Source organism: Streptomyces sp. Root1310, from assembly GCF_001426425.1.
Taxonomy (GTDB): Bacteria; Actinomycetota; Actinomycetes; order Streptomycetales; family Streptomycetaceae; genus Streptomyces.
The window spans coordinates 1,206,276-1,321,618 of the sequence record NZ_LMEQ01000001.1 but is presented as its reverse complement, the minus strand read 5'-3'; the positions used below and the strand labels follow the sequence as shown (position 1 = coordinate 1,321,618).

Annotated in this window: 97 protein-coding genes and 1 tRNA gene (2 of these 98 cut by a window edge); 51 read left to right on the top strand and 47 right to left on the bottom strand. The window is 72.2% G+C overall.

Features of this window, described 5'->3' with window-relative positions; all coding sequences use genetic code 11:
* Nucleotides 1-752 carry the 5' portion of a PucR family transcriptional regulator gene (locus tag ASD48_RS05770; protein WP_199875649.1) on the bottom strand. It extends 721 nt beyond the left edge of the window, so 752 of the gene's 1,473 nt are visible here — the first part of the coding sequence; the start codon lies at nt 750-752; its stop codon lies off the left edge, out of view.
* A 120-nt stretch (nt 753-872) separates the two neighbouring features.
* Between ASD48_RS05770 and ASD48_RS05765 the strand changes: the two genes are divergently transcribed.
* The 4 genes from ASD48_RS05765 (at nt 873) to ASD48_RS05750 (ending at nt 5,752) form a co-directional block, all read left to right on the top strand.
* Nucleotides 873-2,336, top strand: coding sequence for a sodium:solute symporter (locus ASD48_RS05765; RefSeq protein ID WP_057600292.1), 1,464 nt, complete (start codon nt 873-875; stop codon nt 2,334-2,336).
* A gap of 68 nt (nt 2,337-2,404) precedes the next feature.
* Nucleotides 2,405-3,373: an agmatinase gene (gene speB / locus ASD48_RS05760; RefSeq protein WP_057600291.1), complete on the top strand. Its 969-nt coding sequence runs from the start codon at nt 2,405-2,407 to the stop codon at nt 3,371-3,373.
* A complete protein-coding gene (locus ASD48_RS05755; RefSeq protein WP_057600290.1) occupies nt 3,370-5,064 on the top strand; it encodes a thiamine pyrophosphate-binding protein in 1,695 nt (564 codons plus the stop codon). Before speB ends, ASD48_RS05755 begins: the two co-directional genes overlap by 4 nt.
* A 25-nt stretch (nt 5,065-5,089) precedes the next feature.
* On the top strand, nt 5,090-5,752 hold the full coding sequence (locus ASD48_RS05750) for a maleylpyruvate isomerase N-terminal domain-containing protein (RefSeq protein WP_057600289.1): 663 nt from the start codon (nt 5,090-5,092) through the stop codon (nt 5,750-5,752).
* Between the two features lie 13 nt (nt 5,753-5,765).
* Here the strand turns inward: ASD48_RS05750 and ASD48_RS05745 are convergent, their stop codons facing one another.
* The 3 genes from ASD48_RS05745 to ASD48_RS05735 all read right to left on the bottom strand — a co-directional run bounded on the left by ASD48_RS05745 (nt 5,766) and on the right by ASD48_RS05735 (nt 9,741).
* Nucleotides 5,766-6,119, bottom strand: a complete 354-nt coding sequence (locus ASD48_RS05745) for a peptidase inhibitor family I36 protein (RefSeq protein ID WP_057600288.1) — start codon at nt 6,117-6,119, stop codon at nt 5,766-5,768.
* 235 nt (nt 6,120-6,354) lie between these two features.
* Nucleotides 6,355-7,158: an endonuclease gene (locus ASD48_RS05740; protein ID WP_057600287.1), complete on the bottom strand. Its 804-nt coding sequence runs from the start codon at nt 7,156-7,158 to the stop codon at nt 6,355-6,357.
* Nucleotides 7,159-7,368: 210 nt separating this feature from the next.
* Entirely contained in the window at nt 7,369-9,741 is a 2,373-nt protein-coding gene (locus tag ASD48_RS05735; RefSeq protein WP_057601026.1) for a glycosyltransferase family 39 protein, read from the bottom strand.
* A gap of 237 nt (nt 9,742-9,978) precedes the next feature.
* Between ASD48_RS05735 and ASD48_RS05730 the strand changes: the two genes are divergently transcribed.
* The 5 genes from ASD48_RS05730 (at nt 9,979) to ASD48_RS05710 (ending at nt 17,903) form a co-directional block, all read left to right on the top strand.
* Complete coding sequence (locus tag ASD48_RS05730) at nt 9,979-10,830, top strand: serine hydrolase (protein WP_057601025.1); 852 nt, start codon at nt 9,979-9,981, stop codon at nt 10,828-10,830.
* A 57-nt stretch (nt 10,831-10,887) separates the two neighbouring features.
* Nucleotides 10,888-11,970: an esterase-like activity of phytase family protein gene (locus ASD48_RS05725; RefSeq protein ID WP_057600286.1), complete on the top strand. Its 1,083-nt coding sequence runs from the start codon at nt 10,888-10,890 to the stop codon at nt 11,968-11,970.
* Between the two features lie 139 nt (nt 11,971-12,109).
* A complete protein-coding gene (locus ASD48_RS05720; RefSeq protein ID WP_057600285.1) occupies nt 12,110-15,838 on the top strand; it encodes an ABC transporter ATP-binding protein in 3,729 nt (1,242 codons plus the stop codon).
* Between the two features lie 120 nt (nt 15,839-15,958).
* Entirely contained in the window at nt 15,959-16,363 is a 405-nt protein-coding gene (locus ASD48_RS05715; RefSeq protein WP_107104269.1) for a hypothetical protein, read from the top strand.
* Between the two features lie 109 nt (nt 16,364-16,472).
* On the top strand, nt 16,473-17,903 hold the full coding sequence (locus ASD48_RS05710) for a S28 family serine protease (RefSeq protein ID WP_057600284.1): 1,431 nt from the start codon (nt 16,473-16,475) through the stop codon (nt 17,901-17,903).
* A gap of 163 nt (nt 17,904-18,066) precedes the next feature.
* Here the strand turns inward: ASD48_RS05710 and ASD48_RS05705 are convergent, their stop codons facing one another.
* A complete protein-coding gene (locus tag ASD48_RS05705; protein ID WP_057600283.1) occupies nt 18,067-19,851 on the bottom strand; it encodes a glycoside hydrolase family 3 protein in 1,785 nt (594 codons plus the stop codon).
* An 824-nt stretch (nt 19,852-20,675) separates the two neighbouring features.
* Nucleotides 20,676-21,584, bottom strand: coding sequence for a LysR family transcriptional regulator (locus tag ASD48_RS05700; RefSeq protein WP_057601023.1), 909 nt, complete (start codon nt 21,582-21,584; stop codon nt 20,676-20,678).
* 97 nt (nt 21,585-21,681) lie between these two features.
* Between ASD48_RS05700 and ASD48_RS05695 the strand changes: the two genes are divergently transcribed.
* Genes ASD48_RS05695 through ASD48_RS05685 form a run of 3 tightly spaced genes read left to right on the top strand, consistent with a single transcriptional unit; the run spans nt 21,682 to nt 24,700 of the window.
* Nucleotides 21,682-22,794 (top strand): EamA family transporter, encoded by a 1,113-nt coding sequence (locus ASD48_RS05695; protein WP_057600282.1) that lies wholly within the window; start codon nt 21,682-21,684, stop codon nt 22,792-22,794.
* 5 nt (nt 22,795-22,799) lie between these two features.
* Entirely contained in the window at nt 22,800-24,071 is a 1,272-nt protein-coding gene (gene aroA, locus ASD48_RS05690; protein ID WP_057600281.1) for a 3-phosphoshikimate 1-carboxyvinyltransferase, read from the top strand.
* The gene (locus ASD48_RS05685) at nt 24,068-24,700 is read left to right on the top strand and encodes a GNAT family protein (RefSeq protein WP_057600280.1); all 633 of its coding nucleotides are present in this window, start codon (nt 24,068-24,070) and stop codon (nt 24,698-24,700) included. The genes aroA and ASD48_RS05685 overlap by 4 nt, the downstream gene beginning before the upstream one ends.
* A 72-nt stretch (nt 24,701-24,772) precedes the next feature.
* On the opposite strand, the gene ASD48_RS05680 is transcribed toward ASD48_RS05685, so the two are convergent.
* Entirely contained in the window at nt 24,773-25,804 is a 1,032-nt protein-coding gene (locus tag ASD48_RS05680; RefSeq protein WP_079073620.1) for a LysR family transcriptional regulator, read from the bottom strand.
* Nucleotides 25,805-25,855: 51 nt separating this feature from the next.
* On the opposite strand from ASD48_RS05680, the gene ASD48_RS05675 reads away from it, so the two are divergent.
* The gene (locus ASD48_RS05675) at nt 25,856-26,458 is read left to right on the top strand and encodes an alpha/beta hydrolase (RefSeq protein WP_057600279.1); all 603 of its coding nucleotides are present in this window, start codon (nt 25,856-25,858) and stop codon (nt 26,456-26,458) included.
* On the opposite strand, the gene ASD48_RS05670 is transcribed toward ASD48_RS05675, so the two are convergent.
* From ASD48_RS05670 to ASD48_RS05655, 4 genes are all read right to left on the bottom strand, one after another.
* Nucleotides 26,442-27,848, bottom strand: a complete 1,407-nt coding sequence (locus tag ASD48_RS05670) for an MFS transporter (RefSeq protein ID WP_057600278.1) — start codon at nt 27,846-27,848, stop codon at nt 26,442-26,444. The genes ASD48_RS05675 and ASD48_RS05670 overlap by 17 nt on opposite strands.
* A 532-nt stretch (nt 27,849-28,380) precedes the next feature.
* A complete protein-coding gene (locus tag ASD48_RS05665) occupies nt 28,381-29,169 on the bottom strand; it encodes a sugar phosphate isomerase/epimerase family protein (protein ID WP_057601021.1) in 789 nt (262 codons plus the stop codon).
* Between the two features lie 100 nt (nt 29,170-29,269).
* Nucleotides 29,270-29,653: a hypothetical protein gene (locus tag ASD48_RS05660; protein WP_057600277.1), complete on the bottom strand. Its 384-nt coding sequence runs from the start codon at nt 29,651-29,653 to the stop codon at nt 29,270-29,272.
* Nucleotides 29,650-30,696 (bottom strand): LacI family DNA-binding transcriptional regulator, encoded by a 1,047-nt coding sequence (locus ASD48_RS05655; protein ID WP_057600276.1) that lies wholly within the window; start codon nt 30,694-30,696, stop codon nt 29,650-29,652. Before ASD48_RS05655 ends, ASD48_RS05660 begins: the two co-directional genes overlap by 4 nt.
* A gap of 275 nt (nt 30,697-30,971) precedes the next feature.
* On the opposite strand from ASD48_RS05655, the gene ASD48_RS05650 reads away from it, so the two are divergent.
* The 3 genes from ASD48_RS05650 to ASD48_RS05640 are packed head-to-tail and all read left to right on the top strand — an operon-like array spanning nt 30,972 to nt 34,113.
* Nucleotides 30,972-32,123, top strand: coding sequence for a Gfo/Idh/MocA family oxidoreductase (locus ASD48_RS05650; RefSeq protein ID WP_057600275.1), 1,152 nt, complete (start codon nt 30,972-30,974; stop codon nt 32,121-32,123).
* A complete protein-coding gene (locus ASD48_RS05645) occupies nt 32,120-33,277 on the top strand; it encodes a dihydrodipicolinate synthase family protein (protein ID WP_057600274.1) in 1,158 nt (385 codons plus the stop codon). Before ASD48_RS05650 ends, ASD48_RS05645 begins: the two co-directional genes overlap by 4 nt.
* A 35-nt stretch (nt 33,278-33,312) precedes the next feature.
* Nucleotides 33,313-34,113 (top strand): sugar phosphate isomerase/epimerase family protein, encoded by an 801-nt coding sequence (locus ASD48_RS05640; protein WP_057601020.1) that lies wholly within the window; start codon nt 33,313-33,315, stop codon nt 34,111-34,113.
* A gap of 31 nt (nt 34,114-34,144) precedes the next feature.
* Here ASD48_RS05640 and ASD48_RS05635 read toward each other — a convergent pair whose 3' ends face one another.
* Together ASD48_RS05635 and ASD48_RS05630 are read right to left on the bottom strand one after the other, a co-directional pair.
* Entirely contained in the window at nt 34,145-34,405 is a 261-nt protein-coding gene (locus ASD48_RS05635; RefSeq protein WP_057600273.1) for a hypothetical protein, read from the bottom strand.
* Nucleotides 34,402-34,680, bottom strand: coding sequence for a hypothetical protein (locus ASD48_RS05630; protein ID WP_057600272.1), 279 nt, complete (start codon nt 34,678-34,680; stop codon nt 34,402-34,404). Before ASD48_RS05630 ends, ASD48_RS05635 begins: the two co-directional genes overlap by 4 nt.
* A 162-nt stretch (nt 34,681-34,842) precedes the next feature.
* Here ASD48_RS05630 and ASD48_RS05625 point away from each other — a divergent pair, with 162 nt between their 5' ends.
* On the top strand, nt 34,843-35,109 hold the full coding sequence (locus tag ASD48_RS05625) for a GntR family transcriptional regulator (RefSeq protein ID WP_057601019.1): 267 nt from the start codon (nt 34,843-34,845) through the stop codon (nt 35,107-35,109).
* Between the two features lie 66 nt (nt 35,110-35,175).
* On the opposite strand, the gene ASD48_RS05620 is transcribed toward ASD48_RS05625, so the two are convergent.
* The 6 genes from ASD48_RS05620 to ASD48_RS05595 all read right to left on the bottom strand — a co-directional run bounded on the left by ASD48_RS05620 (nt 35,176) and on the right by ASD48_RS05595 (nt 42,812).
* Nucleotides 35,176-36,384 (bottom strand): hypothetical protein, encoded by a 1,209-nt coding sequence (locus ASD48_RS05620; protein ID WP_057600271.1) that lies wholly within the window; start codon nt 36,382-36,384, stop codon nt 35,176-35,178.
* 408 nt (nt 36,385-36,792) lie between these two features.
* Nucleotides 36,793-37,182, bottom strand: coding sequence for a D-ribose pyranase (gene rbsD, locus ASD48_RS05615; protein WP_057600270.1), 390 nt, complete (start codon nt 37,180-37,182; stop codon nt 36,793-36,795).
* Nucleotides 37,179-38,168: a ribokinase gene (locus ASD48_RS05610; RefSeq protein WP_057600269.1), complete on the bottom strand. Its 990-nt coding sequence runs from the start codon at nt 38,166-38,168 to the stop codon at nt 37,179-37,181. The genes rbsD and ASD48_RS05610 overlap by 4 nt, the downstream gene beginning before the upstream one ends.
* An 84-nt stretch (nt 38,169-38,252) precedes the next feature.
* The gene (locus ASD48_RS05605; protein WP_057600268.1) at nt 38,253-40,205 is read right to left on the bottom strand and encodes a substrate-binding domain-containing protein; all 1,953 of its coding nucleotides are present in this window, start codon (nt 40,203-40,205) and stop codon (nt 38,253-38,255) included.
* Entirely contained in the window at nt 40,195-41,745 is a 1,551-nt protein-coding gene (locus tag ASD48_RS05600) for a sugar ABC transporter ATP-binding protein (RefSeq protein ID WP_057600267.1), read from the bottom strand. The genes ASD48_RS05605 and ASD48_RS05600 overlap by 11 nt, the downstream gene beginning before the upstream one ends.
* The gene (locus ASD48_RS05595) at nt 41,742-42,812 is read right to left on the bottom strand and encodes a LacI family DNA-binding transcriptional regulator (RefSeq protein WP_057600266.1); all 1,071 of its coding nucleotides are present in this window, start codon (nt 42,810-42,812) and stop codon (nt 41,742-41,744) included. The genes ASD48_RS05600 and ASD48_RS05595 overlap by 4 nt, the downstream gene beginning before the upstream one ends.
* A 209-nt stretch (nt 42,813-43,021) precedes the next feature.
* On the opposite strand from ASD48_RS05595, the gene ASD48_RS05590 reads away from it, so the two are divergent.
* Nucleotides 43,022-45,277, top strand: a complete 2,256-nt coding sequence (locus tag ASD48_RS05590; RefSeq protein ID WP_057600265.1) for an ATP-dependent RecD-like DNA helicase — start codon at nt 43,022-43,024, stop codon at nt 45,275-45,277.
* A gap of 241 nt (nt 45,278-45,518) precedes the next feature.
* A complete protein-coding gene (locus ASD48_RS05585; protein WP_020131734.1) occupies nt 45,519-46,817 on the top strand; it encodes a citrate synthase in 1,299 nt (432 codons plus the stop codon).
* Between the two features lie 761 nt (nt 46,818-47,578).
* Here ASD48_RS05585 and ASD48_RS05580 read toward each other — a convergent pair.
* The 3 genes from ASD48_RS05580 to ASD48_RS05570 all read right to left on the bottom strand — a co-directional run bounded on the left by ASD48_RS05580 (nt 47,579) and on the right by ASD48_RS05570 (nt 50,997).
* Nucleotides 47,579-49,822: a heavy metal translocating P-type ATPase gene (locus tag ASD48_RS05580; protein ID WP_057600263.1), complete on the bottom strand. Its 2,244-nt coding sequence runs from the start codon at nt 49,820-49,822 to the stop codon at nt 47,579-47,581.
* A gap of 110 nt (nt 49,823-49,932) precedes the next feature.
* Complete coding sequence (locus ASD48_RS05575) at nt 49,933-50,172, bottom strand: cation transporter (protein ID WP_057600261.1); 240 nt, start codon at nt 50,170-50,172, stop codon at nt 49,933-49,935.
* 153 nt (nt 50,173-50,325) lie between these two features.
* Entirely contained in the window at nt 50,326-50,997 is a 672-nt protein-coding gene (locus ASD48_RS05570; RefSeq protein WP_057600259.1) for a TetR family transcriptional regulator, read from the bottom strand.
* Between the two features lie 142 nt (nt 50,998-51,139).
* On the opposite strand from ASD48_RS05570, the gene ASD48_RS05565 reads away from it, so the two are divergent.
* Both ASD48_RS05565 and ASD48_RS05560 read left to right on the top strand, forming a co-directional pair.
* The gene (locus ASD48_RS05565) at nt 51,140-53,440 is read left to right on the top strand and encodes an MMPL family transporter (RefSeq protein ID WP_057600257.1); all 2,301 of its coding nucleotides are present in this window, start codon (nt 51,140-51,142) and stop codon (nt 53,438-53,440) included.
* Between the two features lie 116 nt (nt 53,441-53,556).
* The gene (locus ASD48_RS05560; RefSeq protein WP_057600255.1) at nt 53,557-54,633 is read left to right on the top strand and encodes a zinc-dependent alcohol dehydrogenase family protein; all 1,077 of its coding nucleotides are present in this window, start codon (nt 53,557-53,559) and stop codon (nt 54,631-54,633) included.
* Here the strand turns inward: ASD48_RS05560 and ASD48_RS05555 are convergent.
* The 4 genes from ASD48_RS05555 to ASD48_RS05540 form a co-directional block, all read right to left on the bottom strand.
* Nucleotides 54,581-55,144: a GNAT family protein gene (locus ASD48_RS05555; RefSeq protein ID WP_057600253.1), complete on the bottom strand. Its 564-nt coding sequence runs from the start codon at nt 55,142-55,144 to the stop codon at nt 54,581-54,583. The genes ASD48_RS05560 and ASD48_RS05555 overlap by 53 nt on opposite strands.
* A 55-nt stretch (nt 55,145-55,199) precedes the next feature.
* On the bottom strand, nt 55,200-55,400 hold the full coding sequence (locus ASD48_RS05550) for a hypothetical protein (RefSeq protein ID WP_057600251.1): 201 nt from the start codon (nt 55,398-55,400) through the stop codon (nt 55,200-55,202).
* Between the two features lie 438 nt (nt 55,401-55,838).
* A complete protein-coding gene (locus tag ASD48_RS05545; RefSeq protein WP_057601018.1) occupies nt 55,839-56,672 on the bottom strand; it encodes an AraC family transcriptional regulator in 834 nt (277 codons plus the stop codon).
* 269 nt (nt 56,673-56,941) lie between these two features.
* Entirely contained in the window at nt 56,942-57,868 is a 927-nt protein-coding gene (locus tag ASD48_RS05540; RefSeq protein WP_057600249.1) for a sugar phosphate isomerase/epimerase, read from the bottom strand.
* A 176-nt stretch (nt 57,869-58,044) separates the two neighbouring features.
* On the opposite strand from ASD48_RS05540, the gene iolC reads away from it, so the two are divergent.
* The 5 genes from iolC to mmsA are packed head-to-tail and all read left to right on the top strand — an operon-like array spanning nt 58,045 to nt 64,126.
* A complete protein-coding gene (gene iolC, locus ASD48_RS05535; protein ID WP_057600247.1) occupies nt 58,045-58,995 on the top strand; it encodes a 5-dehydro-2-deoxygluconokinase in 951 nt (316 codons plus the stop codon).
* Complete coding sequence (locus ASD48_RS05530) at nt 58,992-59,876, top strand: hypothetical protein (protein ID WP_057600245.1); 885 nt, start codon at nt 58,992-58,994, stop codon at nt 59,874-59,876. Before iolC ends, ASD48_RS05530 begins: the two co-directional genes overlap by 4 nt.
* A gap of 7 nt (nt 59,877-59,883) precedes the next feature.
* The gene (gene iolB, locus ASD48_RS05525; RefSeq protein WP_057600243.1) at nt 59,884-60,720 is read left to right on the top strand and encodes a 5-deoxy-glucuronate isomerase; all 837 of its coding nucleotides are present in this window, start codon (nt 59,884-59,886) and stop codon (nt 60,718-60,720) included.
* Nucleotides 60,717-62,609, top strand: coding sequence for a 3D-(3,5/4)-trihydroxycyclohexane-1,2-dione acylhydrolase (decyclizing) (gene iolD, locus ASD48_RS05520; RefSeq protein WP_057600241.1), 1,893 nt, complete (start codon nt 60,717-60,719; stop codon nt 62,607-62,609). The genes iolB and iolD overlap by 4 nt, the downstream gene beginning before the upstream one ends.
* Nucleotides 62,610-62,623: 14 nt before the next feature.
* Nucleotides 62,624-64,126, top strand: coding sequence for a CoA-acylating methylmalonate-semialdehyde dehydrogenase (mmsA, locus tag ASD48_RS05515; RefSeq protein ID WP_057600240.1), 1,503 nt, complete (start codon nt 62,624-62,626; stop codon nt 64,124-64,126).
* A gap of 57 nt (nt 64,127-64,183) precedes the next feature.
* Here mmsA and ASD48_RS05510 read toward each other — a convergent pair whose 3' ends face one another.
* Nucleotides 64,184-65,020 carry a hypothetical protein gene (locus ASD48_RS05510; protein ID WP_057600238.1) on the bottom strand — a complete coding sequence of 279 codons (837 nt, stop codon included), beginning with the start codon at nt 65,018-65,020 and terminating at the stop codon, nt 64,184-64,186.
* A 332-nt stretch (nt 65,021-65,352) separates the two neighbouring features.
* On the opposite strand from ASD48_RS05510, the gene ASD48_RS05505 reads away from it, so the two are divergent.
* From ASD48_RS05505 to ASD48_RS05485, 5 genes are all read left to right on the top strand, one after another.
* Nucleotides 65,353-66,759 carry an APC family permease gene (locus ASD48_RS05505; protein WP_057600236.1) on the top strand — a complete coding sequence of 469 codons (1,407 nt, stop codon included), beginning with the start codon at nt 65,353-65,355 and terminating at the stop codon, nt 66,757-66,759.
* Nucleotides 66,760-66,866: 107 nt separating this feature from the next.
* Nucleotides 66,867-69,521 (top strand): CocE/NonD family hydrolase, encoded by a 2,655-nt coding sequence (locus ASD48_RS05500; RefSeq protein ID WP_057600234.1) that lies wholly within the window; start codon nt 66,867-66,869, stop codon nt 69,519-69,521.
* Complete coding sequence (locus ASD48_RS05495; RefSeq protein WP_057600232.1) at nt 69,518-70,372, top strand: ABC transporter permease; 855 nt, start codon at nt 69,518-69,520, stop codon at nt 70,370-70,372. The genes ASD48_RS05500 and ASD48_RS05495 overlap by 4 nt, the downstream gene beginning before the upstream one ends.
* A 141-nt stretch (nt 70,373-70,513) precedes the next feature.
* Nucleotides 70,514-72,079 carry a VWA domain-containing protein gene (locus tag ASD48_RS05490; protein WP_057600230.1) on the top strand — a complete coding sequence of 522 codons (1,566 nt, stop codon included), beginning with the start codon at nt 70,514-70,516 and terminating at the stop codon, nt 72,077-72,079.
* Nucleotides 72,080-72,147: 68 nt separating this feature from the next.
* Nucleotides 72,148-74,172, top strand: a complete 2,025-nt coding sequence (locus ASD48_RS05485) for an AMP-dependent synthetase/ligase (protein ID WP_063887401.1) — start codon at nt 72,148-72,150, stop codon at nt 74,170-74,172.
* 87 nt (nt 74,173-74,259) lie between these two features.
* Here the strand turns inward: ASD48_RS05485 and ASD48_RS05480 are convergent, their stop codons facing one another.
* The 3 genes from ASD48_RS05480 to ASD48_RS05470 all read right to left on the bottom strand — a co-directional run bounded on the left by ASD48_RS05480 (nt 74,260) and on the right by ASD48_RS05470 (nt 76,360).
* Entirely contained in the window at nt 74,260-74,667 is a 408-nt protein-coding gene (locus ASD48_RS05480) for a rodlin (RefSeq protein WP_057600229.1), read from the bottom strand.
* A gap of 128 nt (nt 74,668-74,795) precedes the next feature.
* Nucleotides 74,796-75,839, bottom strand: coding sequence for an LCP family protein (locus tag ASD48_RS05475; protein ID WP_057601016.1), 1,044 nt, complete (start codon nt 75,837-75,839; stop codon nt 74,796-74,798).
* A gap of 110 nt (nt 75,840-75,949) precedes the next feature.
* Nucleotides 75,950-76,360, bottom strand: a complete 411-nt coding sequence (locus ASD48_RS05470) for a rodlin (protein WP_057600227.1) — start codon at nt 76,358-76,360, stop codon at nt 75,950-75,952.
* A 232-nt stretch (nt 76,361-76,592) separates the two neighbouring features.
* On the opposite strand from ASD48_RS05470, the gene ASD48_RS05465 reads away from it, so the two are divergent.
* From ASD48_RS05465 to ASD48_RS41560, 3 genes are all read left to right on the top strand, one after another.
* A complete protein-coding gene (locus ASD48_RS05465; RefSeq protein ID WP_057600225.1) occupies nt 76,593-77,006 on the top strand; it encodes a rodlin in 414 nt (137 codons plus the stop codon).
* Between the two features lie 304 nt (nt 77,007-77,310).
* Entirely contained in the window at nt 77,311-77,538 is a 228-nt protein-coding gene (locus ASD48_RS05460; RefSeq protein ID WP_057600223.1) for a chaplin, read from the top strand.
* A 130-nt stretch (nt 77,539-77,668) separates the two neighbouring features.
* A complete protein-coding gene (locus ASD48_RS41560; protein ID WP_242432546.1) occupies nt 77,669-78,898 on the top strand; it encodes a chaplin in 1,230 nt (409 codons plus the stop codon).
* Nucleotides 78,899-78,975: 77 nt separating this feature from the next.
* On the opposite strand, the gene ASD48_RS05455 is transcribed toward ASD48_RS41560, so the two are convergent.
* On the bottom strand, nt 78,976-80,220 hold the full coding sequence (locus tag ASD48_RS05455) for an NAD(P)-binding domain-containing protein (RefSeq protein ID WP_057600221.1): 1,245 nt from the start codon (nt 80,218-80,220) through the stop codon (nt 78,976-78,978).
* Nucleotides 80,220-81,563: a hypothetical protein gene (locus ASD48_RS05450; protein WP_057600220.1), complete on the bottom strand. Its 1,344-nt coding sequence runs from the start codon at nt 81,561-81,563 to the stop codon at nt 80,220-80,222. The genes ASD48_RS05455 and ASD48_RS05450 overlap by 1 nt, the downstream gene beginning before the upstream one ends.
* 161 nt (nt 81,564-81,724) lie before the next feature.
* Between ASD48_RS05450 and ASD48_RS05445 the strand changes: the two genes are divergently transcribed.
* Nucleotides 81,725-83,125 carry a glycosyl hydrolase gene (locus ASD48_RS05445; protein WP_057600218.1) on the top strand — a complete coding sequence of 467 codons (1,401 nt, stop codon included), beginning with the start codon at nt 81,725-81,727 and terminating at the stop codon, nt 83,123-83,125.
* A 28-nt stretch (nt 83,126-83,153) separates the two neighbouring features.
* On the opposite strand, the gene ASD48_RS05440 is transcribed toward ASD48_RS05445, so the two are convergent.
* From ASD48_RS05440 to ASD48_RS05400, 9 genes are read right to left on the bottom strand one after another with little or no spacing between them, the layout of a single operon-like run.
* Nucleotides 83,154-84,269: a GNAT family N-acetyltransferase gene (locus tag ASD48_RS05440; RefSeq protein ID WP_057600217.1), complete on the bottom strand. Its 1,116-nt coding sequence runs from the start codon at nt 84,267-84,269 to the stop codon at nt 83,154-83,156.
* Nucleotides 84,266-84,913 (bottom strand): hypothetical protein, encoded by a 648-nt coding sequence (locus ASD48_RS05435; protein ID WP_057600214.1) that lies wholly within the window; start codon nt 84,911-84,913, stop codon nt 84,266-84,268. Before ASD48_RS05435 ends, ASD48_RS05440 begins: the two co-directional genes overlap by 4 nt.
* Complete coding sequence (locus ASD48_RS05430) at nt 84,910-86,073, bottom strand: glycosyltransferase (protein ID WP_057600212.1); 1,164 nt, start codon at nt 86,071-86,073, stop codon at nt 84,910-84,912. The genes ASD48_RS05435 and ASD48_RS05430 overlap by 4 nt, the downstream gene beginning before the upstream one ends.
* Nucleotides 86,070-86,810 (bottom strand): polysaccharide deacetylase family protein, encoded by a 741-nt coding sequence (locus ASD48_RS05425; RefSeq protein WP_079073616.1) that lies wholly within the window; start codon nt 86,808-86,810, stop codon nt 86,070-86,072. The genes ASD48_RS05430 and ASD48_RS05425 overlap by 4 nt, the downstream gene beginning before the upstream one ends.
* Nucleotides 86,797-88,533 (bottom strand): murein biosynthesis integral membrane protein MurJ, encoded by a 1,737-nt coding sequence (gene murJ / locus ASD48_RS05420; protein ID WP_057600208.1) that lies wholly within the window; start codon nt 88,531-88,533, stop codon nt 86,797-86,799. Before murJ ends, ASD48_RS05425 begins: the two co-directional genes overlap by 14 nt.
* Nucleotides 88,530-89,840: an O-antigen ligase family protein gene (locus tag ASD48_RS05415; RefSeq protein ID WP_057600205.1), complete on the bottom strand. Its 1,311-nt coding sequence runs from the start codon at nt 89,838-89,840 to the stop codon at nt 88,530-88,532. The genes murJ and ASD48_RS05415 overlap by 4 nt, the downstream gene beginning before the upstream one ends.
* Nucleotides 89,841-89,847: 7 nt before the next feature.
* On the bottom strand, nt 89,848-91,263 hold the full coding sequence (locus ASD48_RS05410; protein ID WP_057600204.1) for an exopolysaccharide biosynthesis polyprenyl glycosylphosphotransferase: 1,416 nt from the start codon (nt 91,261-91,263) through the stop codon (nt 89,848-89,850).
* On the bottom strand, nt 91,260-92,435 hold the full coding sequence (locus ASD48_RS05405) for a glycosyltransferase (RefSeq protein WP_057600202.1): 1,176 nt from the start codon (nt 92,433-92,435) through the stop codon (nt 91,260-91,262). Before ASD48_RS05405 ends, ASD48_RS05410 begins: the two co-directional genes overlap by 4 nt.
* A gap of 49 nt (nt 92,436-92,484) precedes the next feature.
* The gene (locus ASD48_RS05400; RefSeq protein ID WP_057600200.1) at nt 92,485-93,597 is read right to left on the bottom strand and encodes a hypothetical protein; all 1,113 of its coding nucleotides are present in this window, start codon (nt 93,595-93,597) and stop codon (nt 92,485-92,487) included.
* A 238-nt stretch (nt 93,598-93,835) separates the two neighbouring features.
* Between ASD48_RS05400 and ASD48_RS05395 the strand changes: the two genes are divergently transcribed.
* The 8 genes from ASD48_RS05395 to ASD48_RS05360 all read left to right on the top strand — a co-directional run bounded on the left by ASD48_RS05395 (nt 93,836) and on the right by ASD48_RS05360 (nt 99,277).
* Entirely contained in the window at nt 93,836-94,075 is a 240-nt protein-coding gene (locus tag ASD48_RS05395; RefSeq protein ID WP_057600199.1) for a chaplin, read from the top strand.
* A 285-nt stretch (nt 94,076-94,360) separates the two neighbouring features.
* Nucleotides 94,361-95,254 carry a hypothetical protein gene (locus ASD48_RS05390; RefSeq protein WP_057600197.1) on the top strand — a complete coding sequence of 298 codons (894 nt, stop codon included), beginning with the start codon at nt 94,361-94,363 and terminating at the stop codon, nt 95,252-95,254.
* Between the two features lie 174 nt (nt 95,255-95,428).
* Entirely contained in the window at nt 95,429-95,716 is a 288-nt protein-coding gene (locus tag ASD48_RS05385; protein WP_057600194.1) for a hypothetical protein, read from the top strand.
* A 169-nt stretch (nt 95,717-95,885) separates the two neighbouring features.
* Complete coding sequence (locus tag ASD48_RS05380) at nt 95,886-96,386, top strand: DUF5949 family protein (RefSeq protein ID WP_057600192.1); 501 nt, start codon at nt 95,886-95,888, stop codon at nt 96,384-96,386.
* Complete coding sequence (locus tag ASD48_RS05375) at nt 96,386-96,982, top strand: vitamin K epoxide reductase family protein (protein WP_057600190.1); 597 nt, start codon at nt 96,386-96,388, stop codon at nt 96,980-96,982. The genes ASD48_RS05380 and ASD48_RS05375 overlap by 1 nt, the downstream gene beginning before the upstream one ends.
* Nucleotides 96,983-97,150: 168 nt before the next feature.
* Nucleotides 97,151-97,672 carry a hypothetical protein gene (locus tag ASD48_RS05370; protein ID WP_057600189.1) on the top strand — a complete coding sequence of 174 codons (522 nt, stop codon included), beginning with the start codon at nt 97,151-97,153 and terminating at the stop codon, nt 97,670-97,672.
* Nucleotides 97,673-97,971: 299 nt separating this feature from the next.
* Nucleotides 97,972-98,427 (top strand): tyrosinase cofactor, encoded by a 456-nt coding sequence (locus ASD48_RS05365; RefSeq protein WP_242432509.1) that lies wholly within the window; start codon nt 97,972-97,974, stop codon nt 98,425-98,427.
* Complete coding sequence (locus tag ASD48_RS05360; protein WP_057600185.1) at nt 98,411-99,277, top strand: tyrosinase family protein; 867 nt, start codon at nt 98,411-98,413, stop codon at nt 99,275-99,277. The genes ASD48_RS05365 and ASD48_RS05360 overlap by 17 nt, the downstream gene beginning before the upstream one ends.
* A 152-nt stretch (nt 99,278-99,429) precedes the next feature.
* On the opposite strand, the gene ASD48_RS05355 is transcribed toward ASD48_RS05360, so the two are convergent.
* The 4 genes from ASD48_RS05355 to ASD48_RS05340 all read right to left on the bottom strand — a co-directional run bounded on the left by ASD48_RS05355 (nt 99,430) and on the right by ASD48_RS05340 (nt 103,155).
* Nucleotides 99,430-99,741 carry a chaplin gene (locus ASD48_RS05355; RefSeq protein ID WP_057600183.1) on the bottom strand — a complete coding sequence of 104 codons (312 nt, stop codon included), beginning with the start codon at nt 99,739-99,741 and terminating at the stop codon, nt 99,430-99,432.
* A 140-nt stretch (nt 99,742-99,881) separates the two neighbouring features.
* Complete coding sequence (locus ASD48_RS05350) at nt 99,882-100,160, bottom strand: phosphopantetheine-binding protein (RefSeq protein WP_057600182.1); 279 nt, start codon at nt 100,158-100,160, stop codon at nt 99,882-99,884.
* Nucleotides 100,157-101,299 (bottom strand): HAD-IIIC family phosphatase, encoded by a 1,143-nt coding sequence (locus ASD48_RS05345; protein WP_057600181.1) that lies wholly within the window; start codon nt 101,297-101,299, stop codon nt 100,157-100,159. Before ASD48_RS05345 ends, ASD48_RS05350 begins: the two co-directional genes overlap by 4 nt.
* Complete coding sequence (locus tag ASD48_RS05340; protein WP_057600180.1) at nt 101,296-103,155, bottom strand: GNAT family N-acetyltransferase; 1,860 nt, start codon at nt 103,153-103,155, stop codon at nt 101,296-101,298. Before ASD48_RS05340 ends, ASD48_RS05345 begins: the two co-directional genes overlap by 4 nt.
* Before the next feature lie 546 nt (nt 103,156-103,701).
* Between ASD48_RS05340 and ASD48_RS05335 the strand changes: the two genes are divergently transcribed.
* Entirely contained in the window at nt 103,702-104,082 is a 381-nt protein-coding gene (locus ASD48_RS05335; RefSeq protein WP_020132946.1) for an S-adenosylmethionine decarboxylase, read from the top strand.
* Nucleotides 104,083-104,223: 141 nt separating this feature from the next.
* Here the strand turns inward: ASD48_RS05335 and ASD48_RS05330 are convergent, their stop codons facing one another.
* Nucleotides 104,224-104,940 carry an alpha/beta hydrolase gene (locus tag ASD48_RS05330; RefSeq protein ID WP_057600178.1) on the bottom strand — a complete coding sequence of 239 codons (717 nt, stop codon included), beginning with the start codon at nt 104,938-104,940 and terminating at the stop codon, nt 104,224-104,226.
* A 77-nt stretch (nt 104,941-105,017) separates the two neighbouring features.
* Between ASD48_RS05330 and ASD48_RS05325 the strand changes: the two genes are divergently transcribed.
* Entirely contained in the window at nt 105,018-105,818 is an 801-nt protein-coding gene (locus ASD48_RS05325; protein WP_242432508.1) for a 4'-phosphopantetheinyl transferase superfamily protein, read from the top strand.
* A 76-nt stretch (nt 105,819-105,894) separates the two neighbouring features.
* Nucleotides 105,895-106,173, top strand: coding sequence for a hypothetical protein (locus tag ASD48_RS05320; protein WP_057600175.1), 279 nt, complete (start codon nt 105,895-105,897; stop codon nt 106,171-106,173).
* A gap of 437 nt (nt 106,174-106,610) precedes the next feature.
* Here ASD48_RS05320 and ASD48_RS05315 read toward each other — a convergent pair.
* Nucleotides 106,611-106,683, bottom strand: a tRNA-Arg gene (locus ASD48_RS05315).
* Between the two features lie 321 nt (nt 106,684-107,004).
* On the opposite strand from ASD48_RS05315, the gene ASD48_RS05310 reads away from it, so the two are divergent.
* The 5 genes from ASD48_RS05310 to ettA form a co-directional block, all read left to right on the top strand.
* Nucleotides 107,005-108,612, top strand: coding sequence for a dynamin family protein (locus tag ASD48_RS05310; RefSeq protein ID WP_057600173.1), 1,608 nt, complete (start codon nt 107,005-107,007; stop codon nt 108,610-108,612).
* A 3-nt stretch (nt 108,613-108,615) separates the two neighbouring features.
* Nucleotides 108,616-110,841: a YfjP family GTPase gene (locus tag ASD48_RS05305; protein WP_057600171.1), complete on the top strand. Its 2,226-nt coding sequence runs from the start codon at nt 108,616-108,618 to the stop codon at nt 110,839-110,841.
* Nucleotides 110,842-111,119: 278 nt separating this feature from the next.
* Complete coding sequence (locus tag ASD48_RS05300; protein WP_057600169.1) at nt 111,120-111,611, top strand: single-stranded DNA-binding protein; 492 nt, start codon at nt 111,120-111,122, stop codon at nt 111,609-111,611.
* A 410-nt stretch (nt 111,612-112,021) separates the two neighbouring features.
* Nucleotides 112,022-113,440, top strand: a complete 1,419-nt coding sequence (locus ASD48_RS05295) for a TQXA domain-containing protein (RefSeq protein ID WP_057600168.1) — start codon at nt 112,022-112,024, stop codon at nt 113,438-113,440.
* A gap of 245 nt (nt 113,441-113,685) precedes the next feature.
* Nucleotides 113,686-115,343 carry the 5' portion of an energy-dependent translational throttle protein EttA gene (gene ettA / locus ASD48_RS05290; protein WP_079073615.1) on the top strand. The gene runs 7 nt beyond the window's last position, so the window shows 1,658 of its 1,665 coding nt (coding positions 1-1,658); its start codon is at nt 113,686-113,688; its stop codon lies beyond the right edge, outside the window.

The following is a 115,343-nucleotide window of genomic DNA, read 5'->3' as shown; positions in this document are numbered from 1 at the left end:
CGCCGGGGCGCCGCGACCCCGAGCGCGAACGCGCGGCCGGCCCCGAGCGCGTAGGCGGCGAGGTGGGTCCCGTCGGGGGCGGTGTCGCCGGCGGTGACGGAGGCACGGGTGAGGAGGAGGCGGGCGAGCCCGGCGAGCGGGGCGTCCGCGGACGTCCGTCCCGCCCCCGCGATCTCGGTCCCCTCCGGCCCGTACAGCACCGCGCGCCCCCCGACCCGCTGGGCGAGCTGCCGCAGGACGGACGGGACCGGGTCCGGGCGGGAGGCGGCGGCCGCGAGGCTCTGCTGGGCCTCCGTCACCCGGCGCAGCTCGGCGGTGCGGGCCCGCTCCAGCAACTGCCAGACCGCGCGGGCCACGGCCGAGAACGTCGTCTGCGGGGGCACCTCCAGGAGCGGCAGCGCGTACGCCTCGCAGGCGGCGACCAGCGCCCTCGGCACGGTGTCGTGCACCGGTGCGACGCCGAACCCGAGGGCCGCGCCGCCCGCGGCGACGATCCGCGAGACGTAGTCGTCGAAATAGGTCCCCGACCCGGCCGCCTCCGGGATGTGCACGCCCGCCGTCAGCAGCAGCTCGCCGCCCAGCAGATACGGGTACGGGTCGGCCATCTCCGAGGTGTGTGCCCCGTGCAGCACGGTGCCGGGACCGGTGGGCCCGGCGATCTGCCGCAGGGCGAGGTCCTCACGGGTCAGCAGGGCGGCGAGAGGGACCGATGGGGTGGGAGGTACGGGAGGAGGTACGGCGGGCTCCGGCACTATGGACGTTCCCTCCACTAGGCGCGGATCCAATGGATGAAACGTACACTTCCGGGCCACTTTTCGGCCACCTAGGGTCAACTCCCGAACCACCTCAGCCATCGAGAAGGGTGGGCCCCCATGGCCGTCGACTACACCGTGATCGCCGTCTATCTGGCCGGGATGCTGGCCATGGGCTGGTGGGGCATGCGCCGCGCCCGCTCGAAGAGCGAGTTCCTCGTCGCCGGGCGCCGCCTCGGGCCCGTCATGTACTCCGGCACCATGGCGGCGATCGTCCTCGGCGGCGCGTCCACCATCGGCGGCGTGGGTCTGGGATACCAGTACGGGCTGTCCGGCGCCTGGATGGTGTTCACCATCGGCCTGGGCCTGCTCGCCCTCTCCGTCTTCTTCTCGGCCCGCATCGCCCGGCTCAAGGTCTACACGGTCTCCGAGATGCTGGACCTGCGCTACGGCGGCCGGGCCGGCGTCATCTCGGGCGTCGTGATGTGGGCGTACACCCTGATGCTCGCCGTGACGTCGACCATCGCGTACGCCACCATCTTCGACGTCCTCTTCGACCTGAACAGGACCGTCGCGATCATCCTCGGCGGCTCGATCGTCGTCGCGTACTCGACCCTCGGCGGCATGTGGTCGATCACCCTCACCGACATGGTGCAGTTCGTGGTGAAGACGATCGGCGTGCTCCTGCTGCTGCTGCCGATCGCGGTCGTCAAGGCGGGCGGCTTCGGCGAGATGAAGGCGAAGCTGCCGACCGGGTACTTCGACCCGCTGGGCATCGGCGGCGAGACCATCTTCACCTACGTGCTGATCTACACCTTCGGCATGCTCATCGGCCAGGACATCTGGCAGCGCGTGTTCACCGCCCGCGGGGACCGGACGGCGAAGTGGGGCGGCACGGTCGCGGGCACCTACTGCCTCGTCTACGCCCTCGCCGGTGCCGTCATCGGCACCGCGGCGAAGGTGCTCTACCCGGACCTCGCCTCCGCGGACGCCGCCTTCGCGACGATCGTCAAGGACGAACTCCCGGTCGGCGTGCGGGGACTGGTGCTGGCCGCCGCGCTCGCCGCGGTGATGTCGACCTCGTCCGGCGCGCTGATCGCCTGCGCGACCGTCGCCAACAACGACATCTGGTCCCGGCTGCGGGGCGTCGTCAGCGTCGACGGCGAGGAGCGCGACGAGGTCAGGGGCAACCGCCTGTTCATCCTCCTGATGGGCGTCGCGGTGATCGTCACGGCGATCGCCCTGAACAACGTCGTCGAGGCGCTGACCGTGGCGTACAACCTGCTCGTCGGCGGACTGCTGGTGCCCATCCTCGGCGGACTGCTCTGGAAGCGCGGCACGGTCCACGGCGCCCTCGCCTCCGTCGTGGTCGGCGGCGTCGCGGTGATCGGCCTGATGGCCGGCTACGGCATCCTCGCCAACGAGCCGGTCTACTACGGCCTCCTCGCCTCCCTGGCCGCCTACCTCGCCGTGTCCCTGGCGACCCCGGCCACCGACCCCGCCGTCCTGGCCGCCTGGCGCGAACGACTGGCGGGACGGACCCCCGAGGCGGCCGGAACCTCCCCTGTTCCGGTGTCCCGGTAGACGTCCCAGTAGAGTCGTACGAGTAGTAGTACATACGCGACGAAGCGTAAGAAAGAGAGCATTTGACCATGAGCGACAACGAGACGCCCCGCGGCCCCGTCGACTCCTCCCGCGTCCCGCGGTACGCCGGCCCCGCGACCTTCGCCCGGCTGCCCCGCCTCGACCAGGTCGGCCGTGCCGACGTCGCCGTGGTGGGCGTGCCCTTCGACTCGGGCGTCTCGTACCGGCCGGGCGCCCGCTTCGGCGGCAACGCGATCCGCGAGGCGTCCCGGCTGCTGCGGCCGTACAACCCGGCGCAGGACGCCTCCCCCTTCGCCCTCGCCCAGGTCGCGGACGGCGGCGACATCGCGGTGAACCCGTTCAACATCCACGAGGCCGTGGAGACGATCGAGGCGGCGGCCGACGACCTGCTCGGCACCGGCGCCCGCCTGATGACCCTGGGCGGCGACCACACCATCGCGCTGCCGCTGCTGCGCTCGGTCGCGAAGAAGCACGGACCCGTGGCCCTGCTCCACTTCGACGCGCACCTCGACACCTGGGACACGTACTTCGGCGCGGAGTACACCCACGGCACGCCGTTCCGCCGGGCCGTGGAGGAGGGCATCCTCGACACCGAGGCCCTCTCCCACGTCGGCACCCGCGGCCCGCTGTACGGCAAGCAGGACCTGACCGACGACGAGAAGCTCGGCTTCGGCATCGTCACCTCGGCGGACGTGTACCGGCGCGGCGCCGACGAGGTCGCCGACCAGCTGCGCCAGCGCATCGGCGACCGCCCGCTCTACATCTCCATCGACATCGACTGCCTCGACCCGGCACACGCCCCCGGCACCGGGACCCCGGAGGCGGGCGGCATGACCTCGCGCGAGCTCCTGGAGATCCTGCGCGGCCTGGCCTCGTGCAACCTGGTCTCGGCGGACGTCGTCGAGGTGGCCCCCGCGTACGATCACGCGGAGATCACGTCGGTGGCCGCGTCCCACACGGCGTACGAACTGACCACGATCATGTCCCGACAGATTGCCGAGGCTCGCGCGAAGTGACTCACGACCACGACCTGGTGCTCCGCCCGACGGAGGCGCAGACCGCCGCTGCTCTGAACCCTCCCGCCGGACGCAACGGCGGAGACCTGGTCGTGGAGACCCTGGCCGGGCTCGGCGCGACCACCGTCTTCGGGCTGCCCGGCCAGCACGCGCTCGGCATGTTCGACGCGCTGCGCCGCTCCTCGCTGCGGTACATCGGCCTGCGGGTGGAGAACAACGCGGGGTTCGCGGCGGACGCGTACGGCCGGATCACCGGCGAGGCGGCCCCGCTGCTGCTGTCGACCGGGCCGGGCGCGCTGACCTCGCTCGCGGCGCTCCAGGAGGCGGCGGCCGCCTCGGCGCCGGTGCTGGCGATCAGCAGCCAGGTCCCGACGGCCGGCCTGGGCGGCGGCCGGCACGGCTATCTGCACGAACTGCCCGACCAGGCGGCCTCGTTCCGCGGCGTGGTGAAGTCGGTCCACACCGTCCGCACCCAGTCGCAGATCCCGTCCGCGATCGAGGCGGCCTGGAAGTCCGCGCTGAGCGTGCCGCACGGCCCGGTGTGGGTGGAGATCCCGCAGGACGTGCTCCTCGCGCAGACACGGATCCCGGTGGTCACCGGCGGCGACGCCTTCCCCGAAGAGCTGCCGCCGCGCCCCGAACTGACGGCGGTCGCGGCCGACCTGCTGTCGAAGGCGGCCCGTCCGGCGATCATCGCGGGCGGCGGAGTCGTACGGGCGGACGCCTCGGGCAAGCTGAAGCAGCTGGCGGAGGTCCTGCGGGCCCCGGTGGTGACCACGCCCGGCGGCAAGGGGGCGTTCCCCTGGACGCACCCCCTCTCGCTCCAGTCCTGGATCGAGGACCGGCACACCACGGACTTCCTCGAGGACGCGGACGTGCTCCTGGTCGTCGGCTCGGGCCTCGGCGAACTCTCCTCCAACTACCACACGTTCAAGCCGCGGGGCCGGGTCGTCCAGATCGAGGCGGACCTCGGGAAGCTGGAGTCGAACCATCCGGCGCTCGGCATCCACGCGGACGCGCGACTGGCGTTGCAGGCGCTCCTCGAGACCGTGGAGCCGGTGGTGGAGGGGGCCCGGCCGGAGGCCGCCGAGCGCGTCCGCGAGGTCCTCGCGAAGGTCGCCGACCGCATCGCCGCCCAGGAACTCACCCTGGAGCAGGAGGTGCTGGCGTCGGTCCGCAAGGCGCTGCCGGCCGACTCCCCGTCCTTCTGGGACATGACGATCCTCGCGTACTGGGCCTGGTCGGCCTTCGACGCGAAGGGCCCCAACCACATGCACTCGGCCCAGGGCGCGGGCGGCCTGGGCTACGGCTTCCCGGCGGCGCTGGGCGCGGCGGCGGCCGACCCGACCCGCCCGGTGCTGGCGGTGTCCGGGGACGGCGGCGCCCTGTACTCGATCGCGGAGCTGGCGACGGCCAGGCAGTACGACCTGAACGTCACCTGGCTGATCGTCGACGACGGCGGCTACGGCATCCTGCGCGAGTACATGACCGACGCCTTCGGTGAGCCCACGGCCACCGAACTGGCCCGCCCGGACTACGTGGCCCTCGCGGAGTCCTTCGGGGTGCCGGGTGTGCGGACGTCGCCGGAGACCCTGGAGGCGGACCTGGCGAAGGCCCTGTCCGCACCCGGCCCCTCGGTGGTCCTCCTCCCGGCGGTGCTGCGGATGTTCGCGCCGACGCATCTGTCCTAGGCAGGACCGTTGATACGGTCCCGGCATGTCTGAAGCTCTCGGATCACCCGGCCCCGTCACCGCCGACGACGTGCAGGAGGCGGTCCGGTCGGCGGTGGCCGCGCTGCGCGGGGCCGAGACGGCCGACTGGGACGCCAAGGCCGGTTCCCTGGACTGGAGTTGCCGGGAGACCGTCGAGCATCTGGCCGACGACCTCTTCGCCTACGCCGCCCAACTGGGTCCGCGGGGCGGGCCGCCGGGCACCGAGGTGCCCTTCGTGTGGCGCGCGGAGCGGCCCGGTGCGCCGGCGAACGTCGTCTTCGCCGACCGGGCGGCCGGGGCGGCCGGGCTCGCGCAGGTGCTGGAGGCCTGCGGGGCGCTGCTGACCTCGATGGTGCGCACGACGCCGGCGGACGTCAGGTCGCATCACGTCTTCGGGGCCTCGGACCCCGAGGGGTTCGCCGCCATGGGGGTCGTCGAGACGCTGGTGCATCTGCACGACGTCGCCGAGGGGCTCGGTGTCCGCTGGGAGCCGGACGCCGGACTGTGCGACCGGGTGCTGGCGAGGCTCTTCCCGGACGCCCCGGCCGGCACCGACCGGTGGCCCACCCTGCTGTGGGCCACCGGCCGGGGAGAGATCCCGGGTCACGCGCGTCTGACGCGGTGGCGCTGGTACGGCGCTCCCCGCGGTGAGGGCGAGCGGCGGTAGGCCGGGCCGGGGGTCAGCAGGCGCCCGGGCCCACCGCGTCGATCCGGCCGCCGAAGTCGCCCAGGTAGCGGGTGCGGTAGTCGGCGTTGAAGACGTTCCGCTTCTCCACCGGGCCCCAGTTGATGAAACAGGCGCGGGTGCCGGAGACGAAGGAGCCCACGTGGTCGTGGAGGGCGGGAGGCATGTCGCGGTAGCCGCTGCGGGCGGTCCACTCCCAGCTGCTGCCGTGGAAGTTCTCGCCGCTGTAGAAACAGATCGACCCGTCGGGACAGGACGGCGCCGCGGCCGCCGCCGAGGCGCTCGGGGCGGGGAGGGTGAGGGCGGTCAGCGCGAGAGCGGCGGCGAAGGACCAGGCGCGAAGCTTCATGAAGGTCTCCGGGAAAGGGAGTGGGGGTCGCTCCGGCGGAGCTGCCGAGGCGCCCCCAGCCTCGCGTCCGGGCCGGGCGACATGCCCGGGAGGAAGATCCGGCTTCACCGGTGTGAGGGAACTAGTCCTTCCATCACACCGACTCCTGCGGCGGGTGTGCCCGTGCATGCCGAGAGGGGCTGAACCTCCCTGTCGTCTCGGGAAGTCCAGCTCCTCCGCGGTCGCGCTCCGGGTCCTACCAGATCGCCTCGACCCACTCCGGGTGGTCGATGAACGGGTTGCGGTTGTGCTGGTAGGTGTCGTAGATGACCTGGTTGCGGTTCTCCTCGAAGGCGCTCGGCGGGTCCGCCTCGTTCCACGCCTTGAGGACGGACAGCTTGCCCATGTACGGGTTGCTGCCGTTGCCGACCTTCTCGTTGGGCTCCAGGTCGGCGAAGCCGTCGTCACCCTCGTAGCGCACGGCCATGTAGAGGATCATGCGGGCCACGTCGCCCCGGTCCGCCGCGCGCGGCTGGAAGGAGTCGGAGTCGACGAGGCTGCCGCCGCCGTTGGTGACCGTGCTGCCGCCGTTGTCGAAGTCCAGGTTGCCGCGGATGCTGTTGACCTGTACGTCCGCGGGGCGCAGGTGGTGCAGGTCCGTGCCCGGACCGGTCACCTCGCCGAAGTCGCCGTGGGACTTGGCCCACGTGTGCTCGCGGTTCCAGTCGCCGACGTCACCGCCGTTGAGGGACTTGGCTCGCGAGACACCGCTGTACAGCAGGATCACGTTGCTGCTGTTGTTCGGGTCCTGGTCGGTGACCTTGAGGGCGTTCCAGACCGCGGAGTACGAGATCTTCGTCTGGCTGCTGATGATCGTATGCAGCGAGGACTTCAGGCTCGTGCCCGTCTTGCCGACCGCGTTCTTGTAGTACGTCGCGTCGTAGGCCGTCGTGGTCGCCGCGGCGGGGGTCGCGGTGAGCGCGGGCGCGGTGAGACCGACCAGGACGGCAGTGGTGGCAAGCGCCACCGACTTCCATCGGCGTATGCGTGTCGCCAGCATGTGGGGTGTCCGATCTACGCGGGTTGATTGGAGGCGGCAATCGGGAGAGTGACATGCACATGCGGTCATGGCAATGAATCTGACATGTCCATCAAGTGACGGGAACCGGCAAACTGCCCCTCATCTACGCGAGTTGAACGCGCTTTCTTACGCCGAAACGGCCCCTGACAATCAAGTCGGGGGCCGTTTCGTACTGTTGCGCCGTGCCGGTCAGCTCACGTCCGAGGCGTCCAGCCGGTAGATCGTCGACTGGTTGCTCTGCGACGAGGTGTCCGTGCCCGAGGCGTCCGTGCCGGACCCGGACGTGGTGGATCCCGAACCGGACTCCGACGTGGATCCCGAGCCGGACGCGGAGTCCGACGCCGAGCCGTAGTCGCTCTCCGGCACCGCCGTGCCGTTCTTCTGCACCCAGGCGGTGATCTCCTGGTTCAGGCTGCTGTTGCCGCCCATGCCGCCGCCGCCGAGCTGGATGTAGTGCAGCTCGCCGTTCTTCACCAGTTCCTCGAGCTTGGCGAGGGTCATCGCCTGGTCGCTGCCGGTGAAGCCCCACATGGAGATGACGGGCTTGCCGCTGCTGAGGATCATCTGGCCCGCGCTCTGCGAGTTGGAGACCGCGATCAGCCAGGTGGCGCCGTCCTGGTGCTTCTCCAGGTACGTGATCAGCTCGCTGTCGGCGCCGCCCATGCCGCCGCCCATGCCGCCACCACCCGTACCGCCGCCGGGGCCGCCACCGGTGCCGCCGCCCGGAGCCGTGCCGCTCTCGGCGCCGCCCTGGGCGCCACCGGGGAACTCCCCGTTCGCGCCGCCCTGTTGGCCGGCCTCGCCGCCCTGGCCGCCGCTGGGGGCACCGCTGGGGGCGCCGCCGCCCTGCGGGAGTTCGCCGTTGCCGCCGCCCGGCGTCGTCCGGCCGTCACCGCCGCCGGGGAACTCACCGTTCGCCTGGCCGCCCTGCTGCGTGCCGCCGGGGGCCTGGCCGCCGGGACCGCCGTTGCCGCCGCCGAAGCCGCCCCGGCCGCCGCCGGGACCGCCCATGCCGCCACCGGTGGACGGACCCGCGGTCGGGTTGGTGCCGCCCATCATCCCGCCGGAGGAACCGAAGGCCGGCGAGGCGGCGTACGCGGTCGGACCGGCGAGCGCCGCCACGATCGCCGCGACGACGGACGCGCCGAGCAGCCGGACCCTGACGCCGGAGCTCGCGGACCGCAGCACGAACAGGCCCGCGATCGCGAGGACCATGACCACGCCGACGGCCGGCCACAGCCAGGTGTTCCAGCCGGTGGCGCGCCGCAGCAGCACGATCGCCCAGACGCCGGTGACCGCGAGCCCCACGGGCAGCACCCACGACCAGCGGGCGTCACCGCCGCGCAGGGCACGCCACAGCATGACCCCGCCGCCACCGCACAGCGCCGCGATGCCCGGGGCGAGCGCGGTCGTGTAGTAGGGGTGCATGGTGCCCTCGGCCATGGCGAAGGTCAGGTAGTGCAGCACCAGCCAGCCGCCCCACAGCACCAGCGCGGCGCGGGTGGGGTCGGTGCGCGGGGCCCGGCCGCGCAGCACCAGACCGGCCACGAGCGCGATGCCCGCGAAGGGGATCAGCCAGGAGATCTGGCCGCCGAGGACGTCGTTGAACATCCGGCCGATGCCCGCGGTACCGGCGAAGGAGCCGCCGCCTCCGCCGCCCCCGCCGTTGCCCTCGCCGCCGAGGACCCGGCCCAGGCCGTTGTAGCCCATGATCAGGTCCCAGGCGCTGCCGTCGGTCGAACCGCCGATGTACGGCCGGTCGTCGGCGGGCACCAGGGACACGGCCGTCGCCCACCAGAAGCTGGCGACGGCCAGCGCCACGGCGGCCAGCGCCAGGTTCGCGGCCTTCTTCCTCCAGCCCGCCCTCGACGCGTACAGGTACACGGCGAAGACGGCGGGCAGGGCGATGTAGCCCTGGAGCATCTTGGTGTTGAAGGCGAGTCCGAAGCAGACCGCGGAGCCGAGGAGCGGCAGCAGCCGGTCCTCGCGGGTGGCGCGCAGGGCGAGGGCCGCGCCGGCCACCATCAGCAGGACGAGGACGGTGTCCGGGTTGTTGTCGCGGTTGATGGCGACGGTGATCGGCGTCAGCGCGAGCACGAGGGCCGCGACGGCGGCGGCCGCGTGTCCGAAGGCCCGCTTGACGCTGGAGTGCAGGATCCAGATCGTGCCCAGCGCCGCGGCCACCTCCGGCAGCATCATCTGCCAGGTGCCGAACCCGAAGATCCGGCAGGACAGACCCATGATCATGAGTGCGAACGGCGGCTTGTCGACGGTGATGAAGTTCCCGGCGTCCAGCGAGCCGAAGAACCACGCCTTCCAGCTCTGTGTGCCGCTGTAGATCGCGGCGCTGTAGAAGCTGTTGAGGCTCGACCCGGACAGGTTCCAGGAGTAGAGCACCGCCGCCAGGATCATGATCGCGATCAGCGCGGGCAGCGACCAGCGCGGGGCCCCGTCCGGCGGGGGCGCCGCCGGGGCCGTCTCGGAGGTCGTCGGCGGGGCCCAGTCCGGGGACACGGCGGGGGGCACGGCCGGGTGGGGGAGTGGATCGGTGGCAGATGTCACCCTGCGCATGCTGTACGGCCGTTGTGGGTGCTCGCTGTGGTCAGGCTGGCCGCCGCCTGTGAGAACGCACAGGGCGCGGTAACGCGTTGCCCAGGCTTTCCCCAACACCCGAGGTGACGCGCACAACCTTCGGTGACGCGTGACGCACACAACTTCGGTGACGCGCACAACCTTGCGGGCGAACACAAGCTCGGCGATGCGTACAACCTTTCGTACGAACTTGTGTGTCAACAGGTCATGACTCACCGGACACGAAGAAGCAGAAGGCTGCTCGGCGCCGGGCTCACCGCCGGCGTCCTCATATCCGGCGTGGCGGCCGCCGCGCCCGCCGCGGCCGCCACCCCCACCGTGAGCTGTACGTCGGCCAAGGCGGGGCTCGCGGCCAAACTGAAGAAGGACATCACCGCCGCGCTGGCGAACCGCAAGGGCACGATCGCCGTCGGCCTCTACGACCGCGCCACCGGCACCACCTGCACCCTGCGCGCCTCCACCGCCTTCGACTCGGCCAGCGTCGTCAAGGTCACCGTCCTGTCCGCGCTGCTGTGGGACGCGCAGAAGACCGGCCGGGCGCTGACCAGCCGTGAGAAGACCCTCGCCACGGCCATGATCACCAAGTCGGACAACGCCTCCACCTCCACCCTGTGGAAGCAGCTCGGCACCACGAAGATCAAGAACTTTCTGACGGCCGCGAAGATGACGCAGACCAAGCCGGGCGCGAACGGCTACTGGGGCCTGACCCAGATCACCGTCACCGACGAGCAGAAGCTGCTGAAGCTGCTCACCGCCAAGAACACGGTCCTGACCGACGCCTCGCGCGCCTACGTCAACACGCTGATGGGCCAGGTCGTCTCGTCGCAGCGCTGGGGCACGCCGTACGGGAGGCCGGCCGGGGTCGGCTGGCACGTCAAGAACGGGTGGCTGTCCCGCGCCACGAACGGCTGGCGGGTGCACAGCGTCGGCACCTTCAAGGGCGGCGGCCACGACTACGTCATGACCGTCCTCACCCACGGCAACAGCACCATGAACTACGGCATCACGACCATTCAGGGCGTCGCCAAGGTCATCCACAAGGACCTGGCCGCCTCCTGAACGAGGCTTTACGCGGTGTCCCACCGCACGTCACCGACCCGACCTACGGTGACGGGCATGCGCCTGCGAACCGTACTCGCCACCCTCACCGCCGGCCTGGCGGCGGCCGCCACGCTCACCGCCGCCGGGCCCGCCAACGCCCGCCCGGCCGCCGACCGGGCCACCGACACGGCCTCCGGCACGGCCCCCACCGCGCCCACCGGCACGGCCACGGGCGACGCCTGTTCGCCCGCCGTCTCCCTCGACGGCTTCTCCGACGCCCTCGACAAGACGACCTTCGACGGCACCTTCGTCGGCAACCTCTCCGCGCTCGCCCTGGACGGGGACGGCTCCCTCGCGGCCCTCTCCGACCGCTCCTCGCTCTTCCGCCTGGACGCGAAGACCCTCGCCCCGGAGTCGGTCGTCCCGCTCGCCGACGAGAGCGGCGCCGCACTCGACAGCGAGGGTCTCGCCGTCGACGGTGACGGCACCCGTCTGGTCACCTCCGAGACCGAGCCGTCCGTCCGCCGCTACAGCCACGACGGCAGGATCCTCGACCGTCTCCCGGTCCCGTCCTCGCTGCTCGTCGCCCCGGCCGGGCGTGCCACCGCCAACCAGACCTTCGAGGGCCTCACCCTTTTCCCCGGCGGCCGCACCCTCCTCGCGTCGATGGAGTACGCGATCTCCGGCGACAGCACGGGCATCGTCCGCTTCCAGACCTGGCGGCGCGGGCACGGCCGGTTCGCGCTCTCGGCCCAGTACGCCTACCGCGCCGACCCCGGCCTCGGTGTCCCCGAGGTCCAGGCCCTGCCCGACGGCCGGCTCCTCGTCCTGGAGCGCGGCTTCACCGCCGGCGTCGGCAACACGGTCCGCCTGTACCTGGCCGACCCCCGCCACGCCACGGACACCGTCGGTGTCGCGGACCTCACCGGCCAGGACGGCGTGCGCCCGGTCCGCAAGACACTCCTCGCCGACATCGTGAACTGCCCGTCACGCGGAGCGACCGCCGGGCAGCCCCAGCCGAACCCGCTGCTCGACAACATCGAGGGCATGGTGATCACCGGCCGCGCCAAGGGCCGCCTGCAGGTGCTCCTGGTCAGCGACGACAACCAGAACGCGGCGCAGACGACCCGCTTCTACCGGCTGCGCGTACGCGTCTGACCCCGTCCGGCCGCCGCTGACCGGCTGTGACCGTGTGTCCCCGATTGTTGCGGAGGGATGAAATCCGCTTCCTTCGGCGTTGGTGCCTTCCGGCAGACCGGGACGACCGGGAGGACCGGGACGACAGGAAGGCACCGGCGTGGCAGTGCAGCAGGGGGAGCAGCGGCGAGGCTGGGCGCGCAGACTGGCCAGGTACGCCTGGCGCCACCCGGCGAACGTCGTGCTCGCGCTCGGTTCCTCGCTCGCGGGCATGGCCGTCATGGCACTGGTCCCGCTGGTCACCAAGGTGATCATCGACGATGTGATCGGCGACCACAGCCGTTCCATGGGCCCCTGGGCCGGAGCCCTGATCGCCGCGGCCGTCCTCGTCTACGTCCTCACCTACGTCCGCCGCTACTACGGCGGACGTCTCGCCCTCGACGTCCAGCACGACCTGCGGACCGAGATGTTCGAGACGATCACCCGCCTCGACGGCCGGCGTCAGGACGAACTGTCCACCGGCCAGGTCGTGGGCCGCGCCACCAGTGACCTCCAGCTCATCCAGGGTCTGCTCTTCATGCTCCCGATGACGATCGGGAACCTGCTCCTCTTCCTGATCTCCCTCGTCGTCATGGCCTGGCTGTCCCTCCCGCTCACCCTGGTCGCCCTCGCCGTGGCACCCGCCCTCGCGTACATCGCCCGGCGCAGCCGCACCAGGCTGCACCCCGCCACCTGGTACGCCCAGGCCCAGGCGGCGGGCGTCGCCGGTGTGGTCGACGGAGCAGTCAGCGGCGTACGGGTCGTGAAGGGCTTCGGGCAGGAGGACCAGGAGACCGGCAAACTGCGCGAGGTCGGCCGCCGGCTCTTCGCCGGCCGGCTGCGCACGATCCGCCTGAACTCGGCCTACACCCCCGCCCTCCAGGCCGTCCCCGCCCTCGGCCAGGTCGCCATGCTGGCGCTCGGCGGCTGGCTGGCCGTGCGCGGCCACATCACCCTCGGCACCTTCGTCGCGTTCTCCACCTACCTCGCGCAGCTCGTCGGCCCGGTACGGATGCTCGCCGTGGTCCTCACGGTCGGCCAGCAGGCCCGCGCGGGCACCGAACGCGTCCTGGAGCTGATCGACACCGAACCGTCGATGAAGGACGGCACCAAGACACTGCCCGCCGACGCCCCCGCCACCGTCGAGTTCGACGACGTGACCTTCGGCTACGAAGCCGGCCGGCCGGTACTCGACGGCCTCACCTTCGAGATCCGCCCCGGCGAGACCCTCGCGGTGGTGGGCTCCTCCGGCTCCGGCAAGTCCACCGTCTCCCTCCTGCTGCCCCGCTTCTACGACGTCGGCAGGGGGGCGGTCCTCATCGGGGGCCACGACGTCCGCGAGCTCACCCTCGACTCGCTGCGGGCCGCGATCGGCCTGGTCCCCGAGGACTCGTTCCTCTTCTCCGACACCGTCCGCGCCAACATCGCGTACGGCCGTCCCGAGGCCACCCAGGAGCAGATCGAGGCGGCCGCCCGCGCCGCCCAGGCCGACCGGTTCATCGCCGAGCTGCCACAGGGCTACGACACGACGGTCGGCGAGCACGGCCTCACGCTCTCCGGCGGCCAGCGCCAGCGGGTCGCGCTCGCCCGGGCGATCCTCACCGACCCGCGCCTGCTGGTCCTCGACGACGCGACCTCCGCCGTGGACGCGGCGGTCGAGCACGAGATCCACCAGGCCCTGAAACAGGTCATGCAGGGCCGCACGACCCTGCTCATCGCGCACCGCCGCTCCACCCTCAACCTCGCCGACCGCATCGCCGTCCTGGACGCCGGCCGGCTCGCCGACCTCGGCACCCACGAGGAGCTCCAGGAGCGCTCCGCTCTCTACCGCCGTCTGCTCACCGACCCCGACGAGCTCGGCGGGGTCTCGCCCGGCCACGCCCAGCCCCTGGCGCCCGGCGAGGACACCTCCGTCCGCGACGAACTGGACGCCGAGTTCGACGCCGAGCGCGGGGTGACCCCCCGGCTGTGGACCGGCGACCGGGAGCCGAAGGACACCGCCCTGTCCGGGATGCCGGCCACCCCCGAGCTGCTCGCCCGGATCGAGGCGCTGCCGCCGCTCGTCGACACCCCCGACGTCGACGAGCGGCAGGCCGTCCGGCCGGAGGCGTCCTACGGCCTGCGCAGGCTGCTGCGCGGCTTCGGCGCGCCCCTTCTCGTCAGCCTCGCCCTGGTCGCCGTCGACGCCGGGACGAGCCTGCTGCTGCCGGTGATGATCCGGCACGGCATCGACCAGGGCGTGACCCGTGCGGCGCTGGGGGCCGTCTGGGCGGCCTCGCTGCTCGCGCTGCTCTCCGTCCTGGTGCAGTGGATCGCGCAGACCGGCGAGATCCGGATGACCGGCCGGACCGGCGAACGCGTGCTCTACACCCTGCGGCTGAAGATCTTCGCCCAGCTCCAGCGGCTCGGGCTCGACTACTACGAGCGGGAGCTGACCGGCCGGATCATGACGAGGATGACGACGGACGTCGACGCCCTCTCCACCTTCCTGCAGACCGGTCTGGTCACGGCCTTCGTAGCGATCGTCACCTTCTTCGGCATCATGGGCGCCCTGCTGGTCATCGACATACAGCTCGCGCTGGTCGTCTTCGCGACGCTCCCGCCGCTCGTCGTCGCCACGTACTTCTTCCGCCGGGCCAGCGTGAAGGCGTACGAGCTCGCCCGTGAGCGGGTGTCGACGGTCAACGCCGACCTCCAGGAGTCGGTGTCCGGGCTCAGGATCGTGCAGGCCTTCCGGCGCGAACGGGACGGCGCGGCACGGTTCGCGGAGCGCAGCGACAGCTACCGCACGGCGCGCATCCGGGGCCAGTGGCTGATCTCGATCTACTTCCCGTTCGTGCAGCTGCTGTCGTCGGTCGCGGCGGCGGCGGTGCTGATCGCGGGCGCCGGCCGGGTGGACGCGGCGACCCTCACCACCGGTGCGCTGGTCGCGTACCTCCTGTACATCGACCTGTTCTTCGCCCCCGTCCAGCAGCTCTCCCAGGTCTTCGACGGCTACCAGCAGGCGACCGTCTCCCTGGGCCGGATCCAGGAGCTGCTCCGGGAGCCGACGTCCACGAAGTCCGCCGAGGAGGCGGAGAAGGTCCGCTCGCTGCGCGGCGAGATCGCCTTCGAGGACGTGCACTTCCAGTACGGCTCCGCCGACGAACCCGAAGAGGCCCTGACCGGCATCGAGCTGCGCATCCCGGCCGGCCAGACCGTCGCCTTCGTCGGTGAGACCGGCGCGGGCAAGTCGACCCTGGTCAAACTGGTGGCCCGCTTCTACGACCCCACCGGCGGCCGGGTCACCGTCGACGGCACGGACCTCCGCGCCCTCGACCTCACCTCGTACCGCCACCGGCTGGGTGTCGTCCCGCAGGAGGCGTACCTCTTCCCCGGCACCGTCCGCGACGCCATCGCCTACGGCCGGCCCTCCGCCACCGACGCCGAGGTGGAGGCGGCGGCCAGGGCGGTCGGCGCGCACGAGATGATCGCCACCCTCGACGGCGGCTACCTCCACGAGGTCGCCGAGCGCGGCCGCAACCTCTCCGCGGGCCAGCGCCAGCTGATCGCGCTGGCCCGCGCCGAGCTCGTCGACCCGGACGTCCTGCTCCTCGACGAGGCGACGGCCGCCCTCGACCTGGCCACGGAGGCCCAGGTCAACCAGGCCACGGACCGCCTGACCGGCCGCCGCACCACACTGGTGGTGGCCCACCGCCTGACCACCGCCGCCCGAGCGGACCGCGTCGTGGTGATGGATCACGGCCGGGTCGTCGAGGACGGCACCCACGACGCCCTGCTCGCCCTGGGCGGCAGGTACGCCCGCCTCTGGCGCACCTTCGTCGGCGAGGACGAGCCCGCGGCGGTGTGACGGCGGCAGCGGAAGGTTCAGCACCCGAGACGGCGTGAGGGCAACCATTCGGCGTGTGTCGTGCGTCCGTACATCAGTACGGCGATCGTGAGTACGGCGGACGTGGGAGGGGCGGGGACCGTGGGCACAGGTGCGAGAAGCGGGACGGTCCGGCGGCTGACGCTCGGGCTGGTCGTGACGATCGTGTCCGCGCTGCTCGCCGTCGTCGCGCCGGGCAGCGCCCAGGCCGCGACCTCCGCCGGCTCCTGCCCGGGCCGGAAGGTGCGCACCCTGCCCTTCTCCACCGGCTCCGTGCTGGTCTACAAGGGCAGTGGCTACGTCTGTGCCGTCACCGTGCAGAAGCACCCCGGCACCAAGCGGCTGATCTCGGTGAGCGTCCAGGCGCGCGGCCATGTCGCCGTGCCGAAGTCGAGGAAACACACGCGCAGTTCCCCGCCGGCCAGGGTCTACGCGGGACACCGGTGCGTGCGGGTGACGGGCGCGGTGGCCGGCGGTTCGTACCGCTCGGGCTGGATCCTCTGCTGAGCCGACCCCCGGCGTGACGGCACGGTACGTCAATCCCCTCTGGTGTGACGGGTGTTGCTCCGATAGCTTCCGGCGACGCACATCTGTCTCACAGGGAGGGTGCACGCGCATGCGCAAGGCGCTCAGATGGCTGCTGGCGCTCACGGTGCTCATAGGCACCTTGAGCACGGCGGCCACGGCAGGGGCGGCCACCGCCGCCGAGCCCAAGGCCACCGCCGGCACGGACATCAAGGACCGGCTCCTCGCCGTACCCGGCATGAGCCTGGTCGAGGAGAAGCCGTACCCCGGCTACCGCTACTTCGTCCTGAACTACACCCAGCCGGTGGACCACCGGCACCCCGCCAAGGGCACGTTCCAGCAGCGGATCACCGTGCTGCACAAGGACACCGCGCGCCCCACGGTCTTCTACACCGGCGGCTACAACGTCTCCACCAACCCCAGCCGCCGCGAGCCCACCCAGATCGTGGACGGCAACCAGGTCTCCATGGAGTACCGCTTCTTCACGCCTTCCCGCCCCGACCCGGCCGACTGGTCCAAGCTGGACATCTGGCAGGCGGCGAGCGACCAGCACCGCATCTTCAAGGCGCTGAAGAAGATCTACGCCGAGAACTGGATCTCCACGGGCGGCTCCAAGGGCGGCATGACGGCGACGTACTACGAGCGGTTCTACCCCAAGGACATGGACGGCGTGGTGGCCTACGTGGCCCCGAACGACGTCGTCAACGACGAGGACTCCGCCTACGACCGGTTCTTCGCGGGCGTCGGCACCAAGGAGTGCCGCGACCGCCTGAACGCCGTGCAGCGCGAGGCGCTGGTGCGCCGGGAGCCGCTGGAGAAGAAGTACGCGGACTACGCGGCGGCGGAGGGCTTCACCTTCACCACCATCGGCAGTCTGGACCGCGCCTACGAGGCCGTCGTCCTCGACTACGTCTGGGGCTTCTGGCAGTACAGCCTGCTGTCCGACTGCGAGTCGATCCCGGCGAACGCCGCCACGGCGACGGACGACGAGATCTGGACGTCCGTCGACACGATCTCGGGCTTCTCGTTCTACACGGACCAGGGCCTGTCCCCGTACACCCCGTACTACTACCAGGCGGGCACCCAACTGGGCGCCCCCACGATCCACTTCCCGTCCATCGAGAAGAAGTACATCCGCTACGGCTACCAGCCCCCGCGGAACTTCGTCCCGCGTGACATCACCATGAAGTTCCAGCCGTCGGCGATGCGCGACGTCGACACCTGGGTGAAGCACAACGCCCATCACATGCTCTTCGTCTACGGCCAGAACGACCCGTGGGGCGCGGAACGCTTCCGGCTCGGCAAGGGCGCGCAGGACAGCTACGTCTTCACCGCCCCCGGCCTGAACCACGGCGCGAACGTCGCCGGTCTGGTCGCCGACCAGAAGGCGCTGGCCACGGCCCGCATCCTGGCCTGGGCTGGCGTCTCGCCGACCGCCGTCTCGCAGGCCCGGCCGCTGGCGAAGTTCGACGCGGGGCTGGACGTCCGGGACGTGGAGCGGGAGCCCGCGCTGCGCCCGTGACATCCGCCGGTTTCCCGCGCACAGGGGCCCCGACGGCCGGCCGGCCCACACGCCGGCCGGCCGTCGGGTCGTTGACCGCGGATCGGGCCCCCGCCGGGCTCGCCCGCACCGGACGCCGCGCGTCCCGCCCTGCGGGCGGACGGCGCTTCGTCGCGGACACGACCTAGTACGTCAGGCCGTGCCCGATCGGATACAGAACCTGCGTCGGATCGTCCGCCCGCCGCACGGGCACCGGCAGTCTCCCGCGTGGCCCGGCCACCCCGGCGATCACCCGGGCGGCGGCCCGCAGTTCGACGTCGGTCCAGCAGTAGGTGGCCAAACAGGCCCGGGCGAAGGGGAGTTGCGCCACGTCGTACGGGTTGCGGACGGCCACCGCCACCACCGGCCGTCCGGTCGCCGCCAGTTGTCGTACCAGCGACCGCTGCGCGTCGGCCGCCGTGACGTTGTACGTCGCGACCACCACGGCGTCCGCCGTGCCCGCCGCCGTCACCGCCCCGGCGATCGCCTCGGCGGACGGGGCCATGCCCGTGGCCAGGGCCGTCGCCCCGAACCCCAGCGCGGTGAGGGCGGCGGCCAGGACGCCGGTGGGCGGGCCCGTGGTGCCGGTGGGGGAGGCCGGGTCCGCGCCGACCACCAGGAGCCGGGGGTGGGTCCGGGGCGAGAGCGGCAGCAGCCCTCCCTCGTTGACCAGCAGCGTGGTGGTCCGCTCGGCGATCCGGTCGGCCGCGGCGAGGTGCTCCGGCGCCCCGACCGTCCGCCCCGCGTCGCCCGGGCCGACGTACGGATCGTCGAACAGGCCCAGCCGTGCCTTCAGCCGCAGGATCCGCAGGACCGACGCGTCGAGCCGCCGCTCCGAGAGCTCCCCGTCCCGGACGGCCCTCAGGACGGCGTTCCAGGCCACGTCCAGGTCCGGCGGGTTGAGGAGCTGGTCGACGCCCGCCTTCAGCGCGAGTACCGGCACCCGGTCGTCGCCGTACTTGGTGCGCACGCCCGCCATGTCGAGGGCGTCGGTGACCACGACCCCGTCGTAGCCGAGCCGCTGGCGCAGGATGCCGGTGACGATCGGCCGGGAGAGGGTGGCGGGGTCACCGGACGCGTCGAGGGAGGGGACCAGGATGTGCGCGGTCATGAGGCAGTCGACGCCGGCCGCGATCGCCGCCCGGAAGGGCACCGCGTCCAGCGTCTCCCACTCCTCGCGCGAGTGGGTGATGACGGGAAAGCCGGTGTGGCTGTCGACGGCGGTGTCGCCGTGCCCGGGGAAGTGCTTGGCGGTCGCCGCCACTCCCGCCGCCCGGTAGCCCTCGGCCTCCGCCGCGGCCAGGGCGGCCACCGCGGCCGGGTCGGCGCCGAAGGAACGGACGCCGATGACCGGATTGGCCGGGTTCACGTTCACGTCGGCGACGGGGGAGTAGTCCTGCCGGATGCCCATCGCCCGCAGCTCGCGGCCGGCGAGGCGGCCGAGGGTACGGGCGTCGGCGCGGCTGCCTCCGGCGCCGATCGCCATGGCCCCCGGGAAGAGGGTGGCGGGGCGGCCCACCCGGCAGACGGCACCGTGCTCCTGATCGGTGGAGATCAGCACCGGCAGGCCGCGCGGCTGTCGCAGGGAGGCCCGCTGGATGCCGTCGGAGAGGTCCGCGATCTGCCGCGGGTCCCGGGTGTTGTGTGCCCAGGCGAAGTAGATGATCCCGCCGAGCCGGTAGCGGGCGAGCAGCTCGGCGGCCGTGCGGACACCGAGTTCGCCGAGGTTGGCGTCGATGTCGGTCTGCTCGGGCGCGGTCGCCGAGTGGCCGTACACCCGGGAGACGAAGACCTGGCCGACCTTCTCCTCCAGGCTCATACGGGCGAGGAGTTCGTCGGGACGACGGTCGTCCGCGTGCGCCGGACCGCCGGCGGTGAGGGCGGCGGTGACGCTCGCGCCGGCGGCGAGGACGGTGCGTCTGGAGGGCATGTGCGCTCCTTCCGGTGGGGGGCCGGTGGCGCACGCTACCCGCGGAAGGCGCCGCCATCGGCGCATTGGAGGGGGGCGCGCCGATGACGGCTCGGCCGCCGGCCGCGGTGCGGCGGAGAGGGTGGGTCGGCGATCGCAGCCAGCAGCGAGGGCCGACACCGCACCGAGGTGACTCGTCCGACAGCTCGCGAGTTGGACGAACGGAGTTCGGACAGGGTTCCCGGCCGCACCCCGTTTCGCGGAAGTCGGTAAGGGAGCGACAGGGGGGACCAACGGGACGGCCGCGGTGCCTGGTCGCCCGGTGCCGGACCGCCCGGGGCCGGACCATCGGAGGCCCGGGGTCCGGTGGGCCGGGAGGAGCGGAGTCCCTGGGTCCGGGAGTCCGGGGGCGCGGAGGCCCCGGAGGCCGGGAGGCCGGGAGGCGCGGAGGTCCGGAGGTCCGGGGTCCGGGAGGCGCGGAGGCCCGGAGGCGCGGAGGCGCGGAGTCCCTGGGTCCGGGAGTCCGGGAGTCCGGAGGGCGCGGAGGCCCGGTGGCCGGGAGGCCGGGAGGCGCGGAGGTCCGGAGGTCCGGGGTCCGGGAGGCGCGGAGGTCCGGAGGTCCGGGGTCCGGGAGGCGCGGAGGCCCGGAGGCGCGGAGTCCCTGGGTCCGGGAGTCCGGGAGTCCGGGAGTCCGGGAGTCCGGGGGGCGCGGAGGGGAGGCCCGGTGGCCGGGAGGCGCGGTGGCCGGGAGGCGCGGAGGCGCGGAGTCCAGGCCCGAAGGGCCGGAAGCCCGGGGGGTCGGGGGACCCGGGATCCTGGACCCGGGGGTCTGATGCCCGGGGTGGTCAGTGTGCCGATGCCCTCGGCCACTCCTCCCGCAGTACCCGTACCGCCTCCGCGATCGCCGGACGACGGGCCGCCCCCGTGCGCCACAGCGCGTACAGCCGTCGTACGGGCGTCGGGTCGAGCGGGACCTCCACGACCCCGGCGGGCAGCGGGCCGCGCCCGAGGCGGGGGATCAGCGCGACCCCGAGACCGGCGGCCACCAGGGCGACGAGCGTCGGGTTCTCCTCCGCCGTGTGGACGAGGTCGGGCTCGTGCCCCGCCGCCCGCAGCGTGCGCACCAGCCAGTCGTGACAGACCCGGCCCGGCGGCTGGCAGATCCACCGCTCACCGCCCAGTTCCTCCCGCCGTACGCCCGTCCGCCCCGCGAAGGGGTGACCCGCGGGCACCAGCAGATCGCACGCGTCGTCGCCGATCACCGCGTGCTCGACACCCGCCGGGGCGGGCAGCGGCACGATGTCCCAGTCGTGCGCGACGGCGAGGTCGACGGCACCCTTCGCCACCAGGTCCACGGACAGGTGCGGGTCGACCTCGGTGAGCCGGGCGTCCAGGGCCGGGTGCCGACGGGCCAGGTCGGCGAGGACGGACGGCAGCAGTCCGCGCGCCGCCGAGGCGAACGCGGCGATGGCCAGCCGCCCGGCCGGCACCCCGCGCCGCTCCTCGAGCCCGGTCTCGGCCCGCTCGACGAGCGCCAGCAACTCCTTCGCCGTGGCGGCGAGTTGGATTGCCTCGTCGGTGAGCCGGATGCCGCGCCCCGCCCGCTCCAGCAGAACCGTCCGGGTCTCCCGTTCCAGCTTGGTGATCTGCTGGGAGACCGCCGACGGGGTGTAGCCGAGGGCGGCGGCCGCGGCGCCCACGGTGCCGTGGACGGAGACGGCGTGCAGGGCGCGCAGTCGCTGGAGATCGAGCACCGTGACTCCCATCGGTCGCAATCGGTAGCGTTCCTTCATCCCACCATGCAGCAATCATCGCTGGTGCTTCACGGTCCGGGCGGGTGATCCTCGGCGCATGCGCCCCGCTCACCTCGCCCTCGCCGTCCTCGTCGCCGCCGTCTGGGGCGTCAACTTCACCGTCGTCGAGATCGGCCTCGGTCACTTCCCGCCGCTGCTCTTCTCGGCCCTGCGTTTCCTGGTGGCGGCACTGCCCGCGGTGTTCTTCGTGGGCCGCCCGAAGGTGGCCTGGAAGTGGATCGTGGCGGTGGGACTGGTGCTGGGGGTGGCGAAGTTCGGCCTGCTCTTCGTCGGCATGGACGCGGGTATGCCGGCCGGCCTGTCGTCGCTGGTCCTCCAGATCCAGTCGGTGTTCACGGCCGGCATCGCGTTCGCGGTGCTCGGCGAACGCCCGACCCGGGTCCGGCTGCTGGGCATGGCCGTGGCCCTCGCCGGGATCGGGGTGGCCGCGGCCGACGAGGGCGCCTCCGGTTCGCTCGGCGCGTTCGCGCTGGTCATCGCGGCGGCGGCCTGCTGGGGCGCGTCGAACGTCCTCACCCGCAAGGCCTCCCCGCCGGATCCGCTGAACTTCATGGTGTGGGTGAGCACGGTCCCGGTACTGCCCCTGCTGGCCCTCTCCCTGCTGACCGAGGGCCCGTCGCGGGACCTGGCCGCGCTGCGCGCGCTGGACTGGCAGGGCGTCGGCACGGTCGGCTACGTCGCCTGGGTCACCACGGTCTTCGGCTTCGGCGCCTGGGGCTGGCTGCTGCGCCGCCACCCGGCGTCCACGGTGGCTCCCTTCTCCCTCCTGGTCCCCGTGTTCGGCATGACGTCGGCCGCCCTGTTCCTCGGCGAGCCGGTGAGCGGCCTGCGCTGGTGCGCGGCGGCGCTGCTGGTGGGCGGGGTGGCCCTGACCTCGCTCGCACCGGCCGCCCCACCCGCCGCCCCGGCGCCTGTTCGACCGCCCGAGCGATCGCCCGTCCAGCCTGATTCTCAAGCCGCCGACCGGGCCGCTGCTCAACCCACTGCTGAACCGGGTGTTGAAGCCGCTGCCGGACCCGCTGCCGGACCCGCTGCCGGACCCGCCGACCAGCCCGCCGTGCCACCCGTTGTTCAGCCGCAGGGAACCGTCTCGACACCCGTCCATCCCGTGGACGTACCGGCGCCGGAGCGGACCCACGCGGGATCATGAGGGGCATGGCCCTCGTCGACATCCCCGGTTCCAAGTCCCTCACCGCCCGCGCCCTGTTCCTGGCGGCGGCAGCCGACGGCGTCACCACCCTCCAGCGGCCCCTTCGCTCCGACGACACCGAGGGGTTCGCCGAGGGCCTGACCCGGCTCGGCTACCGCGTGGGACGGACACCGGACGCCTGGCAGGTCGACGGCCGCCCGCAGGGCCCGGCGCTCACCGAGGCCGACGTCTACTGCCGGGACGGCGCGACCACGGCCCGCTTCCTGCCCACCCTCGCCGCCGCCGGCCACGGCACCTACCGCTTCGACGCCTCCCCGCAGATGCGCCGCCGCCCCCTCCTCCCGCTCACCCGCGCCCTGCGCGACCTGGGCGTGGATCTGCGGCACGAGGAGGCGGAGGGCCACCACCCGCTGACCGTGCGGGCGGCCGGCGTCGAGGGCGGGGACGTGGTGCTGGACGCCGGCCAGTCCTCCCAGTACCTGACCGCCCTCCTGCTGCTCGGCCCGCTCACCCGCACCGGCCTGCGCATCACGGTCACCGACCTGGTCTCGGTGCCGTACGTCGAGATCACGATCGCGATGATGCGGGCGTTCGGGGTGGAGGTGGGGCGCGAGGGGAACACGTACGTCGTCCCGCCGGGCGGCTACCGGGCCACGACCTACGCGATCGAGCCCGACGCCTCCACCGCGAGCTACTTCTTCGCGGCGGCCGCGCTGACCGGCGGCGAGGTGACCGTGCCGGGCCTCGGCGAGCACGCGCTCCAGGGCGACCTGGGATTCGTGGACGTGCTGCGGCGGATGGGCGCCCGGGTGGCCGTCGGCGCGGACCGTACGACCGTGTCCGGCACCGGTGAACTCCACGGCGTCACGGTCAACATGCGGGACATCTCCGACACCATGCCGACCCTCGCCGCGATCGCCCCCTTCGCCTCCGGCCCCGTACGCATCGAGGACGTGGCGAACACGCGGGTGAAGGAGTGCGACCGCCTGGAAGCCTGCGCGGAGAACCTCCGGCGGCTGGGCGCCGAGGTGGCGACCGGCCCCGACTGGATCGAGATCAGGCCCGGCGCGGCCGGTTCCCGCGCGGGCGGCTCCCTCACGGGCACCGACATCAAGACCTACGGCGACCACCGCATCGTCATGTCCTTCGCGGTGACCGGACTGCGCGTCCCCGGAATCTCGTTCGACGACCCCGGCTGTGTCCGCAAGACTTTCCCCGGATTCCACGAGGCGTTCGCGGAACTGGCGAGGGTACTGCGGAAGGACATCGACGGGTGAGTTTCAAGCTGGAGGGGCCGGTCCTCGAAGGCGCGCTGGTGCGCCTGGAGCCGCTGGAGCAACGGCACGCGGCCGAGCTGGCGGTGGCGGCGGAGGAGAACCGGCAGACGTACGACTTCACCTGGGTGCCGAGGGCGCACGAGGTCGGTGACTACGTCGACGCCCAGCTCGCCCGCGCGGCGACCGGCATGCTCGCGCCCTACGCCCAGATCTCCCTCGCCTCCGGCCGGGCGGTCGGCGCGACCTCGTACTGGGAGCCGCGTTCCTGGCTCAGCGACGAGCAACTGGACGCCGTCGAGGTCGGTTTCACCTGGCTGGCCGGTTCCGCCCAGGGCACGGGCGTCAACGCCGAGGCCAAGCTCCTCCTCTTCCGGCACGCCTTCGCGCACTGGGGCGTCTCCCGGGTGGACCTGAAGACGGACGCCCGCAACGCCCGCTCCCGCGCGGCCATCGAGAGCGTCGGCGCCCGCTTCGAGGGCGTCCTGCGCAACTGGTCGCGCTCCTGGGCGCCGGGGGAGGACGACCGCCTGCGCGACTCCGCGATCTTCTCCGTCACGGCGGAGGAATGGCCGGGATGCGAGCGGCGGCTGGTGGAACGGGTGGCGGGATTCCTGCCCCGAGTGGGGTGAGCGCCGCGTGATCGCCGGGGGAGCTCCGCCGGGAACGCGGCACGGCGGTTCGTCCGGGCCCGGCCCCGGGGGTCATGCCGGTACGCGGGCGGCGGCCGTGCGCAGTTCCTCCCGCACCGCCGCCACCACCGGATCCCGCTCCGCCCCGGCCCGTACGGCGACGAAGACGTTCCGGGACGGAGGCTCGCCCTGCGCCGGGCGCAGCACCAGTTCCCGGTGGGCGTACAGCGACCGCACCAGCCGGGGCACCAGCGCCACCCCCTGGCCCGCCTCCACCAGACCCGCGAGCGCGGCCCAGTCGTTCACGTCGTGCCGGATGTCCGGCGTGAACCCCGCCGCCGCACAGACCGATCGGGTCACCGCCCCGCAGCAGCTGAGGGCGTTGCCGACGATCCAGACGTCCGTGGCCAGCTCCCGCAACGGCACCTCGGCGCGCTCCGCGAGGGGATGGCCGGGCGGGAGGGCGACGTCCAGCACGTCCGTCAGCAGGTCCTCGCGGGTGTAACGGCGGTCGGTGTGCGGGGGAGCGGCCGCGAAGTCGACGGCGACGGCCACGTCGACCTGCCCGCCGTCGAGCGCGGTGAACAGATCCGGCGGCTCCGCCTCCACGACGTCCACGCGCAGGTGCGGAAGCCGGTTCCGCAACGCCCGCAGCGCGGCCGGCAGCAGCCCCAGGATGCCACTGGAGAAACAGCCGACGGTGACCGCGCCCCGCCCGCCCTCCCCGTACACCGCCAGGTCGGCGCGGGCCCGCTCCAGCTGGGCGGCGATGACCTCGGCATGCCCGAGCAGGACCCGGGCCTGACCGGTGAGGCGTACGCCCCTGCCGTCCCGTTCCGTGAGCGGTACGCCCAGATCGCGGGCGAGGGCGGCGAGCTGCTGGGAGACCGCCGAGGGTGTGAGGTGCAGGGCCTCGGCCGTCCGCGCGAGGCTGCCCCTGCGCTCCAGCTCGCGCAGGACGGTCAGGCGGCGCAGGTCCAGGGAGAAGGCGGTGTCCGGGGGCCGGTTCGGCGGCGGGCCGTCGGGCTTGTCCGAGGGCCGCCCCGACGGCCGGCTCGACGGTCCGCCCGAAGGCTGGATTAAGGGATGGCTTACGGGTTCCACCAGAAAAGATTAACTGGACCTTGCGTGACGGGTTCGGAAATCATCGGACCCATGACCACGCGCTCCTGTCTCATCCTGCACGGCTGGCAGAACCACCGCCCCGAGGACCACTGGCAGCACTGGCTCGCGGACCGCCTCACCGAGCTCGGCCACGAGGCTGTCCACCCGCAGCTGCCCGACCCGGACGACCCCGACCTGGAGGTGTGGCTGAGCGAGCTGTCCCGTCACCTCCACGGGCTCGCCGCCGGCTCCGAGCGGGTGGTCGTCGCCCACAGCCTCTCGGTCCTCCTCTGGCTGCACGCCGTCGCCCGCGACCTGCCGGGGCTCGCGGGCGTCGACCGGGTGCTGCTGGTGGCCCCGCCGTCCGGCTCGGTCCTCGCGCGGTATCCGGAGGTCGAGGGATTCCGGCTCACGGGGAACCTCCTCGCGCGGTTCGACGGCCGCGCGCTCCCGCACCCCACCCGGCTCGTCGCCGGGGACGACGACCCCTACCTCCCGGAGGGCGTACAGGCGGCCTACGGCGACTTGCTGGGCCTCACCGCCGAACTCCTCCCGGGCGCCGCCCACCTCGACCTGGACGCCGGATACGGCTCCTGGCCGTCGGTGCTGGAGTGGTGCCTGGACGGAGAGGCGAAGCTCAGGGTTCGGGAGTAGGCGGCGCGGTGACGGGGGCGGCCGGGGGAGTGCCGGGCGGCGCGACAGGAACGACGACCTGCGGGCCAGGCGTCTGCGGGCCCGAGTCCTGCGGGCCCGAGTCCCGCGGCTGCGAGGCCTGCGGTCGCGGGGCCTTCCGGCGCGGGGCCCGCGGATCGGTGCCGCACGCGTGGCCGCCCCGCAGCTCCGGAGTCGTCGTCCCCACCGCGGTGACCGCCGCCAGGCACATCAGGCCGCCGGTGATCAGCGCGGTCGTGCCCGAGGTCCAGCCCGCCACCACACCGCCGCGCAGGTTGCCGAGGTTGGGCCCCGCCTGGCCGACGATCGCCTCGGCCGCCGTCACCCGGCCCAGCAGGGCGTCCGGGGTGCGGGTCTGCACGATCGTGGCCCGGGACAGCACCGCCACCGAGTCCGCCGCACCGGCCACCGCCAGCATGCCCAGGCCCGCCCAGGCGCTGGACGTCAGGCCGAAGAGCGCCAGGGCCGCACCCCAGACGCCCGCGCAGCAGAGCATCACCGGGCCGGGGCGGGCGAGCCGGGTGACCGGTCCGGAGAGGGCGGTCGCCGACACCCCTCCCACGGCGAGCGCGGACAGGAACAGACCGAGCGTGCGCGGGTCGCCGCCGAAACGTTCCTCGTTGACGAGCGGGAACAGACTGGCCGGCATCGCCAGCACGGTGGCGGCCAGGTCGACCAGCAGCGCGCCGCGCACCGCCCGGTGACCGGTCAGGAAGCGCAGGCCGTCCAGGACGCCCTGGACACCGGGGCGGGCCTTCTCGCCCTCGGGCGGCAGCGCGGGCAGTCCGTAGGCGCCGTAGAAGGCCATGCCGAACGTGACGGCGTCCACCAGGTAGCAGACGCCGACGCCCCACCAGCCGAGCACGACACCCGCGACGGCCGGGCCGAGCAGCATCATCGCCTGGCCGGTGACCTGGTTCAGGGCGAGACCGGCGGCGACCTGGTCCTTGGGCAGCAGCCGGGGCAGGAACACGCCCGCGGCGGGCGCGCCGATCGCCCCGAACGACGACTGCACCGCCACCAGGGCCAGCACGACGGCCACCGGCACCCGCCCGGTGAAGCCCTGCACGGCCAGCAGGACGGAGCAGACCGCCGAGCCGACGGTGCTCAGGAGATACGCGCGGCGCCGGTCGGCCCGGTCCACCCAGGAGCCCGCGAACAGCCCGACGCCGATGAGCGGCAGCGCCTGCGCCAGCCCGACCGCGCCGCTCCAGACCGAACTGTGGGTCGTGTCCCAGACCTGGTACATGACGGTGACCATGGTCATGAAGCCGCCGAGCGTGGACACCGTGCGCCCGATCAGCAGCCGCCGGAAGACGGGAGAGGAACGAAGAGGACGAACGTCGACCAGGGCCCTGGAAAGAAGACTCATGACGGAACGACGGCGCCGCACGCCGCTGGCTGCTGATACACGGCGCGGAGGCTAACCCGCCCACCGACCGGGCGGCCACTCGATTACCCGGCTCCACGGACCCCGAGGGGCCCCGGGCCGGACGCTGAACCCGACCCCACGCGCTACGCGCGCCGAATACAGGCCGAGCGCCTGCCGGGCCTCGGGCCGGAGGTTCCGCCCGGCGCCAGGCCGCAGGCCGGGCCGGGCCGGGCCGGGCCAGACACCCTGCCGGGTGTCGGCCGGATACAGGCCGAGCGCCCTGCTGAACGCCCGGCGGATGCCCTCCGGTTGCCGGCCGGATCCAGGCCGCACCCCCTGCCGAAGGCTCGGCCGGTAATGAGGCCATGCGCCGGACACCCTGCCGCCCGCCCGGCGCATGCCGTGCCGGGTCTCGGGCGGAACGCTCTGCCGGGCCTCGGGCCGAGCGCCCTGCCAGGCCTCAGGCCCGCAAGCGCCCCTGCCAGGCCTCAGGCCCGCAAGCGCCCTGCCAGGCCTCAGGCCGGATGTCCTCTCACGCGGAGTCGTTCAGCAGTCGTGCGAGATGGTCGCGGCCGGCGTTCAGCAGTCCGGGCAGGGGCTCGGCGTTCTCGTACCAGCGGCGCTCGTACTCCCAGCACAGCCAGCCGTCCCAGCCGTGCCGGGTCAGGACCTCCACGCAGTCGGCGAGCGGCAGCACCCCGGCGCCGAGGGCCAGCGGGGTGCTGTCCTCGGCCGAGGCGATGTCCTTGACCTGCACGTATCCGAGGTAGGGGGAGAGCGCCGCGTAGGTCTCCTGCGGCTGCTCGCCGCCCAGCCAGGTGTGCATGACGTCCCACAGCGCGCCGACCTGCCGATGCCCGACCAGGCCGAGCACCCGGATGGCGTCCGCGCCGGTGCGGTGCGAGTCGTGGGTCTCCAGCAGGATGCGTACGCCGAGGTCGGCGGCGTACTCGGCGGCGGTGCCGAGCCGCCGGGCGGCGATGGCGTCGGCGTGCTCGTCCTCGCCGCCGGGAAAGACCCGGACGAAGGGCGCCCCGAGGTCGCGGGCGAGGTCGACGAGCCCCCGGATCTCCTCGATCACGGGCTCGTCGTCGCCCGGCGCGGCGACCCGCGGATAGCCCGCGAGCCCCAGGATCTCGACGCCCGCCGCCTTGAACGCGGCGGCGGCGTCGGTTCGTTCGTCCGGACTCAGCCCCGGATGGACCGGTTCCTCCGGATGGGCGCGCAGCTCCACGCCGTGATACCCGTGCGCGACCGCGAGCCGCAGCACCTCGGGCAGGGGAACACCGGGAACGCCGAGGGTGGAGAAGGCGAGCTTCATGGTCACCACTGTCACCCCGGTACGGGGGTCGGGTCCAGTGGGGGCCGCCCGCGCCTCACCCGGAGGCCGCCGGTACCTCACCCCGGAGGCCGCCGGCGCCTCACCCGGGGGCACAGGCGCGGAACCGGCGCAGCAGCTCCCGTCCGGCCGGACTCTCCGCCGCGAAGTCCTGGTGACGCTGCTCCCGCGTGACGTCACGCCCCCAGAGCCGGGCTCCGTTGCACCGGAAGCAGAACGCGATCTCGAAGAGCGGCTCGGGATCGGTGTCGTCGTAGGCGCGGATGCCCCAGCCGGGGAGGAAGCAGCGGTACTTCGGGCTGTCCGGGAGTTCGCCGACCAGGCGCAGGAACTGCCGTACCTCCTCCCCGGCCCAGACCTCGACGACGTCACCGGCCAGATCCCGCGAGGTGAGGTGCCTGGCGGGATCGCCGATCCGGACGACCTCGATCAGCTCGGCCCGGTCGGGTGCGAGGGGCAGCCTCACTCCCGCGGCACTCCGGAGGACCCCCGCACCATCAACTCGCCCCGCACCGTGGCGATCCCGCCGGGCGGCGGCTCCTCGCGGCCCATGGCGATGCGTCCCGCCCGCGCTCCCGCCTCGGCCAGCGGCAGCCGCACCGTCGTGAGGGAGGGCACCGCGTCGATGCTGAAGGGGAGGTCGTCGAAGCCGGCGACCGAGACGTCGTCCGGGATCCGCCGGCCGGAGTCGCGCAGCGCCGCGCAGGCGCCCAGGGCGACGGAGTCGTTGGCGGCGACGACCGCCGTCAGGGAGGGATCCCGGCGCAGCAGTTCCAGCGTCGCCTCGTAGCCGGCCCGGCGGTCGTACCGTCCGTGCACGGTCCAGCGGGGGTCCTCCTCGATGCCGGCCGCGGCGAGCGCCGCCCGGTGGCCCTCCAGCCGGTGCCGGGTGGTCGTCCGCTCCTCCGGGCCCGCGATGTAGCCGAGCCGCCGGTGCCCGAGCCCGATCAGGTGCTCGGTCAGTTCCCGGCCGCCCCCGCGGTTGTCGAAGGTCAGCGCGATCGCCGTGGTCTCCGGGGCCGGCGGCCGGCCGCACAGCACGATCCGGGTGCCCGCCTCGCCGAGTCTGCGCAGCTTCGCCGCCACCGCCGCCGCGTGCGGCTCGTTCTCCATGGCTCCGCCGGTCAGCACCACGGCCGCGGCCCGCTGCCGCTGGAGGAGCGTCAGGTAGGTCAGCTCGCGCTCGGGGGAGCCCCCGGTGTTGCAGACCACCGCCAGCCGTTCGCCGCCGGCCCGCCCGCCCGGCCCCCCGATCTCCGACTGGATCGCGCTCGCCATGATCCCGAAGAAGGGGTCCGCGATGTCGTTCACCAGAATGCCGACCAGGTCGGACGTCGCCGCGGCGAGCGCGCTCGCCGGTCCGTTCAGTACGTAGTCCAGCTCGTCGACCGCCCGCAGCACCCGCTCCCTGGTGGTAGCGGCGACGGGGTAGTTCCCGTTCAGCACGCGCGACACCGTCGCGGGCGAGACCTGCGCGCGGGCCGCCACGTCCGCCAGGGTCACCGTCATCTCGTCTGTCCTCCGGTCACGCATCTTGTCGTACGTCGTCGTACGCCCTGGTAGACAGCTGCCTCGAGGGCTTGGTTCCGGGCGTGTCGAGCAGACCTTACGGCCCAGGACCCCCGCCGTTCGCCCCCTCGAACAACTCGAGATGGACACGGTCTTGTCCGGACCGCTGGTCAGAGGCTAGCTTCTCCTTGTATAGAAAGCGCTTGCTGTAACGCTGATCAGGAAGAGGCGTACGCGGCGCGCAAACCGCGTACAACGCCTGCGAAGGGACCGACGTGACACGCAAGACGGTGCGTATCGCCATGAACGGCGTGACGGGGCGCATGGGCTACCGCCAGCACCTCGTCCGCTCCATCCTGGCCCTGCGCGAGCAGGGCGGGCTCGACCTCGGCGACGGCACCGTGCTGTGGCCGGAACCGATCCTCGTCGGCCGCCGCGAGCACGCCCTGCGGGCGCTCGCCGAGCGGCACGGCCTGGAGCACGTCTCGACGGACGTCGACGAGGTCCTCGCCGACCCCACCGTCGACATCTACTTCGACGCCCAGGTCACCTCCGCGCGCGAGGAGGCCATCAAGAAGGCGATCGCCGCGGGCAAGCACATCTACACCGAGAAGCCGACGGCCACCGGCCTCGACGGCGCCCTCGAACTCGCCCGCCTCGCCACCGCCGCGGGAATCAAGCACGGCGTCGTCCAGGACAAGCTGTTCCTGCCGGGCCTGCTGAAGCTGAAGCGCCTCATCGACGGCGGCTTCTTCGGCCGGATCCTGTCCGTCCGCGGCGAGTTCGGCTACTGGGTCTTCGAGGGCGACTGGCAGGCCGCCCAGCGCCCGTCCTGGAACTACCGCGCCGAGGACGGCGGCGGCATCGTCGTCGACATGTTCCCGCACTGGGAGTACGTCCTGCACGAGCTGTTCGGCCGGGTGAAGTCCGTCCAGGCCATCGCCACCACCCACATCCCGCAGCGCTGGGACGAGAACGGCAAGCCCTATGACGCCACGGCCGACGACGCCGCCTACGGCATCTTCGAGCTCGACGGCGGCGCCATCGCCCAGATCAACTCCTCCTGGGCGGTCCGCGTCAACCGCGACGAGCTCGTGGAGTTCCAGGTCGACGGCACGGAGGGCTCGGCGGTCGCCGGCCTGCGCGACTGCCGGGTCCAGCACCGCAGCGCGACCCCCAAGCCCGTCTGGAACCCGGACATCCCCGCCACCGAGGTCTTCCGCGACCAGTGGCAGGAGGTGCCCGACAACGGCGAGTTCGACAACGGCTTCAAGGCCCAGTGGGAGCTGTTCCTCAGGCACGTCTACGCCGACGCCCCCTACCACTGGGACCTGCTGGCCGGCGCCCGTGGCGTCCAGCTCGCCGAACTCGGCCTGAAGTCCTCCTCGGAGGGTCTGCGTCTGGACGTCCCGGAGGTCACGCTGTGACGATCCAGCTCCCCGGCGCCGACGGGACCCTGCGCACCCACGAGCCCCGCACCGAGCCGCTCGCGCTCACCACGGGCGCGCCCTTCACCTCCCGTACGGTCTTCTCGGCGGCGCACGTCGTCGCGGACCCGTTCGCGGACACCTCGCCCGACTCGCCCGCCGCGATCGACTGGGAGGCCACCCTCGCCTTCCGCCGCCATCTGTGGTCCCACGGGCTCGGCGTCGCCGAGGCCATGGACACCGCCCAGCGCGGCATGGGCCTGGACTGGGCGGGCGCGGCCGAACTGATCCGCCGCTCGGCCGCCGAGGCGAAGTCCGTGGGCGGCCTCGTCGCCTGCGGCGTCGGCACCGACCAGCTCACCGGCCCGGCGGCGACCCTCGCCGAGGTCCGCGCCGCCTACGAGGAGCAGCTCGCCCTCGTCGAGGCCTCCGGCGCGCGGGCCATCCTGATGGCGTCCCGTGCCCTGGCGGCGGCCGCGTCGGGCCCCGAGGACTACCTCGACGTCTACGGTCACCTCCTGCGCCAGGCCTCGGAGCCGGTGGTCCTGCACTGGCTGGGCCCGATGTTCGACCCGGCGCTGGAGGGCTACTGGGGCTCGTCGGACCTGGACACGGCGACGGCCACCTTCCTGGAGGTCATCGCCGCCCACCCCGACAAGGTCGAGGGCATCAAGGTCTCGCTGCTGGACGCCGGGCGGGAGATCGACATCCGCCGCCGGCTGCCGCAGGGCGTGCGCTGCTACACGGGCGACGACTTCAACTACCCCGAGCTGATCGCGGGCGACGAGAAGGGCTTCAGTCACGCCCTCCTCGGCATCTTCGACCCGCTGGGCCCGCTGGCGGCGGAGGCGGTCCGGGTCCTCGACACGGGGAACACGGCCGGATTCCGCGAACTCCTCGACCCCACCGTCGAGTTGTCCCGCCACCTGTTCCAGACCCCCACCCGCTTCTACAAGACGGGCGTGGTGTTCCTGGCCTGGCTGGCCGGCCACCAGTCGCACTTCACGATGGTCGGCGGCCTGCAGTCGGCCCGTTCCCTCCCGCACTTCGCCCGCGCCTACGAACTCGCCGACGGCCTGGGCCTGTTCCCCGACCCCAAACTGGCCGAGGAACGGATGAAGAACCTGCTCGCCCTGTACGGAGTGACCCAGTGAGCAACCCGGACCTGACCCGCTTCTCCATCAACCAGATGACGGTGAAGCAGCTGTCGATGCCCGAACTCGCGGACGCCTGCCGGGAGTCGGGCGTGACCAACGTCGGCCTGTGGCGCGAGCCGGTGCAGACGTACGGCGTGGAGCGGACCGCGAAGCTGGTCCGCGACGCCGGCCTGACGGTGACGACACTGTGCCGCGGCGGCTTCTTCACCGCGATCGACCCGGACGAACAGGCCGCCGCGCTGGCCGACAACCGCCGGGCCGTCGACGAGGCGGCCACCCTCGGCACGGACACCCTCGTGCTGGTCTCCGGCGGCCTCCCGGCCGGCTCGAAGGACCTGCACGGCGCGCGGGAACGCATCGCGGACGCGCTGGCGGTGCTGGGCCCCTACGCCGAGGACCACGGGGTGAAGCTGGCCATCGAGCCCCTGCACCCCATGTACGCCTCCGACCGCTGCGTGGTCTCCACCCTCACGCAGGCCCTGGACCTCGCGGAACGCTTCCCCGCCCACCAGGTCGGCGTGACCGTCGACACGTACCACATCTGGTGGGACGACCAGGCGCCCGCCCAGATCGCCCGGGCGGGCGCGGGCGGCCGTATCCACACCTTCCAGCTCGCCGACTGGACGACCCCCCTCCCGGAGGGCGTCCTCAACGGCCGCGGCCAGATCGGCGACGGCGCGATCGACATGCGCGAGTGGCTGGGACACGTGACGGCGGCCGGATACACCGGCGCGATCGAGGTCGAACTGTTCAACGACGCCCTGTGGGCGAGGGACGGCAGGGAGGTGCTCGCCGAGACCGCGGAACGCTTCGTGACGCACACGGCGGACTGACGACACCCTGCCCTGCCGCGGTACCTCCGCCTCAGCGCTCCCTGTCCGCCGCCATGATGCCGACGCACTCCTCGAGCGCCGCGTGCAGTGACGGTACGAAGGCGGCGAGTTCGGCGTCGGAGGACCTGGCCGCCTCCAGTACGGCGCCGACGACCGTCACCAGGACGGCGGCGGCCTTCAGGGCGTGCGTGTCGGCCAGTTCTTCGAGGAGACCGCCGGGGCGCGCGACCGCGAACGCCTCCTTGCCGGTGGCGGGGTCGACACCGAGGCTGCGGAAGCGCCTCGTGCTCATGCGGCGGCCTCCGCGGGGACGCGGTCCTGCCCGAGGGTGGCGAGGACCGCCGCGCGGTGCCGCTCCCGTTGGAGGTGCCGGCGGTCCCGTGCGTCACGCTCGCGTTCCCAGACGGCGAGGTACGGCCTGACCAGGGGCAGGCCGTCGACGAGGACCACGTCCGCGGGCCGCTGCGCGCGGGCGGCCGGGGTCGGGAGCGGGGACGGGGCGAGGGCGCGGTGCGCTCCGCGCGGCGGCAGGAAGAGGCTCAGGATCGCGGCCAGTAGGCTGCGCATGGGTCGACTCCAGTTCAGTCGGCTCAGCCCCGGCACGGAAGCTGTCATCTTCCCGCCGGGGCACTTTTCGTTGGGCGACGCTCATTGTATCGCCTTGTATCGATTCGTAGTGAGACGTATCTCAAAGTGTGGGTAACTCTCCCGTTGCCTAGCGTCGACTCTATGAACCCCGACGCTGAGATCGATCATGGAGCGCCACTGACCCCGTACCGGCAGCTGGCCGAGATTCTGCGGGCGCAGATTCAACGCGGCGACTGGCAACCGGGGCGCATGCTGCCCAGCGAAGCGCAGCTCGTTCAGCGGTACGGGATCGCGAGGACAACCGTGCGGCGTGGACTTGGCCTGTTGGCCGACGAACGCTGGGTGTACGCCGTTCCACAACGCGGGTGGTTCGTCTCCGACCCCCTGCCGCCCGCCCCCGAGGTGTGACGAAGGGGCCGCCGTCCGCGGCTCTGCGCGGACGGGCGGCCCTGATGGTGTTCGGCGAGGGGCAGGTCAGTCGGGCAGCCGGTCCATCAGCCAGGTGCACAGCTCCCGGGTGATCCCGGTGTGCGGCGTGGTCGTCGTCGAACAGAGGAAGTCGTCCAACTCGCTCTCCTCCGGCGGCAGTCCCTCGATGCTCACGTACAGGTCGGACTGCGTCTCGATGTCGCGGACGGCGACCGCGCTCACCGACGGCACGAAGCAGATCTCCTCGTGCCGCAGGTCCACCGTGCCGCCGAGCTTCCGCAGCGTGTCGGCGAGGATCTGGTAGGTGTGCAGGGTGCCGCCCGGCGCGCCGTCGATCTCGGGGAAGCCGCTGGTGGTGATGGTCTTGTCGGCCTTCGGGAACCGCCGGTTGAGATAGGCGGCCGTCACGTCGTCGCCCTGGGCCTGGGTGTAGAAGGTGGTGCCGGGGTAGATCCCGTCGACGCGCAGCGCGACCTCACCGGGCTTCACGTCGGGCAGGCCGATCCCGTCGGCACGGCCGTTGGCCACGGCGATCTTGAGCGGGATCTGCGGCCAGCCGCCCAGCCGCTCCAGGGCGGCCAGGAACTCGGTGCGCTCCGGGGCGACCCCGATCTTCCCGGTGTCCTTGTCGTAGTGCCGCCACAGCATCTGACGCGCCGCCGGGCTGTTCATCTGCCGCGCGAAGTCGTTCGGGAACGGGATGAAGTACGAGAACGCCTGCACGCCGACCGGGATGGAGGCCCCGCGGTGCGGGCTGTCGTAGGAGAAGTACAGGCCGGTGCGGTGGTCCATGCGCTGCCTCTCGAACTTGGCCAGCGCGTAGCGGGTGACGATGCCGCCCATGCTGAACCCGCCGACGACCAGCCGGGTGTCGCCGACCTGCTCGGCGATGGTCCGCATGATGGCGGCCATGGCCGCCTCGGCGTTGTCCAGGATGGACGCGCTGCGCTCCTCGAAGCCGAGCAGGATCACGTCCCGGCCGCGCCGCCGCAGCTCGCTGACGAACGGGAAGTCGCCGCCCTCCAGGCCCTGGTAGAGCTTGTCGAGCTCGCTCCGGCCGAGGTTGAAACCGTCGGCCATGATCACGGGACGGCGGATGCCGCCGTTGTTGCCCTCGCCCGGGAAGACCCAGGCGAAGCCGTTCGGCAAGGGCCATTCCTCGTGCTCGGGAATGTCTGCCCGGGCGACGGTCTCGATGGCCGGCGAGGCGCCGAGGGTGAACGCGCCTACGTTGGGTTCGGCTGTTTCCGACATGGTCGCACTCCTTGGGGGAGGGGTGGGGGAACGACCACATCATGGGGGTCGATTTTCCCCCGTCACCCGTTTGACCTGCGCGGTTCATTCCAAGTGATGCAATGCGCCCGCGGGGTGTTTGATGCGCCTGGCATGTGCCAATGGCCTGTTTCATTCGCTCCGCCGTTCGCCTCGCGACCCGCTCCGGCAGGCGTATCGAACGGGCTGTCAGAAATTTCTCGGAAGCCGTACAACCCTTCCGCACCCCCGCCTGTCGTACTCGGCATCAGGGCTTCTGGAGGGGGATCCGGGGGGATCGCGGGGGTTCTGATACGGAGGGGAAAAGCCGAGGGGGCCCGGTCGACGGACCGGACCCCCTCGAAGCTTTTCCGCCGCGGTCGGTGGACCTCGGAAGAACATCGGCGGACCTCAGAAGAAGACCCCGCACCGCAGCAGGACGTTCGCGTACGGCCGTGCCTCGCCGGTGCGGACCACCAGCCGGGCCCCGGCCGACAGCCTCTTCAGCTCCTCGTGCGGGACCAGGGCCAGCCCGGGAAAGTGCCCGTCCAGCAGTCCGGCCGCCGCGGGATTCGCCTCCCGGACCTCCGTCGCCGCCGTGGCGCCCTCGACGACCAGCTCGGCCAGCAGCCCGTCGACCACCTCCGCGAACGACGGCACCCCCGCCAGGAACGCGAGGTCGACCACCCGGGGCCCGTCCGGTATCGGCATACCGGCATCGCACACCAGCACCCCGTCCCCGTGCCCCAGCTCGGCCAGCGCCCCGCACAGATGACGGTTGAGGATCCCGGCCCTTTTCACAGGGCGTCACCTCGCCGAGCGGCCCCGGGCACGCCGTCCGACTCCCGCCCGGGGGTCGGGAGGGCGTCTCCCGGGTCGGCGCAGCCCAGGGCCTCGACCTCCCGGGCCGTCGGGAACGACTCCTGCGCGCCCCGCCGGGTCACCGCCGCCGCCCCGACCCGCGCCGCGTAGGCCGCCGCCTCGGCCAGGGCGGAACCCGTGCCCAGCCGCCAGGCCAGCGCCGCGGTGAAGGAGTCACCCGCACCCGTCGTGTCCACCGCCGCCACCTTCACGGACGACACCCGAAAGACGCCCTCCGCCGACGCCACCAGCGCGCCTTCCGAACCCAGCGTCACGACCACCGACTTCGGCCCCTTCGCGAGCAGCAGACGTGCCCAGTCCTCCGGTTCCCCGCTCGCGCCCGCCCCGCCGAGGATCACCTTCGCCTCGTGCTCGTTGACGATCAGCGGGTCGCAGGCCGCCAGCACCTCGGCGGGCAACGGGCGCGGCGGTGACGGGTTCAGCACGAAGCGGCTGCCCGGCGCCAGGTTCCGCACGACCTCCACGACCGTCTCCAGCGGGATCTCCAGCTGCGCCGACACCACCCGGGAGGCGTGCAGGAGGCCGCCGGCCGCGCGGACGTCCGCCGGGGTGAGCCGCCCGTTCGCCCCCGGTGACACCACGATGCTGTTGTCGCCCGACGGGTCCACGGTGATCAGCGCGACGCCGGTCGGCGCCCCGCCCACCAGGACGCCCGCCGTGTCGACCCCGGCCGCCCGCTGCGAGTCGAGCAGCAGCCGGCCGTACGCGTCCTCGCCGACCCGGGCCAGCAGGGCCGTACGGGCCCCGAGCCGGGCGGCCGCGACGGCCTGGTTCGCTCCCTTGCCGCCGGGGTGGACCGCCAGGTCCGAACCGAGCACCGTCTCACCGGCGGCGGGCCTGCGCTCGACGTCGATCACCAGGTCGGCGTTGGCCGACCCTACGACCAGAAGGTCGTAGTCGTACATGAAGTGACTCCCCTGATACGTGACGCGGGGCGGACGGTCCCCGGAGGTGTTCCCCCGGGTGACCGTCCGCCCGCTCGCCGAATGTCAGCCGCTGAAGCCGGCCACGTTCTCCTTCGTGACCACCTTCACCGGCACCTTCACCGTCTTCTCGACCTTCTTGCCCTGAAGCGCCTTGAGCGCGTTGTCCACCGCGATCCTGCCCAGCTGGGACGGCTGCTGCGCCACGGACGCGTACAGCGTGCCGTTCTTGACGGCCGCCAGCCCGTCCGGGGTGCCGTCGAAGCCGACGACCTGGACGGACTTGCCGGCCTTGGAGCCCAGCGCCTTGATCGCGCCGAGCGCCATCTCGTCGTTGGCGGCGATGACGCCCTGGACGTCCGGGTGCGCCTGGAGCAGGTTCGACATCACGTCGAGGCCCTTGGTGCGGTCGAAGTCGGCCGGCTGCTGGGCCAGCACCTGGATGCCGGGGTAGGCCTTCAGACCCTTGGCGAAACCTTCCGCCCGCTCGCGCGCCGCGGAGGTGCCCGCCTGGCCCTGGAGGATCACGATCTTGCCGGTGCCGCCCAGCTTCTCGGCGACCGTCCTGGCCGCCAGCTCACCGCCGGCCACGTTGTCGGAGGCGACCAGCGCGTCCACCGTGGCCTTGTTGACGCCCCGGTCGACCGCGATCACCGGGATCTTCGCCTTGTCGGCGGCCTTCACCGAGTTGCTCGCCGCGTCCGAGTCCACCGGGTTGACGATGATCGAGTCGAGGCCGGAACTGGTGAAGTTCTGGAGCTGGTTGGCCTGCTGCGAGGCGTCGTTCTGCGCGTCGGTGACCGTCAGGTCCACGCCCAGCTTCTTCGCCTCGGCCTTCGCGCCCGACTGGATCTGCACGAAGAACGGGTTGTTGAGCGTGGACAGCGCCAGACCGACCTTCGGGTTCGCGCTCGCCCCGTTCCCGCCGTGCAGGAAGGAGGTCGCGCCGACGATCGCGACGGTGACCACGGCCGCGAGGCCGTACGTCGCCGCCTGCCGGCCCTTGCCGCCGCCGCTGCCCGTCCCGGCCGCCATCGGGGTCGCCCCCGCCTTGCGGCGCACCGTGTCGAGGAGCACCGCCAGCGCGATGACGACACCGATGACGACCTGCTGCCAGAAGGCGGAGACGGACAGCAGGTTCAGCCCGTTGCGCAGCACCGCCAGGATCAGCGCGCCGATCAGGGTGCCCGAGGCCTTGCCCGTACCACCCGCGAGGGAGGCGCCGCCGATGACGACCGCGGCGATCGCGTCCAGCTCGTAGCCGTCGGCGGCCTGCGGCTGCGCCGAGGACAGCCGGGAGGCGAGCACGACGCCCGCCGCGGCCGCGAACACACCGGACAGCGCGTAGATCGCGAGCTTCTGCTTCTTCACCCGCAGACCGGAGAGGCGGGCCGCCTCCTCGTTGCCGCCGATGGCGTACATCGAACGGCCGATGTAGGTCCGGCCGAGCACGAACGCGGCGATCAGCCCCATCACGACCATCACGAGCACCGGCACCGGCAGCCAGCCGCCGAGCGTGTCACCGAGGTGCGAGACCGAGTCGGGGAAGGCGATCGGCGAACCCTCGGAGATCACCAGCGACAGACCGCGCGCCACCGACAGCATCGCGAGGGTCGCGATGAACGGCGGCAGCTTGCCGTAGGCGATGAGGAAACCGTTCACCAGACCTGCCGCGATACCGGTCGCGACGGCCAGGACCACCGCGAGCACCACCGGCACACCGTGCTGCGTGGCGCTCCAGGCCAGCACGGTGGCCGACAGGGCCGCCACCGAGCCGACCGACAGGTCGATGCCCGCCGAGACGATCACGAAGGTCACGCCGAAGGCGAGAATGGCGGTCACGGCCGCCTGGACACCCACGTTGAGCAGGTTGTCCGTGGTCAGGAAGTCACCCGACAGCGCCGACATGGCGATGACGAGGACGATCAGCGCGGTCAGCGCGCCGTTGTCGAGGAGCAGACGGCGGACCGCCGCGGCGCCCCCGGCGCCCGCCCCGCTCTTGAGCGTCTCAGCGGCCACGGCCGGCCTCCAGTTCTTCGGTTGCGTCGTTTGCGTTGTCTTCGTGGTGAAGGGGGGTGCCGACGGCGAGCGCCATGACGGAGTCCTGGGTCGCCTCGGCCGCCGACAGCTCGCCGGCGATCCGGCCCTGGGCCATCACCAGCACCCGGTCGCTCATGCCGAGCACCTCGGGCAGATCGCTGGAGATCATCAGGACGGCGGCACCGGCGGCCGTCAGCTCGTTGATGAGCTGGTAGATCTCGACCTTGGCGCCGACGTCGATCCCGCGCGTCGGCTCGTCGAGGATCAGCACCTTGGTGTCGGCCAGCAGCCATTTGCCGATGACGACCTTCTGCTGGTTGCCGCCGGAGAGCGTGCGCACCTGCTGGCCGAGGCCCGCCATCCGCACGCCCAGCTGCCCCGCGATCCGCGCCGCCGCCTCGTGCTGGCTCTTCAGGTCCACCAGCCCGCCCCGGGTCGCGGCCCGCATGGTGACGAGCCCGAGGTTCTCCTCCACCGACTGGTCGAGCACCAGCCCCTGGCCCTTGCGGTCCTCGGGCACGAGCCCGATCCCGGCCGCCAGCGCGGCGTTCACGTCGTACCGGGGAAGGTGCGCGCCGGCGACCCGGACGGCTCCGCGGTCGTACGGGTCCGCCCCGAAGACGGCCCGTACGACCTCGGTACGGCCGGCGCCGACGAGCCCGGCGACACCGACGACCTCACCGGCGTGCACCTCGAAGCCGATGTCGTGGAAGACGCCGTCCCGCGTGAGTCCCTCGACGGACAGCAGCGCGGCGCCCGTCTCGGCGCGCTCCCTGGGGTACTGCTGCTCGATGGAGCGACCCACCATGAGCCGCACCAGCTCGTCCTCGGGCGTGGTGGCCGGGACCTGCCCGACACTCCTGCCGTCCCGGATGACCGTGACCCGGTCGCCGAGGGCGGCGATCTCCTCCAGGTGGTGCGTGATGAACACGATACCGACGCCGTCCTCGCGCAGCCTGCGCACGATGGCGAAGAGCTTCTCGACCTCCTCGGAGGTGAGCACGGCGGTCGGCTCGTCCATGATCAGCACGCGTGCGTTCAGACTGAGCGCCTTGGCGATCTCGACCATCTGCAGGCGGGCGATGCCGAGTTCACGCACGCGCGTGCGGGGCGGGACGTTCACTCCCACCCGCTCCAGCAGGGCGGCCGCCTCGGTCTCCATCCGCTTCCGGTCGATCATCCCGAAGCGGCGCGGCTGCCGTCCCAGGAAGATGTTCTCGGCGACGGTGAGATCGGGAACGAGGTTGAACTCCTGGTAGATGGTGGCGATCCCGAGGCGCTCGGAGTCCTGTGCGCCATGGATGCGCACCTCCTCGCCGCCGGCCAGGATCCGCCCGGCGTCGGGCCGGTAGGCGCCGGAGAGCATCTTGATGAGGGTGCTCTTGCCCGCGCCGTTCTCACCGAGCAGCACATGCACCTCGCCCCGGCGCAGGTCGAAGTCGACGCTGTCGAGCGCGACCACACCGGGGAAGGTCTTGCGTATGCCTTCGATGCGCAGCAACTCGTCCGCGTTGCTCACGTCTGGCTCCTGTTCGTTACGGGGGACGGCTCCGCGGAGGCGGGGAACTCCTCCGGAGCGGGCGGCTCTTGGGGGACCGGCTCGCCGCACGAACGGCGTACGACGAGCCGGGCCGGGAGGGTGACGGACTGCGGGGGCCGTCCCTCGATGCGGTCGACCAGCGCCCGGACGGCGGCCCGTCCCAGTTCGCCCGTGGGTTGGGCGATGGCGGTGATCGGCGGGTCGGTGTGCACGAACCAGCGGATGTCGTCGAACGCGGCCAGCGCGATGTCCCGCGGAACCCGCAGTCCACGCGCGCGTACGGCGTCCAGGGCGCCCAGGGCCATCAGGTTGTCGGCGGCGAACACGACCTCGGGCGGCTCGGGCAGGTCGAGGAAGCCCTCGGTGACCCGGCGGCCGCTCTCGGCCTGGAAGTCGCCCTGGCCTATGTAGGCGTCCGGGAGGGGGAGCCCGTACTCGGCCATGGCGGCCCGGAAGGCCTCGACGCGCTCGCTGCCGGTGGTGGTGGCCGCGGGGCCCGCGATGATGGCGAGCCTGCGGTGCCCCAGCCCGTGCAGATGCGCGACGAGGTCCCGCACGGCCGCGCGGCCGTCCGACCGCACCACCGGCACGTCGACGCCCGGGATCCACCGGTCGACGAACACCATCGGCGTCCCCGCGCGCGCTGCGTCGAGGATCAGCGGCGAGCCGCCGTCGGTCGGGGAGACCAGGAGGCCGTCGATCCGGCGGTCCAGCAGGGTCCGTACGTGGTGGTCCTGGAGGTCGGGCCGCTCGTCTGCGTTGCCGATGATGACGCTGTAGCCGAGCGCGCGGGCCTCCTCCTCGACGGAGCGGGCCAGCTCGGTGAAGTACGGGTTGAGCACGTCGCTGATGACCAGGCCGAGGGTGCGGGTCTGGTCCGTGCGCAGCGACCGGGCGACGGCGTTCGGTCGGTAGCCCAGCGCCTCGACCGCGGCCAGCACACGCGTGCGTGCGTCCTCGCTGACCGACGGATGGTCGTTCAGGACGCGCGACACCGTGGCGACGGAGACCCCCGCCTCGGCCGCGACGTCCTTGATGCTCGCCATCGCCGCCCCACCTCCTTGTGGACTCGGTTCATGGACGTCGAGGTCGTGGAATCGATTACATCGACGTGTAGGAAGGATTGGAATCGATTACACGGGGGTTAATCAAGCCCTCGACGGCATCCCGAGACCGGATCGTGATGAACAGCCACCGGCAGGCGGCCGCCGGTCGCCCCCCGGGGCCTGTCGGTGGCGGGCGGTAACGTCGGATCATGACCGATCAGGCGGGGGCCGCCCAGGCGGGAGAGCGGCGTACGGCCACGCTGGAAGGCGTGCTCGAGCGCATCACGTACGCGAACGAGGAGAACGGCTACACGGTCGCCCGTGTCGACACCGGCAGAGGCGGCGGCGACCTCCTCACGGTCGTCGGCGCGCTGCTCGGCGCCCAGGTCGGCGAGTCCCTGCGCATGGAGGGCCGCTGGGGCTCCCATCCGCAGTACGGCAAGCAGTTCACCGTCGAGAACTACACGACCGTCCTGCCCGCCACGGTCCAGGGCATCCGCCGCTACCTCGGCTCAGGACTGGTCAAGGGAATCGGCCCGGTCTTCGCCGACCGCATCACCCGGCACTTCGGCATGGACACCCTGAAGATCATCGAGGAGGAGCCGAAGCGGCTCGTCGAGGTCCCCGGCCTCGGCCCGAAACGCACGAAGAAGATCGCCGAAGCCTGGGAGGAGCAGAAGGCGATCAAGGAGGTCATGCTCTTCCTGCAGACCGTCGAGGTGTCCACCTCCATCGCGGTCCGCATCTACAAGAAGTACGGCGACGCCTCCATCTCGGTGGTGAGGAACCAGCCCTACCGGCTCGCCGCGGACGTCTGGGGCATCGGCTTCCTCACCGCCGACAAGATCGCCCAGTCCGTCGGCATCCCGCACGACAGCCCGGAGCGCGTCAAGGCGGGCCTCCAGTACGCGCTGTCCCAGGCCACCGACCAGGGCCACTGCTACCTCCCCGAGGAGCGGCTGATCGCCGACGCGGTGAAGCTGCTCCAGGTCGACACCGGCCTGGTCATCGAGTGCCTCGCCGAACTCGCGGCGCCGCCCCAGGAGGGCGAGGACCCCGGGGTCGTACGCGAGAAGGTCCCGGCGGCCGACGGGGGAGAGCCCGTCACCGCCGTCTACCTGGTCCCCTTCCATCGCGCCGAACTCTCCCTCTCCGCCCAGCTGTTGCGCCTGCTGCGCACCGAGGACGACCGGATGCCGGCCTTCCGGGACGTGGCCTGGGACAAGGCGCTGGCCTGGCTGCGGACCCGAACCGGCGCCGAACTCGCGCCCGAGCAGGAGGCGGCCGTCCGGCTCGCGCTGACCGAGCGGGTCGCGGTGCTCACCGGCGGCCCCGGCTGCGGCAAGTCCTTCACCGTCCGCTCGATCGTGGAACTGGCCCGCGCCAGGAAGGCGAAGGTCGTGCTGGCCGCCCCCACCGGCCGCGCCGCCAAGCGCCTGGCGGAGCTGACCGGCGCCGAGGCGTCCACCGTCCACCGGCTGCTGGAGCTCAAGCCCGGCGGCGACGCGGCCTACGACCGGGACCGCCCGCTGGACGCCGACCTGGTGGTGGTCGACGAGGCGTCGATGCTCGACCTGCTCCTCGCCAACAAGCTGGTCAAGGCCGTACCTCCGGGCGGGCACCTGCTGTTCGTGGGCGATGTCGACCAGTTGCCCAGCGTCGGCGCGGGCGAGGTGCTGCGCGATCTGCTGGCCGACGGCAGCCCGGTGCCCGCCGTGCGCCTCACGCGCGTGTTCCGCCAGGCCCAGCAGTCCGGCGTGGTGACCAACGCGCACCGGATCAACGCCGGACAGCACCCGGTCACCGACGGCATGAAGGACTTCTTCCTCTTCGTCGAGGACGACACGGAGGAGGCGGGTCGCCTCACGGTGGACGTGGCGGCCCGGCGCATTCCGGCGAAGTTCGGCCTGGATCCGCGCCGGGACGTGCAGGTGCTCGCGCCCATGCACCGCGGCCCGGCCGGGGCGGGCGCCCTCAACGGCCTGCTCCAGCAGGCCGTCACCCCCGGTCGTCCCGACGTGCCCGAGAAGCGGTTCGGCGGCCGGGTCTTCCGCGTCGGCGACAAGGTCACCCAGATCCGCAACAATTACGACAAGGGGAAAAACGGTGTCTTCAACGGCACCGTGGGCGTGGTGACCTCGCTCGATCCGGTCGACCAGCGCCTCACGGTGCTGACCGACGAGGACGAGGAGGTGCCGTACGAGTTCGACGAACTGGACGAACTGGCCCACGCGTACGCGGTCACCATTCACCGTTCACAGGGAAGTGAATATCCCGCCGTGGTGATCCCCGTCACCACGGGAGCATGGATGATGCTTCAACGGAACCTCTTGTATACGGCCGTGACGCGCGCCAAGAGGCTGGTCGTCCTCGTCGGCTCCCGCAAGGCGATCGGTCAGGCGGTGCGCACGGTGTCGGCGGGCCGTCGCTGCACGGCCCTGGACCACCGGCTGGCAGGCCGCTGACGGGCGGTTCGTACGGGATCGTCGGGACATCACAAAAAATGATCGATCAAATGAGTCGTGAAGGTCACAGAGCACTTCCCCAAGCGTGACGAAGGCGGCAGGATGAGCTGGTTGGCGGCACTGAGTGCCGCCGATAAGCCCAATGGTCGACCCCGAGTGCACTCTCGTGCGCCAAATGGGGGATGGTTAGAGACAGTCAGGGCAACCTCGAAGAAGAGGCACAACGTCGGTGAGGGATGACGTGAGCGAGCACACCAACAACGCTGTAGTACTGCGGTTCGGCGATGGCGAGTACACCTACCCGGTGATCGACAGCACCGTCGGCGACAAGGGCTTCGACATCGGGAAGCTTCGCGCCCAGACCGGTCTGGTGACCCTGGACAGCGGCTACGGCAACACCGCCGCCTATAAATCCGCCATCACCTACCTCGACGGCGAGCAGGGCATCCTCCGGTACCGCGGCTACCCGATCGAGCAGCTGGCCGAGCGGTCGACCTTCCTCGAGGTCGCGTACCTGTTGATCAACGGCGAACTGCCGACGGTCGACGAGCTGTCCGTCTTCAAGAGCGACATCACCCAGCACACGCTGCTGCACGAGGACGTCAAGAACTTCTACCGCGGCTTCCCGCGCGACGCCCACCCGATGGCCATGCTGTCGTCGGTGGTCTCCGCGCTGTCCACGTTCTACCAGGACAGCCACAACCCGTTCGACGAGAAGCAGCGCAACCTCTCCACGATCCGGCTGCTCGCCAAGCTTCCGACGATCGCGGCGTACGCCTACAAGAAGTCGATCGGTCACCCGTTCGTCTACCCGCGCAACGACCTCGGCTACGTCGAGAACTTCCTGCGCATGACGTTCTCGGTGCCGGCGCAGGAGTACGAGCTCGACCCGGTCGTCGTCTCCGCCCTCGACAAGCTGCTGATCCTGCACGCGGACCACGAGCAGAACTGCTCGACGTCCACGGTCCGTCTGGTCGGCTCCTCGCAGGCGAACATGTTCGCCTCGATCTCGGCCGGCATCTCCGCCCTGTGGGGTCCGCTGCACGGCGGCGCCAACCAGTCCGTGCTGGAGATGCTCGAGGGCATCCAGGCCAACGGCGGCGACGTCGACTCCTTCATCCGCAAGGTGAAGAACAAGGAGGACGGCGTCCGCCTGATGGGCTTCGGCCACCGGGTGTACAAGTCCTTCGACCCGCGCGCGAAGATCATCAAGGCCGCGGCGCACGACGTCCTCTCCGCCCTCGGCAAGTCCGACGAGCTGCTGGACATCGCGCTGAAGCTGGAGGAGCACGCGCTCTCCGACGACTACTTCGTCTCGCGCAACCTCTACCCGAACGTCGACTTCTACACCGGCCTGATCTACCGGGCCATGGGCTTCCCGACCGAGATGTTCACGGTCCTGTTCGCCCTGGGCCGCCTCCCGGGCTGGATCGCCCAGTGGCACGAGATGATCAAGGAGCCCGGCTCCCGCATCGGCCGCCCGCGCCAGATCTACACGGGTGTCGTCGAGCGCGACTTCGTCCCCGTCGAGGAGCGCTGACACCTGCCGGTGGGGGCGCCGCTGTTCGGGGCGCCCCGTCGTGGATGAATTTTCCTGACTGCCCGGGACCGATGTCCCGGGCAGTGGTGTGTCCGGGCAGTGGTCGGGGCGTCCCCGGTGGTCCTGCGTCGCGGCGGCGGTCGTCGACGGGCTCGTGCGCGCGGTGGTGCGGCGGCCGGCTGCGCGTGACTCCCGGTGGCCGGTGCGCAGGGCATACGGAAGGCGCCCCGGCGCCAGTCCCCCCACGGGCCGACGACCAGGGCGCCTTCCCATGTCCCGGTGCGGATTCCCCCCACGGGATCCGGCCGGGCGTTGTGAGAACAGCGCCTGAATTCGCTGTTGTGCAACCATCTTCGGTTGTTCTGCCTGCGGTTGAGCAGAACGAGCAGAACTCGTCCCACCACCGCCGTGTGCGGTCTGCCGGGACAGCGCACGCTGGGAGGGCCGCTCAAAGCTTCCCGGTGTACGTGCCCCGGCAACGCATCTCTGAGGAAGTCCCCCAAGACATCCCCAGATGTCAGGTCACGCCCCCCAAGACGCTTCCTGACATCGTCAACTTAGACCTTCGAACCCCTTCGATGGTTACGTTCACATCACTGTGATCTGTGTCTCTTGCATATGTCCGTTAGATGCGCAAGAGACCGGATACGGCGATCGAGGCCCCAGCGTAAGGATGATGCGCGAGCCTTGTGAAGAGCTTATGTGAGGCTCGCGCAGGACTCCAGGGGTCTCCCTGATCGGCGACGTCCTACTCGGCGGTATTACTTGAAGGCGCGCAGTCGCAGGCTGTTCGTCACGACGAACACCGACGAGAAGGCCATCGCCGCCCCCGCGATCATCGGGTTCAGCAGCCCGGCGGCGGCCAGCGGCAGCGCGGCGACGTTGTAGCCGAAGGCCCACACCAGGTTGCCCTTGATCGTCGCCAGGGTCCGCCGGGACAGCCGGATCGCGTCCGCGGCCACCCGCAGATCCCCGCGCACCAGCGTCAGGTCGCTCGCCTCGATCGCCGCGTCCGTGCCCGTCCCCATGGCCAGCCCCAGATCGGCTGTGGCGAGCGCGGCCGCGTCGTTGACACCGTCCCCGACCATGGCGACGACCCGGCCCTCGGCCTGCAGCCGCCGTACGACGTCGACCTTGTCCTCGGGCAGCACCTCGGCGATCACCCGGTCGATCCCGACCGCTTCCGCGACCGCCTCCGCGACCGCCCGGTTGTCGCCGGTCAGCAGCACCGGGGTGAGCCCCAGCGCCCGCAGCTGCCGTACCGCCTCGGCGCTCGTCTCCTTGACCGCGTCCGCGACCGCGAGCACCCCGCGTGCCACGCCGTCCCAGCCCACGACGACGGCCGTGCGGCCGCCCCGCTCGGCCTCCTCCTTCGCGCGGGCCACCCCGTCAGGGACCGTCTCGAAGAGGCGCCCCACGGCCACCTCGTGGCCCTCCACCCGCCCGCGCACTCCGCGCCCGGGCACGTTCTCGAACCGCTCGGCCGCCGGGAGCTCCCCGGCCCTCTGCGCCGCGCCCGCCGCGACCGCGCGGGCGACCGGGTGCTCGGAGGCGTGTTCCAGGGCGCCCGCGAGCCGCAGCAGCCGCCGCTCGTCGGTGCCGTCGACGACGTACACGTCCTGCAGGGTCATCCGGCCGGTGGTGACGGTCCCGGTCTTGTCGAGGACGACGGTGTCGACGCGGCGCGTGGACTCCAGGACCTCCGGGCCCTTGATGAGGATGCCGAGCTGGGCGCCGCGCCCGGTGCCGACCATGAGCGCGGTCGGCGTGGCGAGCCCGAGCGCGCACGGGCAGGCGATGATCAGGACCGCGACGGCGGCCGTGAACGCGGCGACCGTGTCGCCCGTCGCGCCGAGCCAGCCGCCGAAGGTGGCGAGCGCGATCAGCAGCACCGCCGGCACGAAGACCCCGGAGATCCGGTCGGCGAGCCGCTGCACCTCGGCCTTGCCGGTCTGCGCGGCCTCGACCAGCTGTGCCATGCGCGCGAGCCGGGTGTCCGCGCCGATCCGGCCGGCCTCGACGACCAGCCGGCCGCCGGCGTTCACGGTCGCGCCGGTGACGGCGTCGCCGGGCCCGACGTCCACCGGGACCGACTCGCCGGTCAGCATCGAGGCGTCCACGGCGGAGGTGCCCTCCACGACCGTCCCGTCGGTGGCGATCTTCTCCCCGGGCCGCACGACGAACCGGTCCCCGACGGCCAGCAGGTCGACCGGGATCCGCACTTCCCTCCCGTGCCGCAGCACGGCCACGTCCTTCGCGCCCAGCTCCATGAGCGCCCGCAGTGCCGCCCCCGCGCGTCGCTTGGAGCGGGCCTCCAGATAGCGGCCGAGCAGGATGAAGGCGGTCACCCCGGCGGCGACCTCCAGGTAGATCGTGGAGGCGCCGTCCGTACGGGAGACGGTGAGTTCGAAGGGGTGCCGCATGCCGGGCATGCCCGCGTCGCCGAAGAACAGCGCCCACAGCGACCAGCCGAGCGCGGCCATCGTGCCGACCGAGACCAGCGTGTCCATGGTGGCCGCGCCGTGCCGCAGGTTCGTCCAGGCGGCCTTGTGCAGCGGGCCGCCGCCCCAGACGACCACGGGCGCGGCGAGCGTCAGCGAGAGCCACTGCCAGTTGTCGAACTGGAGCGACGGGATCATCGCGAGCAGGACGACGGGCGCGGCGAGCAGCACGGAGACGAGGAGCCGGTGCCGCAGGCCCGCGAGTTCGGGCTCCTCGGGGGTGTCCTCCCGGACCGGCTCCGGGACGGGCACGGGTTCCTCGGCGGTGTACCCGGTCTTCACCACGGCCGCGATCAGGTCGGCGACCTCGGTCCCGGCCGGATAGCTGACCTTGGCCTTCTCCGTCGCGTAGTTGACCGTCGCGACGACGCCGTCCATGCGGTTGAGCTTCTTCTCGATGCGGGCCGCGCAGGAGGCGCAGGTCATCCCGCCGATGAGCAGTTCGACCTCGGCGGTCGGCGCGGGCGGTTCGGCTATCGGCGTTTCCGTGGTGGTGCTGGTCATGTCCGTGCTCCAGGAAGCGGACCGGGCCGTACGGAACCAGTATCAGCTGGTCGGCACGGCCCGATGGTGGAGGAGGGGGTGTCGAGGAGAGGTGCGCGGGTGCGGGTGCCTCAGACCTGGCCGGCCAGCTCGAAGCCCGCCTCGTCGACGGCGGCGCGTACGGCCTCCTCGTCGAGCGCGGCGACGGAGACGACCGTGACCTCGCCGGTCGAGGCGACGGCCTTCACCGAGGTGACACCGGCGAGCGCGGAGAGCTCGGCGGAGACGGCGCCCTCGCAGTGGCCGCAGCTCATGCCGTTCACCTGGTAGACGGTGGTGACGGAGCCCGGGGTGTCGATTTGAGCGGTCATGTCGTTCTCCTCGTGGAGGCAGGTGGGGCGGGCGGGGCCGTGAGAGGTCTCCCGTCTATGGAGACTATACCCCTAGGGGGTATGAATCAAAGAACAGGACCCGCCGCGCGGAGGGTGTGCGGACGCTTCCGGCAGGGGAGGCGGGTACCCGGACTACCGGGTCGTAGCGGCCCCGGCGCCGCTGTCCTCGACGCGGCCGAGCCGGGAGCCCACCAGTGGCTCCAGATAGCGGATCAGCACGTGCTTCAGCTCCTGCACGTACGCGTCGCGCTCGGCGCCCCCGTGGCCCAGGACCAGCTCCAGGCCCGCCTTGTACAGCCCCAGGCACATGTGTGCGGTGCGGGTGAGGTCGGCGGGCGGCGTGTCCGGCAGCAGGGAGGAGAGCAGGCCCTCGATGCGGGCGAGCAGGGTGGCGTGCAGCGCGTCGTGCTCCTCGGCGATGTGGCCGGGGATGTCGGGCCCGTGCATCAGGGCGAAGAACACCGGATGGTCGCAGTTGAAGGCGATGAACCGGTCCACGGCCGCGCCGACGGCCTCCTCCAGCGGGGTCGCGGGATCGACCGGTGCGAGCGCCTCGCCGTAGGTGTCGCGCATCTCGTGCATGAGACGGTCGCCCAGCTCGATCGCGATCGCTTCCTTGTTCGGGAAGAACTGGTAGAGCGTGCCCGGTGAGACGCCCGCCTCGCGGGCGATGGCGTTGGTGCTGGCGGCGGTGTAGCCGGTCGTGCAGAACACGCTGGCCGCGGCTTCGAGCAGCTGCGCGATACGCCGCTCGCCGCGCGCCTGGCGGCGGCGAGGCTGTTCCTTCTCCTGGCTCTCGGCCACGCGTTTTCCCCAGCTTTCCCGACCCGATTGACAAACGCGAGTGGTCGCTCGCATTCTGGAGCTCCATAAACGCGAGCGCTCTCTCGTGTTTGCCATTTTACGGCGTGCACGACTGCTTGCAGGGTGAAGGGGACACCGCACGATGACCGAAGTCAACAGCCCACCCCGTCCCGGAGGCTGGACCCGCTTCGTGACCGCCCGGCCCAGGCTGTCGCTGCTCGCGGCCCTGCTGCTCACCGCGCTCGCGGTACTGGCCGGCAGCGGGGTCGCCGAGCGGCTGGGCAGCGGCGGCTGGGAGGATCCGGGCGCGCAGTCCACGTACGCGACCAAGGCCCTGGAGCGTGAGTTCCCCGGCTCCCAGCCCAACCTGCTGCTGCTGGTCGACGCGGGCAGGGCCTCCGTGGACGACCCGGGGGTAGTCGCCGAGGCGAACCGGCTCACCGCGAGCCTGGCCGCCGAGAAGGGCATCGTCGGCGTCGGCTCCTACTGGCAGGCCGACGCGGGGGCGTCCTCCGCCCTGCGCGCGGAGGACGGCCACGAAGCGCTGATAGCCGCCCGCATCACGGGCGACGAGAAGACCATGGGGGAGACCCTCGACCGCATCGCCCCCGCCCTGCGCGGCACACACGGGCCGGTGGAGGTCAAGCTCGGCGGCGGCGTCGCCGTGCGGCACGAGATGCAGACCATCATCCAGGAGGACCTGACCCGCGCCGAGATGATCGCCCTGCCGATCACCCTGGTGCTGCTGGTGATGGTCTTCGGCAGCGCGATCGCCGCCCTGCTGCCGCTCGGCATCGGCATCGTCGCGATCCTCGGCACCAACGCCGTCCTCAGTGGCCTCACCCGGTTCACCGACGTCTCCATCTTCGCGATGAACCTCACCACGGCGCTGGGCCTCGGCCTCGCCATCGACTACGCCCTGTTCATCGTCCGCCGCTTCCGCGAGGAACTCGCCGCCGGCGCCGACCCGTCGACGGCCATCGGCACCACCCTGCGCACAGCCGGCCGCACGGTCCTGTTCTCCGCCCTCACGGTCGCGGTGTCCCTGGCGGCGATGCTCCTCTTCCCCCAGTACTTCCTGCGCTCCTTCGCCTACGCCGGCATGGCCGTGGTCCTGCTGGCCGCCGCTGCCGCCCTGATCCTGCTCCCGGCGGCGCTGATCCTGCTGGGCGACCGGGTCAACTCCCTCGACCTGCGCCGCCTGTTCCGCCGGGGCGGCCCCGCGCCGGCCCCCACCGACGAGGGCGGCAGCGCCTGGGGCCGCACGGCGAGCCTGGTCATGCGCCGCGCCCCCTTCTTCGCGCTGGCCACCACGGCCGCCCTCGTCCTCCTCGGACTGCCCTTCCTCGGCGTGAAGTTCGGCACGGCGGACGACCGCCAGCTGCCCTCCTCGGCCGAGTCCCACATCGTGCAGCAGCACATCAGGGACGGCTTCCCGGGCAGTCCCGGCGGCGGCCTCGAGGTCCTCGCCGAGGGCAGGGCGACCCAGGCCCAGTACGCGGCCTACAAGGAGCGCGTGGCCGCGCTGCCGGAGGTGGCCCGGGTGGACGGCCCGATGGTGAACGGCGACTCGGCGTACTTCACGGTGCTGCCCAAGGGCGAGGCCGTCGACGACACGGCCCAGAACCTGGTGGGTGACCTGCGCGCCACAGCCGCTCCCTTCGAGACCGCCGTGACCGGCACGGCGGCCGTCCTGGTCGACTCCAAGCACGCGATCGGCGACCGGCTGCCCTGGGCGGTGGCCTTCATCGCCATAGTCACCCTGTTCCTGGTCTTCCTGCTGACCGGCAGTGTGCTGATCCCGCTCCAGGCGGTGCTGCTCAACGCGCTCAGCCTGACGGCGATGTTCGGCGCGGTGGTCTGGGTCTTCCAGGACGGCCACCTCTCCGGCCTGCTCGGCTTCACCAGCCCCGGATCCATAGAGACCACCCTCCCGGTCCTGATGTTCTGCGTCGCCTTCGGCCTCTCGATGGACTACGGCGTCTTCCTGCTCTCCCGCATCAAGGAGGAGTACGACCGCACCGGCGACCACGAAGGGGCGGTCGCTCTGGGCCTGCGGCGCACCGGAGGCCTGATCACGGCGGCGGCGGTCATCCTGGCGGTGGTGATGGTCGCGATCGGCACCTCGCGCGTCACCAACACCAAGATGCTCGGCCTGGGGATCGCCCTGGCGGTCCTGATGGACGCGATGGTGGTGCGCAGCCTCCTGGTCCCGGCCATCATGCGCCTCACCGGCAGGGCCACCTGGTGGGCACCGGCACCGCTGCGCAGGTTCCACCAGCGGTTCGGACTGAGCGAGGGGGAGCCGGCCCGGCAGGCACCGGCCGCCGCCCCCGACGGACCGGCGCCCGACGCCCCCGCCCCCGACGGACCCGCGCCCGACGCGTCCGACCGACCCGCGTCCGACGGGCCCGGGCGGGACAAGGTCGACGCGCACGGTTAGCGTTCGCGGAGATCCATGGTGGACGGAGGTCCGCGGGTCACGCGGGTCACCTGGGTCACCTCTGGCCCCCGCGGGGCACCGTGGGTCTGCGCGGGCGAAGGCGAGGGTGAGGGCACATGCGGGCAGTGGTGTTCGAGCGGTACGGGGAGCCGGCCGAGGTGCGTGAGCTGGCCGACCCCCGACCGGCCGCCCACGGGGTGACCGTGCGCGTCGAGGCCACCGGCCTGTGCCGCAGCGACTGGCACGGCTGGATGGGCCACGACCCGGACATCACCCTGCCGCACGTGCCCGGGCACGAACTCGCCGGTGTCGTACAGGAGGTCGGAGGCCTGGTCACGAGGTGGCGAGCGGGCGACCGGGTGACCGTCCCCTTCGTGTGCGGCTGCGGCAGCTGCCCGTCCTGCGCGGCCGGCGACCACCAGGTGTGCGAGCGGCAGACCCAGCCCGGCTTCACGCACTGGGGCTCCTTCGCCCAGTACGTGGCCCTGGACCACGCCGACGTGAACCTGGTCGCGATCCCCGACGGCCTGTCGTACGCCACCGCCGCCTCCCTCGGCTGCCGGTTCGCCACGGCGTACCGGGCGGTGGTGCAGCAGGGCCGGGTCGCGGCGGGGCAGTGGGTGGCGGTGCACGGCTGCGGAGGCGTGGGCCTCTCGGCGGTGATGATCGCGGCGGCGAGCGGGGCGCGGGTGGTGGCGGTGGACGTCTCCCCGAAGGCCCTGGACCTGGCGCGGAGGTTCGGTGCGGCGGAGTGCGTGGACGCGCGGGGGGTGCCGGACACGGCCGAGGCGGTCCGTGAGCTGACCGGGGGCGGCGCCCACCTCTCACTCGACGCGCTCGGTTCCCCCGCCACCTGCGCCGCCTCGGTGGACGGACTGCGCCGCCGCGGCCGTCACGTCCAGGTCGGCCTGCTTCCCTCGGCGGACGGCACGACCCCCGTCCCGCTGGCCCGTGCCATCGCCCTGGAACTGGAGATCCTGGGCAGTCACGGCATGGCCGCGCACACCTACCCGCAGATGCTGGAGCTGGTCCGTGCGGGGGTGCTGCGCCCCGATCTGCTGGTGACGTCGACGATCACACTGGACGAGACCCCGGCCGCCCTGTCCGCGCTGGGCACCGCCCCGGGCGCGGGAGTGACCGTCATCGATCCGTGGGCCCGAGCGCGGCCCACTCCCGGTCCAGGATCGCCATGAGCACCTCGTCCACCCACACCCCGTTCCGCAGCGCGGCCTCCCGCCGCACCCCCTCGACCACGAAGCCGACCTTCTCGTAGACGTGCCGGGCCCGTTCGTTGTCGCCGTACAGCTCCAGCTGGACGCGGTGCAGGCCCAGTTGTTCGAAGCCGTGGCCGACGATGAGCCGGGTCGCCTCGGTACCGAGCCCGCGGCCGCGGCCCCGGGCTCCGATCAGCGTGCGGAAGGTGCAGCTGCGGGCGTCCGGATCCCACTCGTGCAGGACGACCTCGCCGACCAGTTCGCCGGTGTCGCGGACGGTGACGGCGAGATCCAGCCGGTCGGGCTGCTCGGCGCGGGAGCCGTACCAGGAACGCACCCGCTCCCGGGTGAGATCGCTGTTCGGCGGGAAGGTGAAGCGGACGACCTCGGGGTCGCCGATGATCTCCCACATGGCGTCGGCGTCGGCCTCGGTGAAGGGCCGCAGCACGGTCTTCGGGCCGGAGAGCTGGGGCTTGACGGAGAAGTTCATCCGCAGCACTGTGCCTCACGCGTCCGTGAGGCACAGCTGGTTTTCTCCGCCGGGGTCAGTCCAGAGCGCGTCCCCGGTTGCCCGGCCGGGAGGCGACCCAGGCACGCACGGTGTCGGCGTACCAGAACGGCTTGCCGCCCTCGACATGGTCGGGCTGGGGCAGCAGTCCGTGCTTGCGGTAGGACCGTACGGTGTCCGGCTGCACCTTGATGTACGCCGCGATCTCTTTGTACGACCAGAGCCTTCGGTCGGTCATGAGCTGCACCTCCCTGCGCGCGCGGGGGTCGGCGGCCGGGAGGCCGCCCGGGGGAGCCCGGCACTGCGCTGGCGATCACCAAGCCTGTGCCCGGTGAACGACGCTCGGTGACTGTGGGAGAGCGGCTGTTGACTTCGTGTGACACAAGACCCGCGTACGCGCGACATGCGTGACAGAAAAGGGGAGTTTGTGACACAGGTGCAGCACAGAAGTGTGCGGGGCCCATGGGAGAGGCGTGTTGACAATCGGCCCGAGGCCGCCGCCGACAGGAGGCGGGCCGGGCCCGCTGCGACAGGCCCGACCCGTTCCCGCTCCCCGCCATCCCCCCGGAACGACCAGAACGACCGAGGCATCCGGGCCACTCGAAGCACCGGAAAGCTCCAAGCACCCGAAACGGCCGGAAATCGCCGGATCAACTGGCAGACCCCCAGCCTGTATTCAGCCAATGCGGCGGGTCTTGGAAAAATGCGCACCCGGTCCGGACCAATCGCCCGGACGGGCCGGCAGGACCAGGCTCGTCGCCTCCCCGCTCAGCCGGTCCGCCGCCGGCGACACCTGTGCCGGAAGGCGTCTGGCCTGGGTGAACTCCTTCGGCGTGCACCCTGTCATCGCCTTGAACTCACCGCTGAGATGGGCCTGGTCGTAGAAGCCGCACAGGGCGGCGGTCTCCGCCGCGCTCCGCCCCTCCGTCAGCAGCCGGCGGGCCCGTTGCAGGCGCAGCACGCGGGCCGCCGCCTTGGGGCCGAGCCCGATCTGCTCACGGAACCGGTTCTCCAGGTGCCGTACGCTCCAGCCGACCTCCTCGGCCAGCCGGGGCACCGGTATCGCGCCGGCCGTCCGCACCAGCAGCGACCAGGCCCGCACCACCCGCTCGGAACTCGGCGTACCGGCCTCCCGCCACCGGGTGAGAACCTCGTCGAGCAGCCCGAACCGCTCCGCCCAGCCCGGTAACGCGGCCAGTGCGGCGGCGAGTTCGCCGAGGGGCGACCCCAGGGAGTGCGGCAGCTCGTCGGGGTCGACGGTGCGGTTGACGAGCTCGTGCTGGGGCGTGCCGAAGAGGGTGAACGCGGCCCAGGGCGTCATGAGCACCTCGATGCCCGAGAACCGCCCTCCGTGCTCCCCGACGGCGGGCGTGTTCGTGGGCCCGCAGTACACGGACACCAGCGTGTCCGGCGTCCGGCCCGCCCGGGAGATCCGCACGGGCTGCTCGAACCCCAGCAGCAGGGTCGAGGCCCCGATGGGGGTCTCCAGCCGCCGCCGCGGCCGGTTCATGGCGAGCCGGATCCCGCGGTAGCTCATCACTCCGGGCCGCAGCCGCGGATGGGGCGAGCCCATGGCGAACTCCCAAGAGCCACCGGGCCCTTCACCGGATCGGGTGCTGACGGCACTCCCAGCCATGGGCACTTATGGTGCTACGGCAGGGGCGACGCCGTTAAGGGGCGCGGGGCTGTATCTCTGTGCGGCTCCGCCGCGTGGGCGCGACAAGCCACACACGACCTGCACGCGCGCGGACACGGAACCCGGCACCCCGGTGGGCGCGTCTACGCCCCGCACGACCTCAGGAACGCCCGCGTACGTTGCGCGATGGGCAGCGGAGCGTCCGGCTCGCACGGATACATGTCCTGCTCGACGATCGCGAACAGATCGACATCCAGTTTCTGCGCGGCCTCCAGCACCGGCCCCAGCGCGGGCACACCGGCGGGCGGCTCGCACATGACGCCCCGCGCGACGGCCGGGCCGAACGGCACCTGGTTGGCCCGCACGTCCGCCAGGATCTCCGGGTCGACCTGCTTGAGGTGCAGGTATCCGATCCGTTCGCCGTAGGTCTCGATCAGCTTGACGCTGTCGCCGCCGCAGTACGCGTAGTGCCCGGTGTCCAGGCACAGCGACACGAGGTCGGAGTCGGTGCCGTCCAGGAAGCGGACCACGTTCTCCTCGCTGTCGATGTGGGTGTCGGCGTGCGGGTGGACGACGATCTGCAGGCCGTACCGCTCCCGCACCTCCTTGCCGAGCCGCTCGGTCAGCGAGGTGAGGTTGCGCCACTGGCCGGGGGTGAGGGTGTCCGGCTCCAGAACCTCGCCGGTCTTGTCGTCCCGCCAGAAGGACGGGATCACGACCAGGTGCTCGGCGCCCATCGCCTGGGCGAGCACCGCGTTGTCCGCGACATGCGCCCAGGTCTTCTCCCAGACGGCCTCGCCGTGGTGCAGGCCGGTGAAGACCGTGCCCGCCGACACCTTCAGGCCACGCCTGGTCGTTTCCTCGGTGAGGAGTGCGGGATCGGTCGGCAGGTACCCGTAGGGGCCGAGCTCGATCCATTCGTAGCCGGACTGCGCGACCTCGTCGAGGAAGCGCTGCCAGGGGACCTGGGCGGGATCGTCCGGGAACCAGACGCCCCAGCTGTCGGGGGCGGATCCGACACGGATGCGGGAAACACCGGAAACTGGTGACTGAGGTGACAACGACGTCATGGGCGTCAGCGTGCTGTCTCACCGAAGGGGGTGTCAAGGGCTGGTCCGAATGTCTGGACAAAACATTGACAGGGCCCGCCGCGCGGGGCTACAAAGCCGTGAGAGCCGATACGGGGACGTGCCGGGGACGTGCCACGAGCGGTCTCACGGGGACGAGCCGATACGAAGGGAACTCGATGGCGTACGACCTGATCACCATGGGGCGGATAGGGGTGGACCTCTATCCGCTACAGACGGGCGTCCCACTCCCGCAGGTCACGTCCTTCGGGAAGTTCCTCGGGGGATCGGCGACCAACGTCGCGGTCGCCGCCGCCCGCCTCGGCCGCGCGACGGCGGTGATCTCCCGCACCGGTGACGACCCCTTCGGCACCTATCTGCACGAGGCCCTGCGCGGCTTCGGCGTCGACGACCGCTGGGTCACCGCCGTCCCCGGACTGCCGACACCCGTCACCTTCTGCGAGGTCTTCCCGCCGGACGACTTCCCGCTGTACTTCTACCGGCAGCCCAAGGCGCCGGACCTGGAGATCGACGCCCACGAACTCGACCTCGACGCCGTCCGCGAGACCCGGATCTTCTGGGTCACCGGGACCGGCCTGAGCGAGGAACCCAGCCGCACGGCGACCCTCGCCGCCCTGGCCCACCGGGCCAAGGCCGGCACCACGGTCTTCGACCTGGACTGGCGCCCGATGTTCTGGAGCCACCCCGACACCGCCCGTCCCTTCTACGCCGAGGCCCTCAAGCACACCACCGTCGCCGTGGGCAACCTCGACGAGGTGGAGGTCGCCACCGGAGTGCGCGAACCCCGGGCCGCGGCGCAGGCGCTGCTGGACGCCGGTGTCGAACTCGCGGTGGTCAAGCAGGGCCCCAAGGGTGTCCTCGCCGTCAACAGCAAGGGTGAGTCCGCCGAGGTCCCGCCGCTCCCGGTGAGCGTCCTGAACGGCCTCGGGGCCGGGGACGCCTTCGGCGGCTCCCTCTGCCACGGTCTGCTCGCGGGCTGGGACCTGGAGAAGATCATGCGGTACGCCAACGCCGCGGGCGCCATCGTCGCCTCCCGGCTCGAGTGCTCCTCCGCGATGCCGACACCGGACGAAGTGGAAGCCGCGCTCAAGGCGGGGGCCGTCCTGTGACGACCGTCGACATCTCCGAACTCGTCCGCCTGCGCACGCAGTACCCCGAGGCGATCGCCGAGGCGGCCGTCCGCCGTCCGCGCAGGCCGCTGCTGGGCGACTCCGGCCGGCTGATGATCGTCGCCGCCGACCACCCGGCCCGTGGCGCGCTCGGCGTCGGCGGCGACCGGCTGGCCATGGCCAACCGGGCCGGGCTGCTCGAGCGCCTGTGCCTGGCCCTCTCCCGGCCCGGCGTCGACGGCGTCCTCGCGACCGCCGACATCCTGGACGACCTGCTCCTCCTCGGCGCCCTCGACGGCAAGGTCGTCATGGGCTCGCTGAACCGCGGCGGCCTCCAGGGATCCGTCTTCGAGCTCGACGACCGCTTCACCGGTCACCGCCCCGAGGACATCGAGCGGCTGAACTTCGACGCGGGCAAGCTGCTCGTGCGCATCGACTACGACGACCCGGGCTCGCTCACCACCCTGGAGTCCACGGCCCGCGCCATCGACGACATGGCCGCCCGCAGGCTCCCGCTCTTCGTCGAGCCGTTCATCAGCCGCCGCGGCCCGGACGGCAAGGTGGGCAACGACCTCTCCGCCGAGGCCGTCACCAAGTCGATCGCCATCGCCTCGGGCCTGGGCGGCACCTCGGCCTACACCTGGCTGAAGCTCCCGGTCACCGACAACCCCGACGACATGGCCGAGGTCATGCAGACGTCCACCCTGCCCGCCGTCCTGCTGGGCGGCGAGGTCGGCGAGGACCAGGACGGCGCGTACGAGAAGTGGCGCGGGGCGCTCCAGCTCCCCACCGTCCGGGGCCTGGTGGTCGGCCGTTCGCTGCTCTACCCGGCGGACGGGGATGTCGCCGCCGCCGTGGACACCGCCGTAGGACTGCTGTGAGGGCCGCATGACACACACAGAGCCGCACCACGACCTGTATCTGCCGCACGGCACCACGGCCGGCGCCGACTACACGCTCGACATCGATCCGAAGCGAGCCGGCTGGGGTTACTGCAGCCTGCGGATCGTCGAGCTGGAGCCGGGGGGCACGCACGTGTTCACCACCGGTGACAGTGAGTGGATCGTGCTTCCGCTGAAAGGCGGATGTACCGTGCAAACAGCCGGTGAAGAGTTCCAACTCCTGGGCAGGGAGAGCGTTTTCGCGTCGGTAACCGACTTCGCGTACGTTCCCCGTGACGCCCGGGTCCAGATCGCCTCCGGCGCGGGAGGCCGCTTCGCCCTGGCAGGAGCGAAGTGCGAGCGACAACTCCCCGCCCGCTACGGCCCCGCGCCGGAGGTCCCCGTCGAAGAGCGCGGCAGCGGCAACTGCGCCCGTCTGGTGCGCAACTTCGCCTCCGCCGACGCCTTCGACTGCGACAAGCTGATCGCCGTCGAGGTCATCACCCCGGGCGGCAACTGGTCCTCCTACCCGCCGCACAAGCACGACGAGCACCGGCCGGGCGAGGAGGCCGAACTCGAGGAGATCTACTACTTCGAGATCGACGGCCCGAACGGTTTCGGCTATCAGCGCGTATCCCCTTCACGCGAAGGCGGATCCGACGTCCTCGCGGAGGTCCGCTCCGGCGACGCCGTGCTCGTCCCCGACGGCTGGCACGGCCCGGCCGTCGCCCAGCCCGGACACGCCATGTACTACCTGAACGTCATGGCGGGACCGGGCGAGACACGGGAGTGGCGGATCTGCTTCCACCCGGACCACGTAGAGAGCACAGGGGGTTACCGATGACGGCGCAGACCTCGACGACGAGGCTGACGGTCGCCCAGGCACTCGTCCGCTTCCTCGCCGCCCAGTACACCGAGCGCGACGGCGTACGGCAGCGGCTGATCGGCGCGACCTGGGGCATCTTCGGCCACGGCAACGTCGCAGGCCTCGGCCAGGCGCTGGTCGAGTACGGCGACGACATGCCGTTCCACCAGGGCCGCAACGAGCAGTCGATGGTCCACGCGGCCGTCGGCTACGCCCGCCAGTCGAACCGCCTGTCCACCCACGCGGTGACGACGTCGATCGGCCCCGGCGCGACCAACCTGGTCACCGGCGCCGCCCTGGCGACCGTCAACCACCTCCCGGTCCTCCTGCTGCCCGGCGACATCTTCGCGACCCGCGTCGCCGACCCGGTGCTCCAGCAGCTCGAAGTCCCCTACGCGGGCGATGTGTCGGTCAACGACAGCCTGCGCCCGGTGTCCCGGTACTTCGACCGCGTCACCCGCCCCGAGGCCCTGATCCCGGCGGCCCTCCAGGCGATGCGCGTCCTCACCGACCCGGTGGAGACGGGCGCGGTCACCCTCGCGCTGCCCCAGGACGTCCAGGCCGAGGCCTACGACTGGCCCGACGGGTTCTTCGCCGAGCGCACCTGGGTCGTCCGCCGTCCGGGCGCCGACCCGACCGAACTCGCCGAGGCGGTCCGCGCGATCCGTGCCGCCCGCCGTCCGCTGATCGTCGCCGGCGGCGGCGTCCACCACAGCCGCGCCGAGGAGGCGCTCGCCGAGTTCGCCGAGAGCACCGGCATCCCGGTCGCCTCCACCCAGGCCGGCAAGGGCTCGCTGCGCTACGACCACCCCCAGGACGTGGGCGGCGTGGGCCACACCGGCACGGCGACGGCGGACGAACTCGCCCGCACCGCCGACCTGGTGATCGGCGTGGGCACCCGCTACACGGACTTCACCACCGCCTCGAACACCCTGTTCGCGGCCGACGGCGTCCGCTTCCTCAACCTCAACATCGCGCCCTACGACGGCCACAAGCTCGCCGGTCTGCCGCTCGTGGCCGACGCCCGCAGCGGCCTCGGCGAGCTGACCGCGGCCCTCCAGACGCACGGCCACCGGGTCACCGACGCCTATGTCACCGAGTACGCGGAGGACAAGGAGCGCTGGGAGCAGCGCGTCGACGCCTGCTACGAGGCCGAGGAGCCGGACGTACGGCCGACCCAGCCGCAGGTGCTCGGCGCCCTGGACGCCCTCGCCGACGAGTCGGACGTGATCATCAACGCGGCCGGTTCACTCCCCGGTGACCTGCACAAACTGTGGCGGGCGCGCTCCCGGGACCAGTACCACCTGGAGTACGGCTACTCCTGCATGGGGTACGAGATCCCGGCCGCGATCGGCGTGAAGCTGGCCGCTCCCGAGCGCAACGTCTGGGCCCTGGTCGGCGACGGCACCTACCTGATGATGCCGACGGAGATCGTGACGGCCGTGCAGGAGGGGATCGCGATCAAGATCCTGCTCGTGCAGAACCACGGCTACGCCTCGATCGGCGGTCTGTCGGAGTCGGTGGGCGGCGAGCGGTTCGGCACCGCGTACCGCTACACCTCGGACGACGGCACCTTCACCGGGGCCCCGCTGCCCGTCGACCTGGCCGCCAACGTGGCCAGCCTCGGCATGCGCGTGCTGCGCGCGAAGACCGTCCGCGAACTGCGCGAGGCCCTCGCCGAGGCGCGGCGCGCCGACACTCCCACATGTGTCTACGTCGAGACGGAAACGGCCGACACTGTGTCGGGCCCGCCGCCCGCGCAGGCCTGGTGGGATGTACCTGTGGCCGAGACCGCGACCCGACCGTCCGCGGTGAAGGCACGTGAGCTGTACGAACGGCACGTCTCCACCCGTCGCCGCCATCTGTGAAGGAGTACTCGGTCATGACGAAGATCGTCAACCACTGGATCGGCGGCAAGACCGTCGAAGGCGCGTCGGGTACGTACGGGCCGGTCACCGACCCGGCGACCGGCGCCGTCACCACCAAGGTCGCGTTCGCGACCGTCGACGAGGTCGACGCCGCGGTGGCCGCCGCGAAGGACGCCTACGCCACCTGGGGCACGTCCTCGCTGGCCAAGCGGACCACGATCCTGTTCAAGTTCCGGGCGCTGCTGGACGCGCACCGGGACGAGATCGCCGAGCTGATCACCGCCGAGCACGGCAAGGTGCACAGCGACGCGCTGGGCGAGGTCGCGCGCGGCCTGGAGATCGTGGACCTGGCGTGCGGGATCACCGTGCAGCTGAAGGGCGAGCTGTCGACCGAGGTGGCCAGCCGGGTGGACGTGTCGTCCATCCGGCAGCCGCTGGGTGTCGTCGCGGGCATCACGCCGTTCAACTTCCCGGCGATGGTCCCGATGTGGATGTTCCCGATCGCCATCGCGACCGGCAACACCTTCGTGCTGAAGCCGTCCGAGAAGGACCCGTCGGCCTCCCTCAAGCTCGCCGAGCTGCTGGCCGAGGCCGGGCTGCCGGACGGCGTCTTCAACGTCGTCAACGGTGACAAGGTCGCGGTCGACCGCCTTCTGGAGCACCCGGACGTCAAGGCCGTCTCCTTCGTCGGCTCGACCCCGATCGCCCGGTACATCCACACCACCGCCGCCGCGAACCACAAGCGCGTCCAGGCCCTGGGCGGCGCGAAGAACCACATGCTGGTCCTCCCGGACGCCGACCTCGACGCGGCGGCGGACGCGGCCGTCTCGGCGGCCTACGGCTCGGCGGGCGAGCGCTGCATGGCGATCTCCGCGGTGGTGGCCGTCGGCGCGATCGGCGACGAGCTGGTGCAGAAGATCCGCGAGCGCGCCGAGAAGATCAAGATCGGCCCCGGCAACGACCCCACCTCCGAGATGGGCCCGCTCATCACGAAGGTCCACCGCGACAAGGTGGCGTCGTACGTGACGGGCGCTGCGGCCGAGGGCGCGGAGGTCGTCCTGGACGGCTCCGGCTACACGGTCGAGGGCTTCGAGGACGGTCACTGGATCGGCATCTCGCTGCTCGACAAGGTCCCGACGACGGCGAAGGCCTACCAGGACGAGATCTTCGGCCCGGTGCTGTGCGTGCTGCGCGTGGACACCTACGACGAGGGCGTGGCCCTCATCAACAGCTCGCCGTTCGGCAACGGCACGGCGATCTTCACCCGGGACGGCGGCGCGGCCCGTCGCTTCCAGCTGGAGATCGAGGCCGGCATGGTCGGCGTGAACGTCCCGATCCCGGTCCCCGTGGGCTACCACAGCTTCGGCGGCTGGAAGGACTCGCTCTTCGGCGACCACCACATCTACGGCAACGACGGCACCCACTTCTACACCCGCGGCAAGGTCGTCACGACCCGCTGGCCGGACCCGGCCGACGGCCCGGGCGGCGTGGACCTGGGCTTCCCGCGCAACCACTGATCACCGAGCTCCGGCCGCGCCCTGTCCCCTCGCGCGAGGGGACAGGGCGCGGCCGTGTCACAGCGCGGCGCCGGCTTCCTTGATCGCCTCGGTGAGGTCGCCGGTCTGCGCGGCCGGCGGGGCCTTCACCTCGGCCGTCTCGCCGAACTTCTCGAAGTCCATGGTGACCTTCATGGCGCCGATCTCCTGGATCATGCGGACCGGCAGGTCCTTGTCTCCCACCCAGACATCCATCGTGATCGAGGTCGCGCCGCCGGTGAGCGAGCCGAAGAGGTTGTCCTCGTTGCCGTAGGCCTCCTTGTACTTGCCCATGCCCTTCTGGTCGACGACGGCCCGGTAGTGGGTCGCGGCCTTGCCGTTCACCGTCTCCGAGCCCAGGTCCTCGACGTTGTCGGCGTACTTCAGGCCCTTCATGGACGCCGACGGGCTGCCGCCGCTGCTGCCGCTGAGCGCCTGCGCGCCCTGCCGGCCGAAGATGGCCGAGCCGTCGATCTTCATCCACTCCTTGCCCTCGAGCGGGCCCGAGGCCTGCGGGTCGACGTCGTAGTAGTACGCGCCGTCCACGAAGAGCATGCGCATCTTCGGAGCGTCCTGCATCTGCTGCATCTGCGCGGCCGCGGTGTCCATCAGGACGTCGAACGCGAATCCGTCGCCCCAGGAGTAGGTGCCGTCCATGGTGACCGGGGTGCCGGTGCCCATGGAGGTGGTCATCCTCACCTCCGCCGAGCCCAGCTGCTCGGTCCGGTCGGTCGCCCTGCCGAGCGCCGCCATGATCGCGTCGGTGCCGTCCACGGCCTTCGCCGTCCCCTCGGCGGCGCGGGTGCCGCACCCGGCCGTCGTGATCAGCGCCACCGCCGTGACCGCCGTCCAGGCGGCCGCGTACTTCAGCTTCATGAGTCCCCACCCTGTGCTTCGTCTGTGATCCCCGAACCCTAAGGGGACACACTGACATGTCCGTATCCCGAACGTCCGCACGTTTTTTTGGCGTCCGCCCTGCGGTTCCCGCACGTCCCAAGGGGGCCGAACGGTCTGTTCAGAAATGCCAAATCCGCGACTCGGAGGTGCCTTCGGCAACGGATTCCGTAGGTGAACACCTATTGACGCACCGGTTTCCGTCGGGATTCCATGCAGCCGCCGGGAGCGGACGAACCACGTACGACCAAAGCCGCCGGAGGCGATAGCGCTCCCGCCTCACCCCCGCCGCACGAGTCGATCGGAATCGCCGCATGACCGACACGCTCCCCCCTGTCGAGGCCGCCCTCCCTCAGGCGCCCGACAGTCCCCAGCAGCTCAAGCGCTCCATCGGAGTCGTCGGCGGCACCCTCCTCACCCTGTCCTGCGTCACCCCCGCCTCCACCCTCTTCGTCGTCGTCCCGGACCTCTTCGGCTCGCTCGGCACCGCGACCGCCCTCACGATCGCGATCGGCTCGCTGCTCTGTATCGCCGTGGCGTTCTGCTACTCCGAGCTGGGCACCCTCATCCCCAGCGCGGGCGGCGAGTACGCCATGGTGTCGACGCTGGCCGGGCGGCTCGCAGGCTGGCTGGTCTTCGTCCTCTCCCTGCTCGTCGTCATGATCGTCCCGCCGGTGATCGCGATGGGCACGGCCGACTACCTGGCCCCGGTCGTCCATCTCGACCCCTCGATCGCGGGCGCCGCCGTCATGCTGCTCGCCACCCTCGCCGGCCTGCTCGACCTGCGCGCCAACGCCTGGATCACCGGCGTCTTCCTGGTCCTGGAGGTCATCGCGGCGGCCGTCGTCGCGGTGCTGGGCTTCGCCCACGGCCACCGCGGCGCGGGCAGCCTCGTCTCGATGCGGGTCGCCGGCACCGACGGCCACACCGACACCGTCACCGCCATGCTGGTCGTCTCCGGCCTCGCCATCGCCCTCTTCGTCACCCAGGGCTTCTCGACCGCCGTCTACCTCTCCGAGGAGCTGGAGAACCCGCGCCGCAACGTCGCCCGCACGGTCCTCGCCACCCTCGCCATCTCCTCCGTGATCATCCTGGTCCCGGTCGTCGCCATCACCTTCGGCGCCTCCGACCTCACCGAGCTCACCGGCGGCGACATCGGCGCCATGGTCACCGCCTGGTCCAACTCGGCCGTCGGCACCTTCGTCAGCCTCTGCGTGGCCCTCGCGATCATCAACGCGGGCATCGTGATGGTCATCCAGAACTCCCGGGTCCTGTTCGCCTCCGCCCGCGACAAGGCCTGGCCCCGGCCGGTCAACGAGCTCTTCGCCAAGCTCGGCCGGTTCGGCTCCCCCTGGGTCGCCACCCTCGCCGTGGGCATCCCCGGCGCCCTGCTCTGCTTCGTGAACCTCGACACCCTGTACGGCGTCACCGGCGTCTCCGTGACCGGCATGTACCTGCTCGTCGCGGTCGCCGCCCTGCTCTCCCGCGGCGGCCGGCACAAGGACACCCACGCCTGGCGCATGCCCCTGTGGCCGGTGCTGCCTGTCCTGCTGATCGTTGTCCTCGGCTACATCCTCACCCAGCAGGAGACGGCCTACCTCGTGTGGACCGGCGGCATCACCGCCGCCGCCACCCTCTACTGGGCCCTCTACCTCCGCCCGCACCGCGACACCCGCTGGCTCGTGTCGATCCCGGAGGACGCCCAGGACAGGCCGGTCTGAGTACCGCGTCTGGTGTAGGCGCGACGGCTCCGTACGCCGCCGGGATGGCGACGAGTTCGGTCTCCGGTCGACAACTCCACGACAGGTTGACCCCGTACGGTTGAAGCATGGATCTTCGATTGCCCGGTCTGCGAGGACCACGGCGGCCACGACGGCCACGACGGATCGTCTCCGCCGTGGCCGCCGTGGTCGTACTCGCCGGTGCCGGTACCTGGACGGCCGTCGCCTCCGACGACGACACGCCCGCGGTGCGCCACACCGACCGGGTCATGGCGGTGGACGGCGTACGCCTGGACACCTCCTACTTCACCTCCGGCGCCGCCGGCCGCCGCCCCGCGGTCCTCCTCGGGCACGGCTTCGGCGGAAGCAAGGAAGACGTACGCCGGCAGGCCGAACAGCTGGCCCGCGACGGATACGCGGTGCTCACCTGGTCGGCGCGCGGCTTCGGCAAGTCCACCGGCAAGATCGGGCTGAACGACCCGAAGGGCGAGGTCGCCGACGTCTCCCGGCTGATCGACTGGCTCGCGAAACAGCCCCAGGTGCAGCTCGACGGGACCGGCGACCCCCGGGTGGGCGTGGCCGGCGCCTCCTACGGCGGCGCGATCTCCCTGCTCGCCGCGGGTCACGACGACCGCGTCGACGCCATCGCCCCCGCGATCACCTACTGGAACCTCGCGGACGCCCTGTTCCCCGACGGCGTGTTCAAGAAGCTGTGGGCCGGCATCTTCTTCAACACGGGCGGCGGCTCCGCCCGCTTCGAACCCGCGCTGGCCGCGATGTACGACCGCGTCGCCGAGTCCGGCACCCCCGACCCCGCCGCCCGCGAGCTCCTCGAGCAGCGCTCGCCGTCCGCCGTCGCCGACCGCATCAAGGTCCCCACACTCCTCCTCCAGGGCCAGACCGACTCCCTCTTCACCCTCGCCCAGTCCGACGCCGCCGAGAAGGCGATCCGCGCCAACGGCGCCCCCGTCGACGTCGACTGGATCGCGGGCGGCCACGACGGCGGCGACATGGAGGGCGATCGCGTCCAGGCCCGTGTGCGTGCCTGGTTCGACCGCTACCTCAAGAACGAGAAGACCGCCGACACAGGCCCCGCCTTCCGGGTCACCCGCACCGGCGGCGTCGACTCCACCGACGGCGCCGCCCAGCTCAGGGGCGCGAGCGCCGACAGCTACCCCGGCCTGGAGAACGGCGCGCGCTCGTTCCCCCTGACCGGCCGCCGCGAGGAGCAGTCCTTCGCCAACCCGCCGGGCGCCAGCCCGCCCGCCGTCTCGGCCCTGCCCGGCCTCGGCGGCGGAGGCCTCTCCCAGCTCTCCTCCCTGGGCGTCGGCGTCTCCCTCGACTTCCCCGGCCAGTACGCCGCCTTCGACTCCGCCCCGGTCACCGGCGACCTGCGGGTCACCGGTTCCCCGACGGTCACCGTCCACGTGAAGTCGACGTCCGACACCGCCGTCCTCTTCGCCAAGGTCTACGACGTCGGCGGCAGCGGCAGCCAGGTGCTGCCCTCCCAGCTCGTCACCCCGGTCCGCGTCGAGGGCGCCAAGGCCGGCAAGGACGTCACGATCACGCTCCCGGCGATCGACCACAAGGTCGAGGACGGCCACCGGCTGCGCCTGGTCCTCGCCTCCACCGACCTCGGCTACGCCTCCCCGATGACCCCGGCGACGTACACCGTCTCGATGAAGGGCGACCTGAAGGTCCCGACCGCCCCCGCCGTGACGACCGCGGCCGCCCCGCTCCCGTCCTGGGTCTGGTGGCTGCCCCTCGCGGGCGCGGCGATCGCGCTCGCCCTGCTGCTGACGGCCCGCCGCCGCACCGCGGGCCCCGCCCCCGACCCCGCGCTCGCCGAGGTCCCGCTCCAGATCACCGACCTGAGCAAGAAGTACGCGAACGGCGACCGCTACAGCGTCCGCGACCTGTCCTTCCGCGTCGAGAAGGGCCAGGTCCTCGGACTCCTCGGCCCGAACGGCGCGGGCAAGACGACGACCCTGCGCATGCTGATGGGCCTGATCAGCCCCGACGGCGGCGAGATCCGGGTCTTCGGCCACGCCATCCGCCCGGGCGCGCCCGTCCTCTCCCGCGTCGGCTCCTTCGTCGAGGGCGCCGGCTTCCTCCCGCACCTGTCCGGCCGGGAGAACCTGGAGCTCTACTGGCAGGCCACCGGCCGCCCCGCAGGGGACGCCCATCTGGCGGAGGCCCTGGAGATCGCCGGCCTCGGCGACGCCCTCTCCCGCGCGGTGCGCACGTACTCGCAGGGCATGCGCCAGCGCCTCGCCATCGCCCAGGCCATGCTCGGCCTCCCGGACCTGCTCATCCTCGACGAGCCGACCAACGGTCTCGACCCGCCGCAGATCCGCGAGATGCGCGAGGTGATGATCCGGTACGCGGCGGCCGGCCGTACGGTCATCGTCTCCAGCCACCTCCTGTCCGAGGTCGAGCAGTCCTGCACGCACCTCGTGGTCATGGACCGGGGCCGGCTGGTCCAGGCGGGACCGGTCGCCGAGATCGTCGGCTCCGGCGACACCCTCCTCGTGGGCACCGCCACCCCCGTGGAGGAGCCGGTCGTGGAGAAGATCGCCGCGCTGCCGGGGGTGGCCTCCGCCGTCCCCGCCGCCGAGGGCCTGCTGATCCGCCTGGACGCCGACGGCAGCGCCCAGCGCCTGGTCGCCGAACTCGTCCGGCTCGACGTGCCCGTCCAGGCCGTCGGCCCGCACCGCCGCCTGGAGGACGCCTTCCTCACCCTGATCGGAGGTTCCGCATGAGCACGCTCACCGAGGTCGCCTCCGGCTACCAGGCGGGCCGCACGCTGCCGCTGCGCGTCGAGCTGGTCCGCCAGCTCAAGCGCCGCCGCACGCTGGTCATGGGCGGCATCCTCGCCGCCCTGCCGTTCGTCCTGCTCATCGCCTTCGCGATCGGCGGCGAGCCCGGCGGACGCAACAACCAGGTGACCCTGATGGACACGGCGACGGCGTCCGGCGCCAACTTCGCCGCCGTCAACCTGTTCGTGTCCGCGGGCTTCCTCCTGGTCATCCCGGTCGCCCTGTTCTGCGGGGACACGGTCGCCTCGGAGGCCGGCTGGTCCTCGCTGCGCTACCTCCTGGCCGCCCCCGTGCCCCGGGCCCGGCTGCTGTGGTCCAAGCTTGTCGTCGGCCTCGGCCTCAGCCTGGCCGCGATGGTCCTGCTGCCCGTCGTCGCCCTCGCCGTCGGCTCCGCGGCCTACGGCTGGGGCCCCCTGGAGCTGCCCACGGGCGGCGCGCTCGACTCCGGCACGGCGGCCCAGCGGCTGGTGGTCGTGGTCGGGTACGTCTTCGTCTCCCAACTGGTCACCGCCGGGCTCGCGTTCTGGCTCTCGACGAAGACCGACGCCCCGCTCGGCGCGGTTGGCGGCGCGGTCGGCCTGACCATCGTCGGCAACGTCCTGGACGCCGTCACCGCCCTCGGCGACTGGCGGGACTTCCTGCCCGCGCACTGGCAGTTCGCCTGGGCCGACGCCGTCCAGCCCACCCCCGAGTGGTCCGGCATGATCCAGGGCACGGCCGTCTCCGTGACCTACGCCCTGGTCCTGTTCGCCCTGGCCTTCCGGGGTTTCGCCCGCAAGGACGTCGTGTCCTAGGTCACCGGAGGGTCACCCACCGGTCTCGCCGGGCCGCTCCCGTGCCCGGTTCGAGACGGATCCGCAACACCCCGTGTCGCACGTTCCGGCCCCCTGTCCCGTCACAGTCACACACGTCGACGGACACAGGGGGCACGGCACATGAAGACACACCGGGCACACCGGACACCACGGCTGTTCGCGATCGCGGCGGCCACCGCACTGCTGCTCACCGGCTGCGGCGCGGGCGCCTCCGACAGCGGAGAGGCCTCGGACGGAGCGGCCCGCGGCAGCGAGGCCTTCCCCGCGCCGGGCGCACCCCGCGCGGACCCGGACAGGAACACGGACGGGGACACGGACGGGGACGCGGACGGGGACGCGGACAAAAAGGCGGACGAGGACGGCAGGACGGCCGCCCCCGACCACCTCTCCACCTTCGCCCTCGACGTCGACACCGCGTCGTACGGCTACGCCCGTCGCACCCTCACCGAGGGCCGGCGCCCGGACCCCTCGACGATCCGCCCCGAGGAGTTCGTCAACAGCTTCCGCCAGGACTACGAACGCCCCGACGGCAACGGCTTCTCGGTCACCGTCGACGGCGCCCGCACCGGCGACGACGACTGGTCCCTGGTCCGCGTGGGCCTCGCCACCCGCACGGCCGAGCAGCGGGGCGAACGCCCGCCCGCCGCCCTCACCTTCGTCATCGACGTCTCCGGCTCGATGGCCGAACCCGGCCGCCTGGACCTCGCCAGGTCCGCCCTCGGCACGATGACCGACCGCCTCCGCGACGACGACTCCGTCGCCCTCGTCACCTTCAGCGGCGAGGCCGAGACCGTCCTGCCGATGACCCGCCTCGGCGACCACCGCGCCCGCGTCCACCGGGCGGTCGACAGCCTGGAACCCACCGACTCCACCAACCTCGGCGCCGGCGTCGAGACCGGCTACGCCACCGCCGTCGAGGGCCTGCGCGAGGGCGCCACGAACCGGGTCGTCCTGGTCTCCGACGCCCTCGCCAACACCGGCGACACGGATGCCGACTCCATCCTGGAACGCGTCTCCGGTGCCCGCCGCGAACACGGCATCACCCTCTTCGGCGTCGGCGTCGGCAGCGACTACGGCGACGCCCTGATGGAACGCCTCGCCGACCGGGGCGACGGCCACACCACCTACGTCTCGACCGAGGACGAAGCCCGCGAGGTGTTCTCCACCGACCTCCCGCGGAACATCGACCTGACGGCACGCGACGCCAAGGCCCAGGTCGCCTTCGACCCCGAGACCGTCGCCGAGTTCCGTCTCATCGGCTACGACGACCGCCGGGTCGCCGACGAAGACTTCCGCGACGACCGCGTCGACGGCGGCGAGGTGGGCCCCGGCCACACCGTCACCGCCCTCTACGCCGTCCGCACCGAGCCCGGCGCCGACGGTCACCTCGCCACCGCCACCGTGCGCTGGCTCGACCCCGACACCCGCACCCCGCACGAGAACTCCGGCCGGCTGGAGACCGGCGCCCTGCACGACCGGCTGACCGACGCGCCCGTCCGCTTCCAGGTCACGGCGACCGCCGCCTACTTCGCCGACGCCCTGCGCCGACCGGAGAGCCCCCTGCCGGACGCCCCCGACCTGGGTGAACTCCGCGAAACCGCCGAGACGTTGGCGAGCAGGACCGAGGACAAGGACGTCCGGGGCCTCGCCGACGCGATCGACGACGCAAGCCGTCTCGACCTCTAGTGCAGAATCTTACGCGTGAGTAAGTTACTCACCCGGCACATGCAGCCGCACGCGACCGGGGAGCCGCCATGGGCGTACGCAAAGATCTGCAGCGGGCGAGGAAACGCACCGACCTGGCCTCCCGCACCCGGGTCGACCTGCTCCGGGACGACACCGGCGCCGTCCGGGAGGCACGCACCGCGCCCCTGGTAGCGCCGCCCACCACGGGCAGCACGGCCGACCTCCCCTTCACGAACGCGGCCGAAGCCCCCGAGGCGGTGGTGCTGCGCCGCCGGGGCCCCGCCGGCTGGCACCCGGTCACGGCCGCCGCGTTCGCCGCCGAGGTCACCGCGACGGCCAAGGGCCTGATCGCGCAGGGCCTCGCGCAGGGCGGCCGGGTCGCCGTGATGTCCCGCACCCGCTACGAGTGGACCCTCCTGGACTTCGCGATCTGGGCGGCCGGCGGCCAGACCGTCCCCATCTACGCCACCTCGTCGGCCGAACAGGTCGACTGGATCGTCCGGGACTCGGGCGCCACCCTGATCGTCGTCGAGAACGCCGACAACGCCCGTACGGCGACGACCGGCACGGCACACCACCCGCTGCCCCCGCGCATCCTCGAACTCGACGCGGGCGCGGTCGCCGAACTGAAAGCCCTCGGCCGCGGCCTCCCCGACGAGGAGGTGACCGGGCGCCGGGCCGCCCTCACCCCCGGCACCACCGCGACCCTCTGCTACACCTCCGGCACCACCGGCCGCCCCAAGGGCTGCGTCCTCACCCACGCCAACCTGCACGCCGAGGCGGCCAACACCCTCGAACTGCTCCACCCGATCTTCAAGGAGGTCACCGGCCAGACCGCCTCCACCCTCCTCTTCCTCCCGCTCGCCCACATCATGGGCCGCACCCTACAGATCGCCTGTCTGATGGCCCGCATCGAGACCGGCCACTTCCCGAGCGTCACACCCGACGAACTCCGCCCCGCCCTCAAGGAGTTCCGGCCGACCTTCCTGGTCGGCGTCCCCTATCTCTTCGAGCGCATCCACGACACCGGCCGCGCCACCGCCGAGAAGATCGGTCGCGGCGCCTCCTTCGACCGCGCCGAACGCATCGCCGTCCGCTTCGCGCAGGCGTACCTCGACAAGTTCCTGAGCGAGGGCGAGGGCGGAAGCGACAACGGAGGAGACGGAGACGGAGACGGCGGCGAAGGCGGGCGCCGAGGAGAGGGCAGGGGCGGGGGCAGGGGCGGAGCCAAGGGGAAGGCCAAGGGTCCCGGGCCCGGCCTCTACGCCGCCTGGGCCCTCTACGACCTGCTGGTCTACCGCCGCATCCGCAAGGAGCTGGGCGGCCGCATGCGATACGCCATCAGCGGCGGTTCCCCCCTCGACCGCACCCTCAGCCTCTTCTTCTACGCGGCCGGCATCATCGTCTACGAGGGCTACGGCCTGACGGAGACCACCGCCGCCGCCACCCTCGTCCCGCCCCTGAAGCCCCGGCCCGGAACGGTCGGCCTGCCGGTCCCCGGCACGGCCGTCCGGATCGCCGACGACGGCGAGATCCTCATCGAGGGCGCAGTGGTCTTCGACTCCTACTGGAACAACCCGGAGGCCACCGCCGAGGTCCGAACCGACGGCTGGTTCGCCACCGGCGACCTCGGCTCCCTCGATGACGACGGCTACCTCACCATCACCGGCCGCAAGAAGGACATCCTGGTCACCTCCGGCGGCAAGAACGTCTCCCCGGCCGTGCTGGAGGACCGGCTGCGCAGCCGCACCCCGGTCGGCCAGTGCCTGGTCGTCGGCGACAACCGCCCCTTCGTCGCCGCCCTCGTCACCCTGGACCCCGACGCGATCGCCCACTGGCTGGCCGTACGCGGACTGCCCGCCGACACCCCGCTCACCGAGGTGCTGCGCGACCCCCGGCTGCGCGCGGACGTCCAAAGTGCCGTCGACTACGCCAACGAGGCCGTCTCCCGGGCCGAGTCGATCCGCGCCTTCACCCTGGTCGAGGGCGAGTTCAACGAGGCCAACGGCCTGCTCGCCCCGTCCCTGAAGGTCAAACGGCACGCGGTGACGGCCCGGTACGCCGACGAGATCGAGGACCTGTACCGCAAGTGACACCACGTGACACCGGTGGGTGTACACACGAAACGGCGGGCCACCGGATGACCGGTGACCCGCCGTAGCGATGGGTCAGGCTGCTGCTCAGCCGTTGCCCGCGCCGTTGCCGGCCAGGACCGAGATGTCGTCCAGGATGTGCGACAGCGGCTCGTCGCCCTTGGCCTGGGTGGAGTTCTCGACGCACTGCTGGTTCTGCGGGGCGGACAGGATCGGGATGTCCTGGACGCCGATGTTCAGAGCCGCGATGAGCGACTGGGCGTTGACCTTCGCCGGCAGGCCGATGCACGGCTTGTTCAGCGAGCCCTGGACCAGCGACAGCTGCGGGCTCAGGTCGCCGAAGGTGGCCGAGTTGCCGAACTCCGACGAGGCGCCGTTGCCGCTGGCGGACGTGGTGCCGCTGTCGTCACCGATGGCGAGGGCCTGCGGGGCGCTCATCGCCGCAAGACCGGCGACGGAGGCGGCGAGGGCCGCGGTCGCCCACAGCTTCTTCATGTTCGTTCCCTTCGAAAACGCGGACTCCGGGGGAGGAGCTGCGTGATCAACAACGGGCCGGAACCGCCCGGGGTTGCGCCCTGTGCCCCGATCGGCGCAGCGCATCGCGCACGGCTGCCGTGCGCCCCTCAGTGGCACGCGTACGCGCTCCCCCGCACCGCAACCGTCTTGCCGAGGATGTCCGGCGGGTCCTTGGGCTTGGGCTCCGCATCCGGCTCGACCAGCGGCCGGTCGTCGCGCACCTTCGTGAAGAGTGTGTCCGCCTCCTTCGGGTCCCAGGCCAGCGCCGCGCCGATGCCCAGCCGGGCCGGGGCGAACCCCGCGATCGGCACGGTCGTGAACTCCGTCGCCGAGTCCGGCAGCCGGTGCAGCGCCGCCGCCAGTCCGACGAGCTCGCCGGCCTGGAAACCCTGCCGCCCGGACCCGAGCATCATCTCCGCCAGGTGCGTCATACGCCTCGGATGGGTGAGCAGCTTCCGTTCCCTCACCTCGTGCCAGGCCTGGACGAGGAAGCGCTGCTGACGCTGGATCCGGCCGAGGTCGGCGCTGCCGTCGACATGGCGTGAACGGACGTACTGCAACGCCTGCCCGCCACCGAGGCGGTGCTTGCCGGGCTTGAGGTCGAGCCTGGTCGCGGAGTCCTTCAGCCGCCGCGGCGTGCACACCTCGACGCCGCCGACCTCGTCCACGCTGTTCATGAAGCGCCGGAAGTCCACCTGGAGGAACCGGTCGATGTTCAGCTTGGCCATCGACTCCACGGTCCGGATCAGGAGCTCCGGACCGCCCTCCTGGTAGGCGGCGTTGAGCTTCGCCGGATGCGGCGGGCGTTCCCTGGCGCCGGGCTTCTCCCGGTACGGCGGGATCTCCGCGGCGGAGTCACGGGGCATGGCGATCACGCTGACGCGGTCCCGGTGGGCCGAGACGTGGATCAGCATCAGGACGTCCGAGCAGCCGCAGGGCTTTCCGCCGGCGTGGAACTTCTGCTTCTGGGCGGCGGTGAGGGTGTCCCGTTCGTCGGTGCCCATCAGCAGGATGTTCAGCCCGCGCGGGGCGTGCTCCCTGTGGGGTAGTCCGGGCAGTGAGGGGAGGGCGGAACTGCCGAGCAGAGCGCCCGTGGCGGCCAGGACGATTCCGGGAATCGCCAGGCGGCGTGGCCAAAGGTTTCTCTTCATCGTCACGCGCCGCACGCTAGAACAGCGGGCCGCCGATGATCCGGCGGCCCGCTGTCCGGGCGGAGAATCCACCCCGGGGCTCAGGAAAAGAACCCGTTCAGCGCGTGGGCTCAGTCGTTGGCCGCACCGTTGCCCGAGAGGGCCGAGATGTCGTCCAGGATGTGCGACAGCGGCTCGTCGCCCTTGGCCTGGGTGCTGTTCTCGACGCACTGCTGGTTCTGCGGGGCGGACAGGATCGGGATGTCCTGGACGCCGACGTTGACCAGGGCGAGGATGGACTGGGCGTTCAGCTTCGCCGGCAGGCCGATGCAGGGCTTGTTGAAGGAGCCCTGGATGAGCGCCATCTGGGGGCTCATGTTGCCGAAGGTGGCCGAGTTGCCGAACGACTGGCTCGCGCCGTTGCCGCTGGCGGAGGTGGTGCCGCTGTCGTTGCCGATGGCCAGTGCCGGAGCCGCCGCGGCGGCGGAGACGCCGACGACGGAAGCGGCGACCGCGGCGGTGGCGAGAACCTTCTTGATCACTTGATGAATCCCTTTCGGTGAGAAGCCCCGTCCACCGGAGCGTTTGGATTAACGTCACCTGACCTGTTTGGTTGCTCGGATTCACTCCGATGGCCCATTGGGGTGAACTCCGGCCACCGGGACGTAAAAACCGATCGGGTGACTGGCCGCAACCAAATCCGGCGCTTCCTGTTGGTTCGGTGGCAGGCACATGGTCCTGGCCACGAGTCAGGACAGGGAAAGGAATAGCGAAATGCTCAAGAAGGCAATGGCCGCGGCGGCGGTCGCCGCTTCCGTCGTCGGTATGTCCGCGGCGGTCGCCCCCCAGGCGCTTGCCATCGGGGACGACGCCGGCACCACCTCCGCCAGTGGCAACGGCGCGCACGAGGCGTTCGGCAACTCGGTGACCAAGGGCGACATGAGCCCCCAGGCCAGCCTGGTCCAGGGCACCGCCAACAAGCTCTGCGTGGGCCTGCCGGTCAAGGCCGACGTGCAGTCCGTCCTCGCCATCCTCGCCAACGTCGGCGTCCAGGACATCCCCGTCCTGTCCGCCCCGCAGAACCAGCAGTGCGCCGAGAACAGCACCCAGGCCAAGGGCGACGAGCCGCTGTCGCACATCCTGGACGACATCTCCGCGCTCTCAGGCAACGGCGTGGCCAACCACTGACGTCCCCGGCACGGCCCGCCGGACGGCCCGTCGCGTTCCCGGCGGGCCGTCCGGTCGGAGTATTTTTCTTCCCGCTGACTTCCTGTCATTTTCTTTGCGATTCCGGCGAATCGTTTCCCCTCCGGTGGGCCGTTCGCGTTAATCACCCGAAGGCGTTCGAGTGAATTCCCGGGCGACGCGCGTTCGGAAGTTTCTCGGCTGTCTATCTCTCGTTTGCAGCTTGCGGGTCATGGTGCGAGCCGTTCCAGTTGCGCTCGCTCGGTTCCGACCGTCATCTGGGCATGACCGCAGAGAAGGGAAACTCATGAAGAAGAGCGCTGCTGTTGTCGCGGGTCTGATCCTGGCCCTCGGCGGGGCTGCCCCCGCCTTCGCCGACGCCGGTGCCAACGGTGCGGCCATCGGCTCGCCGGGTGTCCTGTCGGGCAACGTCGTCCAGGTTCCGATCCACATTCCGATCAACGTGTGCGGCAACTCGGTCAACGTCATCGCCGCGCTGAACCCGGCCGGCGGCAACGTCTGCATCAACGACTGACAACGCGACACGCCGGCCGTACCGCCGGATCGAGGCCGGCCCTGGACGACACACCTGTGGTCCAGGGCCGGCTTTTCCCACTTCTACCAGCAGGAAGACAACGAGATTGCGACAGACCCTGAGCAGGGGAATGGTCGCGGCCGCCGCCGCGACGGGCATTCTGTCCCTGTACGCGGGCGGCAACGCCCTCGCCGACGCAACAGCCCAAGGAGCCGCCAAGGGTTCGCCCGGGGTCCTGTCGGGCAACACCGTCCAGGCCCCGGTGCACGTTCCGGTGAACGCCTGCGGCAACTCGGTAGACGTCGTCGCCGCGCTCGACCCGGCGTTCGGCAACTCCTGTGCCAACCTCTCGGACACGCACGGACATCGCTCACACGCCGCACCGCCCGGTGACGGCGATCCCCGCGACGGGGACTCCGGTTACGGGGGTTCGGCCTACGGGGACTCCGGTGACGGGGATTCGGGCTACGGGGACTCCGGGCACGGTGATTCGGGCCACGGYGACTCCGGCTACGGCGACTCCGGTGACGGGGGTTCGGGCCACGGCGACTCCGGCCACGGGGGTTCGGGCTACGGGGACTCCGGTGACGGGGGYTCGGGCCACGGCGACTCCGGCTACGGGGATTCGGGCCATGGCGACTCCGGTTACGGGGACTCCGGTGACGGGGGTTCGGGCCACGGCGACTCCGGCTACGGCGACTCCGGGCATGAGAACCATGGCCCCGGGGACGACTGCGGGGGCTACGGCGACACCTGCGGCGGTGGCGGTCACCCGACCCCGCCTCCGGGAGGGGGTCACTCGACTCCGCCGGGTGGTGGGCACACGAGTCCGCCTCCGCACGGGGGTGGCAGTACTCCGCCCGGTGGGGGTCACTCGACCCCGCCTCCCCATGGCGGTGGCAGCACTCCGCCGGGTGGTGGGCACACGAGTCCGCCTCCGCACGGCGGTGGCAGTACTCCGCCCGGTGGGGGTCACTCGACCCCGCCTCCCCATGGCGGTGGCAGTACTCCGCCGGGTGGTGGGCACACGAGTCCGCCTCCGCACGGCGGTGGCAGCACTCCGCCCGGTGGGGGCCACTCCACCCCGCCACCCCACGGCGGCGGTCACTCCACCCCGCCTCCGCACGGCGGTCACTCGACCCCGCCTCCGCACGGTGGTGGCGGCGGTCACTCCACCCCGCCTCCGCACGGCGGGCACACCGCGCCTCCGGAGGGTGGCGGTGAGCACAGCTCGCCCCCGCAGCTGCCGCACACCGGCGGTGACCGCACGGCTCTGCTGGCCGCCTCCGGCGTCAGTGCGGTGCTCATCGCGGGTGGCGCCGTCCTGTACCGGCGAGGCCGGGCCGCGTCCCGTAGGTGAACACACCGGGTGCCGGACGCCCTTGCGCCCGGCACCCACGCCTCACCCGGCACCCACGCCTCACACGCTCACCCGGCTCACCGCCGTACGGCGTCCGCCGCCCCGTGCCGACCCGGTGCCGGGATCACCCCGCTCGGTACGCCCGTACGCAGCCGGCGCCGTACGCCCCGGACGAGGGTCCTCGCCGTGAAGGTCGCGCCGTACACGAAGCGCATCGCCGGGCCGAAGCCGGCCGCCGTCGCGAGGCCGGCCAGGAACAGGCCGGGGTGGGACGACTCGAAGTCCCGGCCCACCTCGGGGGAGCCGTCGGACACCGCGGCCAGCGTCCCGCGCAGTTCGCCGGAGAGCAGTCCGAGCCGGTCACGGGTCGCCTTGAAGCCGGTGGCCGCGATCACGTGCTCGGTCTCGAAGGAGTCCCCGCCGGCCACCTCCAGCCGTACCCCGCCCGGTACCGCTCGCGCCGCCGTCACCTCGTGGTCGAGGCGTACCCGCACGGTGCTTTCCACCCGGTCCCGCACCCACCAGGCGCCGGCCGGGCCGAGCGCCGTCGTCGCGATGCGCGCCCGGGTCGGTTCCGGGAGCCTGCGGTAGAAGCCGGGGCGTTCGGCGTAGAACCAGTTGCGCCAGCCGCAGCCGAGCCCGCTCTGCGGGGAGCGGACCGCCTGCCACCACGGGCGCTCCCACGGCGGCGGCACATCGTTCCAGCGCAGCCGGTCCGCGCGGGCCAGCACCCTTACCCGCGAGCCCTGTTCGGCGAGCAGGGCGGCCGTCTCCAGAGCCGCCTGGCCGCCGCCGATCACCGTGACGTCCCGGTCGCGGAAGCGGTCGAGGTCACCGTGGTGGCTGCTGTGCGAGACCAGGTCGCCGGGGAGCCCGCGCAGGACGGCCGGGATCTCGACGAACGGCATGACGCCCACGGCGAGCGCGACCGTCCGGGCCCGCACGCACTCGCCGTCCGCGGTGACCGCCTCGAAGCCGCCCGGCAGGGACACGATCCGGGTCACCGTGCGCTCGTCGACCTCGGGGACGGCGTTGCGGGCGAACCACAGCCCGTACCGCGCGAACATCTCCACCGGGATCGGCTCCCCGTGCCGGGCCGTCACGCCCTGGGTCGCGCAGTACGCGTCGAGCCGCCAGCGGGCCGCGGGGTCGGAGAGGTTGGAGGCCCACGGCTCGGACTTCAGGAACATCCCGCCCGGCATGTTGTCGCGCCAGGAGGCCATCGGCCGGCCGAACACGCGCAGCTTCAGCCCGGCGGCCGCGGCGTGCGCCGCGATGGACAGGCCGTACGGGCCCGCACCCACCACCAGCAGGTCGTCCATCAGCAACTGCTCGCTTTCTCGTCGTCGATCGGTGCGGCCGGGGCGGGTGCGGTCGGGGCCGGCGCGCCGGGCGGCGGTTCGGTCAGGTCCGTCAGGGACGGCGTGGGCGGCGTCGCCTGGCGGACCACCCGGGGCCGCACCCCGGCCGCGCCCGAGGCACCGGCCCGGCGCAGCCGGTCGAGCAGCCGACGGGCGACATGGGCGCCCCACAGGCCCCACATGGCCCGGCCGGGGGAGGTGTCGTCGCCCGCGTGCCAGGCCAGCTCACGGCCGCGGCGGGCCGGTCGCAGTGCGGCCAGCGGCGCGTAGTTCTCCACCACGAACGCCCGGCCCGGCAGCGGCACCCCCGCCGGCAGCGGACGGTGGGTCAGATCGAGGTGCTGGGCGCGGACGACGTCGAGTCCGCCGCCGTCGGCGAAGAGCCGGAACTGGGCACCGGGGCGCGGGTTGAAGTCGAGCAGGTGGTAGTCGCCCGTTGCGCCGCAGCGGCGGAAGTCGAGGTCGAAGATGCCCCGGTAGCCGAGTTCGTCGGTGAGCCGCTGGGCCAGCGTCCGCACCTGCGGGTTCTCGGTCCACTCGCCCACCGCCGTGAGCCCCGCTCCGCGCGGCCACGCGCACAGCTTGCGGCCGGGGCCGCCGCCGCCGACCGCGCCGGAGCGGTCGGCGTACCCGTGGAAGAACCAGTCGCGGTCCGGGCCCGGCGGCAGGAAGGCCTGGAGCAGCAGTTGGCTGCCGGCCTCGGGAGTGCGCAGGTACAGGTCGCGCGCCTCCTGGGTGGAGCGCACCACGACGGTGCTGCGCAGCCCCGAATCGGCGGGCAGCAGCCAGGGCCGGCTCCACTTCGCCACCACCGGCAGGCCGAGCCGCCAGGCGGCGGAGGCGGCCTGCGCCGCGCTGTCCGGGATCACGGTGAGCGGGTGCGGCACGTCCGCCGCCGCGCACAGCCTCGTCAGTTCCGCCTTGTCGGCGACCCGTTCGGGCACCGAGCCGGGCTGTTGCGGCAGCAGATAGGCGGGCGCCAGCTCCTCACGCAGGCGGCTCACCGCGACCGCGCCGGCGTCGTCCATCGGGATCAGCACGGCGGGCCGCTCGACGCGGGTGGCCACCCGCAGCAGCGTGGCGGCGATGTCGGCGAGGGCGGCGCCTGGGGGCGGCGGGGGATGCAACTGGCTTACGAAACGGGACTTGCGTACGGGACTTCCCGTGGAGTCGGCGACCACGTGCACGTCGATTCCGGCTCTGCCGAGAGAGCGCACGGCACCCAGCGTTCCGTGGTGAAAGGGATTCCGGTCGATCCGCAGCAGAACGGCGGGGACGCGGGTGTCGAGCAGCGACTCGGGCATTTTTTCCGGGTCCTTCGGTTCAGTTCACCGGTATGGGCGATCGAGGCACTCGAAAGCCCTAACGGCGGTGGCGTAATTCCTTTTCGTGTGACTTTCATATGACTGAGTGTCAGTAACGGGCGTTCCTTGCGCGTTACGTGAGAGTGGAGAAAGGAGCAGGCATGGCTCCACAACAGCGACCCGCGCGGTCCCGACGGCTGGCCGTCGTCGCGGCAGCGGTCGCGGCGTCGGCCGCCCTGGCGTCCGGACCTGGATTCGCCGCGGGCGCGGGGGTGGTGCGGGTCGCCGATCCTCCCGCTCCCACCCCGACCGTCCCGACCGCCGCGGCGACCCTTCCCGCACCCGCCGAGCCCGGCCCTGTCGTGCCCGTCCCGGGCACGGCACCGGCGGCATCGGTGACCCCGGAGGCGCCGGTCACCCCCGAGGCGCCCGTGACCCCGGCGGAGACCGTCACGCCGTCCACCCCGGCCGTCCCGCCCGCGAAGAGCACTCCCGCGTTCGGCGCCTACCTCGACTACGGGGCCCGGGGCGTGGCCCGGATCGCCGAGCTCAGCGAGTGGCTGGGCGGTGCGGAGCTGCGCGTCGGCCACACCTACCTGCCGGGTGACCGGTGGCAGAACATCGAAGGTCCGCCCGGCTTCCTCGACGTGTGGGCGGACTGGAGGCTGGAGAAGGACGACCGCATGCTCGTCCTCAACGTGCCCATGATGGAGCGCAACGAGGAGGGGGTGTCCGACGAGGAGGTGCGCGGGCTCCTGCGGCAGGGTGCGGCCGGGGAGTTCGATCACCACTTCAGGGCTCTCGCCGAGCGGCTGGTCGCGCTGAAGGTGCCGGACACGGTGATCGTGCTCGGCTGGGAGATGAACGGCATCACGTACACCCATCGGTGCGGGCCGGACCCGGAGGCCTGGAAGAAGTACTGGAACAGGATCGTCTCCACCATGCGCTCGGTGCCGGGCCAGAAATTCAGGTTCGACTTCACGCCGACCCGCGGCAAGGACGCCGTTCCGTGGACCGAGTGCTATCCGGGGGACGACACGGTCGACATCCTCGGAATGGACTCCTACGACCAGCCGACCGGCCTGTCCTTCGACGAGCAGGTGAAAGAACCCTACGGGCTCCAGGCACACGTGGACTTCGCCAAAAGCCATGGCAAGCCCATTTCCTATCCCGAATGGGGACTCTTCCGCAACGGTGACAACGCCGAATACATGCGGCGCATGCTCGCCTGGATGGACGAGCACAAACCGCTGTACAACACGGTGACGGACTACTGCCCGCACGGTGTGTGGCAGTGCGGGCAGAACCCGCAGTCGTCCGCCGTCTACCGTTCCTTGCTGTCCGGCCGCACCGACGAGCCGAGCACGCCGCCGACGAGTCCGGCGCCCTCCGTGGAGCCCTCCGTCGAGCCGTCGCCCCCGGCGCCCTCTACGGATCCCACGACCGAGCCTCCCGTCGAACCCAGGCCGAACTGCACCCCGATGGACCTGGGCGACTGGGTCGAGTACTGGATCGGCGGCAAGCTGTGCTTCCGGCTGGACTGGTGGTCGGACGACGAGTGAACCGCGGTGCGGTGGCGGCAGGCCCGCGTCAGGACCTGCCGCCACCGTCACGCTCCCTCCGCTGCTCCAGCCGGAGCAGCAATTCCTTGCCCCGCCGTCGCGCGGCCACGTCGCACACGACCGCCGACAGCAGCGGCGCGGTACGCCGACGGGCCAGCAGCAGCCGCTGGTTGACGACCGGTTCGGGTCGCCAGTGGTGCTTGTAGGGCTCGTTGCCGCGCAGCAGGCTGAGCGCGGCGCGGCCCCCGCTGCGGGAGTGCTCGGCGCACGCGTCGAGCAGCATCACCGCCACGTCCGCCTTGCGTTCGCGCAGCCGGGGATGGGCGCCGTAGAGATAGCCACCGGCCAGCCGTCGCGACAGCAGGGTCAGATCGACGGCCACCACGTCGTCGTCGAGCCGGAACTCGGTGACCACCGCGTCCCCGGAGCGGACCATCGGCCCGACCGACCGCACCAGGTGTTCACAGAACCGTGTCCGCAGGTGCTCGCCCGTCACCTTCCGCCCCTGCCACTGCAACTGGTGCAGTTCCAGCAGCCGGCGCAGCGCCGAGTCGACCTCCTCCGGGCACACGACCTGACGCTCGACGCCCAACGCGGTCAGCTTGCGCAGCTTGGCGCGCACCCGCTGGGCCTTCGCCGACGGCAGCCGCGCCACCAGCTCGTCCATGGGCACGGCGGGCAGCTCCAGGCACACCGAGTCGCTCACCCGCCGCCGGGGGCCGTGCCAGCGCTCGTAGACCTGCTCCACCGCACCGCCCGGCCGCACCTCGCGGAAGTCGATCAGTGCCGTGCGGGCGGCTGCCGCCAGGCCCTCGGTGAGCGCGGCGACGGCCTGCTCGCCCTGTTCGTCGTCGACGAGGACGTCCCCGTAGTCGGAGATCGCCCCGCCGAGCGGCACGAGCGCGGGCAGCGGTCGGCGTACGGCCATCAGCGGGGCCGCGGCGACGAGTTCACCGCCGTCGCGGACCAGCAGCAGACGCAGCCGGCCGCGCCTGCCGTACGACAGCCACCACGAGTGCAGCCAGGCGTGGCTCTGGAACGGGGTGGCACTCGCACACCGCTGGTACAGCCGGCCCCAGGCCGGGGCGAGGGCGGCGAAGGCCTGCTCGTCGGTGACGAGTTCGGTGGTGAACGTCGGCTTCACAGCGCTCCGTGGGCGTCGGCGGCGAAGGCCGGACCGGGGACGGCGGCGGGGCGCGCGGCCTCGTCCTCCCGGCCCCGCCTCGGACGCGCCAGCAGCAGCAGCCCGCCGAGCAGACCGCCCGCGCTCGCCCCCACCAGACCCGTCACCGCCGGCGACACCGAGGAGGGGCCGGTCGGCCGGACCGCGCGGGCGAACTGCTGGAGCTCGACGTTGGTGGCGGCCTTGGAACTCCTGGCGTGCTGGGTCAGCGAGCGGGAGACCGCGTTGGCCATGTCCGCGGCCAGGTCGGCCCGGGTGGAGGTCGCCGTGATCGAGACCATCGGCGCGTCCGGCGAGGTCGCCGTCTGCACGCTCTGCTGGAGCGTCTTCACCGGCACGCCGGCCCACACCTGCGCGTCCCCGAGCACCGCGAGCTGCGTGGCGACCCGGCCGTAGGCCTGCGCGAAGCCGAGCGCGGACGCAGGGTCGGACTTCTCGGTGGGAACGGCGACGACATAGGCGGTGGCCGTGTACGCGGGCGGCTTGAGGACGCCGTACGTGCCGCCGAGCAGACCGCCGGCGACGGCGCCGACCGCGAGCAGGGACCAGGGCGGGAGCGCCTTGGCGCGGCGCAGGGCGGCGGGGCGGCGGGGGTTCTCGGTCATGGGGAACTGACTCCCTGGGGTGTCGGGGTGGCGGGGGAGAGCAGGGGCGGTCCGGAAACGGTGGCCGTGTACACGTCCATGAGCTGGGCGGCGCTGCGGGTGATGTCGTAGTGGCGGGCGGCTTCGGAGGCGGTGCGCGGGCCGGGGGGCTGCGCACGTGCCTCGGTCAGCGCGCGCACGAACGCCTCGGTGCCGCCGGTCACCCGGCGGGCGCCCCTCGCCGGGGCGGGCAGCTGCTCGATCGCGGGGCAGGAGGCGTAGAGCACGGGCAGGCCGCAGGCCAGCGCCTCGACGACGGCCAGGCCGAAGGTCTCCTCGGGGGAGGGGGAGACGAACAGGTCCATGGCGGAGGTGAGGGAGGGCAGGTCGGGGCCGGGGGTGCCGTCGGGGACGCAGGGGCGTTCACCGGTGAACAGGACCCGGTCGGCGACCCCCGACTCGTGCGCGGTGCGGCGCAGCACGTTCTCCTCGGGTCCGCCGCCGACCAGCACCAGCCAGTGGTCGGCGGGCAGCCGGGCGAGGGCGTGGATGAGGACGTCGAAGCGTTTGGCCGCCGTGAGCCGTCCGACGCCGCCGACGACACAGGCGTCGTCGGGCAGGCCGAGGCGGCGGCGGGTGCGGCGGCGGGCGTCCGGGTCGAAGCGGAAGCGGGCCAGGTCGATGCCGTTGGGGACGACCTCGATCCGGGGGGCGGGGACGCCCCAGCCGCGCAGACGGTCGGCGACCGTGGGGGAGACGGCGACCGTGGTGCGGCCCAGCCGCTCGCTGGCCAGGTAGAGCGCGCGGACCCCGGAGGTCAGTTTCCGCCCCTCCATCTGCGACTCGCCCAGGGAGTGTTCGGTGGCGACGACCGCGCGGACCCCGGCGAGCCGCGCGGCCAGCCGGCCGTACACGCAGGCCCGGTAGAGGTGGGTGTGGACGAGGTCGTAGCCCCCGGAGCGGATGATGCGGACCAGGCGGGGGAGCGCGGCCAGATCGCGGTTGCCGGCCATGCCGAGGTGGACGACCCGGACCCCGTCGCTCTCCAGCCCTTCGGCCACCGTGCCCGGGTTGGTCAGCGTCACCACCTCGCACTCGACCGGCAGATGCCGCAGCAGCAGCCGCAGTTGCTGCTCGGCACCGCCGACGCCGAGCCCCGTGATGATGTGCAGTGCCTTCACCGCAGCCCCTCGACGGGCCGCCGGCGCAACCGGTGCAGCCGGTACTTCAGATGCATGCGGAGGGAGTTGTCGCCCTGCCCGATGTGCAGGCGGGGAAGGGCGTGGAGCCCGTTCAGCGGGCCGGGGTCGATCGCGCAGGCGTAGGAGTAACCGGCCTCGCGCACGGCGTCCATGGCGCGCCGGTCGATCGTCCCGTACGGATAGCAGAAGCCCTCGGGCTCGGTGCCGAGCAACGCGGTGAGGGCCGCGCGGCTGTCGACGGTCTCCGTCTTGAGGGTGAGTTCGTCGGCCTTGGTGAGATCGACGTGGGTGAGGCCGTGCGAGCCGATCTCGACGCCCTCGGAGGCCGCGCGGCAGATGCCGTCGGCGGTCAGCAGCGGCTTGCGCGGGCCCAGCGGGTCCCAGGCGTTGTCGCCGCCGAGCCGGCCGGGCAGCACGAACAGGGTGGCCGTGCAACGGTGGCGGCGCAGCACGGGAAGCGCCTCGGTGAGGAAGTCGGCGTACCCGTCGTCGAAGGTGAGACCGACCAGGTCGCGGCCCTCGCCCCGGGCGCGGGCGGCGAGCAGCTCCGCCATGGAGACGCCGCGCAGCCCGCGCCGGCGCAGCCACACCAGCTGCTTCTCCAGCCGCTCGGGGGTGACGGTGATGCGGTACGGATCCTCGGAGCAGTCCCCCACGGAGTGGTACATCGCCACCCACGGGACGGGAGTGCGTCTGCTGTGGTCAGGAGCGGACATGGGAGAACCTTCGGGTCGCGGAACGTACGGAACGGAGTGCGGAGGCGATGCCCTGGGAGCCCAGGGCACGGCCGAGCAGCAGGAAGACGACGGTCACGGTGAGCCCCCCGGCGGCCAGGCCGGACAGGGGGTCGGTGAACCGCCCGGCGGCGAAGGACCCCGCCAGGGTGGCCACCAGGGCCGCCCGCACCGGTCGGCTCAGTTCGCGCAGAACGCCCCGGACCTCGACCGGAACGCTGCGCGGACCCATCCCGGCCAGCAGGACGAGGGCGGTGACGGTGATGCCGATCGCGTTGGCCGCGGCGATCCCGTACACGCCCCAGACGCCGACGCTCAGCGCGCCGATCCAGGAGGTCACGACGATCCCGGACGCCATCGCGGCGACCGGGTACCAGGAGCCCCGGCCGGCCGAGAAGTAGGAGCGGACCAGCACGCCCACCAGGGTCTGGCCGAGCAGCCCGAGCGCGTACACCCGCATCACGCCGGCCGTCGCCGCCGTGTCCTTCGCGGTGAACGCGCCCCGCTGGAAGAGGACTTCGATGATCTGCGGCGCACAGGCCAGCACGGCCGCCGTGCCCAGCAGCACGACACACGCGGCCAGTGCCAGATCCCGCTCCACCCGGGAGCGGGCCCGTTCGGTGTCCCCCTCGGCCAGCGCGCGCGCGACCACCGGGAAGGTGACCGTGCACACCATCACCGACAGGATCATCGGCATCTGCGCGACCTTCTGCGCGTAGTTCAGGTGCGAGATCGCCCCGGCCGGCAGCTGCGAGGCGAGGAAGCGCTCGATGAGGACCTGGGACTGCCGGCACAGCGCGAACAGGAGCACGGTCGTGAGGAGCAGGGTGTCGAGAGGCCGGGGCACCTCCTGCGCGGAGGCCTCCTCGGTCACCCCGCGCTTCCTCAGGCGGCCCAGCAGGGAGGGCAGCTGGACGAGGACCATCAGCAGCCCGCCGACCGCGACCCCGGCCGCCGCCGAGCGCACCCCCCAGCGCCCCCCGAGCACGAACATCCCGGTGATGATGCCGACGTTGTAGGCGACGTAGATCGCCGCGGGAGCTCCGTACCGCCGGTGCGCGCGCAGGGCGGCGCTGCAGTACCCGGCGAGCCCGAAGCTCACCACGCAGGTGGCGGTGAGCCGGGTGCAGTCGACGGCGAGCGCGGGGTCGGGCAGGCCCGGGGCGAGGACCTCGACCAACTGCGGTGCCAGGCCGATGAACAGGGCGCCCACCGCGACGAAGGCCAGCGACAGGCGGGGCAGCGTGCCGGCGACCAGGGCGCGGACCGGGTCGCCCGGGGCGCCCTGGGAGCGGCGGGCCAGCGCCATGCTGAACGCCGGGATCAGGGCGAACGCGAGCCCGTCCTCGATGAGCAGCGTGGCCGCGAACTCGGGCACGGTCCACGCCACGAGGAAGGCGTCGGTGTCGCTGCCCGCCCCGAACAACCGGGCCAGCGCCTGGTCCCGCACCAGCCCGAGCAGGGCCCCGGCGAGGGAGAGCACGGCGGTGACGAGCGTGGCCTTGGCGAGGAACCGACGTGAGGCCGGGGGGAGTTCGCCGCACTCCTGCCCGCCGCCCGCCGTCTCGCCGCCCGCCGTCTCGTCGGCCGCCGTGGCGGCGGTCGCGGCCTCGTCGGCCGTCTCCCCGGACCGGGCGGCGGACCGCGCCGACGGCACGGAGGCGGGACCGTCCGTGCGAGGCGTCCGGGGAGGGGTGACCGTCATCGGGTCAGCGCCTCCTCGCGGCCGTCGGCACCGACCAGCGCCCACCAGGCCACGGCCCCGAAGACGACGGCGGTCAGCACGGTCGACGGACCGCCGATGTCGGCGTACGTGAAGTCCACGAGTTGCCAGATCAGCAGGCCGCAGGCGACGAGCGCACAGTCGAGGCCGGGTCCGGAGCGCCGGACCCGGAACCATCCGCGCAGCCCGCACGCCAGCATCGCCAGCCAGCCGCCCGCGAGGGCGAGCAGCCCGATCAGGCCCTGCTCGCTGAGGATCAGCAGGTACATGTTGTGCGGGGAGAGCAACGGCTGCTTGACGAATCCGCCGCCCGCCCCGTCGGTGTCGCTGCCCGAGGACAGCGCGAGCGAGGCGTGGCCGTCGCGGTGCTCGGGGAAGCCCTTCAGCCCGACGCCGGTCAGCGGCTGGTCGCGCCACATGCCGACCGCCGCCGCCCACATCGTGTACCGGTCGGTGACCGACTGGTCGGGCGCGTCCCTGACCTGCGTGATGCTGTTGACGCGCTCCTGGAGCATCGCCGAGCCGACCCCGAAGCCGCCCACCAGGATCACCCCGGCCGCGGCCGCCACCGCGCCCACCTTCAGCGCCCGCCGCGGCCCGGCGAGCGCCACTTGGATCGCGCAGGTCAGCACGGTCGCGATCCACGCGCCCCGGCTGAAGGAGAGCGCCAGCGGCACCAGCAGCGCGAGCGCCGAGCAGGCGGCGATCACCCGCTGCCGTACCGGGGTCCGGCCGAGTGCCAGCCCGACGGCGCAGATCAGGCCGAACGCCACGACGGTCGCCATGCCCATCACGTCCTGCGGCCCGAAGGTGCCGACCGCCCGGATGTTCTCGCCCTGGTAGGAGGCGCCCGTCCCGGTGACGAACTGGTGGACGCCCACCGCCCCCTGCCACCCCGCGAGCCCGACGAACGACCAGGCCAGCACCCGGAAGTCGGTCCGGTCGCGGACGAGGAGGACGACCGCCGCCGGGACGAGCACGAAGATCTGGAGGTAGCGGCCCAGGCCGGAGAGCCCCGCCCCCGGCGAGGACGCGCCCATCGCGGCGAGCGCGAGCCCGACCACCGGCAGTCCGAGCACCAGGGCGGCCGTACGGGACAGCGGGCGCCGCCGCTGCCGCAGCAGCCGGACCACGCAGAACAGCACGACCAGCGCGGACAGCGCGTCGGCCGGTCCGGCGCCGCCCTCACCGCCGGGGCCGATCGGCAGGCCGAGCAGGGCGACCACGGCGACCACGGGCAGGACCGGTGACAGCGTCCGGGCGCGGGGCATGGGCAGGGCGAGGGTCATCGGCGATTCAGCTCCCGGTCGGTCGCACGAGGGCGGCCGCGGTGCGCAGCAGGATGCAGACGTCCTGCCACAGCGACCAGTTGTCGATGTACGCGTTGTCGAAACGGGCCCGGTCCTCGATCGAGGTGTCGCCGCGCAGCCCCTGGACCTGGGCGAGGCCGGTGATGCCGGTCTGCATCCGGTGGCGGGCCGCATAGCCGGGATAGGTCTGGCTGAACTGACCGACGAAGTAGGGGCGTTCGGGGCGCGGTCCGACCAGGCTCATGTCGCCGCACAGGACGTTCCACAGCTGGAGCAGCTCGTCCAGCGACGTCTGGCGCAGGATGCGGCAGAAGCGGCTCATCTCCCGCTCGCCGGCCACGCTCCACCGGGTCGCGGCCTCGTGCTCGTCGACGGGGCGGTGGGTGCGGAACTTCAGCAGCGTGAACGGCCGCCCGTCCTTGCCGATGCGCTCCTGCCGGAAGACGACCCCGGGCCCGTCGGTCAGCCGCAGCACCACCGCGCACACCGCCAGCAGCGGGCTCAGCAGCAGGAGCAGCGCCCCGGAGACCGCGATGTCCAGCAGCCGCTTGCCGAGACTGCCCCGGCGCCGGCCGCCCATGTCGAGACGCCGGCAGGAGAACCCGGCGAGCTGTTCGCGGCTCGCGTACGAGGGGGTGTCGGCGTCGACCTCCCACACCGTGCAGCCCGACTCGGCGAGCGCCCGCAGCAGCGGGCCCTGCACGGTACGTACGGCGGGATGGACGCACAGCACGTCCCGGACGCCGTTCTGGATGAGGGCCCGCTGCACCTCCTGACCCGTGGTCAGCACGGGCAGTCCGTCGGCGCCGTCCGCCCGTTCGGTCACGATGCCCACCGGCTGGACCCCGGACCTGGGGTGCCGCAGCACGGCGGCGGCCACCCGCTGCGCGGTCGCGGCGGGGCCGATGACGAGCGCGGCGTGCGGACGGCGCAGCAGCGCCCGGCGGTACCGCAGGTGTACCAGCGCGCGGCCCGCGCAGCCGGCCGCGGCCTGTGCCGCGCACCCGAGGACCAGGGTGCGGACCGACAGCGCGTGGGCCGGGTTCCACGCCGCGACGAGCGTGCCCAGCGCCAGCCAGGCCACCGCGATCCGGCCGCAGACGGTGGGCAGTTCGTCCAGCACGCCCACCACCGGACGCGGTCGCTGCGGGCGCAGCAATATGGTCGCCGCCACCAGCAGGGCCACCAGCAGGGGGCGGCGCTGCGCCCCGGTCAGTGCCAGCGCGCCCACGAACGTGGCGAGGCCGTCGGTGCACAGCAGCGGCAGCGGCGAGGCGGGGCGCGCCGGGGGCCGCCGGGTGGGGAACCGGAATCCCGCTCCGCTCTCCCGGCGCGGAATGACCGAGACGGGAGAGTACCCGGGCTGCGCGCCGGGAGAGGGGACGGTGCTTTCCGCAGTCACGAGTGGATGGACTCCCTGCACTCGGTGGGCGCGACGCGCGCCCCTTGTGTGGTCGTGAGCAGTTCGCGGTACACGTCCGCGACCGCCCCGGCCGTGCGCCGCACGTCGTGCGTGGTCAGGACGTGCCGGCGTCCCTGGTGGCCGAGCGACTCGCGCAGCAGCGGGTCGAGCAGCAGTCCGGCGACGGCACCGGCCAGCGCCGCCGGGTTCCCGGCGGGCACCAGACAGCGGGGCGCGAGCGCGGCCGGCAGGCTCTCCCGGGCGCCGTCCACGTCGGTCACCACCACGGGCCGCCCGCAGGCCAGCGCCTCCAGCGGGGCCAGTGCCATGCCCTCCCAGCGCGAGGGCAGCACGACCAGGTCGGCGGCCTGGTACCAGGGCACGGCATCGGTGACGGCCCCCGCGAACAGCACCGAATCCGGCGCGCGGGACCGCAGCCGCTCCCCGTCCGGTCCGTCGCCGACCAGGACCAGCCGGGCGCCGGGCACCTCGCGCGCGATGTCCGGCCACGCCGTCAGCAGGACGTCCTGCCCCTTCTGCCGGCACAGCCGCCCCACGCACACCACCAGCGGTGCGGCCGGTTCGAGTTGGGGCAGGAGGGAGGCCCGTACGGTGTCGACGGAGGCGGGGTGGAAGCGCTCGGGATCGATGCCGTTGGGGATGACGCTGACCTGCCCGCCGATCCGGGCGCGCAGGCCGGTGGTGCGCTCCGCCTCGCTCACACACACCAGCCGGTCCGCCCAACGGGCGCCGAACCGCTCCCACCTGAGCGCCAGGGCCGCGGTGGTGCCGCCCACCGCCTCGAAGGACCAGGCGTGCGGCTGGAACACGGTCGGGATCCGCCCGCGCACCGCGAGCCGCCCGGCCAGCCCGGCCTTCGCGCTGTGCGCGTGCACCAGGTCGGGGCGTACCTCGGCGAGCAGGCGTACGAGCCGTCGTACCTCACCGGGGAGCGAGGGCCCCGGCGACCGGCTCGCCGCCCAGTGCCGCACGTCCGCGCCCAGGGTCCGCAGGTCCCCGGCGAGCCGGCCGGCCGGGCACGCCACGGTGACGTGCAGGCCGTCCGCGAGCTGGGCCCGCGTCAGATCCGTCACGACCCGGGCGACCCCGCCGTCCACGGGCTGGGTGAGATGCAGGACCCGCGGTCTGACGTCGGGTTCTGGCTGGTGCATTGCGCGGTTTCCTCGCTCACGGTGGCGCTCGGGACGGGCGGGAACGCGCCTAGTGCTTCTTCCGTGTGTCGACGGCGACGAAGAGCGCCCCGGCCCACGCCGCGTCCCGGTGGGAAACGAGCCGGACGGCCAGCTGGTCACCGCCGCGCCGCAAACCGCCGCTCAGATCGAACACATCGGAGTCGTAGCCGAGGGTGTTGACGTACGCCGGTACACGCGCCGCCGGAGCCTCCCCCGGCTCGCTGATCGTGGAGTTCAACACATCGTCAGATGGGTTGACCGCGTCCGTGAGCGCGACGGCCGGTCGGCCACCGGTCGAGAACATGAGCGAATCACCCGTTCGGCCGCGGTCGCCGTCGTACGCGACGAGCCCGGCCCGGCCGCCCGCGCCCCGCGGAACGGCGAGCCCGCGCAGCCGGATCTCCTTGCCCGCGGGGGAGCCGAGGGTGTCGAAGCCGTCCCACAAGGACAGGTCCCGCAGCGGCTCCCTCGGGTTCTCGTACGCCACGACGAGCGTCCAGCCGCCCCACGCGCCGGCCGCCGAACGGCCCATGGCCACGTTGATCTGGGCGACCGTGTACAGACCCTGACCGCTCGAGCGCACCAGCCCGGTGACGTCCGCGGAGGCCTGGAAGGCGTCGGCGCCCTGGGCGACCCGGTGGCCCACGACCGTGTCCGCGAGCACCGCCTTGTACTCCCCGCCGGGCTCGGCGATCAGCACCCGCCCGTTGTCCTTGGGCGGCTTCTGCTCGCCGACGCGCAGGTTGCCGCCCCAGTACAGCCGCGCGTACGACACCCGCGCGCCCTGCGGGAGCCGGACCTCGGCGCGGGAGGAGTTGTAGGTGTTCGGGTCGCGGTCCACGTCGACGTAGAACATGTTGAAGGCGTTGTTGACGGCCGCTCCGCCCGCGCGCGCGGAGGGACAGGCGGGCGCCGCCCGGCCCGTGGGCGTGGTGGTGGTGCGGCAGCTGATGGCCGCGTTCGCCGCGCGGACGATCCCGCCGTGCTGTGTGGCGTGGTAGCGCTGTTTGAAGGCGAGTTGCTCCGCCTCCGCGGCGGGCGGCGCACCGGCCGCCCGGGCGCCGCCGGGTGCCCAGAGGGCGGTGAGGGCGAGAACGCCGACTGTTGCGCGGCGTAGCAGCGGACCCAGGGAATTACGCATGACCGGCGGTGCCCTTTCGTGCGATTTGCTTGCTATAGGCGTGCGTCGGATGGGGCGCAACTCTAGCCGCTGTCCGGATTAATCCACCGAAACCGGACAAGTGTGTCGGAATGGTGAAGTCGAGCTCCGGTGACATCACTCGTTTGGCGGCACAACCCCCGCGGGTCCCGCGCGTTGACTTCAGCGCCGGGCATCCCCGCCCGGGTGTTTGTGTCAAAACCCCAAGGAGCACCTCTCCATGTCGCGTATCGCGAAGGGCCTGGTCCTGACCTCCGTTGCCGCCGCGGCCGTCGCCGGCGCCTCCGGCATCGCCGCCGCCGACAGTGGCGCGAGCGGCGTCGCCGAGCACTCCCCGGGCGTGCTGTCGGGCAATGTCGTCCAGGTTCCCGTGCACATCCCCGTCAACGTCTGCGGCAACACGGTCAACGTGATCGGCCTGCTGAACCCGGCGTTCGGCAACACCTGCATCAACGACTGACGTCTCCTCCCTCTCCTTCGAGGTCACGACACGTCATTCGCCGAACGGCCGCCCTCCCGCCAGGAGGGCGGCCGTTCGCGTGTGGGTGGCCAGCCGTCGACGGCCTTGCCCCGAATGGGGGGAGAGTGCCTCGACACGCTCGGTGAGCCTTGACAGGCCCTCTCACCAGGGGTGATGCGAGTGAGCTGGACGAATGCCCGTCACGCACAGCGATCGAACTGTTGCGGAGGGCGACCGTCGTTTGCACGGTGGGGACAAGACCCGACGCAATCGAAAGGAATTCCCATGCGTGGTCTGCCCGTACGGCGTATTGCTTCCACCGCACTTTGCGCCACCCTCGTCCTCGGCATCTCCGGCCCCGCCGCCATGGCGGCCGACGGAGCCGCTGCCCATGAGCGCAAGGTCGCGTCGTCGAATACGCCCGTCGCCGGCACCGACGCGCTGCTCGCCCAGGCCCAGGGCCTCGGTGAGCTCGGCACTGTCCTCACCCCGGTAGCCAACCTCCTCAACACCGTCCTCAAGGCCGAAGACGGCCAGCTCACCGCCGAACAGGCGACCGAGCTCGGCGACGCCGTCAAGGCCGCCGTCGCCAAGATCACGGCGGCCACCCCGGCCACCCCGGCCACTCCGGCGACTCCGGCGACTCCGGCGACCCCGGCCGACCCCGAGGCGGAGCCGGCCGACCCGGCCGCCGCGGTCCCGGCGAAGCCCGAGGTCCCGGCCGACCCGGCTGCCGAGGTCCCGGCCAAGCCGGCCGACCCGGCCGCCGCGGTCCCGGCCAAGCCGGCGGTGCCCGCCGACCCGGCCGTCGTGCTGCCGGCCAAGCCCGCGGTGCCCGCGGACTCGGCGGTGGTGCTGCCGGCGAAGCCCGCGGCGCCCGCCGACGCGGCCGCCGCCCTGCCGGCCAAGCCCGTGCTCAGCAAGGGCGGTGACGACGCCAAGGCGAAGGCCGCCGCCGACCCGGTGGCCGACGCCGTGGCCGCCCTGGACAAGGCGGTCGCCGCTCTCCTCGCGGCCGCGACGTCCCTCGACGTCAGCCAGGTCGCCCCGGCGGTGACCGGGGTGGTGTCGGGCCTGCTCGACCTGGTCAGCGCGACGCTGGCCGGCGCCGGTCTGACGCTGCCGACCCTGCCGGCCGAGGCTCCGGCCGCGGCCGTGCCGGCGGTGCCCGCCGGCTGACGCTCGCCCGGTGATTTCCGCACCCCGGCATTCCGCCGGGGTGCGGAAATTTCTGCGCACACGGTTTCCGGTCTCGGCGGGGCTCGTTAGGCACGACGTCAGAATTTCCCTGGTGACCCGATTCGCCGACTGGTCGAGTCGCCGAGTCGCCGAGTCGCCGAAGAAAGGAATCCGATGAAGTCCCTGAAGGCTGCCGCTGTCGTTGCCGGATCCATCGTCCTCGCCGGTGCCGCCGCGCCCGCGTTCGCGACCCCCGCCGACCTCACGCCCACCAGCCTCAACGGTGCCGTGGACACCCTCGCCAGGGGTCCCATCAACCTGGAGGACGCGATGCCGGTCCAGCACCAGTCGGACGCGCTCGACACCGAGAACAAGGACTCCGTGCTCAGCACCGTCAAGGGCGCGACCGGTGCCCTCAACAGCCACACCGGCCTTCTCGGCGGGCTGCCGCTGCGGGGCTGAGTCGCCTTTCCCGCAAGGGCCGGTCACGTCACCGACGGGACCGGCCCTCGGTGCTGTTCGAGGCGAGTCGAGCGGCGCGTCCCTCGTTCGTGTGGAGCAACGGACCGGCGTCCCCCGGTCGGGTGAGAACACGCCCGAATGCCCCCCGATGCGCCGATAGGGTCGCGCGGTGACCTCAACCCCGAGCGCAACCCGCCCCTTCCGCGTGGCCGACCTTGGCACCCTCGTCGTGATGCCGTGGAGCGGCGAGGCCCCCGACGGCAGCGACATGCCCTACCTCCTCGCCTACTCCCTCGGTGACACCGAGGAAGGCCCCGAGGGGACCGCCGTGGCCGTCGCGCGTCTGCTCACCGACAACGGCATGCCCGTCGGCGGGGACGTCGTCGACGGCACCGAGCGGCCTAGCCTGCCGTTCACCCTGCTCGTCGAGTCCGGTGCGGCCGTCCTGAACATGCCGGGCCTCAACGCCCAGTGTCTGCCGCCGCAGGAGTGGCTCGCGGCCGTCGAGCAGCGCGGCTACGCCTACCTCGTCCTCACCACCCGTGCCTGGCCGGAGGCCGTTCCCGGCCGGGCCGTCACACCGGATCAGCTGGCCGCGTTCGCGGGCGCCCACGAGACCCTGACGGCCGCGGCGCACATCGTCCTGCCCGCTCGCAGTCTGCGCGGCTGATGCCCCGGCCGCACCCGGCGCCCGCGGGCGGCGGCCGCGCGTACGCCCTGCTGCTCGTGCTCACCGGTGCGGCCGGACTGCTGGCCGCCTGGGTCATCACCCTCGACAAGTTCAAGCTGCTGGAGGACCCCGGCTTCACCCCCGGGTGCAGCCTCAACCCGGTCGTCTCCTGCGGCAGTGTCATGACGAGCGACCAGGCCTCGGCGTTCGGGTTCCCCAATCCGATGCTGGGCCTGGTCGCCTACGGGATCGTCGTGTGCGTCGGCGTGAGCCTGCTGGCCGGCGCCGTCTTCCCGCGCTGGTACTGGCTGACCTTCACCGGCGGCTGTCTCTTCGGCGTCGGGTTCGTGTCCTGGTTGCAGTTCGAGTCCCTGTACCGGATCAACGCGCTGTGTCTGTGGTGCTGTCTGGCCTGGGTCGCCACGATCCTCATGTTCTGGTACGCCGTCGCGTTCGACGTACGCCACGCGTTCCTGCCGGCCCCGGCCGGAGTGCGGAACTTCCTCGACGAATTCACCTGGGTGCCGCCGCTGCTGCACATCGGGGTGATCGGCATGCTGATCCTGACCCGGTGGTGGGATTTCTGGACGAGCTGACCATCCGTCCGTCGTACCTCCGGCCTCGGCTCTCTCTCGCCTCAGCCCCGTATGGCATTCGCACTATTACGGCACACGGGGGAATTGTGAACTGATGTCGTTTTCCGGCTCGTTACCCGGTACGGACGCAACGCCCCCCGAACCCCTCCGAAAGGGCCCGTACCCGAGATGAAGTCGACCACCCGAGGAACCCTCGCCGCAGTCATCACGTGTGTGGCGGCCGCCGCAGGTGCCGCCGCCTCCGTGACCCCCGCCGCCGCGATCGGCACGGTGCCCGTTCCCGTACCGCTCGACGGCGTCGAGAAGTCCCTCAACGTGGAACTGCCCACGATCGGCGGCGAGATCCCCCTGCCGACGCCGGGTGCGCCCGAGGGCCCGCGTTTCGTCGAGGGCCGGCTCATCCCGGAGCGGGTCGTTCCGCAGCTGCCCGTCGCCGCGGGGCTGCCCGGTGTGGGGCTGCGCGCGCCCCTGCCGGAGGTCCTGGGGAGCGACTTCAACCACCTCGGCCTCGACGCCCCCGCCTCCGACCTGCGCACGCTGAGCCCGGGTCTCGCCCTGGAAGCCCCGCTGACCGCGCCCAACCCCGACCGCTACGGCCTGCCGGACCCCCGGCTGCCCCAGGCGGGAGTGATCACCCCGGTGCTCCAGGCGGTGCCCGGCGCGAACCTCGGTGTGGACGAGGGGCTCTAGCCCCTCCGGCGGGCGGATCGCCGCGCACCACGGGCCCGGACGCCGTCGTCCGGGCCCGTCGCCGTGTCCGGATCCGTCTCCCCGGCGGACCGTTCGGGCGCCGGGCGGTGACCAGGAGGGCCGCCGGGCGGTTACCCCCATGGAAACGCTGCGGAAAGCCGCTGCAGAAACGCGCCGCAGAAACCCGCTGCAGAAAGCCGCCGCAGAAAGCCGCTACGGACAGCCGGGCCGGATCAGCGAACCGGGCCGGCGCACCGGACGAGGAGCACACCATGGTCGTCAGCGTCGACGGAGTACCCGTGAGCGCAGTGCCGGTGGTCACGGGCAGACCGCGCACGGCGCACGGCGCACGGCGACGGGACCTGCTGCGCGGACTGCTCGGCGCCGCCGCGGCCCTCGCGATCGTCCCCGTCGTCTCCGCCTCCCGGCCCTCGCGCCCGGTGGCGGAGGGCCCCACGGACTCCTTCGACGAGACCTACCGGGGGCGGCGCATCCAGGGCGTCCTCGCCGCGACGGGAACCGCGGCCGAGGCGGACGTCCCCTGGGACATCACGGTCGACGGCCGCCCCCTGCCTCTCATGCGCCGCGCGGACGGCACCTGGCTGAGCATGGTCGACCACTACAGCTCGTACGCCACCCCGCTGGAGGCGGCCCGCGCAGCCGTGGACGGGCTCGGTCCGGGAGAGCGGCTGCGCGCGGCGGATCCAGTACACCGACACCCGCACATGGGGGGACACCATGGCCTACACCCGTAAGGACGTCAGCACCCTCACCAGCGCCGAGCGACGGCGCTTCGTGAAGGCGCTGCTGGAGATCAAACGGAAGGGCGAGTACGACGAGTTCGTCCGCATGCACATCGACTACTACGTGTCCGACGGCGACGGAGGTCTGCGGACGGCCCACATGGCGCCCTCCTTCCTGCCCTGGCACCGCCGATTCCTGCTGGACCTCGAGCAGGCACTGCGCCGGGTCGACTCCTCGGTGACGGTGCCCTACTGGGACTGGACGCGCGACCGCACCGCGACGGCCTCGCCCTGGACCGAGGACCTTCTCGGCGGCAACGGACGGCGCTCCGACCACCGGGTGACGACCGGTCCGTTCGCCTACGCCACCGGCGCCTGGACCATCAAGGAGAACGTGACCGACGGGGACTTCCTCACCCGGGACCTCGGCCGCGCCGCCGCCCCGATCGGCCTGCCCACCGGAAGCGACGTGGAGCGGGCGCTCCAGGACCCCGTCTACGACGCCGAGCCCTGGGACTCGACGGTCACCCGGGGCTTCCGCAACAAGCTGGAGGGATGGGGCACCGGCTCGGGCAGCGCCGCCTGGCGCAACCACAACCGGGTGCACCGGTGGGTCGGCGGGGTCATGCTCGGCGGCGCGTCGGTCAACGACCCCGTCTTCTGGCTGCACCACGCCTTCGTCGACCTGCTGTGGACCCGCTGGCAGCGCAGGCACCGCGAACACCGCTACCTGCCCGCCGAACCGCCGGGGCCGACCAGCCGCCAGTACCGCCGGGTCGTCGCCCGGCGGGAGAAGCTGCCCCCGTGGGACGTGACCCCGGACCAGTTGGAGGACGCGTCCCGGATCTACCGGTACGCGTGAGCGGGTCGCGGTGAGCCCGTCGGGGTGTACCCGTCGCGGTGAACCGCCCGCGGACAGGGGGAGAGCCCCGGCGCTCGAGGTGCCGGGGCTCTCCTGGTGGTACGTACGCGGGGTACGACCGGGGTGTACGTCCGGGACGTACGGGGTGAAGCTCAGCCGCCGTAGCCGCCGCCGTGCTTGTCACCGTGCTTGTCGTGGTGCTTGTCGCCACCCTTGTCGTGGTCGCTGACGTTGAGGCAGGCGTTGCCGAAGGCCGGGTTGAGCAGGCCGATGACGCTGACGCTGTTGCCGCAGACGTTGACCGGGATGTGGACCGGAACCTGGACGACGTTGCCCGACAGGACACCCGGCGAACCCACGGCCGCGCCCTGCGCACCCGCGTCCGCCATGGCCAGGCCGGCTCCGCTGACCACCACGGCGCTGGTGCCGAGGGCAACAGCGGCCACCTTCGCGATGCGAGACATCACGTTCTCCTTAGGGAATCGGTTCGTGCGGTGGCAGGGGGCGCCGCCGCACTCCCCGTTCAACGCCGACACCGTGAGCCGGTCACGGTACGTTCGGACGGATCACCCTTTTTGAACAGGACGGTCGTACAGTCGGGTGGCTAGTGCGACTGGAGATGTGTCGCGACGAAGTCGGTGAGGGTGGCGATGGACTGGAGGCTGTCCAGGCTCAGATCCAGCGCGGCCACGTCGACGCCGTAGCGCTTGTCGACCGTGCCCAGCAGGGTCACGCCGGCCAGCGAGGTGAGGCCGATCTCCGGTCCGAACAGGTCGGTGTCGGCGGGGAGTTCCGCGACCACCGCCTCGTCCAGACGGGCCGCCTCGGCGATCAGTGAACGGAGTTCCCGTTCCACCGCGGCCCGCTCTCGGATGTCCGTCACGCTTCGGCGTCCTCTCGGTCGGATACGTGCAGCCACGCGGGTGACCCGGGGAGGTCGCCCTGAAGTGTCCTGCCCAGGACCGCCGAATCCGCGGTGGTGGCACGGGCGGTGGGGGTGGCGTCGCCGACGCCGGTGGTCGTGGCCGTGGCGGGGGCGTCCGTGCGGCGCAGGCCCGCCTGGCGGAGCAGGATGCGCATCTCCAGGTTGGCGTCCGTGGGGCGCAGGGTCACCCGGAACTCCTCGGCGCCGGCCTCGCGGGCCCGCTCCATCAGCCGGAACAGGAAGGCCGCCGCCGCGCCCCGGCCGGCCACCCGGCAGGAGAGCGCGAGCAGCGGGACGGACCAGGTGGCTGGAGTGCCGCGGTCGGCGCGCCGGGTGCGGTCGACGAGGGCGGCGCCGATGATGCCGTACTCGCCGAAACGGTCCGTCATGCGGGCGGTGTACAGCTCGTGGCCGTCCGAGGAGGCCAGCTCGCGCAGGCGGTCGGGGGTGAGCCCGGAGGAGTTCAGCCGATGGGTACGGGCGGCGAGCTCCAGCGCGCGCGGGATCTCGTCGGCCGTGGCCGCGCCGACGCTGAGGCGCATGTCGCACCAGCGCAGGAACTCCTCGCGCGAGCCCTCGAAGCGTTCGCCCTCGGCCCTGCGGGTCTCCTCCGTGCGGTAGCGGCGCACGCGTTCGCGGGACTCGGCGGTGACCTCCCGGCCCTCGAACGCGGCCAGCAGCGCGGTCACGTCCTCCGGCGCGAGGGTGCGCACGCCCGGCAGGAGGGCCTCGACCTCGGCGCGCTCGTACGGGGAGTCGTCGACCAGGACCAAGGCGTCCACCGCGATGCCGAGGTCCTTCGCGATCCTGCGCAGCGACTCGCTCTTGTCCTGCCAGGACACCTGCGGGGCCAGGAAGCGCGCCCGCACCTCGGGTACGGCGTCCAGCCGGTCGAGCACCGAGGGCGCGCTGCGGCTCGCGATGCTGCTGAGCACACCGCGGGCCGCCAGGGCGTCGATCGCGGCGAGCGCCTCGGGGCGGGGCGTGGGCAGGTCGTCGGTGGCCGACTCGACGGCGATCTCGTCCCACAGGGTGCCGTCGAGATCCCACACGACGCACTTGACGCCGTCGGGATCGAAGCCGTCCGTGACGCTCATCGGGCGCTTTCTCCCTCCGGCTCGCCCTCGGGGAGGAACAGTTTCATCGACAGGCTGGTGGGGTCGAAGCCGAACTTGCGGTACACCGTGCGCATCGGGACGTTGCCCACGTGCACCCGGCCGACGACCTCGGTGATGCCGCGGGCCAGGCAGAACTCCAGACCGGCGGTGAGGAGGAGTTCGGCGACGTCGCTGCGGTTGTCCACCGGGGACACGGCCAGCGAACGGAAGTTGGCGTAGCGGTCGCCGGTCATCGCGTTCTGGTTGATGCTCACCCAGCACCAGCCGACGGGCTCCTCGCCCGGGCCGTGGGCGACGATCATGCCCTCCTTCGACTTCTCCATGGCACGGCCGAGGCGGGACTCCCACCGCGCGGGGTCGTCGATGGCGTCCTCGCCGAAGGAGACCCGGGCGATCTCGGCCTCGAACCTCCCGATGGCCGGCAGGTCGCGCTCGTCGGCCTGGCGGGTGACGTACGGCCGGGCCCGCTCGGCGAGGGCGGCGCGGTCCTGCTCGGCCGGCGGACGCCAGCCATGGGTGCGGCCGACGGGAGCGGCCGGGGCCGGAACCGGGGCGGGGGCTGCCTGCTGGCCGGGGACCTGTACCGGGCTCTGGACGGGGGCCCGGACCGGGGCGGGAGGCTGCTCGGCCGGGGTGGCCGGATCCTCCGCCGGGACCAGGCGGCCGGGGCGGAAGGGGCCCTTGCCGCAGTTCGGGCAGCCCTCCTCGCGCAGGGCGGCGACCGCGGTCCAGCGGGCGCCCGGCCCGACGCGGAAACGGGCGTCGCACGCCACGCACGTGTACTCGCGCTGCCGGGTCCGCTTGTCGCCCGTGTAGAGGGGACCGCTGAACTCGCCCGCGTGGGTGGGGGCCGTGGACGTCGTCGTGAGCAGGTGCTGGAAGAAGCCGATACCGCCGAGGATGCCGCTGCCCTCGTACTCGTTGAAGTTGCGGACGAAACCGTTGGTGACCAGGCCCAGCCCCATGATCTCGCGCTGTACCTCCAGCATCTCGTCGGGGCTCTTGCCGCCGAACGAGAAGAAGACGCTGTGCGAGGGGCCGGGCCGCAGCCCTTCCACGGCACGGGAGAGGAAGAGGCGGGCGCCTTCCGCGGTGTACGGCGGGTCCGTCATGGCCACGTCGTGCTGCGCGTGGAGCTCGTCGGGCAGCGGCAGGCGCAGGTCGTGCTGGACGGTCTCGATACGGGTGCCGAGGCCGGCCGACGCCTTGCGGATGTAGTCGAGGATCTCCGGGGAGATGTCCACGACCGTCACCTGCTCGACGATCGGACCGCCGAGCACGTCCCCCACCACGGCGACGGCGAGGGACACCAGGTCGTCGTCGCCGATCAGCAGCAGGGAGCCGCCGGGCAGCGTGCCCGCCGTGAGCAGCGCGAGCACCCGGCGCACCTTGGTCTCGGCCGTGCAGTGCGACTGGTCGATCGCCATGTCCGCGGCGGGACCCGACTCCATGAGGGCACGCAGCCGCAGCACGGCTTCGTCCAGGACGTCGGGGATGACGAGCTCGCGCCCGTCACAGGTGGTGCAGGTGGCGTCGAGGGACAGGTCCATGCCGAGCTGGGCGACGAGGTCCAGACCGGCCTCGGTCAGCCGGGACGGACGCTGTGTGGTGACGAATCCCCGGCGGCGCAGTTCGTTCCCCAGGGCGGCCACGATCGGGACGGGCAGCCCCGTCGCGCGGCTGAGGTCCTTCGTGGACGCGGGCGCCAGACGACGCAGCGCCCGCAGGACGGACCGCACTCCGGGCGGGCCCTCCTGGAGCCGGACGGCTTCCGCGACTTCCGTGAGTACGGAATCCGCGGTGGTGCTCCGAGGGTGCCGACGCGCGTTCGTCACAATGCTGCTCCAGGCAAGCTGATTGGTGGATTCCGGGACTATCGAGTATACGGGCTGGTACGCGGCCCTCCGGACCCACTCGGACGGTCGGGAACGGAACGGGAGTCGATGCGGAATTCGACCGTAATCGGATGAGGGTCGGATGAGGGTCGGATGGGGATCGCATCGGGAACTGGACGGGAACGGAACGGGAATAGAGCGGGAACGGGGCGGGAACAGGGCGGCATTCGAGCCGGTGATACGGAGTCCAGTGCAGGCGGTACGCGTTCCGTAACGGAATTCTTTTCGCCGCCCTCCGTGATATTTACGGGAAGGTTTGGGAATGAGTTCCCGGAGGGGGTGGGGTGGGTTTTCGGATAAATTCTCCGAACCCCCTCCTCCCCCCTTGACGCGGTGCGCGCGCGAGCCGTAGAGCGCCCCGGATGCTACGCTGGGTACCATCGAGCGCCGCTTACCGGCCTCGCAACCTTCCCCTTTGGCCGCGCGGACCAGCGCAGATCTATGTGAAAGGAGACGGGGGCAGCGGTTCGTCACCCCCGGTTCCCCATGACCAACTCCGCCAACCTCGCCACCGAGGGTATAAACGTCGACGATCTGTGCTCTTATGCCGTCGATGTGTGGGTGAGCGACCACAGCATCCTGACCGACGAGGAGCGCCTCCTCCAGGTGCTGCGCACGGCCGCCGAAAAGGGAAACGCCACCGTTCTCGGTGAGGCGTCGCATGTTTTCCCCAACGGTGCCGTCACCGCGATTCTCCTGCTTTCCGCGTCGCATCTGAGCATTCACACCTGGCCCGAATTCAGCCTGGCCAATGTCGACCTGCTCGCCTACGGCCGACTCAATGGCGAGCGGATGATGCAGAGCGTGGAGGTCGGCCTTTCGCCGACGCGGATCAACGTCACGCGCATGCTGCGCGCGGTTCACTGACCTGGTTCGACTCGTCCGATTCGGTCGGCTGGTTCGATCAGTTCGATCAGCCCGGCCGGTCGTCCGGCTGACAGCCGGTTCACCGAACTGCATTCCGACCTGCTCAGCCGCTCGCAGCCGCAGGTCTCTCAGTCGTAGGTCTCACAGCCACCCCGACAGCGACTCGACGAAAGCGTCGAACCGGTCCCGGTGGATCGCGTGCGGTGCGTCGGGCACCGTTCGCACCTCGAAACCGCGCCGCACCAGTTCCGCCCGCATCTCCGCGCTGACGAGCATGCTCGGGTCCGAGGTCTGGACGAGCGAGGGCACCAGAGCCTTCTCCGGCGTGTGGTCGATGTGCCGGTGGGAGGAGAGCGCGAGCGCCGTCTTCTCGTCCCAGTGGTCGAGGGCCTGCTGCTCGGCCGCCGCCCGCTTCTCGAGTCGCTCGTCCGGATCCCCGTCGCGCGGCGGACGGGAGAGGGCGGCCAGAGCGCGGGACGAGCGCTTGAAGAGCGTGAAGAGAGCCGGGTCCAGGGATCCATGGGCCCCGGCGAGCTGCCAGGCCGGTTCCGAGTAGACGGCTCGGCCCGGTCGCAGCTCCGCCACCGCGAGGGCCAGGGCCAGCGCGCCCAGCGAATGGCCCAGCGCCACTTCCGGGGCGTGCGGCAGCGTCTCGAGGAGATCCTCGGCGAAGAGCCGGGGCTCGTACTCCCCGCGCGCGCTGACGCCGTGCCCGCGCAGGTCCACGGCGAGGACGCGGTAGCCCCGTCCGGTCAGGACCGGGACCAGCTCGTGCCACGTGCGGTGGTCGGACATGATGCCGTGGACGAGGACGGCGACGCGCTCGCCCGTTCCCCACTCCTGTGTGTGCAGTCGCATGCGGCTGCCCCTCGTGTGGTGTGGTGTGAGCAGGAGTGTAGTGGCGTGGGCCGATCATCGAACCAGGACGAGGCGCTGTGGCAGGACACCCGGTGCAGGTGTGGTGGGCCCGTCTGGAGGACGCCCGGGCGGGTCTGCGGGGACTCCTCGATCCCGTGGAACGTGTCCGGTACGAAGCGACCGTCGACCCCGCGGGCAAGGGACGGTTCCTGGTCGGCTGCGCCCTCAGCCGCCTGGTCCTCGGCGAACTGCTGGGGCTGGCCCCGGCGGACGTTCCCCTGCGCCGCGTGTGTCCACGCTGCGGCGGGCCCCACGGCAAGGTCCGTCTGGCACCACCGCCGGACGGCCCCGGGGACGCCCCTCCGGCCTCCGACTCCTCCATCACCTTCTCCGTCACCCACAGCGGCGCGCTCGTCGGCGTGGCTGTCTGCCGGGGCGGGGAGGTGGGCCTCGACGTCGAGGAGTCCCACGGTGACATGGACGTCGACTCCGCCGCCCGCGTCGCCCTGTCCGACGCGGAACTCGCCGCGCTGTACGCCCGCCCGGCAGCCGAACGGCAGCCCGCCTTCCTGCGCACCTGGACGCGTAAGGAAGCCGTACTCAAAGCGCTGGGCGTGGGGCTGGGGGTGCCACCGCGCGAGCTGGAGGTCTCCGGGCCCGAGCAGCCACCGTCCGTCCTCGCCTGGCCCGCCCGATTCGCCACCCGGCCTCCCGTGACGAGCATGGCGGACATGGTCGTCGACGGCGTGCACCCCGCGGCGGTGGCGGTGGCCGTCACCGGGGCGGGGCACGGGGCGGGGGCGGGACGCGGGGAGGCCGCCGCGGTGCGGCTGACGTCGCACGACGGCTCGCAGGTGCTGGCCGGGTACGACCGCTGATCACCCTGTGGGGGCAGGCGGTCATGAAACCCCCGATCCACCGGGCGCTGTCATAGGGCTCGGCTACGTTGCACGCATGACTGACAGGGATCCGCTGGTGCCGGCCCTCGCCGGGGTGCTCGTCGATGTCGTGTGGTGGCTGGAGAGCTGCGGGGACGAGGAGGTGGATCCCGATTCCGCCGTGAAGATCATGGAGAGCGTCGGCGGGGAACTGCTCCGCCTGCCCTCCGGCCAACGCGAGCGATTCGTCCAGGTGCTCGCGGACCTGGCCGAGGCGGAACAGGACTCTGCGAGGCGCGACTTCCTGACGTCGTTCCCCTTCGCCGTCGGCCTGGTCGAGGAAGAGGAGAGCTGATAGCGCGGGCGGCCGGTGGGAGTCGGTTCTGACGCCTCCAGGCCCCGACGCCGGAGACACCGCTGGTGTGAGCCACTGAGCCGCACGGTGCCCCCGAGGCCGCAAACAGGGGACGGGCACCGGAGGGCTCGATGAACGGGAAAAGCGTGTCGGTGCCGCCGACCACTTACGCGCGGTGCGTCGCGGGGCAGCTGCCTGACTTGAAAAAGCGCCTGGAGGCCGCGGGGGATCCCCCCGGGCCGGCCGCCGCGGGCTGAGGCTTCCCGTCGAGGATTTCGACACGTATTCGACAGGGCCACCCGCGAAAACCCGCTGACAACCGCACGCCCCGGCAACCTCCCCCCGATCGTCGAGGGAGGCTCCCGGGGTTTCGCCATGTCGCGTGAAACGTGCTCTGAACAGCAAAAATGCCCTCCCGAAGGGAGGGCGGAGACTTGCGCCCCCGGCAGGACTCGAACCTGCGGCCAAGCGCTTAGAAGGCGCCTGCTCTATCCACTGAGCTACGGGGGCCGGGTGTGGTGGCCTCGTACGTGCTGCCCGGGTGTGGGCTGATCCGTGACGTTGCCGGGGACAAGGATAGGGCTCCCGGTTCCTTGTCCCGGTTGCTTCGCCTCCGTGGCTCAATGTGGAGGTTCGGTGAAGCGGTCCTGATAATCGCAGGCAGGTGCGAATCGTGCATCGCTTTTCGCGTCCCGGGCCACGGGTGTTGTGCACTCGTTATGCCTGCGCTGTGCCTCTGTCCCAGTCGTACCTTCCGTCCCTTGTGTCCTATCGGCGCGCAGACATGCCTATATGCTTCATAAATCCCCTAAAATTGGGCATTCTTCGCATGTGGTGACCTTGGACGTACGGCCTCAGCTGCTCGACGCACTTTCCGCCCTGCGCGACCGTGTCGCCGCCGCACGCTTCCCGCTTCCCTTGGCGGGGGCCCCACGCGCGCGTGCCAACCGCGACGAACTGCTCGCCCAGCTCGACGACTACCTGGTGCCCCGGCTCAAGCAGCCCGACGCACCGATGCTGGTCGTCGTGGGCGGCTCCACCGGCGCAGGCAAGTCGACCCTCGTCAACTCCCTGGTGGGCCGGCGCGTCAGTGAAGCGGGCGTGTTGCGGCCGACGACACGGACTCCGGTGCTCGTCTGCCATCCGGAGGACCATCACTGGTTCAGCGGCATGCGGGTGCTCCCACGGCTCACGCGCGTGTGGGCGCCCCATCAGGAGTCCGCGGAAGACCTGTTGCTGCCCGGCGAGGACGGCAGACACGTGCTGCGGATCGAGACCGCGGACACCCTCCCGCCGGGCCTCGCCCTCCTGGACGCACCCGACATCGACTCCCTCGTGGCCGACAACCGCGTGCTCGCCGCCGAACTGATCTGCGCCGCCGACGTCTGGGTGATGGTCACGACCGCCGCCCGATACGCCGACGCCGTGCCCTGGCATCTGCTCCGCACCGCCAAGGAGTACGACGCCATGCTCGTGACGGTTCTCGACCGCGTACCCCACCAGGTCGTCTCCGAGGTGTCCCGGCAGTACGGCGCACTGCTCACCAAGGCCGGGCTGGGCGACGTACCGCGCTTCACGGTGCCCGAACTGCCCGAGTCCGCCTGGGGCGGTGGGCTCCTCCCCGCCACCGCCGTGGCGCCGCTGCGGAACTGGCTCGTCCACCACGTCCAGGACCCCGGCTCCCGCCGCCACGTGCTGGCCCGCACGGCCCGGGGCGTCCTCGACTCCCTCAAGGCCCGGATGCCCGAACTGGCGGGCGCCGCCGCCTCGCAGTACGCCGCCGCGCTGCGCCTCACCTCGGCCGTCGACGCGGCGTACGACACCGAATACACGCGCGTGCGGGGCCGTCTGCAGAGCGGTGCCGTGCTCGCCGGTGACGCGCTCAAACGCTGGCGGGCCTTCCCGCTGGACTGCACCGCCGGTGAACTCCTCGACGCACTGGTGGAGAGCCTCGGTGCCCTCCTGCTGTGCGCCGTCACCGCCGCCGACGAGCGCATCGACGATGCCTGGCGGCGCGAACCGGCCTCGCAGGCACCGGAGCTGACGGACCGGGACGAGTCGGCGGAGAGCACCGAGCACCGGATCGGCCTGGCGGTACGGCGCTGGCGGCGCGAGCTCGAGGAGTACGCCGAGGACGAGGTCCGCGGCCTCGAACGCGGTGTCGCGCCCGATCCGGAGTCGGTCGCCGCCCTCGTCGCCACCGCCCTGCTGGGCGGTCGCAGGGCGCGTTCGGCCGGAGAGGGGCTCGCCGAGCGGATCGGCGCCCACGGGGCGCTGCGGCTGCGCGACCGCGCCGGACGGCTGCTCACCGAACACCTCGACCGCGTGCTGCACGCCGAACGCGAACGGCGCCTCGCACCCCTCGACGCACTCGAAGTCCACCCCGAACCCCAGGCCGAACTCATCGCCGCGCTGTCCGTACTTCAGAAGGAGAGGTGACCGGTGACCGCCGTCACTGACCAGGACCACACGGACAACGACCACATGGACGACGATCCCACGGACAACGACCAGACCGACAACGATCGGACCGACAGTGATCGGACCGACGACGACCGCAAGAACGGCAGGGACGGCAGGGACAGCAGGGACAGCGGGGACAGCACACGCGGCAAGAGCGGCGGCCCGGGGACGGGGGGCTCCCCGGAAGCCGCCGAGCAGGCACAGGCGCAGGCGCGGGACCGTGCGGGCGCGGAGGGCGGTGATACGGCGGAGCAACCCGCGGAAACGGCCGCGAAGGTGCCCGTGAGGGACTCCGCGAAGGAACCCCGTGCGCAGGAGGCTGCCGTCCACGCGCGCGTGCCCGACGCCGACGGGGTCACCGCCCCTCGCGCGGCCCCCGGCACCGGCCCGCACGCGCCCACCCGCAGGGAACGCCGCTCGGAAGCCGGTACGCCCCCGGGTGCGGGCCCGGGGGCGGAAGCGGACGGCGGCGAGGAGGGTGCGGACTCCGCCGAGGCCTGGGACGACGGACTCATCGCCCGCCGCGTGAGCGAGGCCTCCGCCGCCGAGCAGGCCGCCGTCATGGAGACCCGGGTCGGCGGTGGCGGCGGGAGCGCGCTGCCGTCGACGCCGCTCACGTACGACGCGCCGCTGCGGTCCCGGCTCGACGCGCTGCGTGAACTCGTGGGGCTCTCCCGCACCCGGCTCGACAGCCGGACACTGGCCGAGGCCGGCCGGGTGCTCGACGAGGCGGCGGCCCGGCGCAGGCTCTCCGGCCAGCACACCGTCGTCGCCATCGCGGGCGCCACCGGGAGCGGCAAGTCGCAGCTGTTCAACGCCCTCGCCGGAGTGAACATCTCGGAGACGGGGGTGCGCCGCCCGACCACCTCCGCACCCATCGCGTGCACTTGGAGCGACGGCGCGTCGACCCTCGTCGACCGGCTCGGCATCCCGGGGCGGCTGCGCAGGCGGCCGGTGCAGAGCCAGGACGCCGAGGCGCAGCTGCGCGGACTCGTCCTGATCGACCTGCCCGACCACGACTCGGCGGCCGTCCAGCACCGCGAGCAGGTCGACCGCGTTCTGGCGCTCGTCGACGCCGTCATCTGGGTCGTCGACCCGGAGAAGTACGCCGACGCCATCCTCCACGAGCGCTACCTGCGGCCCATGGCGGGCCACGCGGAGATCATGTTCATCGTCCTCAACCAGGTCGACCGGCTGCCCGGGGAGGCCGCCGAGCTGGTCCTGGACGACCTGCGACGCCTGCTCGACGAGGACGGCGTCGCCCTCGGCGAGTACGGCGAACCGGGCGCCACCGTGCTCGCCCTGTCGGCGCTCACCGGCGACGGCATCGGGGAACTGCGCGAAGTGCTCGGCCAGTTCGTCACGGAGCGCGGCGCCGCGGCACGCCGGATCGCCGCCGATGTGGACGCCGCCGCGTGGCGGCTGCGGCCCGTCTACGCCACCGGGCGGCGCACCGGGCTCAGCGAGGAGGCGCGGGACGAGTTCGCGGACCGCCTGGCGGACGCGGTGGGCGCCACCGCCGCGGGCGAGGCCGCCGAACGCGCCTGGCTGCGCAACGCGGGCCGGGCATGCGGGACGCCGTGGCTGCGGCTGTGGCGGTGGCACCAGGACCGGCGCGACCCTCCCACCGGACGGCTGCCGGTCCGTGCCCCGGCCGACGAGGAGGCCACGGCGCGGCAACGCGTCGAGCAGGCGGTGCGCACGGTGTCCGAGCGGGCCTCGGCGGGGCTGCCCATGCCGTGGGCGCAGGCCGTGCGGGAGGCCGCCGTACGCGGTGCCCAGGGGCTGCCCGAGGCGCTGGACCAGCTGGCGACACGGGCCGGACTGCCGCCGGGGCGGCCGCCGCGGCCGGGCTGGTGGCCGGTGGCCGTGCTGGCGCAGGCGTGTATGACCCTGCTCCAGGTGGTCGGCGGGCTGTGGCTGCTCGGGCAGATCGTCGGGGTGATGGCGCCGAATCTGGGGGTTCCGGTGCTGCTGATGGTGATGGGCATCATCGGCGGCCCGCTCGTCGAGTGGAGCTGCCGGCTGGCGGCACGGGGGCCCGCCCGGCGGTACGGGCAGGACGCGGAGCGCCGGTTGCGGGAGGCGGCGGCCGGCTGCGGCCGGGCCCGGGTTCTGGATCCCGTCGCCGCGGAACTGCTGAGGTACCGGGAGGTCCGGGAGCAGTACGGGCGGGTCACGGGGGTGGGGGCCGCCGCTCGGTGATGTGCCGTTTCCGAGTGGGGTGATCCACGGGTGCGGCGTGTGGATCACTCGTCCGGGTGGTGGAGTTTTCCACAAGCGGTGGGTGGTCCACAGCGCCCGGCGGGCCCGGTCCGACGGAGGCAGTCTGGCTTCGCGGTGATCGCGACGGACGCGATCGCCACGAGGGCGGTGACGGTACGCGGTGAAAGGACCGCGGCCGTCACGGCGGACGCAGCCGTGCGGGACGGGCCCGTACGTGTATCCGGGCGGGGCGACCGTCCGGCGAGGAGGGGTTCACGATGAACGAGACGATGGTCTGTGCGGTCGGCAACGTGGCGACGCAGCCGGTCTACCGGGACCTGGCGGCGGGGGCGTCGGTGAGGTTCCGGCTGGCGGTGACCTCGCGCTACTGGGACCGCGAGAAGGGCACCTGGACCGACGGGCACACCAACTTCTTCACGGTGTGGGCCAATCGGCAACTGGCGGGCAACGCGGCGGCCTCGCTGAACCTCGGCGACCCGGTGGTGGTGCAGGGCAGGCTGAGGTTGCGTACGGAGTCGCGCGAGGGACAGCAGAGCCGGACGTCGGCGGACATCGACGCCGTGGCGATCGGCCACGACATCTCGCGGGGCACCTCCGCCTTCCGGCGGTCGGGCCGACCCGAGCCGATGGCCGTCGGCGAACCGGCGCGGCCCGAGCCCGAGTGGGCGACACCACCGGCCGCCGACGGCGCCGAGCCGGAGCCCGACACCCCGCGGAGCCGGCGGCGCGAGGCAGTGGCGGTGACGTGAGCCCGTGAGCTGAGGAGCAGGACGGTCGGTGCGGTGCGGTGCCGTTCGTGGTGCCGGTGCCGGTGCCGGTGCCGGTGCGGTGCGTGCGGGAGGGAGTGGGGATGCGATGTCCTGCGGTCCCATGTGACGGGGTGGTGACGGACCGTCAGTGCCCATGCCGCGCCGACGCCGACCGAACTGCGGCTTATCGATGGATGCGGTTCGAGCAACCAAGTGGATTTGTCGATAAGCCGGACTCCTGGGCGATCTTGGGGATAACGATTCCGAGTCGGATCGGCGATCCGATGAGATGACCGGTAAGCGCGCTGTGCGACGTCTCTAGGATGCCGGACGTGGCTCACGGGGCTTCTGATTCTGCTGGTGGGACCCGTACCCCCCACATCAACGGGTCCTGCTCGAAGGGGAATTGTGTGATTTGTTCGTTCTCCGCGCCGCTCGCACGCGGGCGGGCGGCGGTCCGTCTCGCGGCGGCGGCGATGGCATCCGGCCTCTTCGCCGTCGGGGCGATCGCGGGCGCGGGCGCGGCCGCCGCCGCCGAGGTGACGCAGAGTCAGGGCGGGGCCACCGCGACGATAGGCGGCCTCAAGACCTACGGCGCCGCGGTGATCCACGCCGACGGCGGCGACCAGGAGGTCTCGGCCGGGCTGTTCGAGATGTCCGTCGAGGGCGGCGGCACCTTGCAGACCTACTGCGTAGACCTCTACAACCCCACGCAGAAGGACGCCAAGTACCAGGAGACGCCCTGGAGCGGCACCTCGCTGGGCGCCAACAAGGACGCGGGCCGCATCCGTTGGATCCTTCAGCACTCCTACCCGCAGGTGAACGACCTGGCCTCGCTCGCGGACAAGGCCGGCATCGACGGCGGTCTCACCGAACAGGACGCCGCCACCGGCACCCAGGTGGCCATCTGGCGCTACTCGGACGGCGCGGACGTCGACGCCGTCGACGCGCAGGCCGAGCGGCTCGCGGACTACCTCCAGAAGGCCGCCCGCACCGTGGCGGAGCCCGAGGCCTCGCTCACCCTCGAGGCGCCCGCCGTCTCCGGTCACCCCGGCGAACTTCTCGGCCCGGTGACCGTGCACACCAACGCGGGCGGCGTGACGGTGACGCCGCCGCTGGACGCCGCCACCAGCGGCGTACGGATCGTCGGCAAGGACGGCAAGGTGGTCACGTCGGTGACGGACGGCAGCCAGCTGTTCTTCGACGTGCCGGCCGATTCGGCCGACGGCTCGGCCGAGCTGACCGTCCAGGCCTCGACCACCGTCCCCGTCGGCCGCGCCTTCACCTCCGAGAGCCGCAGCCAGACCCAGATCCTGGCCGGCTCCAGCGAATCGACGGTGTCGGCGACGGCGAGCGCGACCTGGGCGAAGCAGGGCGCCATTCCGGCACTGTCCGCGGCGAAGAACTGCGCGAAGACCGGAGTGGACATCACGGCCGTCAACCAGGGCGACCAGGTCTTCACCTTCGAGCTGATGGAGACCGCGTACACCATCCCGGCCGGTGCGTCCCGGACGGTGACGATCCCGCTCCAGGAGGACCAGGCCTACGCCTTCACGATCAACGGCCCGCAAGGCGTCGAGAGCCGCTTCACCGGTGTCCTGGACTGCGTGACCCAGGCCGACGAGACCGCCGGCCTGACCACCCAGACCCTCAGCGAACCGAGCCCGGCCACCGTCGGCGGTACCTCCACCACCGACGACACCAACCTCGCCGCGACGGGCGGCACCAGCGCCACCCCCCTCATCGCGGGCACCGCCATCGGCCTGGTGGTCATCGGCGGAGCGGCCCTGCTGCTCGTGGGCCGCAAGGAGAACGAAACCCGTCACTGAGCGGCGGCGGGCGGGGGGCGGGGGCTTCGTCCGCGGTCACGCGGGCATGCTGTTCCCCGCCGCCTGCTCGGCCGGCCGTTCGACGGTGACCGAAAGTGACGGATCGGTCGCCGTCGTCCGTAGGGAAAGCCCAGCTCACAGGTCTCGGGCCGAATGGGTTAACACCCAGGGCTGGACCTCAGGCAAGATGGGGTGTATCTGCCCACCTGCCCACTGCCAGATCTCAAGCTGCCGGACGGTTTCTCTTGGCTGAGTACATCTACACCATGCGCAAGACGCGCAAGGCACACGGCGACAAGGTCATCCTTGACGACGTAACCCTGAGCTTCCTGCCCGGCGCGAAGATCGGTGTGGTCGGGCCCAACGGTGCCGGTAAGTCCACCGTTCTGAAGATCATGGCCGGGCTCGAGCAGCCCTCCAACGGTGACGCGTTCCTGTCGCCCGGGTACAGCGTCGGGATGCTGCTCCAAGAGCCGCCGCTCGACGAGGCCAAGACCGTTCTGGAGAACGTGCAGGACGGCGCGGCCGAGGTCATGGGCAAGCTCAAGCGCTTCAACGAGGTCGCCGAGCTGATGGCGACCGACTACTCCGACGCGCTGCTGGACGAGATGGGCAAGCTCCAGGAGGACCTGGACCACGCCAACGCGTGGGACCTGGACACCCAGCTGGAGCAGGCCATGGACGCCCTGGGCTGCCCGCCCGGCGACTGGCCCGTCACCAACCTCTCCGGTGGTGAGCGCCGCCGTGTCGCGCTCTGCAAGCTGCTGCTGGAGGCCCCCGACCTGCTGCTGCTCGACGAGCCCACCAACCACCTGGACGCCGAGTCCGTGCAGTGGCTGGAGCAGCACCTCGCGAAGTACCCCGGCACCGTCGTCGCCGTCACCCACGACCGGTACTTCCTCGACAACGTCGCCGAGTGGATCCTGGAGCTCGACCGCGGTCGCGCCCACCCCTACGAGGGCAACTACTCCACCTACCTCGACACCAAGGCGAGCCGCCTCAAGGTCGAGGGGCAGAAGGACGCCAAGCGTGCGAAGCGTCTGAAGGAGGAGCTCGAGTGGGTGCGGTCCAACGCCAAGGGGCGTCAGGCCAAGTCCAAGGCGCGTCTCGCCCGGTACGAGGAGATGGCGGCCGAGGCCGACAAGATGCGGAAGCTGGACTTCGAGGAGATCCAGATCCCGCCGGGCCCGCGCCTGGGCTCCATCGTCGTCGAGGTCAACAACCTCTCCAAGGCCTTCGGCGAGAAGGTGCTCATCGACGACCTCAGCTTCACGCTGCCGCGTAATGGCATCGTCGGGATCATCGGCCCGAACGGCGCCGGCAAGACGACCCTCTTCAAGATGATCCAGGGACTCGAGGAGCCGGACTCCGGTTCCATCAAGGTCGGCGACACCGTCAAGATCTCGTACGTCGACCAGAGCCGCGAGAACATCGACCCGAAGAAGTCGCTGTGGGCCGTGGTCTCCGACGAGCTCGACTACATCAACGTCGGGCAGGTGGAGATGCCGTCCCGCGCGTACGTCTCCGCGTTCGGCTTCAAGGGCCCCGACCAGCAGAAGCCGGCCGGTGTGCTCTCCGGTGGTGAGCGCAACCGCCTCAACCTGGCGCTCACCCTCAAGCAGGGCGGCAACCTGCTCCTCCTCGACGAGCCGACGAACGACCTCGACGTGGAGACCCTGTCCTCCCTCGAGAACGCGCTGCTGGAGTTCCCGGGTGCGGCCGTGGTCGTCTCCCACGACCGGTGGTTCCTCGACCGGGTCGCGACGCACATCCTCGCCTACGAGGGTGAGTCCAAGTGGTTCTGGTTCGAGGGCAACTTCGAGTCGTACGAGAAGAACAAGATCGAGCGGCTGGGCGCGGACGCCGCTCGTCCGCACCGCGCCACCTACAAGAAGCTGACCCG

Excerpts from the sequence above, each read along its gene's own strand:
- ASD48_RS05765 (WP_057600292.1), top strand. The coding sequence starts at position 873 with ATGGCCGTCGACTACACCGTGATCGCCGTCTATCTGGCCGGGATGCTG.
- speB (WP_057600291.1), top strand. The coding sequence starts at position 2,405 with ATGAGCGACAACGAGACGCCCCGCGGCCCCGTCGACTCCTCCCGCGTC.
- ASD48_RS05750 (WP_057600289.1), top strand. The coding sequence starts at position 5,090 with ATGTCTGAAGCTCTCGGATCACCCGGCCCCGTCACCGCCGACGACGTG.
- ASD48_RS05745 (WP_057600288.1), bottom strand. The coding sequence starts at position 6,119 with ATGAAGCTTCGCGCCTGGTCCTTCGCCGCCGCTCTCGCGCTGACCGCC.
- ASD48_RS05740 (WP_057600287.1), bottom strand. The coding sequence starts at position 7,158 with ATGCTGGCGACACGCATACGCCGATGGAAGTCGGTGGCGCTTGCCACC.
- ASD48_RS05730 (WP_057601025.1), top strand. The coding sequence starts at position 9,979 with ATGACTCACCGGACACGAAGAAGCAGAAGGCTGCTCGGCGCCGGGCTC.
- ASD48_RS05725 (WP_057600286.1), top strand. The coding sequence starts at position 10,888 with ATGCGCCTGCGAACCGTACTCGCCACCCTCACCGCCGGCCTGGCGGCG.
- ASD48_RS05710 (WP_057600284.1), top strand. The coding sequence starts at position 16,473 with ATGCGCAAGGCGCTCAGATGGCTGCTGGCGCTCACGGTGCTCATAGGC.
- ASD48_RS05705 (WP_057600283.1), bottom strand. The coding sequence starts at position 19,851 with ATGCCCTCCAGACGCACCGTCCTCGCCGCCGGCGCGAGCGTCACCGCC.
- ASD48_RS05695 (WP_057600282.1), top strand. The coding sequence starts at position 21,682 with ATGCGCCCCGCTCACCTCGCCCTCGCCGTCCTCGTCGCCGCCGTCTGG.
- aroA (WP_057600281.1), top strand. The coding sequence starts at position 22,800 with ATGGCCCTCGTCGACATCCCCGGTTCCAAGTCCCTCACCGCCCGCGCC.
- ASD48_RS05675 (WP_057600279.1), top strand. The coding sequence starts at position 25,856 with ATGACCACGCGCTCCTGTCTCATCCTGCACGGCTGGCAGAACCACCGC.
- ASD48_RS05670 (WP_057600278.1), bottom strand. The coding sequence starts at position 27,848 with ATGAGTCTTCTTTCCAGGGCCCTGGTCGACGTTCGTCCTCTTCGTTCC.
- ASD48_RS05665 (WP_057601021.1), bottom strand. The coding sequence starts at position 29,169 with ATGAAGCTCGCCTTCTCCACCCTCGGCGTTCCCGGTGTTCCCCTGCCC.
- ASD48_RS05655 (WP_057600276.1), bottom strand. The coding sequence starts at position 30,696 with ATGACGGTGACCCTGGCGGACGTGGCGGCCCGCGCGCAGGTCTCGCCC.
- ASD48_RS05640 (WP_057601020.1), top strand. The coding sequence starts at position 33,313 with ATGACGGTGAAGCAGCTGTCGATGCCCGAACTCGCGGACGCCTGCCGG.
- ASD48_RS05635 (WP_057600273.1), bottom strand. The coding sequence starts at position 34,405 with ATGAGCACGAGGCGCTTCCGCAGCCTCGGTGTCGACCCCGCCACCGGC.
- ASD48_RS05630 (WP_057600272.1), bottom strand. The coding sequence starts at position 34,680 with ATGCGCAGCCTACTGGCCGCGATCCTGAGCCTCTTCCTGCCGCCGCGC.
- ASD48_RS05625 (WP_057601019.1), top strand. The coding sequence starts at position 34,843 with ATGAACCCCGACGCTGAGATCGATCATGGAGCGCCACTGACCCCGTAC.
- ASD48_RS05620 (WP_057600271.1), bottom strand. The coding sequence starts at position 36,384 with ATGTCGGAAACAGCCGAACCCAACGTAGGCGCGTTCACCCTCGGCGCC.
- ASD48_RS05610 (WP_057600269.1), bottom strand. The coding sequence starts at position 38,168 with ATGTACGACTACGACCTTCTGGTCGTAGGGTCGGCCAACGCCGACCTG.
- ASD48_RS05595 (WP_057600266.1), bottom strand. The coding sequence starts at position 42,812 with ATGGCGAGCATCAAGGACGTCGCGGCCGAGGCGGGGGTCTCCGTCGCC.
- ASD48_RS05590 (WP_057600265.1), top strand. The coding sequence starts at position 43,022 with ATGACCGATCAGGCGGGGGCCGCCCAGGCGGGAGAGCGGCGTACGGCC.
- ASD48_RS05580 (WP_057600263.1), bottom strand. The coding sequence starts at position 49,822 with ATGACCAGCACCACCACGGAAACGCCGATAGCCGAACCGCCCGCGCCG.
- ASD48_RS05575 (WP_057600261.1), bottom strand. The coding sequence starts at position 50,172 with ATGACCGCTCAAATCGACACCCCGGGCTCCGTCACCACCGTCTACCAG.
- ASD48_RS05565 (WP_057600257.1), top strand. The coding sequence starts at position 51,140 with ATGACCGAAGTCAACAGCCCACCCCGTCCCGGAGGCTGGACCCGCTTC.
- ASD48_RS05560 (WP_057600255.1), top strand. The coding sequence starts at position 53,557 with ATGCGGGCAGTGGTGTTCGAGCGGTACGGGGAGCCGGCCGAGGTGCGT.
- ASD48_RS05555 (WP_057600253.1), bottom strand. The coding sequence starts at position 55,144 with ATGAACTTCTCCGTCAAGCCCCAGCTCTCCGGCCCGAAGACCGTGCTG.
- ASD48_RS05550 (WP_057600251.1), bottom strand. The coding sequence starts at position 55,400 with ATGACCGACCGAAGGCTCTGGTCGTACAAAGAGATCGCGGCGTACATC.
- ASD48_RS05545 (WP_057601018.1), bottom strand. The coding sequence starts at position 56,672 with ATGAACCGGCCGCGGCGGCGGCTGGAGACCCCCATCGGGGCCTCGACC.
- ASD48_RS05540 (WP_057600249.1), bottom strand. The coding sequence starts at position 57,868 with ATGACGTCGTTGTCACCTCAGTCACCAGTTTCCGGTGTTTCCCGCATC.
- iolC (WP_057600247.1), top strand. The coding sequence starts at position 58,045 with ATGGCGTACGACCTGATCACCATGGGGCGGATAGGGGTGGACCTCTAT.
- iolB (WP_057600243.1), top strand. The coding sequence starts at position 59,884 with ATGACACACACAGAGCCGCACCACGACCTGTATCTGCCGCACGGCACC.
- iolD (WP_057600241.1), top strand. The coding sequence starts at position 60,717 with ATGACGGCGCAGACCTCGACGACGAGGCTGACGGTCGCCCAGGCACTC.
- mmsA (WP_057600240.1), top strand. The coding sequence starts at position 62,624 with ATGACGAAGATCGTCAACCACTGGATCGGCGGCAAGACCGTCGAAGGC.
- ASD48_RS05510 (WP_057600238.1), bottom strand. The coding sequence starts at position 65,020 with ATGAAGCTGAAGTACGCGGCCGCCTGGACGGCGGTCACGGCGGTGGCG.
- ASD48_RS05505 (WP_057600236.1), top strand. The coding sequence starts at position 65,353 with ATGACCGACACGCTCCCCCCTGTCGAGGCCGCCCTCCCTCAGGCGCCC.
- ASD48_RS05500 (WP_057600234.1), top strand. The coding sequence starts at position 66,867 with ATGGATCTTCGATTGCCCGGTCTGCGAGGACCACGGCGGCCACGACGG.
- ASD48_RS05495 (WP_057600232.1), top strand. The coding sequence starts at position 69,518 with ATGAGCACGCTCACCGAGGTCGCCTCCGGCTACCAGGCGGGCCGCACG.
- ASD48_RS05490 (WP_057600230.1), top strand. The coding sequence starts at position 70,514 with ATGAAGACACACCGGGCACACCGGACACCACGGCTGTTCGCGATCGCG.
- ASD48_RS05485 (WP_063887401.1), top strand. The coding sequence starts at position 72,148 with ATGGGCGTACGCAAAGATCTGCAGCGGGCGAGGAAACGCACCGACCTG.
- ASD48_RS05480 (WP_057600229.1), bottom strand. The coding sequence starts at position 74,667 with ATGAAGAAGCTGTGGGCGACCGCGGCCCTCGCCGCCTCCGTCGCCGGT.
- ASD48_RS05475 (WP_057601016.1), bottom strand. The coding sequence starts at position 75,839 with ATGAAGAGAAACCTTTGGCCACGCCGCCTGGCGATTCCCGGAATCGTC.
- ASD48_RS05465 (WP_057600225.1), top strand. The coding sequence starts at position 76,593 with ATGCTCAAGAAGGCAATGGCCGCGGCGGCGGTCGCCGCTTCCGTCGTC.
- ASD48_RS05460 (WP_057600223.1), top strand. The coding sequence starts at position 77,311 with ATGAAGAAGAGCGCTGCTGTTGTCGCGGGTCTGATCCTGGCCCTCGGC.
- ASD48_RS05455 (WP_057600221.1), bottom strand. The coding sequence starts at position 80,220 with ATGGACGACCTGCTGGTGGTGGGTGCGGGCCCGTACGGCCTGTCCATC.
- ASD48_RS05450 (WP_057600220.1), bottom strand. The coding sequence starts at position 81,563 with ATGCCCGAGTCGCTGCTCGACACCCGCGTCCCCGCCGTTCTGCTGCGG.
- ASD48_RS05445 (WP_057600218.1), top strand. The coding sequence starts at position 81,725 with ATGGCTCCACAACAGCGACCCGCGCGGTCCCGACGGCTGGCCGTCGTC.
- ASD48_RS05435 (WP_057600214.1), bottom strand. The coding sequence starts at position 84,913 with ATGACCGAGAACCCCCGCCGCCCCGCCGCCCTGCGCCGCGCCAAGGCG.
- ASD48_RS05425 (WP_079073616.1), bottom strand. The coding sequence starts at position 86,810 with ATGTCCGCTCCTGACCACAGCAGACGCACTCCCGTCCCGTGGGTGGCG.
- murJ (WP_057600208.1), bottom strand. The coding sequence starts at position 88,533 with ATGACGGTCACCCCTCCCCGGACGCCTCGCACGGACGGTCCCGCCTCC.
- ASD48_RS05415 (WP_057600205.1), bottom strand. The coding sequence starts at position 89,840 with ATGACCCTCGCCCTGCCCATGCCCCGCGCCCGGACGCTGTCACCGGTC.
- ASD48_RS05405 (WP_057600202.1), bottom strand. The coding sequence starts at position 92,435 with ATGCACCAGCCAGAACCCGACGTCAGACCGCGGGTCCTGCATCTCACC.
- ASD48_RS05400 (WP_057600200.1), bottom strand. The coding sequence starts at position 93,597 with ATGCGTAATTCCCTGGGTCCGCTGCTACGCCGCGCAACAGTCGGCGTT.
- ASD48_RS05395 (WP_057600199.1), top strand. The coding sequence starts at position 93,836 with ATGTCGCGTATCGCGAAGGGCCTGGTCCTGACCTCCGTTGCCGCCGCG.
- ASD48_RS05390 (WP_057600197.1), top strand. The coding sequence starts at position 94,361 with ATGCGTGGTCTGCCCGTACGGCGTATTGCTTCCACCGCACTTTGCGCC.
- ASD48_RS05385 (WP_057600194.1), top strand. The coding sequence starts at position 95,429 with ATGAAGTCCCTGAAGGCTGCCGCTGTCGTTGCCGGATCCATCGTCCTC.
- ASD48_RS05375 (WP_057600190.1), top strand. The coding sequence starts at position 96,386 with ATGCCCCGGCCGCACCCGGCGCCCGCGGGCGGCGGCCGCGCGTACGCC.
- ASD48_RS05370 (WP_057600189.1), top strand. The coding sequence starts at position 97,151 with ATGAAGTCGACCACCCGAGGAACCCTCGCCGCAGTCATCACGTGTGTG.
- ASD48_RS05360 (WP_057600185.1), top strand. The coding sequence starts at position 98,411 with ATGGCCTACACCCGTAAGGACGTCAGCACCCTCACCAGCGCCGAGCGA.
- ASD48_RS05355 (WP_057600183.1), bottom strand. The coding sequence starts at position 99,741 with ATGTCTCGCATCGCGAAGGTGGCCGCTGTTGCCCTCGGCACCAGCGCC.
- ASD48_RS05345 (WP_057600181.1), bottom strand. The coding sequence starts at position 101,299 with ATGAGCGTCACGGACGGCTTCGATCCCGACGGCGTCAAGTGCGTCGTG.
- ASD48_RS05335 (WP_020132946.1), top strand. The coding sequence starts at position 103,702 with ATGACCAACTCCGCCAACCTCGCCACCGAGGGTATAAACGTCGACGAT.
- ASD48_RS05330 (WP_057600178.1), bottom strand. The coding sequence starts at position 104,940 with ATGCGACTGCACACACAGGAGTGGGGAACGGGCGAGCGCGTCGCCGTC.
- ASD48_RS05320 (WP_057600175.1), top strand. The coding sequence starts at position 105,895 with ATGACTGACAGGGATCCGCTGGTGCCGGCCCTCGCCGGGGTGCTCGTC.
- ASD48_RS05300 (WP_057600169.1), top strand. The coding sequence starts at position 111,120 with ATGAACGAGACGATGGTCTGTGCGGTCGGCAACGTGGCGACGCAGCCG.